The sequence below is a fragment of the Methylobacterium sp. FW102-HT35C08 genome, from assembly GCF_058790235.1.
This window is the reverse complement of record NZ_JBYTCL010000002.1, coordinates 4,435,085-4,549,048: the sequence shown is the minus strand read 5'-3', so window position 1 is coordinate 4,549,048 and position 113,964 is coordinate 4,435,085. Positions and strand designations below refer to the sequence as shown.

The 113,964-nt window shown below is 65.2% G+C and carries 98 protein-coding genes, 1 tRNA gene and 10 pseudogenes (2 of these 109 only partly in view); 64 read left to right on the top strand and 45 right to left on the bottom strand.

Going from position 1 to position 113,964, the window contains the following annotated elements:
* On the top strand, positions 1-1,412 hold the 3' portion of the coding sequence (locus AC3WSN_RS21605; RefSeq protein ID WP_492540710.1) for an ABC transporter substrate-binding protein. It extends 181 nt beyond the left edge of the window; 1,412 of the gene's 1,593 nt are visible here — the last part of the coding sequence; its start codon lies off the left edge, out of view; its stop codon occupies positions 1,410-1,412.
* An 80-nt stretch (positions 1,413-1,492) separates the two neighbouring features.
* Here AC3WSN_RS21605 and AC3WSN_RS21600 read toward each other — a convergent pair.
* The 6 genes and pseudogenes from AC3WSN_RS21600 to AC3WSN_RS21575 all read right to left on the bottom strand — a co-directional run.
* Positions 1,493-1,785: pseudogene (locus AC3WSN_RS21600) on the bottom strand (transposase); the annotation flags it as partial.
* A 480-nt stretch (positions 1,786-2,265) separates the two neighbouring features.
* A complete protein-coding gene (locus tag AC3WSN_RS21595; RefSeq protein WP_492540708.1) occupies positions 2,266-3,432 on the bottom strand; it encodes a M24 family metallopeptidase in 1,167 nt (388 codons plus the stop codon).
* 26 nt (positions 3,433-3,458) lie between these two features.
* The gene (locus AC3WSN_RS21590) at positions 3,459-4,139 is read right to left on the bottom strand and encodes a GntR family transcriptional regulator (RefSeq protein WP_492540706.1); all 681 of its coding nucleotides are present in this window, start codon (positions 4,137-4,139) and stop codon (positions 3,459-3,461) included.
* A 67-nt stretch (positions 4,140-4,206) separates the two neighbouring features.
* On the bottom strand, positions 4,207-5,016 hold the full coding sequence (locus AC3WSN_RS21585; protein WP_492540704.1) for a transporter substrate-binding domain-containing protein: 810 nt from the start codon (positions 5,014-5,016) through the stop codon (positions 4,207-4,209).
* A gap of 66 nt (positions 5,017-5,082) precedes the next feature.
* Positions 5,083-5,766 carry an amino acid ABC transporter permease gene (locus tag AC3WSN_RS21580; protein WP_492540702.1) on the bottom strand — a complete coding sequence of 228 codons (684 nt, stop codon included), beginning with the start codon at positions 5,764-5,766 and terminating at the stop codon, positions 5,083-5,085.
* Positions 5,767-5,800: 34 nt separating this feature from the next.
* Positions 5,801-6,607, bottom strand: a complete 807-nt coding sequence (locus AC3WSN_RS21575) for an amino acid ABC transporter ATP-binding protein (RefSeq protein ID WP_492540700.1) — start codon at positions 6,605-6,607, stop codon at positions 5,801-5,803.
* Between the two features lie 323 nt (positions 6,608-6,930).
* Here AC3WSN_RS21575 and AC3WSN_RS21570 point away from each other — a divergent pair, with 323 nt between their 5' ends.
* The 7 genes from AC3WSN_RS21570 to AC3WSN_RS21540 all read left to right on the top strand — a co-directional run bounded on the left by AC3WSN_RS21570 (position 6,931) and on the right by AC3WSN_RS21540 (position 13,561).
* The gene (locus tag AC3WSN_RS21570; protein WP_492540698.1) at positions 6,931-8,187 is read left to right on the top strand and encodes a Zn-dependent hydrolase; all 1,257 of its coding nucleotides are present in this window, start codon (positions 6,931-6,933) and stop codon (positions 8,185-8,187) included.
* 26 nt (positions 8,188-8,213) lie between these two features.
* Positions 8,214-8,987: a LamB/YcsF family protein gene (locus AC3WSN_RS21565; RefSeq protein WP_492540696.1), complete on the top strand. Its 774-nt coding sequence runs from the start codon at positions 8,214-8,216 to the stop codon at positions 8,985-8,987.
* Complete coding sequence (pxpB, locus tag AC3WSN_RS21560) at positions 8,980-9,714, top strand: 5-oxoprolinase subunit PxpB (protein ID WP_492540694.1); 735 nt, start codon at positions 8,980-8,982, stop codon at positions 9,712-9,714. The genes AC3WSN_RS21565 and pxpB overlap by 8 nt, the downstream gene beginning before the upstream one ends.
* Positions 9,707-10,741, top strand: a complete 1,035-nt coding sequence (locus tag AC3WSN_RS21555; RefSeq protein ID WP_492540693.1) for a 5-oxoprolinase subunit C family protein — start codon at positions 9,707-9,709, stop codon at positions 10,739-10,741. The genes pxpB and AC3WSN_RS21555 overlap by 8 nt, the downstream gene beginning before the upstream one ends.
* A gap of 48 nt (positions 10,742-10,789) precedes the next feature.
* Positions 10,790-11,203 carry a VOC family protein gene (locus AC3WSN_RS21550; protein WP_492540691.1) on the top strand — a complete coding sequence of 138 codons (414 nt, stop codon included), beginning with the start codon at positions 10,790-10,792 and terminating at the stop codon, positions 11,201-11,203.
* 479 nt (positions 11,204-11,682) lie between these two features.
* Complete coding sequence (locus AC3WSN_RS21545; RefSeq protein WP_492540689.1) at positions 11,683-11,913, top strand: hypothetical protein; 231 nt, start codon at positions 11,683-11,685, stop codon at positions 11,911-11,913.
* A gap of 190 nt (positions 11,914-12,103) precedes the next feature.
* Positions 12,104-13,561, top strand: a complete 1,458-nt coding sequence (locus AC3WSN_RS21540) for a DUF1254 domain-containing protein (protein WP_492540688.1) — start codon at positions 12,104-12,106, stop codon at positions 13,559-13,561.
* A gap of 550 nt (positions 13,562-14,111) precedes the next feature.
* Here AC3WSN_RS21540 and rsgA read toward each other — a convergent pair.
* From rsgA to AC3WSN_RS21515, 5 genes and pseudogenes are all read right to left on the bottom strand, one after another.
* The gene (gene rsgA, locus AC3WSN_RS21535; RefSeq protein ID WP_492540686.1) at positions 14,112-15,146 is read right to left on the bottom strand and encodes a ribosome small subunit-dependent GTPase A; all 1,035 of its coding nucleotides are present in this window, start codon (positions 15,144-15,146) and stop codon (positions 14,112-14,114) included.
* A 34-nt stretch (positions 15,147-15,180) separates the two neighbouring features.
* Positions 15,181-15,384: pseudogene (locus AC3WSN_RS21530) on the bottom strand (ATPase domain-containing protein); the annotation flags it as partial.
* 140 nt (positions 15,385-15,524) lie between these two features.
* Entirely contained in the window at positions 15,525-15,665 is a 141-nt protein-coding gene (locus AC3WSN_RS21525) for a hypothetical protein (RefSeq protein WP_492540684.1), read from the bottom strand.
* Between the two features lie 93 nt (positions 15,666-15,758).
* Positions 15,759-15,962: a hypothetical protein gene (locus AC3WSN_RS21520; protein WP_492540682.1), complete on the bottom strand. Its 204-nt coding sequence runs from the start codon at positions 15,960-15,962 to the stop codon at positions 15,759-15,761.
* A 79-nt stretch (positions 15,963-16,041) separates the two neighbouring features.
* Positions 16,042-16,251 (bottom strand): cold-shock protein, encoded by a 210-nt coding sequence (locus AC3WSN_RS21515; RefSeq protein ID WP_492540681.1) that lies wholly within the window; start codon positions 16,249-16,251, stop codon positions 16,042-16,044.
* 218 nt (positions 16,252-16,469) lie between these two features.
* On the opposite strand from AC3WSN_RS21515, the gene AC3WSN_RS21510 reads away from it, so the two are divergent.
* A complete protein-coding gene (locus AC3WSN_RS21510) occupies positions 16,470-16,748 on the top strand; it encodes a hypothetical protein (RefSeq protein ID WP_492540679.1) in 279 nt (92 codons plus the stop codon).
* A gap of 18 nt (positions 16,749-16,766) precedes the next feature.
* On the opposite strand, the gene AC3WSN_RS21505 is transcribed toward AC3WSN_RS21510, so the two are convergent.
* On the bottom strand, positions 16,767-17,024 hold the full coding sequence (locus tag AC3WSN_RS21505) for a hypothetical protein (RefSeq protein ID WP_492540677.1): 258 nt from the start codon (positions 17,022-17,024) through the stop codon (positions 16,767-16,769).
* Positions 17,025-17,183: 159 nt separating this feature from the next.
* Here AC3WSN_RS21505 and AC3WSN_RS21500 point away from each other — a divergent pair.
* A protein-coding gene (locus AC3WSN_RS21500; protein WP_492540675.1) for an IS630 family transposase occupies positions 17,184-18,130 on the top strand; the annotation gives its coding sequence in 2 pieces (ribosomal slippage) (positions 17,184-17,520 and positions 17,520-18,130; 948 coding nt in all).
* Between the two features lie 150 nt (positions 18,131-18,280).
* Here the strand turns inward: AC3WSN_RS21500 and AC3WSN_RS21495 are convergent.
* Positions 18,281-18,532 (bottom strand): hypothetical protein, encoded by a 252-nt coding sequence (locus AC3WSN_RS21495; RefSeq protein ID WP_492543198.1) that lies wholly within the window; start codon positions 18,530-18,532, stop codon positions 18,281-18,283.
* A 249-nt stretch (positions 18,533-18,781) separates the two neighbouring features.
* On the opposite strand from AC3WSN_RS21495, the gene AC3WSN_RS21490 reads away from it, so the two are divergent.
* On the top strand, positions 18,782-18,937 hold the full coding sequence (locus AC3WSN_RS21490) for a hypothetical protein (RefSeq protein WP_492540673.1): 156 nt from the start codon (positions 18,782-18,784) through the stop codon (positions 18,935-18,937).
* A 525-nt stretch (positions 18,938-19,462) separates the two neighbouring features.
* Here AC3WSN_RS21490 and AC3WSN_RS21485 read toward each other — a convergent pair.
* On the bottom strand, positions 19,463-19,621 hold the full coding sequence (locus AC3WSN_RS21485) for a hypothetical protein (protein ID WP_492540671.1): 159 nt from the start codon (positions 19,619-19,621) through the stop codon (positions 19,463-19,465).
* A gap of 206 nt (positions 19,622-19,827) precedes the next feature.
* On the opposite strand from AC3WSN_RS21485, the gene AC3WSN_RS21480 reads away from it, so the two are divergent.
* Together AC3WSN_RS21480 and AC3WSN_RS21475 are read left to right on the top strand one after the other, a co-directional pair.
* Positions 19,828-19,965, top strand: a complete 138-nt coding sequence (locus tag AC3WSN_RS21480; RefSeq protein WP_492540669.1) for a hypothetical protein — start codon at positions 19,828-19,830, stop codon at positions 19,963-19,965.
* 20 nt (positions 19,966-19,985) lie between these two features.
* The gene (locus AC3WSN_RS21475) at positions 19,986-20,189 is read left to right on the top strand and encodes a hypothetical protein (protein ID WP_492540667.1); all 204 of its coding nucleotides are present in this window, start codon (positions 19,986-19,988) and stop codon (positions 20,187-20,189) included.
* A 227-nt stretch (positions 20,190-20,416) separates the two neighbouring features.
* Here the strand turns inward: AC3WSN_RS21475 and AC3WSN_RS21470 are convergent, their stop codons facing one another.
* The 3 genes and pseudogenes from AC3WSN_RS21470 to AC3WSN_RS21460 all read right to left on the bottom strand — a co-directional run bounded on the left by AC3WSN_RS21470 (position 20,417) and on the right by AC3WSN_RS21460 (position 22,281).
* Entirely contained in the window at positions 20,417-20,716 is a 300-nt protein-coding gene (locus AC3WSN_RS21470) for a DUF1330 domain-containing protein (protein ID WP_492540666.1), read from the bottom strand.
* Positions 20,717-21,262: 546 nt separating this feature from the next.
* Positions 21,263-21,608, bottom strand: a pseudogene (locus AC3WSN_RS21465) (NAD(P)-binding domain-containing protein); the annotation flags it as partial.
* Between the two features lie 505 nt (positions 21,609-22,113).
* On the bottom strand, positions 22,114-22,281 hold the full coding sequence (locus AC3WSN_RS21460; protein ID WP_492540664.1) for a hypothetical protein: 168 nt from the start codon (positions 22,279-22,281) through the stop codon (positions 22,114-22,116).
* A gap of 82 nt (positions 22,282-22,363) precedes the next feature.
* Here AC3WSN_RS21460 and AC3WSN_RS21455 point away from each other — a divergent pair.
* Positions 22,364-22,920: pseudogene (locus AC3WSN_RS21455) on the top strand (transposase); the annotation flags it as partial.
* On the opposite strand, the gene tnpC reads toward AC3WSN_RS21455, so the two are convergent.
* From tnpC to tnpA, 3 genes are read right to left on the bottom strand one after another with little or no spacing between them, the layout of a single operon-like run.
* Positions 22,895-24,451, bottom strand: a complete 1,557-nt coding sequence (gene tnpC / locus AC3WSN_RS21450) for an IS66 family transposase (RefSeq protein WP_492536641.1) — start codon at positions 24,449-24,451, stop codon at positions 22,895-22,897. The pseudogene AC3WSN_RS21455 and the gene tnpC overlap by 26 nt on opposite strands.
* Before the next feature lie 57 nt (positions 24,452-24,508).
* Positions 24,509-24,856: an IS66 family insertion sequence element accessory protein TnpB gene (gene tnpB, locus AC3WSN_RS21445; RefSeq protein ID WP_492536640.1), complete on the bottom strand. Its 348-nt coding sequence runs from the start codon at positions 24,854-24,856 to the stop codon at positions 24,509-24,511.
* Positions 24,853-25,239 carry an IS66-like element accessory protein TnpA gene (tnpA, locus tag AC3WSN_RS21440; RefSeq protein ID WP_492536639.1) on the bottom strand — a complete coding sequence of 129 codons (387 nt, stop codon included), beginning with the start codon at positions 25,237-25,239 and terminating at the stop codon, positions 24,853-24,855. The genes tnpB and tnpA overlap by 4 nt, the downstream gene beginning before the upstream one ends.
* 84 nt (positions 25,240-25,323) lie before the next feature.
* On the opposite strand from tnpA, the pseudogene AC3WSN_RS21435 reads away from it, so the two are divergent.
* The 3 genes and pseudogenes from AC3WSN_RS21435 to AC3WSN_RS21425 form a co-directional block, all read left to right on the top strand.
* Positions 25,324-26,178, top strand: a pseudogene (locus AC3WSN_RS21435) (IS3 family transposase); the annotation flags it as partial.
* Positions 26,179-26,427: 249 nt separating this feature from the next.
* Positions 26,428-27,306, top strand: a complete 879-nt coding sequence (locus tag AC3WSN_RS21430) for an LssY C-terminal domain-containing protein (protein ID WP_492540662.1) — start codon at positions 26,428-26,430, stop codon at positions 27,304-27,306.
* A 47-nt stretch (positions 27,307-27,353) separates the two neighbouring features.
* Complete coding sequence (locus AC3WSN_RS21425) at positions 27,354-27,770, top strand: hypothetical protein (protein WP_492540660.1); 417 nt, start codon at positions 27,354-27,356, stop codon at positions 27,768-27,770.
* 210 nt (positions 27,771-27,980) lie between these two features.
* Here the strand turns inward: AC3WSN_RS21425 and AC3WSN_RS21420 are convergent.
* A pseudogene (locus AC3WSN_RS21420) lies at positions 27,981-28,855 on the bottom strand (bestrophin family protein).
* Between the two features lie 458 nt (positions 28,856-29,313).
* Positions 29,314-30,213 (bottom strand): fructose bisphosphate aldolase, encoded by a 900-nt coding sequence (locus AC3WSN_RS21415; RefSeq protein ID WP_492540658.1) that lies wholly within the window; start codon positions 30,211-30,213, stop codon positions 29,314-29,316.
* A 293-nt stretch (positions 30,214-30,506) separates the two neighbouring features.
* Between AC3WSN_RS21415 and AC3WSN_RS21410 the strand changes: the two genes are divergently transcribed.
* Positions 30,507-31,690, top strand: a protein-coding gene (locus AC3WSN_RS21410) for an IS3 family transposase (RefSeq protein WP_492539415.1) whose coding sequence is annotated in 2 segments (ribosomal slippage) — positions 30,507-30,804 and positions 30,804-31,690 — 1,185 coding nt in all. Because the reading frame shifts where the segments join, the coding sequence is not laid out codon by codon here.
* Positions 31,691-32,563: 873 nt separating this feature from the next.
* Here AC3WSN_RS21410 and AC3WSN_RS21405 read toward each other — a convergent pair.
* The 3 genes and pseudogenes from AC3WSN_RS21405 to AC3WSN_RS21395 form a co-directional block, all read right to left on the bottom strand.
* Positions 32,564-33,139 carry a lytic transglycosylase domain-containing protein gene (locus tag AC3WSN_RS21405; protein ID WP_492540656.1) on the bottom strand — a complete coding sequence of 192 codons (576 nt, stop codon included), beginning with the start codon at positions 33,137-33,139 and terminating at the stop codon, positions 32,564-32,566.
* A gap of 1,561 nt (positions 33,140-34,700) precedes the next feature.
* Positions 34,701-34,816: pseudogene (locus tag AC3WSN_RS21400) on the bottom strand (IS630 family transposase); the annotation flags it as partial.
* A gap of 697 nt (positions 34,817-35,513) precedes the next feature.
* Positions 35,514-35,765, bottom strand: a complete 252-nt coding sequence (locus AC3WSN_RS21395) for a DUF6894 family protein (protein WP_492540655.1) — start codon at positions 35,763-35,765, stop codon at positions 35,514-35,516.
* A gap of 393 nt (positions 35,766-36,158) precedes the next feature.
* On the opposite strand from AC3WSN_RS21395, the gene AC3WSN_RS21390 reads away from it, so the two are divergent.
* The 3 genes from AC3WSN_RS21390 (at position 36,159) to glmM (ending at position 40,874) form a co-directional block, all read left to right on the top strand.
* A complete protein-coding gene (locus AC3WSN_RS21390) occupies positions 36,159-36,830 on the top strand; it encodes a LuxR C-terminal-related transcriptional regulator (protein WP_492540653.1) in 672 nt (223 codons plus the stop codon).
* Between the two features lie 794 nt (positions 36,831-37,624).
* Complete coding sequence (gene glmS, locus AC3WSN_RS21385) at positions 37,625-39,451, top strand: glutamine--fructose-6-phosphate transaminase (isomerizing) (RefSeq protein ID WP_492540651.1); 1,827 nt, start codon at positions 37,625-37,627, stop codon at positions 39,449-39,451.
* 25 nt (positions 39,452-39,476) lie between these two features.
* Entirely contained in the window at positions 39,477-40,874 is a 1,398-nt protein-coding gene (gene glmM, locus AC3WSN_RS21380) for a phosphoglucosamine mutase (RefSeq protein ID WP_492543196.1), read from the top strand.
* 542 nt (positions 40,875-41,416) lie between these two features.
* Here glmM and AC3WSN_RS21375 read toward each other — a convergent pair.
* Entirely contained in the window at positions 41,417-42,091 is a 675-nt protein-coding gene (locus tag AC3WSN_RS21375) for a response regulator (protein WP_492540649.1), read from the bottom strand.
* Positions 42,092-43,082: 991 nt separating this feature from the next.
* On the opposite strand from AC3WSN_RS21375, the gene AC3WSN_RS21370 reads away from it, so the two are divergent.
* From AC3WSN_RS21370 to AC3WSN_RS21295, 16 genes are all read left to right on the top strand, one after another.
* Positions 43,083-44,603 (top strand): sugar transferase, encoded by a 1,521-nt coding sequence (locus AC3WSN_RS21370; RefSeq protein WP_492540647.1) that lies wholly within the window; start codon positions 43,083-43,085, stop codon positions 44,601-44,603.
* 83 nt (positions 44,604-44,686) lie between these two features.
* On the top strand, positions 44,687-46,030 hold the full coding sequence (locus AC3WSN_RS21365) for a polysaccharide biosynthesis/export family protein (protein WP_492540645.1): 1,344 nt from the start codon (positions 44,687-44,689) through the stop codon (positions 46,028-46,030).
* On the top strand, positions 46,023-46,961 hold the full coding sequence (locus tag AC3WSN_RS21360; protein ID WP_492540643.1) for a GumC family protein: 939 nt from the start codon (positions 46,023-46,025) through the stop codon (positions 46,959-46,961). The genes AC3WSN_RS21365 and AC3WSN_RS21360 overlap by 8 nt, the downstream gene beginning before the upstream one ends.
* A gap of 14 nt (positions 46,962-46,975) precedes the next feature.
* Positions 46,976-48,379 (top strand): Vi polysaccharide biosynthesis UDP-N-acetylglucosamine C-6 dehydrogenase TviB, encoded by a 1,404-nt coding sequence (gene tviB / locus AC3WSN_RS21355; RefSeq protein WP_492540641.1) that lies wholly within the window; start codon positions 46,976-46,978, stop codon positions 48,377-48,379.
* Between the two features lie 78 nt (positions 48,380-48,457).
* The gene (locus AC3WSN_RS21350) at positions 48,458-49,549 is read left to right on the top strand and encodes an SDR family oxidoreductase (protein ID WP_492540639.1); all 1,092 of its coding nucleotides are present in this window, start codon (positions 48,458-48,460) and stop codon (positions 49,547-49,549) included.
* Positions 49,550-49,560: 11 nt separating this feature from the next.
* Positions 49,561-50,838, top strand: coding sequence for an O-antigen ligase family protein (locus AC3WSN_RS21345; RefSeq protein ID WP_492540637.1), 1,278 nt, complete (start codon positions 49,561-49,563; stop codon positions 50,836-50,838).
* A gap of 50 nt (positions 50,839-50,888) precedes the next feature.
* Positions 50,889-51,983, top strand: coding sequence for a glycosyltransferase (locus AC3WSN_RS21340; protein ID WP_492540635.1), 1,095 nt, complete (start codon positions 50,889-50,891; stop codon positions 51,981-51,983).
* Positions 51,964-54,519 carry a DUF4838 domain-containing protein gene (locus AC3WSN_RS21335; protein WP_492540633.1) on the top strand — a complete coding sequence of 852 codons (2,556 nt, stop codon included), beginning with the start codon at positions 51,964-51,966 and terminating at the stop codon, positions 54,517-54,519. Before AC3WSN_RS21340 ends, AC3WSN_RS21335 begins: the two co-directional genes overlap by 20 nt.
* 1 nt (position 54,520) lies before the next feature.
* Complete coding sequence (murJ, locus tag AC3WSN_RS21330; RefSeq protein ID WP_492540631.1) at positions 54,521-55,909, top strand: murein biosynthesis integral membrane protein MurJ; 1,389 nt, start codon at positions 54,521-54,523, stop codon at positions 55,907-55,909.
* On the top strand, positions 55,906-57,900 hold the full coding sequence (locus AC3WSN_RS21325) for a DUF2334 domain-containing protein (RefSeq protein WP_492540624.1): 1,995 nt from the start codon (positions 55,906-55,908) through the stop codon (positions 57,898-57,900). The genes murJ and AC3WSN_RS21325 overlap by 4 nt, the downstream gene beginning before the upstream one ends.
* A gap of 38 nt (positions 57,901-57,938) precedes the next feature.
* Positions 57,939-59,114: a glycosyltransferase family 4 protein gene (locus tag AC3WSN_RS21320; protein ID WP_492540621.1), complete on the top strand. Its 1,176-nt coding sequence runs from the start codon at positions 57,939-57,941 to the stop codon at positions 59,112-59,114.
* 106 nt (positions 59,115-59,220) lie between these two features.
* A complete protein-coding gene (locus AC3WSN_RS21315; protein ID WP_492540619.1) occupies positions 59,221-60,129 on the top strand; it encodes a polysaccharide deacetylase family protein in 909 nt (302 codons plus the stop codon).
* 86 nt (positions 60,130-60,215) lie between these two features.
* On the top strand, positions 60,216-61,385 hold the full coding sequence (locus AC3WSN_RS21310; RefSeq protein WP_492540617.1) for a glycosyltransferase: 1,170 nt from the start codon (positions 60,216-60,218) through the stop codon (positions 61,383-61,385).
* Positions 61,386-62,350: 965 nt separating this feature from the next.
* Complete coding sequence (locus tag AC3WSN_RS21305; protein ID WP_492540615.1) at positions 62,351-64,201, top strand: acyltransferase family protein; 1,851 nt, start codon at positions 62,351-62,353, stop codon at positions 64,199-64,201.
* Between the two features lie 197 nt (positions 64,202-64,398).
* Positions 64,399-65,046 carry a class I SAM-dependent methyltransferase gene (locus tag AC3WSN_RS21300; RefSeq protein ID WP_492540613.1) on the top strand — a complete coding sequence of 216 codons (648 nt, stop codon included), beginning with the start codon at positions 64,399-64,401 and terminating at the stop codon, positions 65,044-65,046.
* A gap of 138 nt (positions 65,047-65,184) precedes the next feature.
* Entirely contained in the window at positions 65,185-65,937 is a 753-nt protein-coding gene (locus AC3WSN_RS21295; protein WP_492540611.1) for a class I SAM-dependent methyltransferase, read from the top strand.
* A 432-nt stretch (positions 65,938-66,369) separates the two neighbouring features.
* On the opposite strand, the pseudogene AC3WSN_RS21290 reads toward AC3WSN_RS21295, so the two are convergent.
* Positions 66,370-66,645 (bottom strand): annotated as a pseudogene (locus tag AC3WSN_RS21290) (transposase domain-containing protein); the annotation flags it as partial.
* Between AC3WSN_RS21290 and AC3WSN_RS21285 the strand changes: the two are divergent.
* Positions 66,640-67,164 (top strand): annotated as a pseudogene (locus tag AC3WSN_RS21285) (transposase); the annotation flags it as partial. The pseudogenes AC3WSN_RS21290 and AC3WSN_RS21285 overlap by 6 nt on opposite strands.
* A gap of 323 nt (positions 67,165-67,487) precedes the next feature.
* On the opposite strand, the gene AC3WSN_RS21280 reads toward AC3WSN_RS21285, so the two are convergent.
* From AC3WSN_RS21280 to AC3WSN_RS21240, 9 genes and pseudogenes are all read right to left on the bottom strand, one after another.
* Positions 67,488-68,705: an ABC transporter substrate-binding protein gene (locus AC3WSN_RS21280; RefSeq protein WP_492540604.1), complete on the bottom strand. Its 1,218-nt coding sequence runs from the start codon at positions 68,703-68,705 to the stop codon at positions 67,488-67,490.
* A gap of 230 nt (positions 68,706-68,935) precedes the next feature.
* Positions 68,936-69,232, bottom strand: coding sequence for a YciI family protein (locus AC3WSN_RS21275; RefSeq protein ID WP_492540599.1), 297 nt, complete (start codon positions 69,230-69,232; stop codon positions 68,936-68,938).
* A gap of 40 nt (positions 69,233-69,272) precedes the next feature.
* A complete protein-coding gene (gene catC / locus AC3WSN_RS21270) occupies positions 69,273-69,530 on the bottom strand; it encodes a muconolactone Delta-isomerase (protein ID WP_492543194.1) in 258 nt (85 codons plus the stop codon).
* A gap of 148 nt (positions 69,531-69,678) precedes the next feature.
* Positions 69,679-71,301, bottom strand: a complete 1,623-nt coding sequence (locus AC3WSN_RS21265) for a GMC family oxidoreductase (protein ID WP_492543192.1) — start codon at positions 71,299-71,301, stop codon at positions 69,679-69,681.
* Positions 71,302-71,334: 33 nt separating this feature from the next.
* A complete protein-coding gene (locus tag AC3WSN_RS21260; RefSeq protein ID WP_492540597.1) occupies positions 71,335-72,144 on the bottom strand; it encodes a shikimate dehydrogenase family protein in 810 nt (269 codons plus the stop codon).
* A gap of 42 nt (positions 72,145-72,186) precedes the next feature.
* Positions 72,187-72,993: a 3-oxoacyl-ACP reductase FabG gene (gene fabG / locus AC3WSN_RS21255; RefSeq protein WP_492540595.1), complete on the bottom strand. Its 807-nt coding sequence runs from the start codon at positions 72,991-72,993 to the stop codon at positions 72,187-72,189.
* Between the two features lie 34 nt (positions 72,994-73,027).
* Positions 73,028-74,047, bottom strand: a complete 1,020-nt coding sequence (locus AC3WSN_RS21250; RefSeq protein ID WP_492540593.1) for a GntR family transcriptional regulator — start codon at positions 74,045-74,047, stop codon at positions 73,028-73,030.
* Positions 74,048-74,109: 62 nt separating this feature from the next.
* Positions 74,110-75,386, bottom strand: a pseudogene (locus tag AC3WSN_RS21245) (UxaA family hydrolase).
* Between the two features lie 320 nt (positions 75,387-75,706).
* Positions 75,707-75,782, bottom strand: a tRNA-Ala gene (locus tag AC3WSN_RS21240).
* A 122-nt stretch (positions 75,783-75,904) separates the two neighbouring features.
* Between AC3WSN_RS21240 and AC3WSN_RS21235 the strand changes: the two genes are divergently transcribed.
* From AC3WSN_RS21235 to AC3WSN_RS21225, 3 genes are read left to right on the top strand one after another with little or no spacing between them, the layout of a single operon-like run.
* Positions 75,905-76,207 (top strand): YggT family protein, encoded by a 303-nt coding sequence (locus AC3WSN_RS21235; RefSeq protein ID WP_091722957.1) that lies wholly within the window; start codon positions 75,905-75,907, stop codon positions 76,205-76,207.
* Positions 76,208-76,219: 12 nt separating this feature from the next.
* Positions 76,220-77,263, top strand: coding sequence for a MaoC family dehydratase (locus AC3WSN_RS21230; RefSeq protein ID WP_492540590.1), 1,044 nt, complete (start codon positions 76,220-76,222; stop codon positions 77,261-77,263).
* Positions 77,264-77,287: 24 nt separating this feature from the next.
* The gene (locus AC3WSN_RS21225) at positions 77,288-77,938 is read left to right on the top strand and encodes a GNAT family N-acetyltransferase (RefSeq protein WP_492540588.1); all 651 of its coding nucleotides are present in this window, start codon (positions 77,288-77,290) and stop codon (positions 77,936-77,938) included.
* A 16-nt stretch (positions 77,939-77,954) separates the two neighbouring features.
* Here AC3WSN_RS21225 and AC3WSN_RS21220 read toward each other — a convergent pair whose 3' ends face one another.
* A complete protein-coding gene (locus AC3WSN_RS21220; RefSeq protein ID WP_492540586.1) occupies positions 77,955-78,584 on the bottom strand; it encodes an outer membrane protein in 630 nt (209 codons plus the stop codon).
* A 140-nt stretch (positions 78,585-78,724) separates the two neighbouring features.
* Between AC3WSN_RS21220 and AC3WSN_RS21215 the strand changes: the two genes are divergently transcribed.
* Entirely contained in the window at positions 78,725-79,189 is a 465-nt protein-coding gene (locus tag AC3WSN_RS21215) for a hypothetical protein (RefSeq protein WP_492540584.1), read from the top strand.
* Positions 79,190-79,337: 148 nt separating this feature from the next.
* On the opposite strand, the gene AC3WSN_RS21210 is transcribed toward AC3WSN_RS21215, so the two are convergent.
* Positions 79,338-79,556, bottom strand: a complete 219-nt coding sequence (locus tag AC3WSN_RS21210; RefSeq protein WP_192710723.1) for a hypothetical protein — start codon at positions 79,554-79,556, stop codon at positions 79,338-79,340.
* Positions 79,557-79,692: 136 nt separating this feature from the next.
* Between AC3WSN_RS21210 and AC3WSN_RS21205 the strand changes: the two genes are divergently transcribed.
* The 5 genes from AC3WSN_RS21205 to AC3WSN_RS21185 all read left to right on the top strand — a co-directional run bounded on the left by AC3WSN_RS21205 (position 79,693) and on the right by AC3WSN_RS21185 (position 83,857).
* The gene (locus AC3WSN_RS21205; RefSeq protein ID WP_192710724.1) at positions 79,693-79,887 is read left to right on the top strand and encodes a hypothetical protein; all 195 of its coding nucleotides are present in this window, start codon (positions 79,693-79,695) and stop codon (positions 79,885-79,887) included.
* 326 nt (positions 79,888-80,213) lie between these two features.
* Complete coding sequence (locus AC3WSN_RS21200; protein WP_492540582.1) at positions 80,214-80,642, top strand: hypothetical protein; 429 nt, start codon at positions 80,214-80,216, stop codon at positions 80,640-80,642.
* Positions 80,643-81,377: 735 nt separating this feature from the next.
* Entirely contained in the window at positions 81,378-82,679 is a 1,302-nt protein-coding gene (oxlT, locus tag AC3WSN_RS21195; protein ID WP_492540580.1) for an oxalate/formate MFS antiporter, read from the top strand.
* 266 nt (positions 82,680-82,945) lie between these two features.
* Positions 82,946-83,647, top strand: a complete 702-nt coding sequence (locus AC3WSN_RS21190; RefSeq protein WP_492540578.1) for a GntR family transcriptional regulator — start codon at positions 82,946-82,948, stop codon at positions 83,645-83,647.
* Positions 83,648-83,674: 27 nt separating this feature from the next.
* On the top strand, positions 83,675-83,857 hold the full coding sequence (locus AC3WSN_RS21185) for a hypothetical protein (protein WP_192710728.1): 183 nt from the start codon (positions 83,675-83,677) through the stop codon (positions 83,855-83,857).
* Between the two features lie 235 nt (positions 83,858-84,092).
* Here AC3WSN_RS21185 and AC3WSN_RS21180 read toward each other — a convergent pair whose 3' ends face one another.
* Positions 84,093-84,230, bottom strand: coding sequence for a hypothetical protein (locus AC3WSN_RS21180; RefSeq protein WP_492540576.1), 138 nt, complete (start codon positions 84,228-84,230; stop codon positions 84,093-84,095).
* Positions 84,231-85,215: 985 nt separating this feature from the next.
* On the opposite strand from AC3WSN_RS21180, the gene AC3WSN_RS21175 reads away from it, so the two are divergent.
* Genes AC3WSN_RS21175 through AC3WSN_RS21145 form a run of 7 tightly spaced genes read left to right on the top strand, consistent with a single transcriptional unit; the run spans position 85,216 to position 94,466 of the window.
* Complete coding sequence (locus tag AC3WSN_RS21175; protein ID WP_492540574.1) at positions 85,216-87,393, top strand: TonB-dependent receptor; 2,178 nt, start codon at positions 85,216-85,218, stop codon at positions 87,391-87,393.
* A gap of 2 nt (positions 87,394-87,395) precedes the next feature.
* Positions 87,396-88,769 (top strand): type III PLP-dependent enzyme domain-containing protein, encoded by a 1,374-nt coding sequence (locus AC3WSN_RS21170; RefSeq protein WP_492540572.1) that lies wholly within the window; start codon positions 87,396-87,398, stop codon positions 88,767-88,769.
* A 9-nt stretch (positions 88,770-88,778) separates the two neighbouring features.
* Complete coding sequence (locus AC3WSN_RS21165; protein ID WP_492540570.1) at positions 88,779-89,822, top strand: PLP-dependent cysteine synthase family protein; 1,044 nt, start codon at positions 88,779-88,781, stop codon at positions 89,820-89,822.
* A 4-nt stretch (positions 89,823-89,826) separates the two neighbouring features.
* Positions 89,827-90,969 carry an NAD/NADP octopine/nopaline dehydrogenase family protein gene (locus AC3WSN_RS21160; protein ID WP_492540568.1) on the top strand — a complete coding sequence of 381 codons (1,143 nt, stop codon included), beginning with the start codon at positions 89,827-89,829 and terminating at the stop codon, positions 90,967-90,969.
* Positions 90,966-92,843 carry an IucA/IucC family protein gene (locus tag AC3WSN_RS21155; protein WP_492540566.1) on the top strand — a complete coding sequence of 626 codons (1,878 nt, stop codon included), beginning with the start codon at positions 90,966-90,968 and terminating at the stop codon, positions 92,841-92,843. Before AC3WSN_RS21160 ends, AC3WSN_RS21155 begins: the two co-directional genes overlap by 4 nt.
* 1 nt (position 92,844) lies before the next feature.
* Positions 92,845-94,011: an MFS transporter gene (locus tag AC3WSN_RS21150; protein WP_492540564.1), complete on the top strand. Its 1,167-nt coding sequence runs from the start codon at positions 92,845-92,847 to the stop codon at positions 94,009-94,011.
* A gap of 35 nt (positions 94,012-94,046) precedes the next feature.
* Positions 94,047-94,466, top strand: coding sequence for a ParB N-terminal domain-containing protein (locus AC3WSN_RS21145; RefSeq protein ID WP_492540562.1), 420 nt, complete (start codon positions 94,047-94,049; stop codon positions 94,464-94,466).
* A 320-nt stretch (positions 94,467-94,786) separates the two neighbouring features.
* Here AC3WSN_RS21145 and AC3WSN_RS21140 read toward each other — a convergent pair whose 3' ends face one another.
* The 3 genes from AC3WSN_RS21140 to AC3WSN_RS21130 form a co-directional block, all read right to left on the bottom strand.
* A complete protein-coding gene (locus AC3WSN_RS21140) occupies positions 94,787-95,347 on the bottom strand; it encodes a L,D-transpeptidase (RefSeq protein WP_192710737.1) in 561 nt (186 codons plus the stop codon).
* Between the two features lie 452 nt (positions 95,348-95,799).
* Positions 95,800-95,934: a DUF6883 domain-containing protein gene (locus AC3WSN_RS21135; RefSeq protein ID WP_373622102.1), complete on the bottom strand. Its 135-nt coding sequence runs from the start codon at positions 95,932-95,934 to the stop codon at positions 95,800-95,802.
* Entirely contained in the window at positions 95,931-96,176 is a 246-nt protein-coding gene (locus tag AC3WSN_RS21130) for a DUF4926 domain-containing protein (RefSeq protein ID WP_492540559.1), read from the bottom strand. Before AC3WSN_RS21130 ends, AC3WSN_RS21135 begins: the two co-directional genes overlap by 4 nt.
* A gap of 134 nt (positions 96,177-96,310) precedes the next feature.
* Between AC3WSN_RS21130 and AC3WSN_RS21125 the strand changes: the two genes are divergently transcribed.
* The 10 genes from AC3WSN_RS21125 (at position 96,311) to AC3WSN_RS21080 (ending at position 110,761) form a co-directional block, all read left to right on the top strand.
* The gene (locus tag AC3WSN_RS21125; protein WP_492540557.1) at positions 96,311-96,724 is read left to right on the top strand and encodes a hypothetical protein; all 414 of its coding nucleotides are present in this window, start codon (positions 96,311-96,313) and stop codon (positions 96,722-96,724) included.
* 241 nt (positions 96,725-96,965) lie between these two features.
* On the top strand, positions 96,966-98,180 hold the full coding sequence (locus tag AC3WSN_RS21120; protein WP_373622836.1) for an efflux RND transporter periplasmic adaptor subunit: 1,215 nt from the start codon (positions 96,966-96,968) through the stop codon (positions 98,178-98,180).
* 18 nt (positions 98,181-98,198) lie between these two features.
* Positions 98,199-101,357 (top strand): multidrug efflux RND transporter permease subunit, encoded by a 3,159-nt coding sequence (locus AC3WSN_RS21115; protein ID WP_492540555.1) that lies wholly within the window; start codon positions 98,199-98,201, stop codon positions 101,355-101,357.
* A gap of 456 nt (positions 101,358-101,813) precedes the next feature.
* Positions 101,814-103,430 carry an ABC transporter substrate-binding protein gene (locus AC3WSN_RS21110; protein ID WP_192710790.1) on the top strand — a complete coding sequence of 539 codons (1,617 nt, stop codon included), beginning with the start codon at positions 101,814-101,816 and terminating at the stop codon, positions 103,428-103,430.
* Positions 103,431-103,439: 9 nt separating this feature from the next.
* Positions 103,440-104,420: an ABC transporter permease gene (locus tag AC3WSN_RS21105; RefSeq protein ID WP_192710741.1), complete on the top strand. Its 981-nt coding sequence runs from the start codon at positions 103,440-103,442 to the stop codon at positions 104,418-104,420.
* A gap of 181 nt (positions 104,421-104,601) precedes the next feature.
* Positions 104,602-105,573, top strand: a complete 972-nt coding sequence (locus AC3WSN_RS21100; protein ID WP_192710742.1) for an ABC transporter permease — start codon at positions 104,602-104,604, stop codon at positions 105,571-105,573.
* Between the two features lie 142 nt (positions 105,574-105,715).
* Positions 105,716-106,696, top strand: coding sequence for an ABC transporter ATP-binding protein (locus AC3WSN_RS21095; protein WP_010684849.1), 981 nt, complete (start codon positions 105,716-105,718; stop codon positions 106,694-106,696).
* Entirely contained in the window at positions 106,693-107,673 is a 981-nt protein-coding gene (locus AC3WSN_RS21090; RefSeq protein ID WP_492540552.1) for an ABC transporter ATP-binding protein, read from the top strand. Before AC3WSN_RS21095 ends, AC3WSN_RS21090 begins: the two co-directional genes overlap by 4 nt.
* 348 nt (positions 107,674-108,021) lie before the next feature.
* On the top strand, positions 108,022-109,359 hold the full coding sequence (locus AC3WSN_RS21085) for a hypothetical protein (protein ID WP_492540550.1): 1,338 nt from the start codon (positions 108,022-108,024) through the stop codon (positions 109,357-109,359).
* A 154-nt stretch (positions 109,360-109,513) separates the two neighbouring features.
* Entirely contained in the window at positions 109,514-110,761 is a 1,248-nt protein-coding gene (locus AC3WSN_RS21080; RefSeq protein WP_492540548.1) for an acyltransferase family protein, read from the top strand.
* A gap of 204 nt (positions 110,762-110,965) precedes the next feature.
* Here AC3WSN_RS21080 and AC3WSN_RS21075 read toward each other — a convergent pair whose 3' ends face one another.
* The 3 genes in view from AC3WSN_RS21075 to AC3WSN_RS21065 are tightly spaced (at most 3 nt apart) and all read right to left on the bottom strand, a layout consistent with a single transcriptional unit that may run on beyond the window.
* Complete coding sequence (locus AC3WSN_RS21075) at positions 110,966-112,372, bottom strand: amidase (RefSeq protein ID WP_492540546.1); 1,407 nt, start codon at positions 112,370-112,372, stop codon at positions 110,966-110,968.
* Positions 112,365-113,300 (bottom strand): DUF1028 domain-containing protein, encoded by a 936-nt coding sequence (locus AC3WSN_RS21070; protein ID WP_492540544.1) that lies wholly within the window; start codon positions 113,298-113,300, stop codon positions 112,365-112,367. The genes AC3WSN_RS21075 and AC3WSN_RS21070 overlap by 8 nt, the downstream gene beginning before the upstream one ends.
* A gap of 3 nt (positions 113,301-113,303) precedes the next feature.
* Positions 113,304-113,964, bottom strand: the 3' portion of a protein-coding gene (locus AC3WSN_RS21065; RefSeq protein ID WP_192710748.1) for an ABC transporter ATP-binding protein. The gene runs 71 nt beyond the window's last position; the window shows 661 of its 732 coding nt (coding positions 72-732); the start codon falls outside the window, past its right edge; its stop codon occupies positions 113,304-113,306.

The following is a 113,964-nucleotide window of genomic DNA, read 5'->3' as shown; positions in this document are numbered from 1 at the left end:
ATCTCGTCTACGACACGCTGTTCGCCACCGACGAGAATTTCCGCATCCAGCCGCAGATGGTGAGCGACTGGCAGACCGCGCCCGACGGCCTGCGCTGGACCTTCCATCTCCGCGACGGCCTCACCTTCCACGACGGCTCGCCCGTCGGGGCCAAGGACTGCATCGCCTCGCTGGCGCGCTGGTCCAAGCGCGATGCGTTCGGCCAGACCCTGGCGGGCTTCGTGGAGGCGTACGGCCAGGAGGATCCGCGGACCTTCACGATCTCCCTGAGGAAGCCGTTCCCCCTGCTCCCTGCGGCGCTCGGCAAGCTGTCCTCCAACGTGCCCTTCATCATGCCGGAGCGCATCGCGCTGCAGGACGCCTCCAAGCCGATCGCTGACGCCACGGGCTCCGGGCCTTGGCGCTTCGAGGCGCGGGAATGGATCCCAGGACAGAACGCGATCTACACCCGCCACGCCGGCTACCGCCCGCGCGAGGAGGCGCCCTCCTGGGCCGCGGGCGGCAAGGTCGCCAAGGTCGACCGGATCGAATGGCTTGCCATCACCGAGGCGTCGGCGGCGGTTGGCGCGATGATCCAGGGGACGGTCGACTGGTACGAGCAGCCGGCGATCGACCTGATCCCCGTCCTCAAGGGCAAGCCGGGGATCGAGATCCGCAACGTGCCTCTCGGGCTGATCCTGCTGATGCGGTTCAATCACACGCAGCCGCCGTTCAACAATCCCGAGATCCGCCGGGCCGTGATGATGGCCATGAAGCAGGACGACTACATGCAGGCGGTGGTCGGCAGCCCTGAATACTACCGGGAGGCCAAGACCTTCTTCACCCCGGGCTCGCCGATGTCGACCGGCGCCGGCGGGCCCGACGCTATGCAAACAGATCTCGCCAAGGCCAAGGCGATGCTGGCCAAGGCCAGCTATAAGGGCGAACGTGTTGTGCTGTTGGCCCCGGCCGACCAGCCGATTGCCTACAACCAGTCGCTGGTGACCCAGGACCTGCTCAAGCAGCTCGGGATGAACGTCGATCTGGTCTCCACCGACTGGGGCAGCTTCATCGCCCGCCGTGGCAATCGCGGGCCGGTCGATGCCGGGGGCTGGTCGCTATTCCACACCCTATGGTCGGGGGCGGACGTGCTCAACCCGGCCCTGCACCCGCTGATCCGGGCCAACGGTCAGGCCGCGTGGTTCGGCTGGCCCGACGACCCGACGCTCGAGACGCTGCGCAGCGACTGGATCGCCACCAGCGACGAGGCGCAGCAGAAGGCGCTCGCCGCGCGCATCGAGGAGCGAGCCTTCGCGGTCGTACCCTACGCCCCGGCTGGCCTCGTGCAGCAGCCGATGGCCGTCAGCAATAAGCTCAAGGGCATGGTCATGGCGCCCGTGCAGTTTTTCTGGAACATCGAAAAGACCGGCTGATTCCGGGCGTTGCTTCGCCCACCGTCTTCATGAGCGCAGCAGAGCAGTTCAGTGGCGCCACGCTTACAGACGCCTCACTGCGCGCCCTGAAGCTGCTCCAACCGCACATGGTGCAGGGCGACCCTTAAACCGGCCGCCTGCCACGCGCCCAGACGTCGCCAAAGGGTCTTGCCGCTGCAGCCTACTTCGGATCGCGGCAGGTGCTTCCACTTCATTCCCGTGCGCAGAACCAAGAAGATCCCCGCCAGCGCGGCCTGATCCGAGGCCCCGGCCGGCCACAATTTGGCATCCCTGGCTCAGGCGGCAGAAGCGGCCTTATCACCCCTCGAAGATCGTCGAGTACGAGAGCGTCCCTACCCCAACACCGACACATTGGCTTTGTCCTGCGCTCTATTGTTGGAATGTCAAGAGCGGAGCTCCGAAGTGCGACTGGCGGGTCGATAGCTTGCGGGCCCAGCTAGCCTCCCTCGCGGCTTGCGAGGTTTTCGTCGGCGTCGCGCTTGAGGGATGGTGAAGTGGGCGCGACTGAGGTCCGCTATAACACCCAGGAGTCCCTGCATACGGGGAGGAAACAGAGCAAATTCCCCAACTCGGACCTGGGCCTGAGGTGTTCACGTCTTCTTCGGGGATGTCGCCATGCTGCCTCGAATGACCGAGACGGGCGCAAAGCCGAACGGCCGATTTTGAACGGGTTGGCGACCAGGCATGGCGTGGTTTGGCCGAAAGCATCCGTTCCGATTTGAAGCAACATTGAAGGAGAAGCGGACACTGGCACGCGAGCAATACAGTCGCGTTCGCTGCAGACAGTCCGGCCTCCATGTTGCCTAACCAGATAGCGATTATGTCGGCTGCCTTAACGCAGCGACAGGGTACGGGGGAGGTCGGAAAGGGGCTCGACCCCGTTTGCGGTGACGATGACGGTCTCAGAGGCGCCGACCGTCCAGGCGCCGAACCGGCGCAGGGTCGCCGGCAAGTGGAACACCATGCCGGGCTCGATCGGCCGGTCCTGTCCGGTGAAGAGCGAGAGCAGAGCGCCTTCTCCCCAGTCCGGCGCGAAGGCGACGCCCATCGAGTAGCCGATGCGCTTGCGGAAGGCCGGGCCGTAGCCCGCCGCGTCGATGACGGCCTGCGCCGCGGAATGCGGGGCGGCGCAGGGATGGCCGGGTCGAATCGCGCCGAGCGCCGCGTCGAGCGCGCGAAGGGCGCAGTCCATCATCCGCGACGCCTCTTCCGGTGGCGGGCCGATCCAGACGCTGCGCATCAGCGCCGCGTGGTAGCGGGCATGGCTGCCGGCGAGTTCCAGGAAGACCGGGTCGCCCGGCTCCAGCCGGCGCCGCCGCCACGTCATGTGCGGCAGACCGCTGCGCGGGCCCGACGCGACCAGGGGCTCCATCGCCATGGACTCGGACCCGGCGGCCGTCGCGGCCGCCAGCATGGCGGCGGCGATGGCGTTCTCGTCGGTGCCCGCCGCGCACGCGTCGAGCCCCGCGGCGAGCCCGGCCTGCGCATACCGGGCGGCGGCCCGGATCGCCGCGAGCTCGGCCGCCGACTTCACCGCCCGCAAGGGGGCGAGCAGGCCAGAACCGTCGGGCAGCGGGTCGCTTCCGAGGGCGGCGTCGATCCGCGCCGCGAGCGCCGGCGAGACGAACCAGCCGTCCCGCTCCAGGGCCGGCTTGGCGAGCTTGCGCCGCCGCACCAGCGCCGCCAGGGCCTCGGCCGGGTCGGCGCCGTCCGGGTAGGCCTGGATGTCGTCGAGCCACGTGTTGGCGGCCGCGCCCGGAAGCTCGAGCTGCCGGACCAGGAGCGCCGGGTCGCCCTCCACCGGCACGAGGAGGGCCTGGAAGGCGAAGTAGCCCGCGGTCTGGCGGCCGGTCAGCCAGTAGATCGTCTCCGGGCCGGTCACCACGAGCGCGTCGTGGCCGGCCGTCGCGATGGCGGTCCGGGCCGCCGCCTGCCGGGCGGCGAACTCCGCCTCCGGGAAGGCCGTCTCGCGGCCGCGCAGGTCCGTGAACTCGTGCATCGCGCCGCCCCCGCCGCTGACTTCGCTCAGACTTCGCTCAGGCGCCGGATGATGCCCTGCTTGAAATTCTCGAGATGGGCCGCGATGGCGTCCGCCGCTGCCGCCGTGTCCCGGGCCCGCAGGGCGGCGACCACCGCGAGGTGCTCGCGATGGACCGCCTCGAACCGCTCGGGCATCCGGCTCAGGTTGAACATCTGCGTCTTGAGCCGCAGGTCCTTGATCGTCTTGGCGAGGATCGCGTTGTGGCTGTGATCCGCGATCAGGTCGTGGAAGCGCCGGTCGACCTCCCAGTTGCCCGGTGCATCCGGGTCGCCCGCCGCCAGCAGCGCCTCCATCTGCCGCTGCAGGTCCGCCAGCACCGCGTCGGCGATCCGACCGGTGGCCAGCACGACGCTCTCGCGCTCCAGGAGGCGGCGGACATGCAGGATCTCGATCAGCTCGCGCAGGGAGAACTCCTTGACGACGAGCATCCCGCCGGGCTGCCGCTCGATCAGCCCCTCGGTCTCCAGTCGCGACATCGCCTCGCGGGTCGGGGTCCGGGAGATGTCGAGCATCTCGGCGAGGCGGCGCTCGTGCAGCACGGTGCCGGCCGGAAGGTCGCGGCGGACGAGCATGTCGAGCAGCCGATCGTAGGCCATCTGACCGAGGCTCTGCTCGCGCCGAGCATTGAGCGCCGTCGTGTACGACGATGCGTTGAGGGTTTTCATCGCGTCCTCCCGGAGCGGCCGGCCGGGCCGCTCCCGACTTCTTCTCTGGCGCCGGCCCCGCGCCCGCTCACATGGCGGGCGTGCGGATCGGCTCCTTCGGAGCCGGGTCATAGCCGATCAGCGGCGTGAGGAGCTTGGCGTAGGTACCGTCCGCGACCATCTCGGCCAGGGCCTTGTTGACGGCGGCGTGCAGGTTCGGCTTGCCCTTCTTGATGGCGAAGCCCTTCTGGATGGTGCTGAGCGGGGTCTCGATCATCACCAGCGGTAGCTTGCGCGCCTTGATGGCGTAGTTGCCGGCCACCGCGTCGTTGATCACCGCGTCGATGTTGCCACCGACGAGGTCCTGCATGGCGTCCGCGGCGGTCTTGTAGCTCTTCAGGGTGGCACCGTGCTCCTCGGCGAGCTTGCCGAAGGTCGAGGCCGAGAGGGCGCCGACGTTGCGGCCTTTGAGATCGTCCGGCCCCTTGATGCCGGTATCCTTGCGGGTGACGATCCGCGCGCCGGATTCGAGCCACCCGTCCGCGAAGGCGACCTGCTTCTGGCGGGCGGGGGTGATGTCCATCGACTCGCTGGTGATGTCGTACTGATCGGCCATCAGGCCGACCAGTAGGGCGTCGAACTTGATGTTGACCGGGCTGTACGCGAGTCTGAGCCGCTGGCAGACCTCGCGCATCACCCGGACTTCCAGACCGTCGAGCTCGCCGCTCGGCGTGCGCATGCTGAAGGGCGCGAAGGTGCTGTCGGTGGCCACGATCAGCTTGCCGGGCTCGATCAGCTCGAGCTTGCCCTCGGCCGCGCGGGCCGCTGGAGCGGCGAGGAGGCCGGTGCCGAGGCTGGCGCAGAGGGCGGCGAGGGCGAGGACGTGGCGGCGGTTCATGGCGGTCTCCGGTCTCGGGACGGGGCGGGAGGGGTCGGCCGCGGCCCGTCCCGCGGCGGGTGAGGCTCAGGACAGGCGGGCGTAGCGCCGCTCGAAATAAGCCGAGAGCTGCGACAGGATCGACGTGAGGCCGAGGTAGATCAGCGCCGCCGCGATGTAGAAATCGAACGGCCGGAAGGTCGTGGCGATCATGAGCTGTGCGAAGAGCGTCAGCTCGACCACCGTGATCGTCGACAGGAGCGAGGTGTTCTTAACCGCCGAGATCGCCTCGTTGGTTAGGGACGGCAGGATCATGCGGAAGACCTGCGGCAGGACGATCCGGACCATCATGATCCGCGGGTTCATGCCCAGCGCCAGCGCCGACTCGACCTGACCCCGGGGGATCGCCGCGAGGCCGGCCCGGATGGTCTCGGCCACGTAGGCGCCACTGCTGACGCCTAGCGCGATGATGCCGGCGGTCACGGGCGAGAGCTTCACCCCGATCTGCGGCATGCCGAAATACACGATGAAGACCTGGACCAGGGTCGGCGTGCCGCGGATGAACCAGACGTAGAAGCTCGCCAGCGCCCGGAAGGGCGCGAAGGACGAGCGCTTGCCCAGCGCCCCGAGCAGGCCGCAGACCCAGCTCACCAGGATGCTCGCCACCGTGACGCCGAGCACCACCAGGGTCGCCGAGAGGAAGCCGGGGCCGTAGGTGACGACCTCGTCCGAGAGGGTGAGCCACCAGTCCTGCAACGCCGCGACGCTCATCGCTGTCCGATCTCCCCGATAATGGCGTGGCGGCTCACGCCGTCTGTCCGGGCGCGGCGGCCTGGTGCAGGACGCGCCGGAGGAACTGGCGCAGCCGCTCGCTCCGGGGCGCGCCGATGATGGCGTCGGGCGGCCCGTCCTCGGCGATCACGCCGCCATCGAAGAACAGGGTGCGGGTTCCGACATCCCGTGCGAAGGCCATCTCGTGGGTGACGAGCAGCATCGTCATCCCCTCCGCCGCGAGGGAGCCCATCAGCGCCAGCACCTCGCCGACCAGCTCCGGGTCGAGGGCCGAGGTCACTTCGTCGAACAGCATCACCTTAGGCGCCATCGCAAGCGCCCGCACGATCGCCACACGCTGCTGCTGCCCGCCGGAGAGCTTCGACGGGTAGGCGTGTCGCTTCTCGTAGAGGCCGATGCGCTGGAGCAGCGCCTCGGCCTCCTCGACCGCCTGCCGACGCGGCATCCGCCGCACCCGGATCGGCGCCTCGACGACGTTCTCCAGCACGGTCATGTGCGGCCAAAGATTGTAGCTCTGGAAGACCATGCCGATCCGCGCGCGCAACTCGCAGAGCTGCTGCGGCGTCGGCTGGCGGCGGGCGCCCTGCTCGTAGTCGAAGGCGAAGCGCTCGAAATCCATGAAGCCGGATGTCGGCGTCTCCATGAGGTTCAGGCATCGCAGGAACGTGCTCTTGCCCGAGCCGCTCGCGCCGATGATCGACACGACCTCGCCCTCGTGGATGTCGAGGGAGATGCCCTTCAGGACCTCGTTAGCGCCGTAGCTCTTGTGCAGCTTCCTGATCTTCAGGAGCGGAGGCGCGGCCGTCTCGATCTGAGCCATCGTCGAACCCGATGTGATGCGATCATCTCGCAGATGTATGCTTCGGTCCACGCCAGATACACGTGTGTTTGCTGACATTCCGGTTATAAAAGCTTCTACATCAGAGGTTTTATTTCGCCTTCGAACCTGTTTTACATTGCCAAGACCTCATCGATGCCTTAACAGAGACGGTATACCGCCGGCATTCAAGCGGTATTTTTGAGCATGGCTGCCTCCGACATGGTCATCGAGCCCCTGGATCCCGGTATTCCCTTCGCGACCGTGCCGTGCGTGTGCCTCATTGTTCAGCCGGTCCAGCGTGTCGGGCCGGCGCGGCAGTCCGCATGACCGGCCTCGCGATCGACCCGAATTTCTGCACGGCGCTGTTCGCCGAGCTCCTGAGCTTCAGTCAGGACGCGCCGGGCGTGACGCGAGCGGCCTACGGCGCTGGCGAGGAGCGCGCCCACGCACTGATGCGGACCACCGGGCAGGCACTGGGGCTCACCGCCGAGACCGATGCGGCCGGCAACCTGTTCCTCACGATGGCGGGGCGCGACCCGGCGCTGGCGCCCTGGATGGTTGGCTCGCACGTCGACACGGTGCCCCACGGGGGCAATTTCGACGGGGCGGCGGGTGTGATCGGCGGCCTCGCGGCCGTGGAGGCCCTACGCCGAGGAGGCGTCATGCCGGCGCGTCCCGTGACGGTGGCGGTGTTCCGGGCCGAGGAGAGCGTGTGGTTCCCGGCCTCCTATGTCGGCAGCCGAGCCGCCTTCGGCCTGCTGCCGCCGGAGGTGCTCGACCTGCCCCGCGCCGATACCGGCCGGAGCCTGCACGACCACATGGTCGACCTCGGCCTGCGGCCGGAGGCGGTGGCGCGTGGCGAACGGCTCCTCGACCCGGCGCGGATCCACGGCTTCGTTGAGATGCACATCGAGCAGGGTCCGGCGCTGGAGGCGGCCGGGATCCCGGTGGGCTTCGTCACGGCGATCAGCGGCAGCTTCCGCTACCGCAAGGCGGCCTGCTTCGGCCGCTACGGCCATTCCGGCGCCGTGGCGCGGGGCGAGCGCAGCGACGCCGTCTTCGCCCTCGCCGACCTGATCACCGAACTGGACGCTCTCTGGGGGGCACTGGAGGCGGAGGGCTGCCCGGCCACGATCACGCTGGGCGAGGTCGCCACCGACCCGGTCCAGCACGCCTTCGCCAAGATCCCCGGCGAGGTCCGCTTCTGCCTCGACGTGCGCAGCACCGAGCCGGCCGTTCTCGACCGGATCGAGGCGGCGCTCGCCGAGCGCGTCGCCGCCATCGAGGCCGCCCGCTCGGTGCGCTTCGTCCTGGGCGAGCGCACCGGCAGCACGCCGGCGCGGATGAGCGCCGCGCTGGTCGAGGCCCTGTCCGGACACGCGCGCCGGCTCGGTATGCAGTTCCGCACGATGGCGAGCGGGGCGGGGCACGACACCGCGACGCTGGCCGGCCAGGGCGTGCCGAGCACGATGATCTTCATCCGCAACCAGAACGGCAGCCACAACCCCGACGAGGCGATGCGGATCGAGGATCTGTGCGCTGCCGCGACCCTGGTGGCCCACTTGGTCGCCGAAGCCTGACCCCGCGCGAAAGAAAGGATGCACCGATGATCGTCGATCTGAACTGCGACATGGGCGAGGGCTTCGGCGTCTACCGTCTGGGCGACGATGCCGAGATGCTGACCGTGGCGACCTCGGCCAACATCGCCTGCGGCTTCCATGCCGGCGACCCGCTGGTGATGCACGAGACCCTGCGCGCCGCCGCCGCGAACGGCGTCCAGGCCGGCGCCCATCCGAGCTTCCTCGACCTGTGGGGCTTCGGCCGGCGGCCGATCCACGGCGAGCGCCCCGCGGACATCGAGAAGGCGGTGCTCTACCAGGTCGGCGCCCTGCTGGCGCTCGCGCAGGATGCCGGCTGCCCGGTGCGCCACGTGAAGACCCACGGGGCGATGGGCAACATGGCCAACGAGGATGCCGACCTGGCTCTGGCGGTGGCCCGGGCGATCCGCACCCTCGACCGCGACCTGATCTTCGTGGTGATGCCCGGCCTGGAGACCGAGCGGGCCGGCGAGAAACTCGGCCTGCCGATCGCGCGCGAGATCTACGCCGACCGCGCCTACACGGACGACGCCACCCTGGTCTCGCGCAAGCTCCCCGGCGCCGTGCTGCACGATCCCGATTCGGTCTCCGAGCGCGTGGCGCAGATGCTGGAGGACGGGGCGATCACCTGCCTGTCCGGGCGGCGCATCCCGACGCGGATCGACACGGTCTGCGTCCACGGGGACACGCCCGGCGCCGTCGCGATGGCGCGCCGCCTGCGCGACGGCTGCGCGGCCAAGGGAATCGCCCTGCGCCCGATGGCCGAGGTGCTCGGTGTCTAAGCCTGGCTACCGCCTCCTTGATTGCGGCGACCGGGCTCTCACGGTGGAGCTCGGCCGAACGGTCGACCCCGCGGTCAACGCGCAGGTCATCGCCCTCGATGCGGCGCTCCGCGGCGCCGGCTGCCCCGGCCTCCTGGAGACCGTGCCGACCTACCGCTCGCTCCTCGTCCTCTACGATCCGGACCTGCTGCCCCGGGCCGACCTCGTCGCGCTGATCGCCGCGCACTGGCCGCCCCCGGACGGGGCGGCGGGGGGGCTGCGCCGCTGGCGGGTGCCGGTCCATTACGGCGGCGCGCACGGCGCCGACCTCGCCGACCTCGCCGCCGGGGCCGGGCTCAGCCTGGAGGAGGTGGTCGCGCTCCATGCCGGCCGCGATTACCGCGTCTACATGATCGGCTTCGCCCCCGGCTTCGCCTATCTCGGCGGCCTCGATCCCCGGCTCCACGCGAGCCGGCGCACCGATCCGCGCCCCAAGACGCCCGCCGGCAGTGTCTCGATTGGCGGGAACCAGACCGGCGTCTCGCCGCCCCTGGAGCTGCCGAGCGGCTGGCAGCTCATCGGCCGCACGCCCGCGCGCTCCTACGATCCGGCCCGGGCCGAGCCGTTCCTGTTCGCAGCCGGCGACCTGATCCGGTTCGAGCCGATCGACCGCGCCGCGTTCGACGCCCTCAGCGAAGCCGCCCGCGCGGGCGAAACCGTCGCCACCCTGGAGCGGATCGATGCCTGAGGGCCTGCGCGTCATCGCCCCCGGCGTCGCCTCGACCCTGCAGGATGCCGGGCGGCCGGGCTACCTGCGCTACGGCATCTCGGGGTCCGGCGCGATGGATCCCGACCTGCTGGCCCTGGCCAATGGCCTGGTCGGCAACCCGCTCGACGCCGCGGTGGTCGAGATGGCGATGGTCGGTCCGACACTCGTCTGCGAGACGGACATCTGCCGCGTCGCCCTCGCCGGGGCGCCCTTCGCGATGAGCCTGAACGGCCACGCCCTTGACCCCTTCACGGCCCATGACCTGCGGCGGGGCGACCGGCTCGTCCTCGGCGGCCCGCGGCAAGGGCTGCGCGCCTGCCTCGCGGTCGCCGGGGGCTTCGCCGTCGCGCCGATGCTCGGCAGCGTGGCGACGCACACCCGCACCCGCCTCGGCGGCCTCGACGGCAATCCTCTAGCCACGGGCGACCTGCTGCCCCTCGCGGCGCCCGCGCCCCGCGACCGTCCGCTCACCCTGCCGCCGGTCCACCGGTCGACCTTCGGCGGGCCGATCCGGGTGGTGCTCGGGCCGCAGGCCGACGGCTTCACCGAGGACGGCCTGCGGGCCTTCCTCTCCGAACCCTACATCCTCACGGCATGGGCGGACCGGATGGGCTACCACCTCGACGGGCCGCCGATCGAACATGCGGACGGCTTCAACATCGTCTCGGACGGGATCGTGAACGGCTCGATCCAGGTGCCCGGCCACGGGCGGCCGCTGATCCTGCTCGCTGACCGCCACACCACCGGCGGCTACCCCAAGATCGCCACCGTGATCTCGGCGGATCTCGGCCGCCTCGCGCAAGTGCGTCCAGGCGAGACGATCCGGTTCTCAGCCGTCGCCGTCGCGGAGGCTCAGGCCATCGCCCGCGCCGCGCGGCGCAGCCTGGCCGCGCGGCTGGCGGCGCTGGTGCCGGCCGGCGGCGGCGCGCTCGACAGCGCGTTCCTGCTGTCCTGCAACCTCGTCGGCGGCGTCGTGTCGGCGCGCGCCCTCGACCCGGCGCCCTGACGGCGCCGCAACACCCTCCCACGAAGCCCACCAAGCAAGAGACCGTCGATGCTCACGCCGTTCCATCTCGCCTACCACGTCACCGATCTCGACGCGGCCCGCCGCTTCTACGGCGGCGTCCTCGGCTGCCAGGAAGGGCGCAGCACCGAGACCTGGGTCGATTTCGACTTCTTCGGCCATCAGCTCTCGCTGCACCTGGGCGAGCCCTTCGCCACCACCCGGAGCGGGAAGGTCGGCAACCACACGGTGATGATGCCGCATCTGGGCGTGGTGCTGCCGCTCGACGCCTGGGAGGCGCTCGCCGGGCGCGTCCAGGCGGCCGGCATCGCCTTCGACATCCCGCCGGTCATCCGCTTCGCCGGCGAGCCCGGCGAGCAGCGCACGATGTTCTTCTTCGACCCGAGCGGCAATCCGATCGAGGTCAAGGGTTTCCGGGATCTGGCCGGCGTGTTCGCCCACTGAAGGGCGCCCATCTTTCATGTCTGCTTTGAGAGAACGCTTCGCACCTCTCGAATGACCGAAATGGGCGCAAAGCCGAAGGTCCGGTTTTGCCCGCTCAGGCGATCCGGCGTGGCGTAGTCTGGCCGTAAGCGGAATGGCTGGTTCGGAGCAGGCCCGCCGGAAAAGCGGACGAGCTCCTACCGACCCAACACGGTCGTTCAGATCGCCGTCGGACATTCCCGAAAGCAGTCACTCGTCGGCCGTCCGGCAACGTCGACTCCGGGTGGTAACCGGTCATTGGGTTGTCGCCCGAGAGCCGACATTCCGCTTGGCGCCCATTGCAGTCGCCATTCAAGCCGGCTTTCCATTCTTTCCCAAGAAGCCACGCGAGTGTCCGATTCGATCAAGCAGGCTTGCCGGTAATCGTTATCGTCCTGCCTGTTGCGCACCGGTTCGGCGTCTCTGATGCGGTCGGGCTGGCCGCACGCGGAGGACCCACTATGAGATACATTCTGGTCATAGTCGGGCTGTTCGCGGGGGTGCTTGCCTATCTCCCGACGGAGGCGAACGCCGTCGTCTGTGCTCGGGGCATCTATCGGGCCGGCTGCGTCGGCCCGCGTGGGGCGGTCGGCGTTCGGCGCGGGATCTACGGACCGCGTGCGGTAGGGGTCGTCCGGCACGGCTATTATGGGCCGCGCGCGATCGGCGTGCGGCGCTACCGGCGCTGGTGATCGCTGCTTCAACCTGTCCACTCTGAGCCACGGTGACGACACCGCTGAGCGACTGGGGCGACCGCCTCATCTTGAGCGGACTGGTCTATCCGTCTAGTCGCAGGTACACCCTGAATCTTAAAAGCCAAGAAATTTAGGATATATCGGCCAAGCATACAAACTCTGGCCGTGGCACTTTGAGTAGGCTGAGATGATGAAGCTGACAACGGCTTTTGTTCTAAGCGCTCTTGCTGGGCTGGCGCTTACATCAGAGACGCAAGCTCAGAGCAACATCTCTAAAGAGGAGGCCTATGATATAGCGGTCGACGCATATCTTTATTTGTATCCGCTCATGTCGATGGATATTTCGCGTAAGACATTCACAAACGTCGAACCGGGCAAGGAATTCGGAAAAGGCCCGATGAATATGTTCGTTAATATACCTGAATATCCTCCTGCAGATTTCAAGGGCGTTGTCCGCTCCAACTTCGACACCCTGTATTCCGTCGCATGGCTCGACGTTACCAAGGAGCCGGTAGTCATCACGGCCCCCAATACCAATGGGCGTTACTACCTCTTGCCGATGCTCGATATGTGGACGGATGCATTCGCCTCGCCGGGCTGGCGAACGACAGGCACGCAGGCCGGGACGTTTCTGGTGGTGCCACCAGGCTGGAGGCCGGATTTGCGCGATCGCTTCGTCGAGGAATTCAAGCTTCCGAAGGACACTCAACGCATAGACGCCCCAACGCCCTACGTCTGGCTGATCGGTCGGACCAAGACGGACGGCCCCCCAGATTACGACACCGTCCACAAGATCCAGGCCGGATATACGGTCACCCTTCTCTCGGACTGGGGCAAGCCGCCGAGGCCGATCGAAGTGAAAATCGATCCGAATGTCGACATGAAGACGCCGCCAAAGGTTCAAGTCGACACGATGCCGGCTGAGAAATACTTCTCCTACGCCGCGGAGGTGCTAAAGCTCCAACCGCCGCATGTTACCGACGAGCCCATCGTGGCGCGAATGAAGAGAATTGGCTTCGAGGTTGGCAAGAGCTTCGACATCAGCAAACTCGATCCCGTGGTGCGCGAGGCGCTGGAGGGCGCCCCCGGAGCCGGCCAGAAGCTCATGGCCTGGAAGCTGCCGACGTTGGCTCGGGTGGCCAATGGCTGGTCGATGAACACCGATACGATGGGCGTTTACGGCAACTACTACTTGAAGCGTGCGATTGTTGCGCAGCAAGGGCTTGGTGCCAATGTGCCGGAAGACGCCATTTACCCGCTCAATCTCGGCGACGAGTCCGGGAAGCCACTCGATGGCGCGAACAAGTACACCATCACATTCGAGAAGGATTCTATGCCGCCAGTCAATGCGTTCTGGTCAATAACTTTGTATGACTCCGCCGGCTTCCAGGTTGGAAACAGCCTCAACCGCTTCGCCGTCAGCAGCTGGATGCCTTTCAAGTACAATGCCGACGGCTCGCTCGACATATATATTCAAAACGAAAATCCCGGGCCGGGCAAGGAAGCCAATTGGCTGCCTGCACCCAAAGCGGCGTTCAATCTGTGCATGCGCATGTACGCTCCGAAGTCTGTGGCCCTCATTGGAAAGTGGAACCCACCGCCGGTGACGAAAGTCGAGGCGCTTCAGAGCCTCGCGGTCCAATAGATGATCCTCTGAGCTTAGGCGCCCAATCGGCAGCGCATCCTGCGCAGCCGAGTTGAACGGTCATTCTACCTGATTGTCCGGACAGGCGGTCACTGCTCCGGGCAATTTTAGGCATTCAACTGAGTCGCGCAGAATGACCTATGTGGATGACGCCGCTTCATCGATTTGCCCATTCCGAAGCTGACAGACGGTTTACGGTCAGATTCAATCATTCATTGCCGCTGAGACTGCCGGCAAGCGGACATTCTGAAAGCCTGAGAAGGGTCGTGAGCGGCCACGGAGGCGATGTCCGCTTCTATCAATTACCGCCCGAAAGCAGACCGGCGGAAAACCACCCATCCCAGTCATTTAGAGGCACATGCCGGTGGGACGGGATGTGGCCGAAAGCTGCTGGTCCGCTTCGGAGAGGATGGCTCGGCAAAGCAGACGGTCCGCTTAGGAGTCGATCGGACGGTGAAACGGACATTCGGCGACTGGCCCGACCCTGTCGCAACGAACGATTTACGCATTGCTTCAAAGCGTCCGAACCTGCCGGATGTATTTGCGGAGCCTACCTGCGGGCACGCTTACCACCGCGTGGCCCAACGGCTGTCGGCGTGTTGTCCCGGTTCTCATCGAAGAGCTTGCGCCACCGGATTAACCGCTCAGGTTCAATCTCGCCTTCGGTGATAGCGGCCCGCACGGCGCAACCGGGTTCGTGGGCGTGAGTACAGTCACGGTATCGGCACAAGGGCGCGAGTTCGACAATCTCGGCAAACAGGGTGTCGAGCCCTTCCGCGGCGGCACTGACGTGCAGCGTTCGCATTCCCGGCGTGTCGATGACCCAGCCACCTCCCGCGATAGCATGTAACGATCGCGACGTGGTTGTGTGGCGTCCCTTTGCATCTTGCTCGCGAATGCCTCCAGTCTGCTGGGCAAGCGCCTGACTTGGACCGACCAGCGTGTTCACCAGAGTTGATTTGCCGACACCGGAGGAGCCGACCAATGCCACGGTCTGCCCCACGCCGCACCACGGCGCGAGCATGTCTGCAGCCGTCGGGAGCCGGGGATTGACGGTCACAACGTCGAGCCCACGCTGCAACCGGGACGCTTGGAGCTGGTAGGCTCCCAAATCGGCGGTTGTGTCGGCCTTGGTGAGCAAGATCACCGGGGTTGTGCCGCCTTGATTGGCGAGCGCCAGATAGCGCTCCAGGCGCGCGGGATTGAAGTCGGCGTTGCAGGAGGTGACGATGAACAGCGTGTCGACATTCGCCGCAGCGGCTTGAAGAGTTCTGCTGCCTTCCGTGCGTCGGTTCATCACCGTCTTGCGGCTGAGACGGCGATGCACTGCCTGTGACTGGTGGTCGGCGAGCACCCAATCGCCGACCGTGAAGTCGCCCGTACTGGCATGAACGACCAGCGTCAACTCGACCAATCCGGCCTGCGATAGCGCAGCCAGACGAGAGCGGTGAATCGCAGCAATCCGCATCGGGGCGGAATCAGCCTCGTGGGGTTCACGCTGGTTTTCGAAGAAATCGGACCAACCCAGGCTTGCAAGCGATAGGGGTTGGGAGGCGTTGAGATGATTGATCACGGACCTGCCCATGACATGACATCACGTGCCTGGCCAGCCCGCTGCATCAGGCGGCATCCGTGGGCCGGGTGCTGTCCGGGAGCATCGCGATCCTCCCATGGTAGGACGGCAGGCCCGTGAGCACGGCCTCGAAATCATCCAGGGCCACGCCAATCCGAAGCCCCTCGGCCGTGAGCTTCAGCTCCCTGATTGTGCGCTCATGCGCGTTGACCCGGCTCTTCACCATAGAGACGGCCGTGCGGACCTCGCCCTTGCGACCCCGCGGGGCTTGCTGCTGGTCGGCATGGGCAGCGACTCAGGCCTTGCCCCGAACGGCGAGCTGACCGCCGCCGAGCGGATCGCCATGGCCCGTGCGGCGCGAAAAGCCGTCGAAAACCAGTCGGACCTGCCCTAGCCGTCCTGCCCACGTAGGGCCTGCCGCAGTTCGGGCAAGGCCGCGATGCGAACTGCCATGCGCCGCGCCTCGCTGCGCGACATGCGGCCGGTCCCGGCGCGCTGCTGCACGAAGTCGGCGAAGTAGACGTAGGCCACAGGGAAGCCATTGGCGTCTTGGATGCAAAACGCGTCCTCAAGCTCTACGGCCTGCCAGAGCGCTGGAAAGCGATGTTTGGTGGATGGTCGGGCTCAGCGACCTCGGAAATCGCTGCTGGGCTTTATGGCCCGCTCTACGGCTTCCATGGCGCTCTCAAAGGCTTTCGCCTCGCTGCGGTGCGGGCGGTCGGAGCGCTCGATCAGCTTGCCGCTTCGCCGGATCGCCCACTGGAAGTGGCCCTCCGGTTTGACGAGAGGCGAGACATCGATGGAGTAGGGGTGCGGCACGTCTGACATGCCTGCCCTATGCCCTGTCACACGCGATGACGCCACAGCCAAGGTGGCGCCATCAAGCCCTGAACAAGCCTGCTGCGGCTCAGGCGCTCTTCAGGTTCGCGGCACTCTCCTTGCCGCTGCGCCGGTCGGCCTCGACGTCGTAGGAGACCTTCTGCCCTTCAGCGAGGTTGCGCATCCCGGCGCGCTCGACGGCCGAGATGTGGACGAACACATCCTTGCCGCCGTCGTCAGGCTGGATGAAGCCGTAGCCCTTGGTTTCGTTGAACCACTTCACGGTGCCGGTAGCCATAGCGATATCCTGGTCGTCTGCAGCTCGCCAACGCGGCGTGCCGTCAGGATCGAACCGGCCGCATCGGCCGACCGTTCCGAAACCGCCGCGCCATCCCACCATTCAAACTATCTTTGCTGCCCATGGAGGCGCATGATGGCATCATCGGCGAATGGACGACCTCGGGCTCCAGCGCTTGAGGTTCCGCGTCCTGCCCTTAGCTGCGGACAGGCGTGCGCATGACAGACGTCGTGAGTTTTCCGACCGGCCGCCGTTCCTCTTGCGCGATCTCGCCGTACCGAGCCTACCGGTTCGCGCCGGATGGCAGCGTCAGGTCGACCATCCCGATTGAGGCCGGCAACGACGCGGAAGCTGCGGAACGTGCTCTCTATCTGAGCGAGGGAGAACGCGTCGAACTCTGGTCACGTGCACGCTTCGTCGCCCATGTCGGACCAATGGATGGTCCGGTCGCGTCCTCGATCAGGCTACTTGAGGACGAGTCGGCAATCGACACGTGAAGACGGCGCTGGGCTGGCTCACAGGCGCTTTCCCCGATCCCGGTGAATGTAGGAGGCTATGACACCGCCGATCAGGACGGTTGCGACTGCCAAGCAAATCAGTTCGATGCCGTCCACGACGAGGCTCGTTCGCCGCAGCAGGACGGGCCACATCATCATCAGCATCCCCGCGATCGGGGTGCTGAAAGCGAGCGTAGCGATCACGAACACCAGCCATTGCGGCAGCACGCGTTCGGGCCGCTGCTCTGGCGGCTTGTGAACGCTGAGGCGTGTCATCCTTTCCGCTCCCGAAACCGGATCCCCGCCCCGACGTCATTCTCGGGGATGAACTCCAGGCCAGCGGTCATATCGTGTGGCCCGCTGCTGCTAGAGCACCATCCGAGCGTGATGAAACGGCTGGCGAGGTGAAGGGTTGGTCGGCGAAGGAGAGCGCCAATGTCCTCAGCCCTGTCCGTCGATCTGCGTCAGCGCGCGGTCCATGCCGTCGCGGCCGGCGCCTCCCGGCACAAAGCTGCCGAACGCTTTGGGGTCAGCCTGGCGAGCGCCAGTCGGTGGTGTGAGCGCTTCGCCCGTGAGGGCCACGTCGCGCCCAAGCCGATGGGCGGCGATCAGCGCTCGCACCAGATCGAGGCCCAGGCGGACCTGATCGTCTCCCTCTACGAGGCGCAGCCCGGCATCTACCTGCACGAACTCCGTGCGGCTCTGGCCGAGCACGGCATCTGCGTGGCTCAGAGTAGCCTCTCGCGCTTCTTCAAGCGCCACGGCATCTCGCGAAAAAAACGACAGGCCACGCGGCCGAGCAGGGCCGGGAGGACGTGAGAGCTGCGCGCGAGGCGTGGTTCGAGGGCCAACTCGACCTCGACCCGGATCGCCTCGTGTTCATCGACGAGACCGCAGCCAACACCGCCATGGCCCGGCGCTACGGGCGCGCTCCACGGGGCGAACGCTGCCGGATGAGCGTGCCGCAGGGCCATTGGAAAACCACCACTATCACGGCGGGTCTGCGCACCAGCGGCATCACCGCCCCCTGGCTGCTGGACGGTGCCATGAACGGGCAGGCCTTCCGCACCTACGTGGCCGACGTGCTCGCTCCGACGCTCCAGCCCGGCGACACGGTCGTCATGGACAACCTGCCGGCTCACAAGGTCAGCGGCATCCGCGACCAGATCGAGGCGGTGGGAGCCCGGCTGCTCTACCTCCCGGCCTACTCGCCCGACTTCAACCCGATCGAGATGGCCTTTGCGAAGCTGAAGGCGCTGCTGCGCAGTGCGGCGGCGCGAACCATCCCAGACCTCTGGGACGCCATACGGCGCAGCCTAACCCGCTTCGCGCCAGCTGAATGTCGAGCCTACCTTGCCGCTGCAGGATACGATGCAACCTGATCGGATGCCGCTCTAGGACGATGGCAGCTGTGAAGGCTGCGAAGGCGCAGTCCTCGAACGCATACTCCAGGCCAGCTGCTTCGAGCAGACGCACTGCCGTGACGAGTACAATAGAGACGCCTATCGCTGCGAGCCGGCTCCAGATCCGGTTCACCCGGCATCCTTGGCATCAATCTTCGGGATGCCGAGCCACTCCAGCGCTGCCGCCTGCGACTCGAAAGTCCGCCACTGGGATGTGAAAGGCGCCGGCCGCTCGCTCGCCGGCATCTCGTCGAGCAACTCGACCTGCCACAGATCGCTCGGCCCGCTGCGGGAAATGACCCGAACCAGGGCCGCGATCACGACGCCATCCAGCAGCACGTCATAGCTGCCGGGTGCGAGCTGCTCGACGGTATAGGCCATGAGCTTCACGCACGCTCTTCAGCTGTAAACCTGCAAGGGGGATCCATGCGTATCGAGTCGAAGGACGCGACGGCACCCGTCGAAGCTTGATCCAGACTATGGCGATGAGCGGGGTTCGTGGTGGACGCCCGCCAACTCACGGCCCCCAACCGATCAGATCGCGTTATGGTGTAGACCGACGCGTGAGGTCACGTGATGCATGCCCAGTCCTACACTGTCCGTAGCCTCATTTTCTCGCCTGACGGTGAGATGCGGCTTGAGCGCCCTGCAGAGACCTACACAAAGTCCTCTGAGGCCCGCAAGGTCTGCAACGAGGTGCTCGCCGCGCATCGGGCCGGGGCGATCAGGTCGCTCGTGCAGGTCCACGATGCCTTCGGCCGGGTGGACGCCTGCAACGACAGCTAAACCGCGGTTTCGTGCTGCGTGACAGGTGCAACAGGTTCTACGTCCTCATGCAGGGGAACGTAGGCGCACCAGCCGCACACCCCCATGTCAGCCGCCTTCGGGGCATTCCACTGCGAACAGGCCGGACAGATCTTCATGACGATGTGGGAGCAATGAACGAACGCTAGGCCGCGACCGCGGAAGGTGGTTTTGCCTTGGGGAAGGTCATTCGACATTCGTTACCAGTGCGGACTGACGAAGGTTGGAGTCAATGAACGGTAGAGGTTCCCAGCCCTGTTTCAGTCGCAGAGCCAGACGGCATGCAGATCTGCCTTGTCGCCCGATCTGATGAGAAAAGCCCGCCCTGGTGTTCCAGGTGCGGGCTTGTTGCGACTGCGTCGACTGGGCCGCACCGCGAGACCCAACCTTGGAGTCTTGCTCGGCGCTGCTCTTCCTTGTCGCGCCCCGTGCGGTCGGGACGCGCAAGACCCGCATCATGGCCTTCCAGTCCCTCGCCTTCGCCCGAGGAGCTGAGGATGTCTGAACCTAGGACTTGCGCCCCTGCCACTTCGCGCGAAACGGGGTAGGCGCGCGCTCAGCTTTCAGCTCCGGGTTCGTCTTGTTCGCGAAAGCAAGCTTCACACGAGCATTGAAATCTTCGGTCGACACCATCTGAGCGATGCCATTGCTGGAAGTGTGCGCCATAATACTCTCCGCGTCGTTGCCCAAGGCACTGAATTGCGCAGAGGGTACACAATATATGGGGCGGAATGGGCAATTTACGAGGTCGCCTTCTTAGAGCGGTGCTGCGGACCCGGAAGTCAGTCGATTGACGGCGCAATCGCACGGGAGGAGGCGCGGGCTGGGGGCGGCTGCGGATCGCCTGGGGCGGGGTCGAGGCCCGAGCCGAGATGGCCTCGATGGTCGGCGGGAATGTCGTGGCCGCGATGGAAGCCGCCAACACCCTGATGGCGGGCGGCTCGCACGACGAGGTCGTGGCGCGCTACCGGGAGCTGGCCGCAGCGAACGCCCGACGCCTCGCGGCCTGAGCCGGCGGAAGCGCCGGGTCGTGCTCAAGCCGGTCGAGTGCCGCATCGTCGACATTCCCGACGGGCGTTTTGCGGTCATGGCGGTGCTCGCCTCCGGAAAGGTCTTCCGCCGCGTCGGTCTGGCAACCTTGGCCAAGGCCGAAGAAAGCGTGAGGCGCTGCGCGGTTATGGATGCCTGCGGGCTCCCGGTCGGCGGCGAGCGCTCCCCCCGGGCATCTGCTTGACGACGGCGTAGGTGCGGTGCGGCTGGTGCCTCCTCGCAACCTGTGACGACGAAGCTTCGGTGGCATTGCCGCTCGAGAGCGGACCAGTAGAAATCCACCCTGAGCAGCCATTCCGAGTGCAAATGTGCCACGCGAAAGCGGCCCTTACCGGCGATCCCTCGCCACTTATTCGGGGACTAAAACGGCGGAAACCTCGCATCGAAAGTTTTGACTTGCGCTTGGTCGCGCTATTCAGCGGCAATCCAGCCATCCACAAGCACCATCTTTGATGGCGCGCTGTCCAGTCGCAGCTTCAGCAGCGGAGCATATTCGGGACTGTTGTAAAATTCACGAGCAGCGTCCATCGTAGGGAATTCGATGATTACCAGCCTCTTGAGTCCAAAATCTCCTTCCAAAGGCTGTAATTTCCCAGCTTTAACGAGATAACGGCCACCAAATTTGGCGATTACCGAAGGAACAAGTTCTCGATAGCGATCAAATTCTTTCTGATCTCGCACATCGATATCTACAATGAGATAGGAAGCCATAGCGATCACTCCCTTATAAGTGTTATGGATTTTCAATGCGCGGCCCCAGAATGCGATGTTTCGAAACTTACGCCTCCTATTTTCGATGAACAAGAGATCGGGATACTATTACGCCGCGCGGCCGGACGCATGTCACCGGGCAGCGTGCGCTATCGCCGATACGTGAGCAGGTGATCGGTCGAGCGCCCCGAATGCAAGTAGCGTCTGGTTTATCAACTCTGTCACTCAAAAGCGGACCGGCAGAAATCCACCCATCCCAGTCATTTAGAGGCACATGCCGGTGGGACGGGATCTGGCCGTAAGCGGAATGGCTGCTTCGGAGTCGATTCGCCGGAAAAGCGGACAAGCTTTTAACGACCCATGATTGCCGCTTCTGTTGCCTTTCGAGTTTCCGGAAAGCGGTCATCCATCGACCATCCGGCAGATACAGCTCGGGGGCGGCCACAACCCATCGTCGCGCCGCGAAGCGGACGCTCCATCCTGTGCGAGTCGATTTCCTGCGTCGCGTTCCTGTCATTGGGACGCCACCCAAAAGGTGGTTCAAATTCAACTTTCGAAGCTCACGAGGTCCTTGAGGATCAGCCGCCTCCAAATCGGGCCGCGCGCTTGCACAAGGAGCCCACCCTCGGAGACGGAGCCAAGCTTGACCGGCGTGAAGCCGAGCTTTTTCGCAAGCCTGCCGACCTCCGTCGCGGCATCCTCGTCGTCGCTCGCCAGACCGCGACCCTTTTGCCGCCATGCGCGCCCGGGTCCTGTCCGAGTACCCCGGCGGCCAGATGGGTGAAGCCCTTGACCAGCCGTGCGCTGGCGAAGGCTTTCGCAACAGCGCTGGAGGAAGGCCGCCATCCCAGTTGCTCAGGGGGGGGGCGCGGGTATTGGTCACGTCGACGATAGCTGGGAAGCGGAACAAGCCTCTCAGCAGTATCGGCGTGCTTGGGATCGCGGAAGAGCCAGCCATTGGGGCGTACCCTGGTTACGAAGTTCCGGTACGGGCGGCGAAATGGCCCCCATGTTGCCGAATGCGCTGGAGCTGAAAGGTCGCGGCAAAGCGATTTGTGCTGTGGTTCGACTTTTCGCTAAAATCAATAATCTCCTTGAATACAATATATTCCATCGGCTCCCGCGCGATTGGGTGACCCGCAATCGATGATTCCACTGTCATTCCCGAAAATTGCGCTTGATTAAAATGACAGCCTGTGTCTGATCAGAGTGACTTAACCGATGTTGCTGGGATCGACGCGATCGGGAAGCGAGGGGGCGCCATGGCACATCTCGACTGGCCAAACTCGGACGGCAGCTCAGAGTGCTCCCCCGTATCCAAAGCGCCAGATACGCCCCCGACGCCACCGCGTCTCAGCTTCATCCATCCAGGGATCACGCAAGCTATCTATGATGTCCTAGTCGAACTCAACGCCAATCCTCGCGCCCTCGTTGATGAGGTTGGGCTCGACGCAGGTCTCTTCGGGAGCAGCAACATTCTGGTCCCCTACGCCGCACTCGGCCGACTTATCGCACTTGGCGCCGAGCGCACCGGCTGTCGCCACCTCAGCCTGCTCGTCGGGCATGTCCGCCGTCAGCACTCCTGAGACAGATCGAGGGTCTTCACGAACGGAGGATGGCTGGTTCATCGTAGCCCCAGGAGCGAAGATGAAACAGACGTCCGGGCCGGCGCGGAAGCCGGCAGAAGCCGTGATCAAGGACATCCGCCGCGCCACACGCCGGCAGTTCTCGGCCGAGGAGAAGATCCGCATCGTCTTGGAAGGCCTGCGCGGTGAGGACAGCATCGCCGAGCTGTGTCGGCGCGAGGGCATCGCAAGCTCGATGTACTACGGCTGGTCCAAGGAGTTCTTGGAGGCCGGCAAGAAGCGGCTGGCCGGCGACACGGCCCGTGCCGCGACCGCCGACGAGGTCAAGGAGCTGCGTCGCGAGGCGGGTGCGCTGAAGGAGGTCGTGGCCGATCTCGTTCTGGAGAACCGCTTGCTGAAAAAAAGCATGACCGGGGCCGGGGGCGACGAGGCATGAGGTAACCGGCCTCTGAGAAGCTGGAGATTATCCAGCTGGTCGAGCAATCCCACCTGCCGGTGCGCGCTACCCTGGAGAAGCTCGCCATCCCGCGCGCCACTTTCTACCGCTGGTACGACGCCTTCCAGGTAAGCGCTCGGCGAGCGGCCCGGTTGATCAGGCGGCCTGAGCACCCGTGGCGACCGGCGACCAGTTCCAGGGCAGGAGTTCGGCCAGGCGTTTGGCTGGATGATCGGCGAGGCGGGTGAGCACGTCGCGCAGGTAGGCCTCCGGGTCGAGCCCGGTGAGCTTGGCCGTCTCGATCAGCGTGTAGAAGGCAGCCGCCCGCTCAGCGCCCCGCTCCGAGCCGGCGAACAGATAGTTCTTGCGCCCGATCGCGACGGACCGCAGCGCTCGCTCGGCTGGGTTGTTGTCGAGCGCGATCCGCCCGTCGTCGAAGACGCGGGTCAGCGCCGTCCAGCGCACCAGCATGTAGCGGAACGCCTTGGCGAGATCGGAGCCGCCGGAGAGCTGCGGCAGGATCGTCTCCGCCCAGGCCTTCAGGGCCGTTGCGAGCGGTCGTGATCGGGCCTGGCGCTGCCGTAGGCGCTCGTCGGGAGGCTTGCCGCTGACGCAGCGCTCGACCTCGTAGATCGCGCCGATCCGTTCCAGGGCCTCGAAGGCGACCGCTGAGCCGGTCCTGGCATGAACATCGAAGAACTTGCGACGGGTGTGCGCCCAGCAGGCGGCCTCGATCAGCGCGCCGCCCGGCCGACGGCCTTCGTAGAGCCCGTTGAAGCCGGCATAGCCATCCGCCTGAAGCACGCCGGAGAACGCCGCCAGATGCGTGCGCGGGCGCTCGCCCTTCCGGTCCGGCGAGGCGAAGAACACGGCCGCTGGCGGTCGCGCTCCGCCGTGGGGGCGCTCGTCGCGCACATACGCCCAGAGCCGGCCAGTTCTCGTCTTCCCCGCCCCGGGCGCCAGGATCGGCACCGTCGTATCGTCACCGTGCAGGACGTCCGACCCGGCGATCACCTCCGTGCGCAGGAGATCGACCAGCGGGGCCAGCGCGGCGGCCGTGGCGCCCATCCAGCCGGACAGGGTCGAGGTCTGCAACGTGACGCCGTCCCGCGCATAGATCTCGGCCTGTCGATACAGGGGCAGGTGATCGTCGAACTTGGCCACGGCGATATGCGCGAGCAGCCCGGGGCCGGCACGGCCGCGGGCGATGGCGTGGTAGGGCGCGGGAGCCTGCACCACGGTCTCACAGGCTCGGCAGGAGAAGGCCTCGCGCAGGTGCCGCACCACCTTGAGGCGGCCCGGCACGTAGTCGAGGCTCTCCGTCACGTCCTCGCCGATCCGACGCAGGCGACCGCCGCAGGCCGGGCAGGCGCACGGGCCGGGATGAGCGACAGTCTCGCGCGGCAGATGATCGGGTAAGGGGCGGCGCCCCGGCCCTCGGCTTGCCGCCTCGACCGCCTCGGCGACGACCGGAGCCGCCGCGAGGCGCTCGGCCTCGTCGACCTCCAGGGCCTCGATGGCGAGTTCGAGCTGCTCGACGCGGGCTTGCAGCTTCTCGGACGAGACGCCGAACTGCGCTCGCTTCAACCTTGCGAGTTCGCCGCGCAGCTTCTCGATCAGCGTGTTGGCATGAACGGCGTCCCTCGCCATGCTGACGATCATGCGTTTGAGCGCATCCACGTCATCCGGCAGCGAGGCAGGATCGAGAGCCATGCCAATAGCTTAGATTGCCCATGACGGCTCCGCCAGCCCCTCTGGGCGTGGCGTCCCTCAGCCTGCGATGCGCGGCCGGTCCGTGCGTTCCGGCGCCCGCCAGTCGATCCCCTCCAGCAGCATCGCCAGCTGAGCCGGTGTGAGCGCCGCCGCGGCCCCTGCCATCCCCGGCCAGACGAAACGGCCTCTCTCCAGCCGCTTCGAGAACAGGCACAGCCCCTGGCCGTCCCACCACAGGACCTTGATCAGCCGCCCCGCACGGCCGCGGAAGACGAAGGCCTGACCAGAGAACGGATCATGGTGCAGGTGGTCCTGCACCAGCGCGGCGAGCCCGTCGAAGCCTTTCCTCATGTCCGTGTGGCCGGTGGCCAGCCACACCCGCGAGCCCGAGGGAACGGGGATCATCGATCCAGCAGCGCCGCGAGAAGATCCCGCACGAGAGATGGATCGGCACCGGCCTCGGCACGCAGCCGATGCCCGCCGACCAGTTCCACCTCAATGGCGCCACCCGGCGCACCCTGATCACGGTTCGGTAGCCCCACCGGTGCCGGCAGTGCGAGCGGAACGAAGGGAGGCGGAACCGGCAGGGCCGCCGCCCGCTCCTCATCCCAGGCCTCGCGTCGCCAGCGAAAGAGCAGCGATGGCGTCAGGCCATGGCGACGCGCCACAGACGAGATCGACGCGGTGGTGCTCTGCGCCTCATCGAGGATCGCTCGCTTGTCCTCACGCGTCCACGAGCGACGCGTGCCGGCTACGACGATATGGGGCGAGATCGTAGGTCCAGACATAGGGCGGATACAGGCCTTCGCGACAGCACTGTATCCAGGTCTCGGATCGTATCCCGCAAGGCGCCTGCCAACGAGCGCTTACCCTTCCAGCGCGGTGGCCCCGAGGCTCTGGCGGATCGCCCCTCCCGTCCCAGCCGGGTCTGGAACCAGTTGCCCGCCGAGGTTCGCGATCAGATCGTCGCCCTCGCGCCGGAGGAGCCAGAGCTCAGCCCACGCGAGTTGGCGGTGCGCTTCACCGACGAGCGGCGCTACTTCGTATCGGAGGCCACCGTCTACCGCTTGCTCAAAGCCCAGGACCTGATCACCAGCCCGGCTTACATCGTGGTCAAAGCCTCCGATGAGTTCCACGACAAGACGACCGCGCCTAACCAGCTCTGGCAGACGGACTTCACCTACCTGAAGGTGGTCGGCTGGGGTTGGTACTACCTCTCGACCGTGCTGGACGACTTCTCGCGCTACATCGTGGCGTGGAAGCTGTGCACGACGATGCAGGTCGGCGACGTCACGGCCACGCTCGACCTTGCGCTGGCGGCTGCCGGACTCGACCACGTGCAGGTGGTGCATCGGCCACGGCTGCTCACCGACAACGGCTCAAGCTACGTCGCGGGTGATCTGGCCGACTGGCTCGGCAGCCGGGGTATGACCCACGTCCGCGGTGCGCCCCGCCATCCGCAGACGCAGGGCAAGATCGAGCGCTGGCACCAGACGCTCAAGAACCGCATCCTGCTCGAACACGCCTACCTGCCCGGCGAACTGGAGGCGCGGGTTGCCGCCTTTGTCGAGCACTACAACCACGCTCGGGCTCACGAGAGCCTGGGCAACCTCACCCCTGCCGACATCTACTTCGGCCGCGGCGAGACGATCTTGCGTGAACGGGCGCGGATCAAGCGCCAGACCCTCATGGACCGCCGCTTGCGCCATCACGCGCAGGCTGCCTAACCTCTCAACCCAGGTGGACCAGAACCTCCGTTCCTGAGCATCGCAAACCATCTCAAATCATCTGACGACGGACAGTGTCCTAGAGATTACAAAGGCATCTGCGCCTCCAGTCGCCGCCCGTTCGACTTTCACACGTGTGGCGACGTTTTGTGTGGCAGGACTGTTCTTCCAAGTCGGACAGGATTCACGCCAGGCGCGCGGAGTTCGTCCAGCGGAGGACCCACGGCGGCCGATAGGAGGACATGTTCGGTGAGACGCCTGAAGCTGCTTGGGCAGCGCACGCTGGTTGCGGTCCTTGGCCTGGTGACGGTCTGGCTGATCGTGGTGCTATTCTACGACGTCGCCGACCGCCGCCTGCCGCTCGTCCTGGCGCTTGCGTCCACGTATGCCGCCGCTGCCTACCTGATCCTGCCGCGTGCGATCAGGCTTGGGGCGCACATTCTCGACCGGAGCCGCGTCCCCTCCTACACGCTGACCGGCGATGGTCTCCCCGGGGATCCGGTGAACCTAGTCTTGATCGGCACCTTCGACCAGTTGCTCCGAGCCTTTGCCCTCGCAGGCTGGACTCAGGCGGATCGGCTCGGCCTCGGCACTTCGTGGAGAATGGCGAGCACCTTTGTTTTGAACCGGCCTTATCCGAGTGCCCCCTTCAGCACGCTTTACCTGTTCAACCGGCGGCAGGATGTCGGCTTTCAGCGCTCCATCGACAACAGCCCGCGCAAGCGCCACCATGTGCGCTTCTGGGGCCTCTCTATTGAGCGCGCGGAGGCAACCCTCGACACCGCGGCCTTCTGGCTCTCGTCAGGCCGACCTGCAGATACTGAACGCGCCATGTGGGCCGGCGCCGCAACTAAGGACGTCGGGCTCTCCCTGACGCGCCTCAGTTTCCAGGTCACCCACGCGACCGACGTCGACACCAACGCGGAGCGCGCGTTGGTCGTCCAGGAACTGACGGAGCACGGCGGAATCGGGCTAGTGCGCTACCACCGGCCCGGTGATCGGCTGACGCTCGGCACGGTGAACCGCTACGTCAGCGACGGTCTGATCGCCATGGCGGATCTGTGCCCGGACCCCGGCAACCCACGTGATGCTCGCGGCTCGGCTCTAAGCGGCGTCTCCGGGAAATAGGACCTGGTTTAACCCAGCGCAGTTTTTATCAGTTGAGAAAGCACGGCATGTCCCTCATCCAGGAGCTTCTCGCGACCCCGAGCAACGTACCGACCACATCCAAGTACACGGCCATGAACGGTGTGATCTATCTGGCGGCTGGAGCGCTGCTTGTCGCTTGGCCAGGAGTGACACAGGTGCTTTTTAGGGACCGGGATTTTGTCGGGGATGAGCAGGGTCTTATTCGTATTGCGGGGCTATTGGTCGTCGTCATCGGCTGGCTCTACTTTTTCGGGGGCCGTTCGGGCGCGCAGCAGATTGTCGCCGCGTCGGTCGTCGACCGACTTGTGTTTGTTCCGGCAGCTCTCCTGCCGCTGGCCGCTTCCGGAGTGTTCCCGCATCTGATGGTGACGTTCGCCATTCTCGACCCTGCACTGGCTCTAGGTGCGTGGGCACTGATGACTCGCAGGATGAAATCGCCGTAATCTGTTAACCTGAGACAGTTGGCGTTCCCGGCGGCTTCGTTCGACAGGCGAAACGAGAATGCCGATGACTTCCGCCTCCTCAGGAACTGCAAGCTTCACATCCTGTGCTTAGAGCAATCGCGGCTGAAGTGAATACCGCTTCGGCGCGAGCGAGCGCGCTGTCGCAATGACTCAGAGGCGCGCCCGAAGGCAACGCGATTGGGAACGGCTCTAATGCAAGACACCATGATGAACTCGGATCGGCTCCGGCGCGCGCTCACCGATGGATTGCAGCAGGTCGATCTCGATGGTTCGGGTCATGGCACGCATCGGCAGCGCGTGGACGCTCGTGGTGAACGGGTCTTCCAGGTCAAGCCCGATCCGGTCCAGCGCCAAGAACAGGAACCCGACCACGGTGGAGCCAAGCGGCGTTATCCAGCCCAGTTCCTGTACCATGGTGAGCGGCAGCAACAGGCAGAAGGCGCGCACCAAGACGCCTGGTAGGGCCGAGAACTGGATGGCGAGAGGCGTATTTCGGATCCGCTCAAGGCCGCCCTGGGCATTGGCGATATCCGACAAGATACGGTCGACCGCGGCGAGAGCGGCGGGATGGACCGCGCGATCTTCGGCGATAACCCGCAGGCAGGCGCCAACCTCGTACAGGATCGCGTTGGGCGCGTTGCGCCGGCCCTGGATGCGGGTCGCGATGTCAGCGGGAAGAGGCGTTCCACTTCCGCGCCGACATCGACATCCTGCAGGGCGCCTCGCAGCGAGTGTGCGTAGGCTGCCATGGCCCGGGTGAGATCGGGTGCACCCCCGATCAGTGTTGCCATCTCGCGGCAGAATGAGCGCGCGTTGTTGGTGACCGCACCCCATAAGGTCCTTGCCTCCCACCAGCGCGCATATGCGGTGTTGTTACGAACACTGAGGAACAGTACCAGAGCCGAACCTATGAGGGAGGTCGGCAAGCTCGGCTGGTCCATCCAGGGCCGATGAGCTACTTGGAAGATGAGAACGACGATCACGTCCCACGCGAGGAGGACAAGAAGCGCTGGGATGCCCTCGCGCAGCAATTGGATAAGGCCGGTACGCCCATCAGTGATCATCGCCGCGGGCGATCCTGCCAAGCTGGACAGTTCAGCTAGTCAATCTACTTCAAAGCGGCAGCAAGAGATATGGTGAACGCCGCTTCGCAGCTGCCGCCGGCTGCGGCTGAGCGGCAGCTACAATGTCAAAGCCCGAGTCTCGCTATTGAGCGTCAACTCAACTTCCGCTTGCCACCTTCAGCCGACGATGTCGGGTGGCCGACCGATGGCCGCTTTCGGGAAGCGCTTGCGGCGGTCCCGACGACCTGGTTGGGCGCCAAGCCGAACGTCCGGTCTTGTGCGCAATTTCGATCTGGCACGACGTAATCTGGACGAAGGCTGAACGGCCGCCTTCAGGCTAGCAATGGGGCAAAGCAGATGTGCTTTGACATGCGCTCGTAGGACTGACTGAAATGGAGCGCTTGATCCACGTCAGAGCTCAGCCGCGTTGCGCCGCCAATTGGATTATGTCAGTTTTCTCAACGCTGATGCTTGTCGACAGATGCCTTGTAGATCTCGTCGATCGCCTCGACGAGTGTGGCATCGAATGCGTTATCGCTCATGCCAGCCGTGAGACCCTCCGTGAGAGCGCGAGAGAAACTCGCGATCACACCGTGGTTGCAGGCCAGCTTGGCGCAGGCTTCCTCCCGCGAGTAGCCGCCCGACAGCGCCACCACCCGTGCCACGCGCGGATGACGGGTCAACGGCGCATAGAGGTCCGTTACGTCGGGCAGGGTGAGCTTCAGCATCACCTGCCGCCCTTCAGGAAGATCGTCGAGTCGCTTTGCTAGCTCCGCAAGAAGGAGCGCCTCGGCGCCGCGCTTGTCGGGGCTCTTGATGGACACCTCCGGCTCAATAATCGACATGAGCCCGTGCGAGGCAATTTGGTCGGCGATCGCAAACTGCTGCTCTACGACGGCGGCGATGCCTCGCTCGGAAGGCATGTTGATGACTGAACGCATCTTCGTGCCGTAGACCCCGAGTTGGATGGCTCGTTCGAGAAGCGCGTCGAGATCCGGCATCGGCTTCATCAGGCTGACGCCGTCGTTCTCAGGAGCAAGCCCCTTGTCGACCTTGAGGAACGGCACAATCCCGCGTTCCTCCCAAAGGAAGGCCGGAACGAGCTTGCCGGCGGCGCTGCCGTCCATCGTGCCCTCGAACAGAATCGCACCCAGCACCTTTGCACCCGTGAAGGCGGGCGAGGTCATGATGCGCACCCGCATCGCATGGATGAGGGCGAACATCTCAGCGTCGCCGGCGTAGGCGTCGTCTGGGATGCCGTAGAGGCGCAGCGCACCCGGGGTCGACCCGCCGCTCTGATCGAGCGCGGCGATAAAGCCGTCTGCCGCGACTCGCTCCGCCATTTTGTCTCGGTACATGGCTCTCACCCCCGATCGAACGCGCTACCACCCATTCCCACGCGACGGTCTTGATCACTAGCCCTGACCAAACTCGTCAAGGTCAGCAACCGGTCCACGGAGCCCGGCCCTTGATGTTAGCCCGCTCGTCGCCGCTACCGAGGGCGGACAACAGACTTCCTCGAGCCGCAGCTGCACCGCGGTTGAACGATCGTGGAGTTGTCGCCGCGGCCGAGAAACGGCTCGCAGGACTGATCCTCCCTCGGCTTCGCGGACACCTCTGATACGCTCATGCTGAGCGGGGAAGGTGTCGGATGGCAAAGACGAGACGAGAGTTCACGCCCGAGTTCAAACGCGAAGCGGTCGCCCTTCTGGAGAGCAGCGGCCGGCCGCAGATGCAGGTCGCGGCCGAGCTCGGGATCCAGCCCTCGATGTTGCGGCACTGGCGGGCCATGCTGAACGGGGCCTCACCCCCGCCGCGGCCGGCAGGATCGACGGGCGCCTCGCCACCAAGCCCGATCGCATCGCCGTCCGATCAGGCCGCCGAGATCGCCCGGCTGCGGCGAGAGCTCGACCGCACGCGCATGGAGCGCGACGTGCTAAAAAAAGCCATCGGCATCTTCGCGGAGATGCCCAAGTGACCTTCGCCTTCATCGAGCAGCATGCGCGGACCTGGCCGGTGCGTCTCATGTGCCGCGTGCTCGGAGTCTCACCCAGCGGCTTTTACGGTTGGCGGACACGGCCAGAGAGCGCCCGCTCGGCCTCCAACCGCCAGCTCCTGGACGACGTCCGGCGTATCCATGCCGCCCATCATCGGCGCTATGGTGCGCCGCGCGTGCATGCCGCCCTACGGGCCGAGGGCCGGTCCGTCAGCCGCGGGCGGGTGGAGCGCCTGATGCGCCAGCACGGCATCCGCGCTCTGGCGGAGCGTCGGTTCCGGCCCTGCACGACCGACAGCCGTCACGATCTCCCGATCGCCCCGAACCTCCTGAAGCAGAACTTCTCGGCCGCGCGGCCAAACAAGGTCTGGCTAGCCGACATCACCTACCTGCCAACCGGCGAGGGCTGGCTGTACCTGGCCGCCGTCCTCGATCTGGCCACGCGCAAGATCGTCGGCTGGTCGATGCGCGATCATATGCGCACCGAGCTGAGCGTGGCTGCACTGATGATGGCCGCCCAGCGGCAGCGACCGGCCGCCGGGCTCATCTGCCACTCGGATCGCGGCAGCCAGTACGCAGCCGAGGCCTACCGGAAGCAGCTCGCCGCCATGGGGGCGAGGCCGTCGATGAGCCGCACGGCTTGCTGCTACGATAACGCCCCGATGGAGAGCTTCTTCCACACGCTCAAGGTCGAACTCGTCCATCAGCGACGATGGGCAACCCGGGACGACGCCCGACGCGACCTGTTCGCTTACATCGAGGGCTACTACAATCGGCAACGCATCCATTCGGCACTCGGCTATCTCACGCCCGAGCAAGCCGAGAGGACCGCGAGCTAATCTCCCCGTGTCTGCGAAATCAGGGGAGGATCAGACACCACCGGATCAGACGAGGCCCGCGGGCAAGGATACTCATCAACGTCGCTTAGAGCTCCACAAGCCGACCTTAAGCGCGTAACGCGATTGGATCCTGGAATGTCAGCTTACGGTCCATCGTCCCGGCTAGCTGAATGACCGGGATGGGCACACAGCGGAACGTCCGGTTTTGCCCGCGAGAGACATTATGCGTGACGCGGTTTGGCCGAAAGCCGAACGCTCGCTTCAAGTGCTTCAAGCGCGGCAGTTAGAGCCCTGCTCGCGCTGGCAAGTTCGTCCAGGAGATTTTCTGGTTCAGTCTGGCCATTCGCCCGACGGGTCAGCCGACATAAAGCTGAAGTTCATACCGCCAAGCTGAATCCTGCCAGCGTGCCGAGCCGAAGCATCTGCTCAGCGGTATGGAGAACAGCGGGGAACACCATGAGGAACGAAGGGGACATTCCGGCCGGTCAGGACACGAGAAGTCGCAGAACGTACAAGGCATTCGTTGAAGCGGGCGATCGGGACCGAAGCGGCGACAATCAGCTTGCGACACTGAGGTAGGCGGTTGGTTCCATCGAAAGGTGTTACCCTCGGCTTTTCCGGCCATCTTGTCCGCTTGGCCGCTAAAAGCCGATTTTCGCCCTGTCGGTTCTCGTCGATAAGGTGGCAGGCGCGTGCTGCCGGACCCTACGCAATGCAGCCGCCATCAATCTCGACCGCCCCTCCGCAGTTGCTGGTGGCCATCGAAAAGGAGCATCGACGCCCACTCCGCATCCGCCATCTGCCTCCTATGGTTCTGCACGATGTCGCCGAAGAGGTTGCCAATGGCGAAGGTCATGGACCTAGCGCACGCGACTACCAGTTGTCCCGGACCACGGGCTCCGCGACAGCGGACACCTCAGCACCTTGCCGCCAGTCGTCTGCGGATCTGCCGGTGACCTTGACCACGTAGGCTCTCGTCTCCTGCGGCAGCGATGAGCGCCCGGCGAGCCAATTCTTCACACGCTGCGGGCCTGCATTGTAGGCAGCCGCTGCCAACCCTAGACTACCGAAGGTTGCACGCTGCTGTCGCAGAAACTCCGCTGCTTTGGGGATCGCCGCGAATGGGTCGAACGGATCTACCAGGCCGCGCTCGGCTGCTGTCGCGGGCATGAATTGCGCAACCCCTTGCGCTCCGACACGACTGACGGCGCGGTGATCAAGACCGCTCTCCTGCTGGAGGAGCCGTAAGAAAAAATCGACCGGCAGGCCGCTGGCATCGGCTGTGTGCGCGATGAACTGCTTCAGGCGCTGTTTGTCGCCGTAGAAGGCATTCAGCCACGTGTCTTGAAGCGTCCCGGCAATCTGGGGGATCTCGGCCGCTGCTTCCACAGCCGTGAGGGCCGTTCGGACAACATTGGCCATGGCATCGTCGGTGGACATGAACGCCATGAAGCTGGGCGCCCGCGAAGCTAGATTGGAGGTGGCGCTCCCCAAAGAGAGCACCTCTGGTTCAGGCTGAGAGGGAAAAGCCGTCACGGTGGCACCGAGGAACGGAGCGATAATCAAGACGGCGACTTTGGCGGCGGGGCGGCCATACCTCTGCGCTTTCCGGCGGAAAGCTCTTCGGCCAGCCCGGTTCCGGAATGCATGAACGCTGATCGTCGACAGTACTTGCATCCAGTCCCCGCGCGCGCGTGCCGCCGAGACCTTCCCAGGCAGCCTTGACACCCTAAGAACAGGCAATTTCATCCGCCTTTAGACCATGAAATCAATGCTCGTACAACGTAGGACAAAATTCAGTCCTAAGGGCTGTTATCAGCGGTGAAACATCAACTGAGCTTCGAGCTTAAAGACACCTTTCAGCCCCCCTCCGCCGGAGCTATTCGGCGGGCCGTCGCTGATCGCCTCTTGGACCGACGAGTTGACGGCCCGACACGTCTGGCAGCGGACATGATCGTGCCGAGCTTGGGCGAGGACAGAAAGGGTGCCAGGGCCGTCCCGTGCGACACGAATGAGGCGACAGTCGCGCAGAGAGCAAAGCGGGCCAGGCGCCGATCTGCGTTCTGGCGACGACTTTCGCCACAGGCCGACCGTCCCGCTAACCTTCCATCAAACCCGCCGGAGAACCGCCGTCTAGGGGCAGGCCACAGGCTGCGCAGATCGAGGCGCGAGCGGAATCAGGCAAGAGCTTGGCTTCGGCCTGCAAGGAGGTGGAGACTTCCGAGCAGAGCTTCGTGACGATGCTTATCAAGAGGTCTCCCACTCCTCAAGGAAGGCGATCTCCGATGAGCCTCTGTCACAATACCCGCAACGGCATCTAAGGGCACGCGTCAGCGGGCGACCGTTCACCTGCACCGGTCGCCTTCCCGGATCAAGCTTTCTGGCTACCCATGGCCGCGACCATGTAGCAGCCGCCTCATCGGCTGAGTCCAAAATTCCGGTCAGGTCAGGGCGCTGCGGATCAGGCGGCGCCGCGACGGTGCCTCGCCTGTGCCGCCTGATTGGCACTGCTCATGTACCTTCGCGCTCTTCCAACCTCAGACGCATCACACCTGGAAAGATTAAGACGTTGTCGGGCCGGGCTACTTTGTCATCGGCCATCTCGCGTGGCGACAGGGAATTCACAAGGACGAGGGAGGCTTTGTGATTCCTTCCTCTTGCCAGATGTCGTTTTATCCGACGTTTCAGCCAGATTGGCGTCTCTTCCCTGCTCATGGCTGCTTCCATACAGTCAGGCGACAATCAGTCTTCTGCTCCGGCCTGGACTGCCACCACTGATTCAAAATACCGGGCCGCCTGAACTGAACGGATTAACCGAATTTGCAAAAGACACGTTAGTTACATATTGCGGCCGTGTGTTCGGAATTCCCAAATCAAATGTTGCACAATACACTTGTCTATTCTGATGACGGCATTGGTACGGACCCTTGCGACGTCACGGTCGTCGATCGCCAGTCGGCCTCGTGTATCGCCTCAAAGCACCCCTGTCCGCCCGTCCTGCACGACAACAGCGCACCGCGCTGACCGGGCTGATCTCGAAGCGCCGGGCTGCTTCCCGGCGCGAGGCTCCCGCCCGATAGCAACCGCGACACGCCTGCGCAGTTCGGCGGACAGAACAGGTGCCATCGGCCCTCCTCCTCGGAAAGCCGCGCATCGAGTCACGTTACCGTCCGCATCAAACCCGACGATTCGACTTGGTCGGTTCGCGCTCTGGCTCGGCAGCCGGGGCACGACCCACGGCCGCGGCGCGCCTCGCCATCGTCAGACGCAGGGCAGAACTGAGCGTTGGCACCCGAATCCCGACATCACCTTTCACTCGAACACGCCTATCTGCCCGGCGCGTCGGATGCGCGGGCCGCCGCTTTTGTCGAGCTTTACATACCTGCGCGCACTCACGAGAGGCTGGGCCGCCCAACTGCCGTCGGCCTCTACCTCGGCCGAAGCGAGACCATCTTGCGTGATCGGGCGCGGATCGAGCGCCAGGCCTTCACGGATCGTTGCCTGCGCCGAGACGCGCGGGCTGTCGAACCTCCCACCCAGGTGAACCAGAGCCTCCGTTCGTGGGCGCCTCAAGTCGCCTCAATCATCTGACGACGGACAGCCTGCTTCGCAACACAGGAAGATCGACGGCTGAGGCGAAACGAAGGTCTGCTTCTGCTGGTGAAGCGCCGGAAGCAGACAGGCTTTTTTCGGCCGCACTGCCTAACGCCGGATCGTCAGCGCTCGCAGGACCGGACCTTCGCCCGACGCAGGCATTCCACTCAGATCGGTCTGATCTCAAAAGTGGCCGTTGCAATAATCTTCGCCAGCGCGCGCCGACAGGCTACTGACGAGCCGCAGCGTCCAATCTATACCCAGAAAATGTCAGTGTCGCTGCATAGACTTGATGACCCTCTTCATCGCGGACCAATACGGAGATGAACTGGCTATCGCCTTCGTCTTGCGAGATAAATTCCGCTAAGTCCGGCAGACTGGCCATTACCTTTCCTCGAGCGACCTCCACGTCTTCGCATTCCATACCCTCTTCGTCACGCTGAGACTCCGTATCTTGGATGTCAAAATAGTAACGAGGCATGTGATATCCCTCCGCCTTTCATTTAGTCAATAATCGGCATCGGAATGCGCATCATAACACGGATCGATAGTCGGATGTCAACCAGACGTGCATTTTACCTCCAAATGGATAGCAGGCCTTATCATGCGCGCCGCAGGTGTCGGCGTGCAGCAGCATGCAGGATTCATTCGGAAAAATCCTGACGGAGCGAGAAATTCTCTGACGTCCGTGTCGGAAAATAGAGAAAACGCGTACGGATATTTCCGACTGGTACTTGTAGGAAAATTAATATTGACTTAAATCGGCATGAGAGGGTTGAATGGACAATCTCACTTCCGCGCAGTGTCTGTGCTCGTGGAAAGCAAAGCGATTCAACTACCTTAAAATTTTCATTGCCTTGGATCCTTGTTTGCCATGACCGAAAGTCGCATAATCAGTACTCGTCTGCTCTCAGACGATTTTGGTCTTCGAGAAAAGATCGCCTCCTATCTCGATCGAACGCATTATGACGTCATTGATGAGCGTAACGGCGCCTACACGCGCGGATGTGATCTTACAATTGTTTGCGACGGACAATGCATTAACGAGAACATCGAATTAATCCGACGGCAACTGAAAGATAGTCTTTCAAGATTAGTTGTGCTTACGTTTTGCGGGGACGTGCTTACGTTACCTCAAGAGATACGTATGCATGCTGCGGCGGTTGTCGATCGTGCGATCGATCGGGAAAAGCTTCTGATTACGCTGAATGCGGTTATGATCGGCTTCAATGTACGTGACCCCACGTTCGGAGCGATTTGGTTCAATCCGGCAACCGCGCCAATTGTCAGAGACGGGTCCGAATCTGTGCGCTGGAAAATATCGTCGGTCACGATGCCGGATTGCACGCTCTCGATACGTGAACACGATATCCTTCTGTCGATCACGGAGGGTATATCCAACAAAGAAATCGCGCATCGCTATAATATATCGGAGGCCACCGTCAAAGTGCACGTCAAACACATACTAAAAAAACTTAACATGCAAAATAGAACTCAAGCTGCTATTTGGGCAAAAGGCCGTTATTTGCCTCATTTGAGCGGATAAGATTTAGACCTGACAATTGAATCTTTGAGACAACTGATAACTGCGACTGGTCGCTGGGCCAATAAAAATTATCTCCACATTAATACCGAGCAAGTTATATGTTTGCTTGATGGCATGCATTTCTGTTTTAGCTTATGGATTTCAGATGTCGGAGTTGATGCAGAACCCCCACTTTAGAAGAGAAGAAATTATTTTTATTGAGAAGAAGGCGCTTTGCGAGGAGTTTCCGCGAGACAATGATCGGTCTATTCAGGGCACGGCGAATTATCGCTTTATAAGGCGTTAAGTCGGGAGCCTTTTAACTCCAAGTAGAAGTTAAACGTGCACGTTCACCGATGCGTCTGCAACGCGCGTAGCTAAGCCGCTCTGTCACCGTTGCCTCTACATGGATCCATGCGCAGAACTGGACGTCAAGCATCAGCAGGTCCAGTCGTGGAATTCCGCGAAAATTGTCCATGATTGAGCAGCAAAACTCGATTTCATAAACATTGTTTTGATTCAAACTCATTGCGACGGCGGCAAAATGGTATCATAAATCGGTTTTGCTGATGTCATAGCTGAAACTATTACACAGTGTTAGCCATAACGCGTGCAGAATAGACAATATAATTTAAGATTACGAAGCCATTCCGAGCTTTTCTATTCCGATGACGTTCATACAAAGATCAATTGAGGCTTAAAGACATGATTCGGTGAATTATTATGTCATAACCGCTCTCCTAAACCGTTTTTGAAAGCTTGTTGGTCATTCTAGATAGATCTACAGGATCTTCTGAGTCGGGAGGAGTAATTACATGTGCGGCATCGTCGGCATCGTCGGGCGCGACGCGGTGGCGGGGCAGGTGATCGAGGCCCTGCGCCGGCTCGAATACCGCGGCTACGACTCCGCCGGGCTGGCCACCCTCGAGCACGGCCGGCTGGCGCGCCGCCGCGCCGCCGGCAAGCTCGCCAACCTCGAGGCCAGGCTCGCGCAGGAGCCGCTCACCGGCACGATCGGCATCGGCCACACCCGCTGGGCCACCCACGGCCGGCCCAACGAGACCAACGCCCATCCCCACGCCACCCACAACCTCGCGGTCGTGCACAACGGCATCATCGAGAACTTCCGCGCGCTGAAGCAGGAGCTCGAGGCCGACGGCGTCGTGTTCGAGACCGAGACCGACACCGAGGTCGTCGCCCAGCTGGTCAGCCGCAGCATGGACCGGGGCCTCGGGCCGGTGGCGGCGGTCGAAGCCGCCCTGCCGCGGCTGCGCGGCGCCTTCGCGCTCGCCTTCCTGTTCGCCGGTGAGGACAACCTGCTGATCGGCGCCCGCCACGGCGCGCCGCTGGCGATCGGCTTCGGCGCGGGCGCGATGTATCTCGGCTCCGACGCCCTGGCGCTGGCCCCCTTCACCGACGCGATCACCTATCTCGACGAGGGCGACTGGGCGATCCTCGCCCGCGACGGCGCCGAGATCCGCGACGCGTCCGGGGCGGTCGTCCAGCGCCCGCGCCAGACGATCGCCACCCAGGCCTACCGGATCGACAAGGGCGCCTATCGCCACTTCATGGCCAAGGAGATCCACGAGCAGCCCGAGGTGGTCGGCCGGACGCTGGCCCACTACGTCGACCTGGCCAACAGCCGGGTGGTGCTGCCCGAGGCGCTGCCGTTCGACTTCGCCCGGCTCAGCCGGGTGTACATCACCGCCTGCGGCACGGCGTACTATGCCGGCCTGGTGGCGCGCTACTGGTTCGAGCAGCTGGCGCGGCTGCCGGTGGAGATCGACGTGGCCTCCGAGGCGCGCTACCGCGAGGCGCCGCTGGAGCGGGACGGGCTGACGCTGGTGATCTCGCAATCGGGCGAGACCGCCGACACGCTGGCCTCGCTGCGCTACGCCAGGAGCCAGGGCCAGCACACCTTGAGCGTGGTCAACGTGCCGAGCTCGACGATCGCGCGGGAATCGTCGGTGGTGATGCCGACGCTGGCGGGTCCGGAGATCGGGGTGGCGTCGACGAAGGCGTTCTCGTGCCAGCTGACGGTTCTGTTGTGCCTGGCGATCGCGGCGGGGCGGGCGCGGGGCACGCTGGACGCGTCGGGCGAGGCGCGGCTGGTGGAGGCGCTGATCCGGGTGCCGGGTCTGATGGCGGAGGCGCTGACCCGGGAGGGGGCGATCGAGGCTGTGGCGCGCGAGGTCGCGCAGGCGCGGGACGTTCTGTATCTCGGCCGGGGCACGAGCTACCCGATGGCGCTGGAGGGTGCGCTGAAGCTGAAGGAGATCAGCTACATCCACGCGGAGGGCTACGCGGCGGGCGAGCTGAAGCACGGTCCGATCGCGCTGATCGACGCGAGCGTGCCGGTGATCGTGATCGCGCCGCATGACGGGGTGTTCGAGAAGACGGTGTCGAACATGCAGGAGGTGGCCGCGCGCGGCGGGCGGATCGTGCTGATCGGGGACGCGCAGGGGGCGGCGGCGCACGGTCTGGAGACGCTGGCGACGGTGACGATGCCGGCGCTCGAGCCGAGCGTGGCGCCGATCGTGTACGCGGTGCCGATCCAGCTGCTGGCCTACCACACCGCCGTGATCATGGGCAAAGACGTCGACCAGCCCAGAAACCTCGCCAAATCCGTCACCGTCGAGTGAGAAAACCGTCATGCTCAGCGCTAATATCTGCGAGCCGGCACCAACTGATCTCGGTTCAGGCTTTGCTGATTATACATGCCGATCCAGGCAGTATTTCGGAACCGACGGCATCCGGGGTCGGGCCAACGGGGTGATCACGCCGGAACTGGCCCTCAAGGTGGGGCAGGCCGCCGGCCTCGTGTTCCAGCGCGGCGACCATCGCCACCGGGTGGTGATCGGCAAGGACACCCGCCTCTCCGGCTACATGATCGAGACCGCGCTCGTAGCGGGCTTCACCTCGGTGGGCATGGACGTCCTGCTCCTGGGGCCCGTGCCGACGCCCGCCGTGGCGATGCTGACGCGCTCCATGCGGGCCGATCTCGGCGTGATGATCTCGGCCTCGCACAACCCGTTCGAGGACAACGGCATCAAGCTGTTCGGACCCGACGGCTTCAAGCTCAACGACGCGATCGAGCGCGAGATCGAGGGGCTGATCGACGCCGACATGCACAAGCGCCTGTCCGGCTCCCAGGATCTCGGCCGGGCCAAGCGCATCGAGAGCGTGCATGCCCGCTACGTGGAATTCGCCAAGCGCACCCTGCCGCGGCAGGTGACCCTGGACGGCCTGCGTGTCGTGGTCGATTGCGCCAACGGCGCCGCCTACCGGGTCGCCCCCGAGACTCTGTGGGAACTCGGCGCCGAGGTCATCGCGATCGGGACCGAGCCGGACGGGTTCAACATCAACCGCGACGTCGGCTCGACCGCGCCGGCGGCGCTCGTCGAGAAGGTGCGCGAGCGCCGGGCCGATATCGGCATTGCCCTCGACGGCGATGCCGACCGGGTGCTGATCGTCGACGAGAAGGGCCAGGTGGTCGACGGCGACCAGCTCATGGCGGTCGTGGCCCGCTCCTGGAAGGAGGACGAGCGCCTCACCCAGCCGGGCGTGGTCGCGACGATCATGTCGAATCTCGGCCTGGAGCGCTATCTCGGCGGCCTCGGGCTGACGCTGGCCCGCACCGCGGTGGGCGACCGCTACGTCCTCGAGCACATGCGCCAGCACGGCTACAATCTCGGCGGGGAGCAATCCGGCCACATCATCATGTCGGACTACACCACGACCGGCGACGGCCTGGTGGCGGCGCTCCAGCTCCTCAGCGTGGTGCAGCGGCAGAACCGGCCGGTGAGCGAGGTCTGCCACTGCTTCGATCCGCTGCCGCAGATCCTCAAGAACGTCCGCTACAAGACCGGCGAGCCCCTGCGGCAGGACAGCGTGGTCAGTGCCATCGAGCACGCCCGCGAGCGGCTCGGCAATGCCGGCCGCCTGGTCATCCGCCCCTCCGGCACCGAGCCGGTGATCCGCGTGATGGCCGAGGGCGACGATCGCGGCCTCGTCAACGCGGTGGTCGACGAGGTGGTCGACGCCGTCTCCCAGGCCGCAGCCTGAGGCCTCACGCCTCCAAATCTTCGCTACCGACATAAGAAATCATTTCGTAGCGGAAAGTTGTCGAGGCACGGCGCGTTGGGCGACCTGGACCTCTGCGTGGCGGTTCGCGGGTGCGTGCCGCTGTGCCGCCAGGAGGGCCTGCTGATGCTCGCCATCCATCCCAGGCCCGCATTGTCCCGGCCGTGCGCGCTGAGATCGCCCGCTCAGCCGAACGGCCGGTACGTTTGAGGTCGGGCGGGACCGTGACACTTTCTTGAGCTCGACACGCTGGGTGCGGATCTCGTCGTCCTCGACCGCGCGAATGGCGAGACAGCGGCAAACATTTTAAGCCTCTTATTTCGACCAAGGTCGCCAGCGACATCTTCACCAACGTCGCACACTTTCGCCAAATCGGTCCCGGCTCGGACCCTCAGCGCTCGCTGATGTGCCTTCTTCACCTGAAACACCTCGAATCGAGCGTTCCGGCTGAGCATGGCTACTGCTGCATAGTCCTTTTACTTGGCTAGACCGGTATTTCCAGATAGTCACAAGGACAGCGCGGTCTAAGGTATTGGATCACGCAGCCAATCCTGAACTAGTGCATAGCGCACTATCGCCGCCCGGCTTCGTATATCAAGCTTTTTACACGCTCGAGCTTTAAATGTTTCCACAGACTTAGAAGAAATTCCAAGTTTTTGAGATATCTCCTTGCCGGTAAATCCAAGTGCTGTAAACCGGATCACCGCGCGTTCGCGTTCTGTCAGTGAATCTCGTCTCAATGATGCATCTTCGTTTCTGGCATTCTCAAATTTATCGGTAATCCATTGCTCTAGAATACTAGGATCAATATATAGATCGCCGCGATGAACAGTTCGCACAGCAATCGTGAAATTCTCTATCGAGATATCTCTCAGAATATAGCCTGATGCTCCAAGATCAAAGGCTTTCTGAACGAATTTGAGGTCATCACACGTGCTGACGGAGATCACTTTCACGTCGAGTTTTAAGTTAACGATCCTGTTAATAAGCGAAATGTCGTCTAGATCTTGACAATCGATGTTCAATATGATGATATCGAGATCTAATTCAGAAATTACATTGACGACTTGCGCATCACTGCGGGCCTCGGCGACGATTTCGATACCTTCTTCATCTTGAATCGCACACCGTGCGCCCTTGCGGAAGATCGGTTGATCATCGACGAGTGCAATCCGGATCTTTTCCTCACCACCTAACATAACGTCAGCCCTCTTGCCGCAAGGTCCAGGCTAACGCGCCGGCATTTCCACTTGCCCACGGACAGTCCGGACTGTTGCCTAGCCACTCGCTTGCGCGATGGGTTCGCTAATACCGTCGGTACCACAGCGGCCTCAGACGACTACGCGTATGAATAGGCGTACAAGCTCAAGTGGAATTGATATTAATCACAGGCCCGGCAACGAGCCGACGCTCACCACACAACTCAACAATTCAGGAAACAACATAATCGCTCTTATAGACAACTTACTAAAGCATTATAGCGTTTCATGATCAATTTAATATTGTATTAGGCGACGATAAGTGCCATTAAATCAGTATCTAACAAATTCCGAATTCCTATCACCGATTCGTGAGTGATGCAATAAGCGATTTTTAGGGCGCTTGAGCCGTGTCCGACTGGTGCGTCCGGCACAGAAACAGCAAAACAATGGCCGTGCATCAGGGAGGACGCGGCAAGCGGAAGAGGGTCCCCCGGGGCTTCCCGGGCTAAATGATGGCCTCCGTTGCAAGCACCTGATAGCCGAGTGATGAGTGCAGTTGGATACAGCTGTAGTTCGTCCACAAAGCTTCCAATCACAAGGGCGAGCTCTTGAATATTTTAGAGCTCCTCATTAACTCGGCGCATACTCACGAACTGCGTTAAACACGCTGTCGCAGACCGAGAACTTGCACACGCTTTGGACCAAAAAACGGGGTAGCTCCAGTCTGTTGATCCTCTTGATCGACGCGGGTCAGAGCCGGCCGACCGAGCCACATACTTCAGTATACCACCAAATTGGTATATCTGGGCTCGTTGACAACATGCCGTTAAGATGATGTTAATATTTCCAACACGCTGAAGATTACCCAAAATGTGTGCGGTCAACTGCATATGCAGAGGGGGCTATCATGCGTTCAAGGTATTCAGTTCTGGACCTTGCCGCTTTGGTCTGCGCACCTTTGCTAGCATTCATACTCCGCAACGACATCGTGCTCGAAGCCGACGGATTGATCAACCTAATCCCATATACTATAGCAACGCTTATTGTTTCTGTGCCGATATATGTTCTTTTCGGAATAGATAAAACTCTATGGATCTACGCGACGATCTCCGATTACGCGCGGATCATTGCCGCGGTCGCTTTGATTGTCGTTGCTGCGACGATCTTGACATTTCTGTTCGATCGGATGTCGGGCATTTCGCGCTCGATCCCTGTGCTCCAGGGCTTGATCTCAGTCAGTGCACTGGCGGGCGGCCGCCTCCTCGCGAGTTCCTTCGGAAATCGGCGGTCACCGAGCGCGAGGTCGAGCTCGGGGGAGGCAACCGGCTTCCCTCATGTCGACACACTGCTTGTAGTGGGGGTCAATCGTCTGACACTGCTTCTGCTCGAGGCGCTCGCCGACATGCGCGCCGGTAAGGATCGCGTCGCAGGGATTATTGCGCTGGATGCCGTCACTGACGGTCGGACGCTCAAGGGATTCGATGTATACGGCCCAGAAAATCTTGCGTCCACGTTGCAGATGCTATCCTTGCATGGTCTGGACGTCGATCAAATCCTGATTACCGTTCCTCCCGATCAGTTGCCTGAGACGGTGCGCGAGGCACTCGCCAAGATCATCGAGTCTGCAACCGTGAAGGTGGAATACTTGAGCAACGCCTTCGACCTGATCAACGCGCCGAACCGCGCGCGCAGATCGTCTCTGGCACTGTGTCCGGCGCTGGAGGCTCTGACGTTCGATCACGAGAAGATCAGTCGGATCGAAAATGCGAGCTACTGGGGCGCGAAGCGCGTGCTCGATGTGGCCGGCGCCGCTATGCTCCTGATAGTCTTGGCTCCCGTCTGGCTCGCCCTGATCATCGTTGTTTGGAGCACGCTCGGAGCGCCCGTCTACTTCTGGCAGGTCCGTCCCGGACGCTATGGGTGCCCCATCAAGTTGGTGAAGTTTCGCACGCTGAGCAATCCGTACGACGCGAATGGACGGCCCATCGATATGGCCCATCGCCTCGGGCCGGTCGGACGAATCCTGAGAAAGACGCGGCTGGACGAGCTGCCGCAGCTCTGGAACGTCCTCAGAGGCGAGATGTCGTTCGTTGGACCGCGCCCACTCCTTCCGGTCGATCAGACCGCCGGCGCCAGCCAGCGTCACCTGGTCCGTCCCGGATTGACCGGCTACGCCCAGGTCATGGGCGGACGTGACATCTCGCCTGCCGACAAAATGGCACTCGACCTCTGGTACGTGCTGAACGCCTCATTTGTGCTAGACCTCAAGATCATCGCGCGTACTATACCGATGGTAATCTTCGGCGAAGGCATAAATCACGAGGCCATTCGCGCGGCCTGGGCCGATCTTCGCGCGAACGGAGCGCCGGCGGCCCGCGTGAGCACCGGAGACTACTTCGTTTGGATCTCTAAACCGCTGCTCAAGATCCTCAGCGATCGGCGCGCACTGATGCAAGCGGCGATGCGTCGAACCGCTGTAACGACTGCACACGAACGGAGGCATCCATGAGGCAGCCTTGCTCGCGGCCGGCTTCACGAAGCGCTTCCCGCCTTGACATTCCACGTGTGCGTCGACCGCACAAGTTCAAGGAGATGGTGCTCGCACTCCTCTTCACCACCGTCGCAACGTCAACGCTCGAATCGCGGCAGAGCTGGGCGCAGGCGGAGGAGCAGCAGAAACTCGCGACACCGGAATATCCTGCCGAAGTGAAGAGTTCGTCTCCCTATCTTCTCGGCCCGAAGGATAAGGTCCGTGTGCGTGTCGTGGAATGGCGACCATCCCAGGGCGAAGTCTTCGAGTGGAAGGTCGTTAATCTCGAGTATGTCGTTGATGCCGAAGGTAGTATCTCCGTCCCCCTGATCGGTTCGATACCCGCGGCGGGCATGACGAAGGCGGAGCTGAGCAAGACCATCAGCGCGCGCCTGCGCAAAACCCTTGGCCTCGCCTCCTCTCCTGACGTCGCCCTTGAGATCGTCGAGTGTCGACCCTTCTACGTGATGGGTAACATCAACAAGCCCGGGGAGTATGCCTACCGACCTGGTATGACGGTCCTCCAGGCAATTTCAATTGCTGGCGGGTACCTGACGCAGCGCAATCCGCGTGACGCCATTAACGACGAGAACGAGCTGCGCGGCGCCGTCTCCGGTCTCGGTGAACTCAGCGCTCGTAAGGAGCGGCTTATGGCGGAGCTGCAAGGGCGGGTGCCAGAACTCGGCACGCAGGCGAGTACGAACGCGAGTGTGGAGCCTGCCGCGGTAACGCAATCCAGCCTCGCCCAGGAAAAGTGGATCTATGACGCCAATCAAGAATCGGAACGCAAGGAGCTGAGTTTCCTCCAGGAACTGAAATATTTCTATTTCAACCAGATCACCGTGCTCGAGAGCCGGCTCAAAGTTGATGCCAAGATAGTCGAAAACGGTATCACAGAATTGCGCGATGTCTCCGCCTTGGTGAAGAGGGGACTGACGACGCGACAACGTGAGCTACAGGCCGAGCTCCAGAAAGAGCAAAGGGAAGCGGAAATGCTCCGCGTGCAGTCGGAGCTGATTCAGGCGCGCCAAGGTCTCAGCAAAACGCTCATGGCAGCCGCACAGATCGAGAGCAAGCGACGCATTCGCGCGGCCGCCGACCTGCGTAGCACGCAAGCTGACATCAACAGGATGGAGGAGAGGGCTGAACTCAGGTCGAAATTATTGATCTACGCCGGCAGCGGCGCGGTGCAGCAGACCTTCAGGATCGTTCGCCAAACGGAAACCGGCACGAAGAGGCTCGAGGTGTCCGACACCGAGACCATGCAGCCGGGCGACGTGCTGGAAGTCAACGTCGAGCTTCGTACCGGCACCGAGCCGCTCGAGACCCGCGATGTCTTTGCACACCGCTTACGCCGCCCGTCCTGGCAGGATGCGGCCAACGCAACCAGGTCGCGTCATGAGTGAAGTCTCGATTCAGCGGCGCTCGTCAGCTGTCGAGGATGAGCTCCCGCAGTTCCTGTCCTTCATTCGCCAAAATGCAGGTTTGCTGATCCTCTGCACGGTGCTTTGCGGTGCCTTGGGAGGCGCGTACGCCAAGTTTCGGACGCCGGTCTATACGGCGCGGACGCAGCTGCTGCTTAGTCCTCGTCCCTCTGCGCCCCTGCAAACCTTGGACAACATCATCATCTTTGACGCGCCCTACGTCGACAGCCAGATCGCCGTTCTTCAATCCGGAGGACTGACGCAGCTGATCATTAAAGAACTCGACCTCGTCAACGATGACGAACTCGCATCACCGCCCGGCAACAGTGTCTCCGGTCCGATAACCGAATTCCAGAAGCGCTTGTCCGTCCGGCGGGACGGTATGTCCTACGCGATCAACGTCGCGTTTACGTCCCGAGACCCCGCTAAGGCAGCACGGATCTCCAACGCCGTCGCCCAAGCCTACATTCGCGATCAGATCGCCGAGCGCTCACAACAGGCAAAGCAACGCTACGAATGGTTGGAGGACCGCATCGTAACGATTCGGAAGAACATGAACGAAGCCAATCGTTCGGTCCAGGCGTTTCGGGCGAGAGGCGATTTCACCATCCCTGCGGAAGGGAGCAGCCGCGGGGAGCCGAGCCTGGGAGAACTCGAAGCGAGAGCGACGACCTATCGCAAGCTGATCGAGAATTATCTCTACGCCCAGGCAGAGTCATCACAGGAGCAGTTCCTCGCACTAGCCAATAGCCGAGTTATCACACCCGCCATTCCGCCAGCGGAAAGCAACACCAAGATCTTGTGGCTCGTTTCCGCCGGAACTTTGGCCGGAGCCATCCTCGGCGCTGCCCTAAGCCTGGTCGGCGGCTCCGCTCGTCTCAGCCATTTTCGATCGCGGCTCCTGCCCACCTGAGTGAGGACAGTCGTATGGAAACGAGTCTGCCTGGGTCGAACCGCGAAGTGCCACATCCGGTGCGCACGCGGTCGCGTTACGTGACCGCACCCATCATTCACTATCGCGAGGATACGCAAGACCGTCCGACGACCCGGATCCCGAGTTTAGAGCTGGCGCGGGTCGCCGTCATCGGTCTCGGTTACGTCGGGCTGCCGCTTGCTGTCGAGTTCAGCAAGGTGTTTCCGACGATCGGCTTCGACATCAATCAAAGCCGCGTCGAGGAATTGAGGAAGTGCTGCGACGGCACTCTCGAAGTCAGCGCGGAGCAATTACGCGGCGCATCGGACCTTAAGTTCACAAGTCTGCCGGACGACGCGCGCGAGGCAAACGTCTTCATCGTGGCCGTTCCCACGCCGGTCGATGTCCACAAGCGTCCCGACTTGACGCCCCTGCTCAAAGCCAGCGAGTGCGCCGGCAGGCTGTTGAAGCCGGGCGACGTCGTCATCTATGAGTCCACGGTCTATCCCGGCGCCACCGAGGAGGAATGCGTTCCGGTCCTCGAGAGGACGTCTGGTCTGACCTACAACTCAGATTTTTTCGTCGGTTATTCGCCGGAGCGGATCAATCCTGGCGATCATCATCATCGCCTCTCCACGATCAAGAAGGTAACGTCGGGCTCGACACCGGAGGTCGCCGCGTTCGTCGACAAGCTCTACGCCAGGATTATCGTCGCCGGAACGCACAGCGCGCCGAGCATCAAGGTCGCCGAGGCGGCCAAAGTCATTGAGAATACGCAACGAGATATCAACATCGCGCTCATCAACGAGCTGGCGATCATTTTCAACATCATGGGCATTGACAGCGAAGCCGTCTTGGCTGCCGCGGGCACGAAATGGAACTTCCTGCCCTTTCGGCCCGGACTGGTCGGCGGACATTGTATCGGCGTTGACCCCTACTACTTGACGCACAAGGCCCAAGCTCTCGGCTACCACCCCGAAGTCATTCTTGCGGGGCGCCGGCTCAACGACAACATGGGCAGCTACGTCGCGACCAACCTGGTCCGGCGGATGAGTGCGGCGGGGATGCGCGTCGATAGTGCGCGCGTCCTGATCATGGGACTGACCTTCAAGGAAAACTGCCCCGACATCCGCAACACGCGCGTCGTCGACATCGTGCGCGAGTTGCGCGGGTGGGGCCTAAGCGTCGACATCTATGACCCACTGGCCTCGCACGAACAGGCGAGAGAAGAGTATAAAATCGACCTTCTCGATCGCCCATCGCCGGCCCACTACGACGCAATCGTCGTGGCCGTGGCTCACGAACACTTCCGAGCTATGGGGTGTCAGGGCATTCGCCGCCTCGGACGCGTGGAGCGGCACATCATCTACGACCTGAAATACCTCCTGCCCGAGGGGGAGAGCGACATGCGCCTGTGAGGGAGCCGCGATCCGCTCGCAGGGCAAGAGCCTCGCGCGCTACGACGGCCAGCGCCAACCATCTCGGAGGAGACCAGTATGCAAGCGTCTGGAGGATTGTCTGCGCTCTTCCGCGGTGAGCCACGCACGTGGCTCATCACGGGAGTGGCCGGTTTCGTCGGCTCGAACTTGTTGCACCGATTGTTGTTGGAAGGACAAATCGTCAAAGGTCTGGACAATTTCGCGACTGGCCACACGAAGAACTTGGACGACGTCCGTCTCTTGGTCGGGCCGGAGAATTGGGAACGGTTCCACTTCATCGAGGGTGACATCCGCGACCGGACCACATGCCGATCAGCTTGCGAGGATGTCACTCACGTCTTGCACCAAGCCGCGCTCGGCAGCGTTCCACGCTCGATCCAGGATCCTGTCACCAGCGCGATGGTGAATGCACAAGGCTTCCTGAACATGCTTACCGCCGCCTCCGAAATGGGAATCCGGCGTTTCGTCTATGCATCCTCCAGCGCCGTGTACGGCAGCCATCCGATGCTTCCTAAGCGAGAAGCGGTAATTGGGGAACCGCTGTCCCCCTATTCAGCGACGAAGTTATCAAACGAGATCTTCGCTACAGCCTACGGCCGCTGCTACGGGACTGAGTGCATCGGCCTGCGCTACTTCAACGTTTTTGGTCCTCGGCAGGATCCCGATGGTGCTTACGCAGCCGTCATACCAAAATGGGTCGCCGCGATACTTCGCGGCGAGCGCGCGTACATCAATGGGGACGGTGAGACGAGCCGTGACTTCTGCTACGTCGAGAACGTCGTCCAGGCCAATTTGCGCGCGGCAACGACCACCAATTCAGAGGCGGTGAACCAAGTTTATAACGTAGCCGGCGGCCGTCGCATCACTCTTCGTCAATTGTTTGACAAGATCAGCGCTGGCTTGGCTGAGCGGATGCCGAGCTTGCGCTCCCTAGAGCCGACCTATCGAAGCTTCCGAGCCGGCGACATACGCCATTCAGAAGCCGACATCTCCAAGGCCACCTCCCTGCTCGGCTACAAGCCTACGCACGATGTGATGCACGGGCTTGATCTCACACTCGATTGGTATCTGAGCGAACTTTCCTCAAGGTCGATCTTGCGGCCGGTCTATCGGCATCGTGCCGACACCAGTGCATCGATGACGAACTGAGTCGTGCGGCGATGCTCTTATCCGGATCTTCACCAGTTCAAACCGTGTCGCGGGGCCGGCCGGGCGGAACTGCGCACAGATCGGCCGCCAGCGCCGCGCTGATTGCTGCCATCGCCGTTTTCTGTGTCGTATTGTACTTCTCCCATGCTTACCTGTACTTCTTCAATATAAATCTCACACCCGTCGCACCGGTTCACTGGTACCTCCTCACGCTCGCGATCGCACTTCCGGTGCTGGCGGGCACTCGGGAAGGAAGGATCTACATCGCACGCAGCCGGCCTCTCATATTCTGGGCGGCCACCTGGACCTTCATCTTGACGATCTCGCTGATCTTCAATTCGCCGGACCAACTGGTAGAGCCGAGTCCGGAACAATCGTTCACCCGCAAAGAGGAGATGGTGCTCCTCCTCACGACCTTCGGGATCATCTATCAGTCGCCCGACGCACTCAAGCGAAGCACGACGGCTCTTGTTTTCGTCACCCTGATCGGAGTCGCGATCAACGTCTGCGAGTTCGCTGCGGTGGGAGGCGTGGTCTTCAGCACCGTCGCTGGTCGCGCGGCCGGTCTCTACGAGGACGCCAACCTCTCCGGATCGATGCTCGTGGCGGGCATGCTTCTGAGCGTGCTGCGCCTCCGCCCCTCGTTCAGGATCGCTTATTGCTCCGTGGTCGGCATCGGGGTTCTCGTGACCTTCAGCCGCTCGGCCATAACGCTCTGGGTAATCGCACTTTTCGGGATGGTCGCCTTCCGGTGGCTGACGCCGCATCGGAAGGTCGCCGCCGCCTTCGTGTGCCTGGGTCTGGCGGGCGCCGGGCAGGCCCTCACGACTGGCGGCTGGATCGCGGCTCTCGAGGTGGTGGGAGCCGGCGACATGTTGAACGAGAACACGCGAGCCCGGATCGGAAGCTCATTTCTCGATCAGCACGATTTCTCAAAGGGTGAGCGCGAGGACATCGCCCTGCGTGCGCTCAATGACTGGAAACGGTCGCCCATCTTCGGCAATGGGGTCGGCTACAGCGGATTTTACCCGGCACGGCCACACAATCAATACTTGGAGGTTGCAAGCGACCTCGGGCTCGTCGGCTTGATCCCTCTGCTCTTCTTACTCTTGCTGCTCTGGCGCTCGGGATCGCAGGTCGGGGTCTTGATCGCGATCCATGTGGCAGTCTCGAACTTCTTCTCGCACAACAATCTCGAGCTCCCGGCCGTTCAGCTGGCGATCGCAATGGCGCTCTCGCGCGCTTGGAGCGACATGCCGGCGCCCGCGGTCGTCTGGAGGACGGCATGACCCTACGCGTCGCCCACGTAATCACAAATCTCGATGCGGGGGGAGCGGAGATGTCTCTCTACAAGCTGCTGGACCATATGCGGTCGCGCGACGTCCAATCCGCCGTTTACTCGCTGCGCGATCAGGGCATTTACGGTCCACGCATTGCCGCCCTCGGCGTGGAGGTGCGCGCACTCGGGATGCGGCCCGCCGCGCCAAATCCGCTGAAGGTACTGCAACTTGCGTCCTGGCTGCGCATTGCCCGGCCCGACGTCGTGCAGACGTGGATGTATCACGCTGATCTCATCGGCGGGATTGCGGCGCGGCTTGCGGGAGGAATCCCGGTGATCTGGGGCATTCGGCATAGCCAACTCGAGCGTGCATCTACGAAGGCCAGAACGATCGTCGTGGCTCGGGCCTGCGCCCTTCTCTCGCGGAGCATTCCGGCACGCATCGTGTGCTGCTCCCACTCTTCTATGTCCACGCACGCGGCCCTAGGCTACGCCGCGCGCAAGATGAAGCTGATCCTCAACGGGGTGGATCAGCAACGCTTCGCGCAGAACGGCGATGCCAGGACGGACCTGCGTAGTGCGCTTGGATTGGCCGCGGACACCCCTCTCGCGGGCCTAGTCGCACGCTATCACAACGTGAAGAACTTCGCCGGCTTCGCGCGGTCCGCCGAGATCGTCGCGCGTCATCAGCCCGAAGTGCGCTTTCTACTCTGCGGCTCCGGCGTGGAAAACAACGTCGAACTTCGGCAGCTCCTGTGTCAGCACGGACTGACGGACCGGTGCAATCTGTTCGGTGAACAGAGCGATGTCTCGCGCATTCTAGCCGCGCTCGACGTACTCATCTCGTCGTCGCTCAGCGAAGGCTTCCCGAACATCGTTGCCGAGGCGATGTCCTGCGGTGTGCCTTGCGTCGTCACCGATGTCGGCGACTCGGCCTTGATTGTCGGCGAGACTGGGTTGGTGGTGCCTCCGGCAGACGATCTGGCGCTGGCTCAAGCCTGTCTACAACTCATCCGCGAAGCACCAGAGCAGCGGAAGCTTCGCGGCGAGCGGGCGCGCGACCGCATTGCCTCAAAGTTTTCCATCGGGTGCATGCTCGATGAGTACGAGACGGTGTTTCGCGGAGTGGCGGCCAATGCGATCGTTCTCCATTGAACGCTCTGGCCGCTCGCCTTCGCAAAGCCGCCTCTCTTCGAAGGCAGGCGGCGGGCGCTGGCTGCTCTGGGCTTTGGCGTTCGCGCTCCACCTTCCCGCTGTGCCCGCCTCGGCGCAGAGCGCCGGGGCAACGTTACTCCTCGCTAACGGCAAGAAGAGCCCTTACTGCATCCACCATGCACCGTCCTCGCCGGAGACGGTGAAACTGGCCGCCTCGGAGCTCCAAACCTTCTTTAGGAAGGCAACCGGCGTCACGATCCCTATCGACGTCGGAGAGGTTCTTTCCTGCCGCCCCGCCATCGTCCTCGGCGATGGCCGACCGTCGAGAGCGGCGGGGCTAGATCTTGCTGGCATTGCGGAGGGCGGCTTTCGCATCGTGGCCGACGGCGCTAACGTTTTCCTGCTTGGTATCGATACGCCCGACGGCGCGCACACGGCCGAGGGCGGCTCCAGCGCCGGGACGCTGAACGCCACATACACCTTTCTGGAGGATTATCTCGGTGTGCGGTGGCTCATGCCCGGAGAAGTGGGCGAGTCCGTACCGATGCGTGACAAGGTCTTGATCCCCGCGCGATTGGCCCGTGTTGAGAGTCCATCATTCGCGAACCGCCGGATTGCCTACATCCAGAACGGCGACCCTCTGGTTGTCCAGTGGCTGCGCCGCCAGAAGCAGGGATATTCGCTGGCCCTGAAACACTCTCACGCTTGGCACGAGTTGATACCGCCGTCCTACTACCGGGAGCACCCTGAGTGGTTTGCCATGATCGGCGGCAGTCGCGTGCCTCCGGTCGGCGACCGCTACAAGCTCGAGACGACGAATCCGGAACTCGTCCATACGATGGCGGGAAAGATCGTCGATGAATTTCGCCGCATGCCCAACCAGTTCACGGCGTCCATATCGCCGACGGACAGCGAGCAGTGGAGCACGAGCCGCGAGAGCCTGGCCTACATGGAAACCGATCCCTATGGGCGTCCGTCGGTCACTCCGCTCGTCCTAAACTTCTACGAGAACCTAGCCCGCGAGGTCGGGCGAGCGGCGCCCGAGAAGAAGGTTTGCGGCTATATCTACGCCGACTACCTCTATCCACCCGCGCATGGAGTACCGCCGCTCCCCGCCAACCTCTGCCTCGTCGTCGCTCCAAGCTTCAGCTACGGGTACGGCCTCTATCGACCTGAGCGACGGGCGGATTGGGAACGCGTGATTGCGGCCTGGCAATCGCACGAGCGGCTGCGCGCGTATTACGACCTACCCACGGTGTTCTATCCCGACATCGGGGGACCCACACCGCCCGGGCTTGAGATCTTGAGCTTCATCTATCCGCGTCTGGCTGCCGCCGGCTATCGCGGCATCTACATCTTCGGCGCCGCAGGGTGGGGCCACGGCGCCCTCACCAATTACCTCTTGGCGAAGCTGAACTGGAATGCGTACGCGAACGTGGAAGAGCTCGCGCAGGAATTTCTGCGGCGCGCCTATGGCTCGGGTGCGAGCGAGCCGATCGGCAAGCTCTACGCGCTCATCGACGACGCGGCCAAGTCCTACTACCTCGCGGGTGGCGAGCCGGGCGAGACGCCGGATGCAGCGATGCTGCGCAGCGTTTTCGCGCAAAACCTTCCCGCTAGCATTTCGCTCCTTCAGCGTGCCCGCAAGACAGAAGCCAGCACGGACGAGCAGGCGCGGCTGGAGATGCTCAGATTGAGCTTTGCCGAACTCTGTCGCGTCTTACGCCGACATGGGTTGGTTGGCGCGAACACGTTGCCAGAGGAGTGCGATCAACTAGGCGATGATAAGTCGATGGTCGAACGCCCGTCCGGGTTTTCGCTCGCGGTGAGAACACGGGTGACCGCGGATCCGGACGAGATCTCGGTCCTCGCCGAGCGAGACATTGCCGGCGGCGGAAGCACCGATGAGACGACGCTGCTGCGCGGGACGATTAAGGCGGTCCTCTTGCCGCAGCACGATGGGCGGGTACAGATTATTGTATCGCGGCTCGGTAATATTGGCGAAGGTCTCGATTATATTGTGTACCTGAAGAACCAGCAGGTCATCGCCAAGGGACAGCTCGATCGCGATGGGACAATCGCCGTCGATGGTCGCCGCGGGAAGCCGATGCTGCTGAAGATCGAAGCCCCTTCCGCCTGGTTTCATCTCGACGTGAAGGGTGCGCGGTTTGCCTTGAGCACAGCTGCGCAAAGGCGCGGCATCCATTTTATCGGCCGCTATCCGACCATCTATTTCTATGTCCCGGATGAGATCGGATCGTTCCGTCTGACGATCAGCAGCCCCTCGACCGACCAGGCGGCAGCGGCTGACCTCGTCGATCCCAACGGCCGCATCGTCGCTTCACTCGACACTTCCGGGAAACTTGCTTCGCAGGTGCTCGCCAAGCGAGAGGCGCCGGGCGGCTATTGGCGACTCCAATGGAAGCGGTCCTGGATCCCTCACATGCACAATGTTTGGGTTCAGCTCGACGACCGGCTCGCGCCCTGGGTCGTCGTTTCTCCCCAACAGGCACTTGAGATCGGGGCCTCGAAGTAGCATGGCAGCTTCCCTCTCGGCAGTCCTGGTCGGTCGAACGCGTGAGTCGACGGGAGACCTTGATGAACGCGTCGTCGGAATGCGCATCCTGCGTGCCGCCACTATCGTGGCGAGCGCCGCCCTGATCGTCCGGTTTGGTGGCATGGTGAAGGAGCTCATGCTCGCCGGCTACTTCGCACGCAGCGACGAGCTGGAAGCCTTCATGATGGCGCTGCTGCTTCCGACCTTTATCCTATCGGTCATTGCGGGGGGATCGAATTCGGCCATCGTTCCCGTCCTCGTCGATCTCAGACTCAATTACGGGCGAAACGATGTTCAGAGGCTGATCTCGAACGTCGCCTGTCTGGCGGGCGCCATGTTGCTCGCGGTGATCCTGATGCTGGCGCTCGCGGCTCCCATGCTCCTACTCGTGCTATGCTCGGGCTTCTCACCACAGAAGCTGATGCTCACCGAACAGATATTCTACTGGTTGTTGCCGGTGCTCCTCATCCGCGGCTTCTCGGTCATGTGGGGGGACGTGCTCAATGCGGGACACAAGTTCGCCCTGGCCTCGCTGATCCCCCTGGCGACGTCCCTGAGCACTGTGCTCGCACTGGCCGCCTTCGGCTGCGAATACGGCGCCCGTACGCTAGTAGGCGCCTTTCTCATCGGGGCCGTTCTGGAGGCTGCGCTGCTCGCCTTCGCAGTGCGACGGGAAGGCTGGAGCTTGCTGCCGCGCTGGTACGGGATGAACGCGCATCTGGCGTTGGCGCTCAGGCAGTACCTTCCGGGTGTCGCTAGCGCGATCCTGATGGGCAGCACCGAAATAATCGATAACGCTATGGCAACCATGCTTCCAATGGGCAGCGTCGCGGCCCTGAGCTACGGCAACAAGATTACAGCGTTCGTGATCGGCATCGGCGCGGCATCGCTGACGACTGCGGCGCTCCCGCACTTGTCGGCGATGGCGGCCGAGCAGCGCTTTTCCGAGATGCAGGCGCTCCTGTGGCGGTATGTTCGGCTTCTTTTTCTGGTCAGCGTGCCGCTCACCATCGGCCTCGTCGTCTTCTCGAAACCGATCGTCGCCCTGTTGTTCGAACGTGGAGCGTTCTCGGCATCCGACACCGCGGTCGTCGCGAACGTCCAAGCGGCGCTTCTGCTGCAAGTGCCCTTCTTCTTCGTCAGCGGCTTCGCCGTACGCTTCGTGATGGCCCTTCGAGCCAACCGGATCATGCTCTGGGGAACAGTCATCTGCGCGATTACGAACGTCGTCGCGAACTACACGCTCATGTCTCGGTTCGGGGTGGTCGGTTTGGGTTTGTCGACGGCGCTGGTCTACGTCGTGTCCGCCGCCTTCCTCTTATATATGGCAACGCGGCTCCTCGATGCGTCTCGAAGGAGGGCGTCATGAGGTGCGATGCCGACGAGCGGGTCGACGCACGCGACCTCGCGCGCTCACCAGCCGAAACCGTCGTTGGTCGGGGAAATAGGCTGTCGGCACAGCCGGTCGGAAACGTGGTCTTCGTCATTCATGCGATGACACTCGGCGGTGCGGAGCGTGTGATGGCCCTGATGGCGGACTACTGGGCCGCGCGGGGGCGCCGCGTGACTGTCGTAACGATCGGTGCGGAAACCGCGGCCGATTACCGGATGGACCCGCGTGTCGCGCGCGTTTCCCTCAACTTAAATTGCGCCGCCCGCTCACCACTCGTCGGACTTTCCAACAACCTGCGTCGCCTGCTCGCCCTGCGGCGCACCATTGCCGGAATTAGCCCGGACGTCGTGATCAGCTTCATGGTCACCGACAACATCCTGACCTTGCTCGCAACCCGATTTCTGGGCGTTCCCGTGATCGTAGCGGAGCACACGATCCCTGTTGCGTCGCCGCGAAACCGGATCTGGCGGATCTTGAGACGTGCGACGTACCCGTTGGCCGACGCGCTGGTCGTGCTGACCCGCGATGCGGGACAGTTTTTCTGGCCGTCCATGCAGCGCCGGATCGTCGTCATCCCGAACCCCGTGCGCGATCTTGGCCTTGGCGCGGATGGTAGCACCGTGAGCACCGCCCGATCCGTGCTCATAACGGTCGGCAGACTGGAGGCGGTGAAACAACTCGACCACGTCGTTCGGGCTTTCGCGCGCGTCGCCACAGAGTTTCCCAACTGGCGGCTGCTGCTGGTCGGTGAAGGCTCGCTGCGTGCGAGCCTGGAAGAACTTGCCGCGGACCTCGGAGTGAACGACCGAGTCCAGTGCGTGGGGTACAGCGCGAATCCCGAAATTTATATGCGCGAGGCCGGCCTCTTCGTGATGGCTTCGCGCCACGAAGGATTTCCGTGCGCCTTGCAGGAAGCTATGGCATCCGGCCTGCCCGTCCTCAGCTACGACTGTCCGGGCGGTATCCGCGAAATCCTGCGCAACGGGCTTGACGGTGTCCTCGTCCCGCCGAACGACGTAGATCGACTGACCGAGGCGATGGCGAGCCTGATCGGCAATCCGGCAAGGAGAGCCGAACTCGGCCGAGCGGGCCTTGCTGTGCGTGAGCGTTATTCCATCGACTCGATCATGAGCATCTGGGAGCGTGAGATGGCAAGGCTCGATATGGGCAAACCACCATCCCCCTCTAGCGCGAGATATCTAGTCAGGTTTGACGATATCTGCCCGACGATGAATTGGAGTCTTTGGAGGGAAATCGAAGATATTTTGGTCGAATGTGATGTGAAGCCGATCCTCGCCGTCATACCCGACAATCAGGATCCCAAACTCCATGTCGATAGGCCTTACCAGAACTTCTGGCAGGAGGTGCGCAAGTGGCAGGGCATGGGCTGGACAATCGGCCTTCACGGTTATCAACATGCCTACGTCACGAATGATGCTGGATGCATCGGCATCAACAAGTATAGCGAATTCGCAGGGCTGCCGGCGGGCGTTCAGCGCGAAAAGATCAGGCGCGGCGTTGCCATCTTCCGCGATCACGGCGTGATACCAGACCTCTGGATCGCGCCGGCGCATAGCTTCGATGTGCACACGCTTGAGGCGCTCCGGGCTGAAGGAATCGATACGGTAAGCGACGGATTTTTCACGAGACCAGGCTTCGACCGCAGGAATATGTTCTGGATTCCGCAGCAAATTTGGAATTTCGCACCCCGGCGAGAAGGCGTTTGGACGGTCTGCATGCACCACAATGCTTGGACTCGATCCGATCTGGAACGATTTTATAGAAACATCAAAAAATACCGTGACAATCTGACGAGCGTGCCAGAAATGCGCATCGACTACTCCGAGCGCAAGTTATCAAATATAGATAGAGCTTACGCAAAGGTCTATCAAACACTGCTGCTCACGCGCAACTACGTGAGAAAATCCAACTTGCTGCGGATATCAAATGCGTTGCTTCTTCGTTAGTTAATTATCGACAAATTTGATTCGCTACGGAGGCAATCATGAAGGTGATTTTCTTCGCCAATAGCGAGTGGTATCTCTACAATTTCAGGCTGCCACTGGCGAAGGCGCTTCGGGGCGCTGGAGCCGAGGTGGTGATGGTCTCGCCGCATGGGCCTTACGGAGCAGAACTCGAGGCGGAAGGCTTTCGTTGGCGTCCAGTCCGGATGAGCCGTCGCAGTCTCAACCCGCTTCGCGAGGCGCGGCTACTCAGCCAACTGGCGAGGTTATACCGTGCAGAGCGACCGGACCTTGTACATCATTTTACGATCAAATGCGTCGTCTACGGAGCAGTTGCCGCCCGGCTGGCCGGCGTTAAGGCGTCGGTGAGCGCCGTCACGGGACTCGGACACGTCTTCTGCGGCGATACGCTGACCGCACGCCTGCTGCGTGCGCCGGTTCGCGGGCTACTGCGGTACGCCATTAACAGGCCGCGTAATTATCTCGTTCTACAGAATCCTGACGATCTGGAACTTTTCCTGAAGCAGAGGCTGGTCAAGCCGGAGCGGGTGCGCGTCATCCGTAGCTCCGGGGTGAATACGGCCAAGTTCGTCCCGAGCTCCGTACCGTTGCGGCCCCATCCCTTTCGCGTTCTCATGGCGACGCGGCTCCTGTGGGAAAAGGGCGTTTGGGAGTACGTCGAAGCGGCAAGCCTGCTGAGGGAGCGTCATCCGGCGGTGCAGTTCCTGCTCGCGGGCGACCTAGATCCGGGTAATCCGACGTCGGTTCCGAGGACTCAGCTGAACGAATGGAGCAAGGCCGATAGAATTCACTATATCGGTCATGTGTCCTCGATTGAGACGTTGCTGACCCAAGTCAATCTGGTGGTGCTTCCGAGCTATCGGGAAGGCACGCCGCGGATCCTCATTGAGGCTGCCGCGGCCGGGCTTCCCATCGTCACAACAGATGTCCCGGGTTGCCGCGAGGTCGTACGTCACGGCGTCAATGGGTTTCTGGTCCCGCCGCGAGACGCGCCGAGGCTTGCCGAAGCCATCGCTTCCGTGATCGACCATCCCGAGCACGTCCAGGCGATGGGATGCGCCGGTCGCACGATCGCGCTCACCGAGTTCGATGAGCGCATCGTAATAGAACGTACTTTTGATGTTTATCGTGAACTCGTCTCCAGTCCTCAAGGTACAGGCCTCCGAGACAAAAGTCTTGTTGAGCAGAAAATCTGACAATAGAACTGGATGAAAATTGCAAATATCTGCATGAACGAGGTGAGGGATGCCCCTCTTAAGATCGATACAGCCAGCCGATGAGCGGCCGACCATTGTGATTTCTTTGGACTACGAGCACCGGTGGGGGGTTCACGATCGACTTGGCGATGATTGGGAGTCGTATCGCGAGGAGCTTGAGAACGAAGACGCATGTGTCGAGAAAATGCTCAAGATGTTCGACGAACGCGGCATCCATGCCACGTGGGCAACTGTCGGCGCGATGGCTTGCTCGGGGTGGCAGGAGTACTTCGCGCGAGCCCCGGCCCCACCCGCCTATGAAGCTGCCCACTTATGCGTGAAGCCTTGTTACGCCGATCGCGATCCAGACGGTCGCTTGCACTTCTCGCCCGCGATGTTCGCCAAAATCCTAGCGACGCCGCATCAGGACCTCGCAAGCCACACCTTCTCGCACCTGTACCTTGGGGAACCAGGCGTTACGGCAGCAGACGCGCTCGCGGACCACGCTGCCATCAAGTCATTATTTGTGGAGCGTTACGGCGTCGAGCCAATCTCCTTGGTCTTTCCCCGAAACCAAATCGCATTTCTTTCAGAGATGTACAATAATGGCGTCGAGATCGTTAGAGGCAACGAGACGTCATGGTACTTCAACTGCACCGCCGCAGCGGATAGGACGTATCTGCCTCGCAGCCTGAAGTTGTTGGATGCTTTTAATCCTTTCGCGCGACATCCCGAGCCGCCCATCCGAGGCATGACGCGATCGAGCGGCTTCGTTCGTTTCAACCTTCCCAGGTCCCTCTGGCATCTGCATCTGGCGCGGTTGAAGAGGCCTATGCGGGGGGGGCAACCTGGTATCGTTCACCACTACTGGTGGCATCCTCACAACCTCGGCCGGAACATGGACGAACGCATCTCGCGGCTGCGCCAGCTTCTGGATGTGATCGCGGACTTGATTCACACGGACAAGCTAAAGTCTCTGAACATGAGCGAGCTCACGAAGGAGGCCCGGATTTAGCTCAGGAGGGCGACTTGATCACGCGTCTTTGTCGAGCGCCGACGGGCGACCCGTTGCCGGCGCCTTGTCTGGCGGAGGACGAGTCCTTGTGTCCCAAGCTCAAAGAGCCAGTTTCCGTCGACCGCAATCCTCGGCAGTTGTTTGGCGAAGCCGTGAGCACGCAACAGTGCGTCTTATTCCTGATCCCCAATCTCGGACCGGGCGGAGCGCAGCGTGTCATCACCACGCTTCTCAGGCATCTAAGTCGACGCCGCTTTCGCATCATCCTCGCAGTCGTCGATCTGCGCACCAGCGTTTTTCGCGACGATCTTCCCGCGGACGTGGAAGTCATCGACCTGAAAGCGTCTCGGGTACGCTACGCACTATGGCGCATCGTTCCGCTTATCTGGCGCCGCCGGCCCGACATCGTCTTCTCCACGTTCGGCCATCTCAACCTGACGATGGCCCTGTGCCGGCCGCTCCTGCCTCGCAAGGTGACGCTCATCGGACGTGAAACGCATGTGGTAAGTTTGAACATCGCGAACCATTTCGTTCACACCATGGCCCGGATATGCGTAGCCGTCTTGTACCGGCGCTTCGATGTCATGGTGTGTCAGTCGCGTCACATGCAGCGCGAACTCACCGACATCTTCTGGTTTCCGAAGGAGAGGACGGCGGTGATCCACAATCCCGTGGACATCGCGCGCATCAGACTCCTCGCCGCGGAGGCATCCCCACCCTTTCCCGTTCCGCGGGGCGCGATCAAGCTGCTGGCGGCGGGCCGTCTCGTGGAGGTGAAGGGATTTGACCTCCTGATCAGAGCTATCGCGCAGCTCGGCACGCCGAACGTGCATCTCACGATCCTGGGCGACGGCCCTCTCCAGGTTACCCTTCAAGATCTTGCCGAGGAGCTCGGGGTTGCCGGGCAGGTACATTTCGCCGGGTTCCAACCTAATCCTTACGTGTGGTTCGTCGGCGCTCATGCTGTCGTCATATCGTCGCATTGCGAGGCTTTTCCGAACGTTGTGCTGGAGGCCCTCGCTTGCGGAACACCGGTCATCGCCACGCCGGCTGCCGGTGGCCTGCGCGAAATCTTAGAGGTCGTGTCCGAGTGCGTAATCGCCGACTCAGTAAGCGCTGCCTCGCTCGCGGAAGCAATTCAGACGTGGATGGATCGGGGACGTACGCAGGTACCGGATACGCCTGCCGAGAAATACTCGCTAGCGAGCATCATACCTCAGTACGAGAGCCTTTTCTCTCGCTTCGGATCATCTTAGCAAAACTTGGGCACTTCCAGTTGGAGAGCATCCGAAAATCCCGGAGTGATTCAAACAGGGTCGTGGTGACGTGACGGATGCAGTCGTGGATGCGCGCTCCCGGCCGTTTTAGCGAGAGCCAGCGGTCGGCTCGGGTGCGCTCCAGCGTCTGGATCCGGTGAGCGCTCTAATTATCCAGTGGACGTACAGGCTGACGACACGGAGATTCCCATCGAGTAAGTTCGTCGGAAGCCAGTCCTCCACCTTCTCGGCCAGGCCGGATCAGCGAAGCACTTGAAGACCTGCATCCGGTGCGGCAGCAGGCGATGCATCTTGCCAGCTACGCCCAACATGCGCGGGAGTGCCAGTCCGATTTCATTTGATCGCGTGCATCCGCGTCGTTTCGGCCTCGGTGAGGATCAAGCAGACAGCCTGAGCCAAGTTCAAGACTCGCAGGGCTCACCTAGAATATGTTCATTCCGAACGCGTTGTCTAACTTATATCGTCAGTAAAATCGCGATCCATGCTCAATAAATTTTTTATCTCAGCAGATCTATCCAACTAGCACGTAGTCATCACAATGGCGGTCAAAATGATAGATAGATGTGATAACTTTGGTTTTGTTATCTATTATAGAAATACGACCGACTTGTGCTCATCAGGTCAACCACAGTACGCGCGAGCAAACAGCAACCTCTACAATCAAAAATCCTCATTCCTGGAATGCATCCCGGGTGTATACGTGGGTGGCAGGCCACACAGACCTTATCTGCCGAGAATCGAGATCACGTATGTCAAGTTATGTTGCGGCATCACCTGAATCCTGATATAATCCACCCATGTGATTGAAAGGCCGCTCGCGGTAGCTCTACTAAATTTCAAGACCCTATTCGCGAGCGTGCGAATGGGTGAAGCAGTTTGTTTAGGTTTTAATTTGTGCCTGCCCGAGTGTCTTTGCGCCCAATCGGCGCTTTGACCGAGCCGTCATGCGGCATAATATTCGGAATCGGAAAATAAAAAGCGTTATCGCGATGATCCAAGCGAGGAAGATGCGTCATATTGAGGTCTTGCGCGGGCTCGCGGTGACGCTCGTCCTCTTCTACCATTTACACATCCCAGGTTTCGACTTTGCTTATCTTGGGGTCGATGCCTTCTTCGTCATCAGTGGCTTCCTGATGGCACTCCTCTACGGCGATATTGCGGATCGAACCAGTCTCTGGGAGTTCTATTGCCGGCGCTTATCACGATTGCTCCCAGCTTATTACACTGTCCTGCTGCTCACAATTGTCGTCTCGGCTCTGATCGTCCTCCCGCATGAGTTCGCCGATGTTGCTCGTTACGCTTGGTGGTCGGCCATACTTGCGCCGAACGTCGGTTTTTGGTTAGACACAGAATACTTCAATTCGGATTATTTTCGCCCATTCCTCAACTTTTGGTCGTTGGGTGTCGAGCTCCAATTCTACCTTATCTTCCCACTCTTCGCGGTCGCGCATCGCCGCTGGCCGAAGCTGGTACTGCTGCTGGCGCTCGGCTCACTGGCCCTTTATTTGCTGTTGTCAATCATATCGCCGAAGACTGCCTTCTTCCAGACGCCGGCCCGCGTTTGGCAGTTCATGATCGGCTTCTACACCGCGCGCCTGAGGCTGCCAAAATTCCCCACAAAGACCGGCGAAGTTGCCCTGCTCCTGCTCGCCGTTTGCATCCTCGCGGCTCCCTACATCGCAGCCGGGGCAGCCAGCTTTGCCATCACCATCTCTGTGCTGAGTGGAATCTTTATTGCCGCCGGCCTTGCGCCTCGGGCCGGAGCCTCCCGGCCGGCGGCGCTGATGGAACTTCTCGGTAGATATTCTTACTCAATCTATCTTGTGCACTTTCCGATTATCGCTTTCCTCGCCTACCGGCCATTTTCCGGCGGCAGCTTGGATCTCGGTTGGTACAGCGGCTATATTACCACCCTGCTCCTGACCGCAGTGACGTCGGTCCTTCTTCATCATCTCGTCGAGGTGCCGTTTCTCGCCCATAAGTCGGGGCGCTTCGTCCTTGGCACTGTAACGGCGGGCGCGCTCGCGACGAGCGCCATCGCGGCTATCTCTTTAACGATCAACCGGGCGACGCTTTCGCCGCGGGAATCGCAGGTCGTCTCGGTCTGGTTCGACCGCCTTCCCTACCGTTGCCCTAAATTCGGGCGCCTGCTCCACCCATTCGACCACTCCTGCCTCGTGAGTGGCGACAGGGGACCAGTCTACCTGCTCGTCGGCGATAGCCATGCCGATGTGTTAAAGGGGGAACTCGCCGAGGCAGTTGAAGGTGCCGGCGGATCCGTGCGGCTGATGATAGCGAATGATGCCGTTGGGGATCTGGCGCTCAGCCCGGAAGCGGTGATGGCCGAGGCGCAATTGCGCAATGCGCGAGTGATTGTATTACACTCGACAGCCTACCATTTTTACTTAGGCGCTATTGAGCGCTTGGCGCAGCTAGCGGCAGTCAAGGATATAACGGTGGCGGTGATTCTGCCAATACCGGATCCTGGTTACCACGTTCCCAAACAGATCTATTTGACGCTCTACGCGGGACAGCAAACGCTGAAGCCGCATCGCAGCTTGGACGACTACGGTCGAAGCCACCGAGCCGCCATCGAGCAGCTTGGCGCTCTTGCCTCGCAACTCGCTAACCTCCGTCTATTCCACCCTGAATCATATTTCTGCACCCCAATGTGCGCGATCCAAGATCGGACTGGCCAACTGCTCTACTTCGATGGCGGTCATCTGTCGCAGACCGGTGCGCGTGTTTTGAAGCCTATGATGCAGGAAATTGCCAGCCTTGGCACGGTCTTCTGACGAAACCGAACTCCAGAAAGGACTAGCCGCTTCGAAAACATCGTACTCCAATTCAAAATTGCATTTCATCCTCGACCCATTCGGCACATTGTTTTGTTATACATTCGGTTTCGATCGTTTGGAAACAACCCGCCACCATACGCAGGGCAGGTGTATTTGAAACGCGATGACATTAATAGTCATATGGAGAGTACGCGATGAGCGTAATCAGCTACCATAAGTTGGAATTGCAGATTGCATTAGATCCAAGTGATCCAAGGCACGTATTGCCGCTCATCAGACCGCATCATCGACGTATACTAGACGTCGGGTGCGGCATGGGCCAGACGCTGATGGCTTTGCATGTCGGGCCGAAATGCCAAGCCTGGGGAGTCGATGTCGATCCGGTCGCCGTCGCGGCAGGGCTGAAGATGGTTCCGGATAATATTCATCTGGCCGTTGCTGCTGGAGAAAATCTTCCCTTTCCCGACAGACATTTCGACTTCGTCTTTTCGAAAGGGTCCCTCCCATATATGCATCTCTCGCAAGCTATGTTCGAGATCGAGCGTGTTTTAGATGTTGATGGTGAATTTTGGGCTACGATGCATCCGCCGAAATACTTGCTCAGGAGATTATACACCGATTTGGTGCATTTCAATGTGAGGGCAATATTAAGTCGGACATTTGTGTCATTGAACGGTATGATACTCGCGATATTCGGGCGCCAGATCAGGCTCTCGGGAAGTTGCGAGACAGTTCAGACGAAAAAAAGAATGCGTCGCTTAGTTGAGGCCGCAGGACTTCGACCGCTGCCATTCGAGCACTCACGCTCGATGATAATACGAGCGACAAAGAAGCAAAGATAGGCGGGGTGAGAATTATCCGCAGTACGAAATGAGAGTGAATAACTTTCTAGGAATAAGTTAAAAGTCGGGCAATTAGAATAACTAACATGATGAGTTATGATTTAATCGCAAACTGTCCGTCATAACCGGTAACATACGATGAATTTCCGCCGTCGAGAAAACGTGGAGAGCGGGATGGAACAGAGAGCAGACTATAACGCCAGGCTGTTTGCTGGGTCAGTATTGCGGAGATCATATCATACTTCGCGATTTGAATGGTTCAGAGATAATGTGTCCACGGCTGTTATTGGTCCATTGCGTATAGTGGAGCTTGGATGCTTTGATGCACGGACGATTGATTACATCGCAGCCCCCTTAGAGCGTTACGTTGGGTTAGACGCTAATTGGGAGGGCGGGCTTACTCTTGGACGTGAGCGCTTCAAAGACCGGCATGAGATAACGTTTATCGAGACAAGGAGCCCTTCATCGCTCGGCGCCTACGCAGATGGCGCCTTCAACGTAGCTGTTGCATTGGAGACGCTTGAGCATTTGCCGCCGCCGGTCGCTAGGGAATATGTGACGCAGCTGGCCCGGATAACGGACGGCATGTTGATCGTTTCCGTGCCCAACGAGTTGGGTCCCGTTTTCCTATTAAAATATGTGTTAAAGAGGGTGCTCGGATTCAGAGATAGTTATACGTATAATCTTAGGGAACTAATTGCCGCAACTTGTTTCAATAGTAAAAGCATCGAGCGCGACGAACACAAGGGCTTCTCTTATTTCGATTTGATAGAAGAAATATCCAATCACTTTGATATCGTTGCTGTTGAAGGGGTTGCTCCGAGAGCTTTTCCACCGGTGTTATCGTTGACAGTGGGCATCTTAGCTAGAACAAGGGCAAAGCACACTTAATATAATTGTTCCATTGTCAAATTGTCGTCCATTCTTCTGTTTTGTTCCTGCTGTAGATAGCTGAATGTAGCGGCGTTATCTGTGGTTCAGTCGCTGTGATTTGTTGCGACGTAGGAGAGTTGCCGCATCCGTTCAGTTTAGTTGCACCGCCCGTCCTGGACCGCGCCCGCTCTGAGCGCTGCGTGTTAACCTGGTGGGACGGTGGTCGATGAGGAGCGCATGGACCGAGCGGCGCGCGCCTCTTTGTGGCGTAGGAATGCGGTGGAGGTTACGGTCAACCTGGATTGAGCGGAAGGGCAGCCTCGGCGAGTTCGGCGATCAGGTCACGCACTCGGTCTATGCCATCTGATGCGAAAGCGGGCGTGTAGGCGTCGCGGTTGACGGCGATGCAGCGGTCCTCGGGTACCATCTCGATCGACGTAAGCGCTGTCTTCAGGCCGTGGCTCGAAGCGTGGATGCGCCTGAGTAGGCCCAAGGCGAAAGTTCGTCGAAGTACCGCGGGGGATGACCCTCGACGATGTGGGTGATGACGTCGGCGAGGTAGGCCTGCGGCTCTCCGCAGATGGGATTCCAGGTCGCGATCAACGAGGCGATTACCGCCCAGTGCTCGCGCCCACCCTCCGAACCAGCAAACAGGGCATTCTTCTGATTCAAATCCAGTAACCGGATCGCGCGCTCCACGGTGTTTCAGTCGATCTCGATGCGGCCGCGATGCTGGGCTGGCTCGTCCGCGACCAGGGCATCGAGAGCCGCACATCCCCGTCTTCGACAAGTGCGGACGCCGCGACGGCACCTTCTGCCGGTCGGCCTTTACCTACGACCTTGGCGCCAACGCCTACATCTGCCCGGCCGGCACGCACCTGCTACAACGTCGGAAGGTCTATCGGACGCCGCCCCCGCTCGTCGACGCAGACGGGATGCTGCGCTACCGCGCGAGCAAGCACGACTGCGATGCCTGCGCTTAAGCGACGATGCTGCCCCAACGCATCCGCCCACAAGATCCCACGCTCGATTCACTTGAGCGCCCAACAAATGGCGCGCGACGCCTGTGCCTCGGAGGCGGGCCGTGCCTCGCGGCAGGAGCGCAAGAAGGTCGAGATACTGTTTGCCGACCGCAAGCGGATCCTGAAGCTGGATCGGCTTCGGTTGCGGGGGCCAGACGGGGCCCGGGACGAGTTCGTCCTCGCGGCCGCCGCCCACAACCTGCGGGAGCTGGCCAAGCTGATCCTGCCGGCGGCAGCCGAGCCAAGCCTGATCGGCCGGAGCCCCCCTCGGCCAAGCCCCCGGTCTAAGCCAACCGCGAGTCTTTCAACGAAATCGGCCCTTCTCAAACCCTTCAGAAGGTCCGCTTGCTGGAAGTCTGGTCGAGCCAGAATCACCGAAGGTGGCCGAGAGCGGCCGATCCGCTTCCGAGAAGGCTCGCCGGAAAAGCAGACCAACGGCTTCAGCATGCAAGCGGGAGAAACTGGCTCTCCTGCACCCCGGCTTATAACCGCGCTGCGCGCGAACGGTTGATCGTCGCAGCGCACAGTGCATCGCGAAGGTGCGTATCAATCCTTCACCGACTTGCACGTGCTTTCGGACAGAGGCTGGAACGCTTGCTCGCCAGGAATCGTCTTCAGAATCCTATAAAAATCCCATGGCCCCTTCGATTCTGCCGGTTCTTTCACTTGGGCGAGGTACATATCGTGCACCATGCGTCCATCTGGGCGCAGCTTGGCGTTCCGCGCGAAGAAGTCTTGGATCGGCAATTCGCGCATCTTGGCCATCGCCCGAAGGCCGTCGTCGGTCTCGGCGGCTTCAGCCGCCTTGAGGAAGTGGAGCACGGCCGAATAGTCTCCGGCTTGCACCATGGTCGGCATCCTGCCGCCCATCCGCTCGCCGAAGCGCCGGGCGAAGGCGCGCGTCTGCTCATCCATATCCCAGTAGAAACCCGTCGTGAGAATCATGCCCTGAGCGGCCGGCAGGCCGACGGAATAGATGTCGGTCAGGAAGATATTGAGGCCGCCCAATCGCTGTCCACCCTGCAGGATCCCGAACTCGCTCGCCTGCTTGATGGTGTTGATCGTGTCGGCGCCGGCATTGGCCATGCCAATGATCTTCGCGCCCGAGGCCTGCGCCTGGAGCAGGTAGGACGAGAAGTCGGGATTGGGAAAAGGGTGCTTGACCGAGCCGAGCACCGTGCCGCCCTTCGATTTGACGACGCGGGTGACCTGCGCCTCGAGGTCGTGCCCGAAGGTGTAGTCGGCCGTGATGAAGAACCACGTATTCTTCGGATCATCGGCCAGAGCGGAGGCCGTCCCGGCCGCGAGGGAGTAGGTGTCCCAGGTCCAGTGGGCACCTGTCGGCGAACAGGCGGCGTTGGTCAGCGCCATGGAACCGGCACCGGAGTTGATGTCGATCTTCCCCTTGCTGCGCGCGACCTCGCGCACGGCCAGACCCGCGACCGGGGAATTTGTGTCGAAGATTGCGTCGACACCTTCGGTATCGAACCAGCGGCGCGCGATCGAGGAAGCAATGTCCGCCTTGTTCTGGTGATCGGCGAAGATCAGCTCGATCTTTCGGCCATTGATCGTACGGCCGAAATCCTCCACCGCGAGTTGGGCGGCTGTCACGGATCCTCGGCCGGCGAGATCCGAATAACCACCGGACATGTCTGTCAGAATGCCGATCTTGATGCCGCCATCAGCGTATTGGGCGGATGCCGGCACGACGGTGAGAGAGGCGGTGCCGAACGCAGCGGCTGCCACCAAGGTACGACAGATCATGATATCCTCCCCTGCTTATTGCTCTTGATGCGCTCTCTCCGCGCCGGAGACATCGAGCAGCGCCATGGCGTGGCGCTGAACAGCGGCGCGGTTCATCCGATGTGCCGCGCCCCGTTCGAGACGGTTGCGCGTCAGCCCCCTGATCGGCCGCTGTGCTTCGATGGACGGTCGTCGGCGCGGCGGTGCCACCGGTCGCCACCGCGCCCGGCGGAAAACGTTGTCTCGCGCGCTTAGAGATAGCTTCGGCCGTCGAGGTAGGCCTTGCGCCAGCGTCTGATCTCGACGCGCTCGAACAGGCCCACCTTGTAGAACGGGTCTGCGTGGATGAGCGCCTCGGCATCCGCGCGGCTTTCGACGTCAACCACGTACAGGCCGCCGCCGGCATCGCTTCCGTCGTCGTTCAGCTTCGCGCCACAAGCCAGGAGCTGATCCTTGATCCTGTCGAGGTAGACGAGATGCTCGGCACGGTTCGCCTTACGGATCTCCAGGCTCCCGGCCTTGTCGAAGGTCTCGATCATGTAGGGCATGGTCGTTGATCCATCAGTTGGCCGCGATGGCAGAAGGATGTTACGCCAGAGGCGAGATGCTAATCGACATGTACGGATAGAGCGGCAGCGAGCTCAGGATTTCGTGAAGCTCGTCGTTGTCGGGAACGTCGAACACGCTGTAATTGGCGTACTGCCCAGCAATGCGCCAGAGATGCCGCCATGTCCCCTCATGCTGGAGCTTCTGCGCGTAAACCTTTTCCTCGGCCTTCAGGCGATCTGCTTCCGACTTCGGCAGGCTGGTCGGTATATTGACCTGCATGTGGACCATGTAGAGCATGACGTCGATCCTCAGGTGCCGGATTTTCTGAACGCCTCTGAACTGAGATCTGCTGCGCAGCGCGGCCGACAACGGGACCGCAATCGGCGCAGTGCGGGGCCGGCGCAGTCCTGCCGTACGCGCACCTGGGCGCGATGGCCAGAACAGATCAAGCATCGGCCCGGATCAAGTCGGCCGCCTTCTCGGCGATCATGAACACAGCCGCCTGCGTATTTCCAGAGACGATGCGCGGCATGATCGAGGCGTCCGCCAAGCGCAGGCCGGTCACGCCGCGCACGCGCAGGTTCGGATCCGTGACCGACCCGGGATCGCCGCCCATGCGGCACGTTCCGCAGATGTGGTAGATCGTCTGGCCGTCGCGGCGGGCGAAATCGAGCCAGTCCGCATCGGTCCGGCACGCGGGTCCCGGGGTGAGCTCGGCCCCGCGGAAGCGGTCCATCGGCGCCTGCTCGACGATGGACCGGGCGATCTTCATGCCCTCGACCATCGCTCGACGATCCTCCTCGGTGGCGAGGAAGTTCGGGCGGATGACCGGGGGCTTCAGCGGATCGGGCGAGGCGGCGTGGATCGTGCCGCGCGATTCCGGCCGCAACTGCGTGACGCCGATCGTCATGCCGGGCAGCCGGTCGAGCTTGCGCTCGGCGGCGTTGGCGTAGCTCGCGTGCATGAAGAAGTACTGCACGTCGGGCCCGTCGAGTCCGGGCCGCGTGCGCACGAAGCCGTGGGCGAGGCCGGTCCCGAGCGACAGGATCCCCTGCCGAGTCGCGAGATAGCGCGCCGCCGCGAGCCCGAGGCGGAGGCCGCGCGTCTGCTCGTTCAGCGTCACCGGCAGGCGCACGCGCCAGTTCATGCGCGTGCAGTAATGGTCCATATAGTCGGCGCCGACGCCCGGGAGCGCGCGCCGCACCGTCACGCTGAGCCCGGAGAGGATCGCCGGATCGCCGAGGCCGGACAGTTCCAGGATCTGCGGTGTCTGAGCCGCGCCCGCAGCGAGGATCACCTCCCCGCGGCAGCGGAACAGCCGCTCGCGCCCGCCGACCAGCGCGGCGACGCCGCTCGCCCGCTCCCGGTCGAAAGTCAGCCGCAGGACGTGCGCGTCCGTCATGACGGCGAGGTTGGCGCGTCCCAGCGCGGGCTTCAGGTAGGCGTCGGCGGCGCTGACCCGCCGCCCGCGCCGCTGATTGACCTGATAATAGCCGAAGCCGTCCTGACTCGCCGCGTTGTAGTCGGGATTGCGCGGATACCCGGCCGCCTGCGCGGCGGCGATGAAGGCCTCCGCGATGGCCGGCCGCTCGGAGACTTCGGTGAGCGGCAGCGGGCCACCGCGGGCGCGCAGCGGATCGGCCGCCCCGTCGTAATCCTCGAGCCTCTGGAAGTAGGGCAGCACGTCGGTGAAGCCCCATCCGCGGCACCCGGCCTGCGCCCAGGCATCGTAATCCTGCGGCTGCCCGCGCACGTAGATCATGCCATTAATCAGCGTCGACCCGCCGAGTCCCTTCCCCCGCGGTACCGCGATCACCCGGCCGCCGGTCGCCTCCTCGGGTTCGGTCCGGAAGCGCCAATTGTAGGACGGGTGCTGGAGCAGGCGGCTGAACCCGGCCGGGATCGAGACCCAGGGGCTGCGCGCCTGTCCCCCCGCCTCAAGGAGCAGCACCCGGCGCGTCCCGGACTCGGTCAGCCGGTTGGCGAGGACGCAGCCCGCCGTGCCGCCGCCGACGATCACGTAGTCGAAGTCGCCCGCCTCAATTGCGTCGGTGTCGGTCGGTGCCAAGGTCTGCGCCACGGTTCGCCCCAGGATCCGGCCTCAGAGGGCGCCCATGTGGCGGGCCATCAGGGCGATCTGGTGCTCCAGCATCGGCAGGCCCTTCTGGATGCGGCAGCCCGCGGCCTGCGCCGTGGCGAGCAGCGGCGTGGTCTCCGGATCCATGATCGCCTCGGCGACGAACTGCCCGTCGTGGAGGGTGCTCAGATCGAAGGGCGCGGCGTCCTGCGGACGCATCCCGAGCGACGTGCCGTTGACGAGGAGGTCGTGCTCCGCCTGGGCGCCCTCGGCGGCGACCACCAGCCCGGGATAGGCGGCGCGCAGGCGCTCCGCCAGCGCCTGCGCGCGGTCGGCGGTGCGGTTCAGGATCGTCAGGCGCGCGACGCCCGCCTCGGCGAGCGCGAAGGCGATGGCGCTCGCCGCGCCGCCAGCCCCCGCCAGCGCCGCGCTCCGGCCGCGGGGCTCCAGGCCCGAGGCGCGCAAGGCCTCGACGAACCCGACCCCGTCCAGCATCGTGCCGACCATGCGCCCGTCGGCCTCCCGCCGTACGCAGTTGACCGCCCCGATCTGCTCGGCCTCGCGAGTGAGCGCGTCGCACAGGTCGGTCATTGCCGTCTTGTGCGGGACCGTGGCGATGAAGCCGCCGAAATTGCGCAGGTGCCTCAGCCCGTCCATCACCGTGGCCAAGCCGTCCGCCGGCACGTGAAGCGGGACGAGCACGCCGTCGATCCCGTGGCGGGCGAACAGCGCGCTCATCACCTCGGGAGCCTTCACATGGTAGATTGGGTCCGCCAGGATTCCGTAGACCCGGGTCCGCCCGGTGATCCCAACCGCGGTGCGTGCGCTGTTCATGGCCGTCCTTCCGTCCATCTGTTGTCCTGACCGGCTCCGGCTTCACGTCATGTAGAGGCCGCCGGCGACGTCGACGGTCTGGCCGGTGACGAAGCTGGCTTCGGCGGAGGTGAGGTAGAGGGCGAGATCCGCGACCTCCTCGGCGGCGCCGAGGCGGCCCATCGGGGTCAGGCGAACCTGTTCGTCGTTGACAGCGCGGCCTACCGCTCGGACCATCGGGGTCTCGATCCGGCCCGGGGCGATTGCGTTGACGCGGATGCCGAACGGCCCGAGCTCGGCGGCGAGGTGCTTGGTGAGGCCGATCAGCCCGGCCTTCGACGCCGCGTAGTGGCAGGCGACGATCGGCGAGTAGGTCTTTCCCGCCACCGACGACAGGTTGACGATCCAGCCGCGCCCGGCCGCGCACATCGCCGGCGACAGCGCCCGAACGGTGTTGAACGCGCCCGTCAGATTGACCGCGATGACGCGGCTCCACTCGGCCGGATCCATCTCCCAGACGCGGTGGGCCGCCCCGGCGTGCTTGGGGGAGATGCCGGCATTGTTGACCACTGTGTCGAACGGGTCGCCCAGCGCCGCGGCGGCCTCGGACAGGGCCGCCTCGGTCGCCGGGTAGTCGGCGACGTCGAACTGCAACGGCAGGGCGCGCCCGCCCGCAGCCTCGATGACCGAAACCGTCGCCGCCACGTCCTCCGGGTTCACGTCGGCGACGCCGACCAGGGCCGCGCGCCGGCCAAACCCCTCCGCGATCGCCCGGCCGATCCCGCGGCCGGCTCCCGTGACGAGGACGCGCCGGCCGGCATGGCTCGGTCGGCAAGCGATCGCGTCCGGATTCGTGTCCCGCTCGGTCATCCCAGATCCTCGGATAGGCGCGCCGGACGCGGTCCTATCGATCCACGTGCGTGGCATCATCCCGAAGATGGCCGGACGAATGCGACGACCCTGGGATGATATACGGAGACTTCACGTCAGGCTGTCCGAGCTGGAAGACCTTCAGGCGCTTGAGCGCCTTCGCCTTGGATGAGACGAGGTGTTCGCTCAGGGCGCGGCAGGCGGTCTCGTGATCCCCCGCCCGGACGGCATTGAGCACGTGGAGATGCTCGTCCATGAACGGGTCGGTTCCCGGTCGGTCGGGCAAGGCATTCTGGATGTGCTTGCCGACGACGAGGAGGCAGCGCGTCCGGCGCAAGGCCTCCGCCATCTCGGTGTTCGGGCTGTGGGCAAGACAGGCGACGTGCAGGTCGTTCTCGAGGACATCGAGCCCGGCGATGTCGGGGTCCGGCATCGCGCGGGCCGCTTCGACGAGGCGCGCCTCCATCGCGGCGAGGGCCGAAGCGGGGATGCGCCCGATCGCGGCGCGGAGCAGCGGCGGTTCGAGGATGAGGCGTAGGTCGTAGAGATGCTCGACTCGCGTGCTGTCGAGGGGAATGACCTGCCATTGACCATTCCCCTCCTTTGTCACGAGCCCGACGCCCTGCGCACGCAGGAGCAGGTTACGGGCGACGGTGCGGCCCACGCTGAGATGTCGGGCGAGCGCCAGCTCGTTGACGCGGAAGCGACCGAGGAGGGAGGCGAGGATGACGTCGCGCTCAAGCGCGTAATAGAACGGCTCCCAGCCCTCGTCCGGGCCAAGTTCCCCGTCGAGTTCGATCAGGTCCGGCGTGACGGCGAGGCGCCGGTCCGGAGGCGCACCGCCGACGGCGACACCTCGGCCGTCGAAGCGGTGGACAAGACCCGCTTCCTCCAGGGCCGCGAAGGCCTGTCGGACGGGCGAGCGACTCGCCTTGAACATCCCGGCGATTGCGCTCTCCACCAGCACGCAGCCTGGGGCCAGCCTGCCGGCCTCGATGGCGACGCGCAACGCGTCGCCGATCAGCGCATAGGCTGGACGGCGGCGCGCAGCCACGACCCGCCCCGGCCGTGCGGTGCGGGTCCGGGATCCGCGCCCGCGGACGCTGCCTGCCTCGCTCACGTCACGGCGCCGAGCGGCCAGGGCACGAACTCGTTGTCGCCGTAGTCGTAGCCTTCGCTCAGCGAGCGCTCGCCCGAGGCGACCGCGATGATCCGCTCGAAGATCCGCTCTCCCGCCGCCTCGATCGTATCCTGCCCGGTGACGACGCCGCCGCAGTCAATGTCCATGTCCTCCTCCATGTGGGCGTACATCTCGGAGTTGGTGGCGATCTTGATGCAAGGTGCCGGCTTGAAACCCGAGACGGAGCCCGGCCGGTGGTGAAACAGATGATGTTGCAGCCGCCTGCGACCTGGCCCGTCACCGCGACGGGATCGTAGCCGGGCGTATCCATGAAGACGAATCCGCTGCGGTCGATGGGCTCGGCGTACTCGTAGACCGCCGTGAGCGGCATGGTCCCGCCCTTGGCCACCGCCCCGAGGGACGTCTCCAAGATCGTGGTCAGCCCCCCGGCCTTGTTGCCGTGGGAGGGATTGTTGTTCAGCTCCGCCCCGTGCCGCTCAGTGTAGTCGCGCCACCACGCGATCCGGGCAACGAGTTTCTCAGCCACCGCCCGGTCGACGGCCCGGCGGGTGAGGAGGTGCTCGGCACCGTAGATCTCCGGCGTCTCCGACAGCACCGCCGTGCCGCCGTGCCGCACCAGCAGGTCCGCGGCGTGGCCGAGTGCGGGGTTCGCCGAAATGCCCGAGTAGCCATCCGAGCCGCCGCACTGGAGGGCGAGCTTGATCCCCGACACCGGCACGGTCTCGCGCTCGACCGCGTTCACCGCGTCGAGCATCCCGCGGATCGCCTCGGCCGCCGCCTCCACCGTCTTGCGGGTGCCACCCATCCCCTGGATCGTCATGGTGCGCAGGAACGGCCCCTCCGACAGGCGCGACTCCTCCATCAGCTTGCCGATATGGTTCGTCTCGCAGCCAAGGCCGATAATCAGGATGCCACCGAAGTTCGGGTTGCGGGCGTAGCCGGAGAGGGTGCGCGCCAGGAACCGGTAGCCCTCGGTGGCCGTGTTGATGGCGCAGCCGCCACCATGGGTCAGCGCCACGACCCCGTCGACGTTCGGGTGTCCGGCGAGCCCGGTACGGTTCATGAGGTCGGCGGCCGCCTTGGCGACGGTGGCCGAGCAATTCACGGAGGTCAGAATGCCGATGTAATTGCGCGTGCCGATGTCGCCGTTCGGCCGCCGGTAGCCCTGGAAGGTGGGCCGCTCGGCTTCGGGGAGCAGCGGCGTCGGCCGGGCATCGGCGCAGAAATCGTGAGCGACGGCACCGTCGCGCATCTCCATGTTGTGCAGATGAACGTGCTCGCCCGACGCGATGTCCTGGCGGGCATACCTCGAAGCCGAGCGCGGCTAGTTTCATGCCTTTGCGCGACATGCGTCGGGCGATAAAGTATGCTTGATCCGACGTGCGATTCGGTTGCTGCGGAGCGCGCCGCGATTGCACAACGGCGAAGGAACCGAACGAAGGAACGGATTCGCAGCGCGTGCTGCGGTTTGGGGAGAAGTACACCCTCTGGATGGGGAGACCTGGGGAGAAAGCTCGGGGAGCGACCTCCTAAACCATTGCCACCACTCGTATTTCTGACACGAAAAATAAGTGGTGGAGCTGAGGGGATTCGAACCCCTGACCTCCGCAGTGCGATTGCGGCGCTCTCCCATCTGAGCTACAGCCCCGTCGAGGCGCCGGCCTTGTAGGCGCGGGCGGCTCAGCCTGTCAATTCCTGTTTCACCGTCGTCCGCCACGCGCCGCTCCGGCGCTGGGTCGCGGGCGCCCCGAGGATAGCGCGCGAACCCGCATGAACGCCCTGATCTGGCTCTTCGACACGGTCGTCCAGCTCTTCATCTACGTCCTCATCGCCAGCGCGGTCCTCAGCTGGCTCGTGGCCTTTAACGTGGTGAACGTGCGCAATCCGATCGTCGCGCAGATCGGCGAGGTGCTCTACCGGATCACCGAGCCGGTGCTGCGGCCGATCCGCAACCTGCTGCCCAATCTCGGCGGCGTCGACATCTCGCCGATCATCCTGATCCTGCTGCTGCTGTTCATCAGCCGCCTGCTGCACGAGTATGCCGTGCCTGCAACCTACGTTTACGCGCAGTAGGATCGCCCGACCGTGAAGACGAATCCCGGCCGCTTCTTCGAGGATTTCCGCCTCGGCGAGACCATCCGCCACGCCACCCCGCGCACCGTGACGGTGGGGGACGTGGCGCTCTACACGGGCCTCTACGGGCCGCGCTTCGCCGTGCAGTCCTCGGACGCCTTCGCGCGCGCCTTCGGCTACCCGAAGAGCCCGCTCGACGACCTGCTCACCTTCCACATGGTGTTCGGCAAGACCGTGCCGGACGTCTCCCTCAACGCGCTCGCCAATCTCGGCTACGCCGAGGGCGGGTTCCGGCGGCCGGTCTATCCGGGCGAGACCCTGTCGACCGTCTCCGAGGTGATCGGCCTCAAGGAGAGTTCGAACCGCCAGACCGGCGTGGTCTACGTGCGCTCGGTCGGCTCCGACGAGCACGGCGAGACCGTGCTGAGCTATTGCCGCTGGGTCCTCGTGCGCAAGCGCGACCCCGAGGCCGCGATCGCCGAGGAGCACGTGCCGAGTCTTGCCAAGGTGGTCGACCCGCGGGATCTCGCGGGCGCCCTGCCGACGCTCTCGGCCGCCGCCTACGATACGGATCTGGCCGGCAGCCCGCACCGCTTCGCGGATTACGCGGTGGGCGAGAAGATCGACCACGTCGACGGCATGACCGTCGAGGAGGCCGAGCACCAGATCGCCACGCGCCTGTTCCAGAACACCGCCAAGGTCCATTTCGACGGCCTCGCCGCCAAGGACACCCGGTTCGGCCGGCGGCTGATCTACGGCGGCCACGTGATCTCGCTGGCCCGGGCGCTCAGCTTCAACGGGCTTGCCAACGTGTTCGCGATCGCCGGCATCAATGCCGGCCGCCACGTGGCGCCGCTCTTCGCCGGCGACACGGTCTATGCCTGGAGCGAGGTGCTGGATTCGGCCGATGTCGGCCGCGACGATGTCGGGCTCCTGCGCCTGCGCACGGTCGCCACCAAGAACCAGCCCTGCGGCGCCTTCCCGGACCGCGCGGGCGAGGGCTATGACCCGGCCGTGATCCTCGACCTCGACTACTGGGCCTTCGCGCCGAAGTAGAACGGGCGCCCGGACCCGCACGCCGTGGCGGCCAGGATCCCGAAGGCGGGCGCCGTGACCGTGCGGCGCGCCGGGCCTGAGGATGCGCCCGCGATCGCCGCGATCCACGTGACCGCCTGGCACGAGACCTATACCGGCCTCCTGCCCGACACGATGATCTCCGCCCTCACGGTCGAGGTGCGGCAGGCCTGGTGGGCGCAGCTTCTGAGCAATCCGCCGGCGACGCGCGGCGGCGCGGCGTACCTGGCCGCGCTTGACGGGACGCCCGTCGGATTCGGCACCTGCAACGCTCAGCGCTCGGACGTTCTGGCGGCGGCGGGCTTCGACGGGGAGATCAGCAGCCTCTACGTCCTGCGCGCCGCACAGGGGCGGGGGGCGGGGCGGGCGCTCATGGCCCGAATGGCGACGCGTCTGCAGCGGGCGGAGTACCGCGCCGCCGGGCTCTGGGTGCTGCGCGAGAATGCGGCCGGCCGGCGCTTCTTCGAGGGCTGTGGCGGCACGCTGCTCGACGGGGATGCGGGTCTGCGCGTCCAGGGCCGGTTCACGGAAGTCGCCTATGGCTGGCGCGATCTCGCACCGCTCACGGCCCTCGCACCGGATCCGGGCTCAGGTCCGGGCGCCCCGCGGCCGGCGCGCCGCACGACGCCTCCGCGGGCCCGCGCGCGCGGGGGATGACCAGCCGTCCGGCGCCTCAGCGGATGCCGGCGCCCACCACCCCGGCCTCGACCGCCAGGGAGAGGCGGTCCGTAACCGCCCACTCGACGCCGACGCCCGCCACCGGCCGCACCGCGATGTCCTGGCGGGTGAACGGCAGCGTCGACGGCGTCGGGCCGACCCGCAGGGTCTCGTGGAGCGCCACGGCGCCGCCCTTGGCGTAGAGCAGCACGTCCGGGGTCAGGAGCGTCCCGACCTTCACCTCCAGGGCACCGGCGAAGTCGCGCGCATAGGCGAGGCGCCCGTAGCCCGGCGTCAGGGTGCCGTCGAGCCCGGCCAGATAGTCGAACCCGCCGCTGATCCCGTAGAGGATCGGGCCCGCCTGCCACATCCGGCCGCCCTCGAAGCCGATCGTAGGGCCCGAATAGCTGCCGAAGTGCCGGGAGGAGGTCACCGCGTACCCGGTCGACAGGCGGGCGTAGGAGCCGGTCCAGCGGCCATACGCGTCCTCGGCCGTCTGGGGCCACGCGAAGGAGGGCAGCGGCGCGAAGCCGATCGAGGGCCACAGGAGCGCCTGGGCCGCGGCCGGCGACGCCTGAAACAGGCAGAGGCCGAGGCAGAGGCCGGCGGCATGGCGGAGCGGACGCGAGACGGCACGTCGAGTCATGCGGCCATGCTAGCCGAACGCGTCGGGCCGCAACAGGGCAAGCTTGGCCATCGACGCTGCCTCGGGCCGCCCCGGCCGGAACATGAGGGCCGCCTGCCGTCTTGCCCTCAGCGTAGGTCGAAGGGCGAGAGGCGGGCGCCATGCAGGGATACGGAACGGCGTTCGGCCTCGGGCTCGTGGCCGGGATGCGCAGCATGTCGGCCTGTGCCGCCCTGACCTGGGCCGCCGCGGACGGCCGGACGCGCGGCGCCTTCATTCCGGCCGGTGCCGGGGCGCGGGCGCTCGCCACGACGGCGGCGCTGGCCGAGATGGCGGGGGACAAGATGCCGTTCGCGCCTGACCGGCGCATCCCGCCGTCGTTCGCGATCCGGCTGGCCATCGGCGCGGCGGGCGGCTGGGCCCTGACCGGGCGGCACGCGCACCCCGGCTACGGGGCTCTGGCCGGTCTCGCAGGGGCGGTCGCCGGGACGCTACTCGGCCGCGCGGCTCGGGGGTCGGATTCGCGCACAGCGCCGGGCCGGGCCAGCGGGCTGGTCGAGGACCTGGCAGCCGCCGGTCTCGCGGCGGCGATCGTGGTCTCGGCCGAGCGTCAGAGGCCGATCTAGCGCACGCGGCCGGTGCGGCCACGACGGTTTCCCGTCCTCTTCGGAAGCGGAGCGCGGCCCGGCGGCCGCGCCGCGCTCGCCGATTCCCGCCGCCCTGGATTGCTCCGCTCACGCGGATGGTCAGCCGCTGCGCCGGCCGGGAACGACATCACGATGTGTCGGCCCCCTTCTGAAGGTCGCGGTCCCGTTGGTCGCGCAGCCGCAGGAGTCGTTTTAACTTCGTCACCAACTGCCCCGCGGCCGCCGATTTGTCCTGTCCCGCGCGGTGCAATTCGCGAAGACGATGCAGCAGAGCGGTTACTTCCTCATCGGCCGCCACGATCTCTGCATTCTGCTGAAGCAAGTCTCGGATCCAGGTGTCCGACATGCACCCCCCAAAAGCTTCCCCCGGCAGCGGCCGCCTGACGCCTTGAGGCTCTCCCGTCATCGTCGCATGCCTCACGAATTCGTGAGGTATGGTACTTGCTGTACATGCTATCAGGCCGTCACGGGGGAAGCCACTTATGTCTGAGGACAGGCCGGTCGCGACGGCTGTCGCTGTTCGCGAACTTGTCGGTGCCGAATTCATCGACGGGGGCGATACCGTCGCGGTCCGCTTCGCGGCAGCAGATGGCCAGATCATCGGGGTATTGATCCCGCGATGGGTGTTTTCTGAGCTGCAGGCGATTGTGCCTGATGGATCAGATCGTCAGCGATAAGCCGGGTTCGTATCGGGCAGATGCGCCGCGTCCGCATCCGAGAGAAGGGCCAGGATCCGCTCTCCACGCGAGCGGATGTTGCTGGACGGCCGGCGAATGGCCGCTTCCAGGGGGGCATCGAAGGCGATCCGGGCGGTTGCCAGGGGGCGCAACCAGACTGATCGCTCAGGGTGAATTTCCGTCGGTCCGCGTCCGAGCGGTGAACGCATCGGAGCGGACCTTGCTGGCCGGCTCGCCCGGAAGCCAATTCGTCGAAATCAAGTGATCAGCACAGCACTTTTGAAGGGCCTCCCGCGCATCCTGTCCGGATGCGATGGAGGTAGGCTATGCGGACGTGGGTGGCGGTGGGCGTGGCATTTCTGGCCCTGGTGGGGAGCATCAACGCGGCCGAGGCGCGCGCACGGATGCGCCTGTCGTTCGGGCGTACGGTGGCGCCCCAGCGGCCCGTCATGCCGGCCCCCAATGCTGCCGCAGCTCAGACTGGCTCCGCCGGACGGATCGGCTACCGGCCCGTCATCACGATCACGCCGGGCCAGGCCGCCGTTGCAGCCGCCGCGACCACGGTGCCGCTCGCAACCTCCGGCGATGCGACCGCCGGCGCCGGCCTGACGGCGCGGATAGAGCCTTCTGCGGTGACCTCAGAGCCCGCGTCGCCGCGCATCCGTGAGGTCCGCGCGATCGCCCCGCCCTGCGAGGCTGGCAAGCGCGTTGGCGGTGTGGAGCACGAGGACGCCGGCTTCTGTCTGATCAACTGATCGCGTTCGCAGTCAGCCCCAGGATTCGATCCAGAACCAGAACACTTCCATGTCGGGGGGCGGCGTCATTCTCGGCGCTCGGAACGGTCGCGTCTGCAGAACGGTTCGGCCGCAGGTCCGCTTCTCGAGGTCCGCTTCTCGCCCCGCAGCGAGGCTGCCGGAGGACATACGAACGCCGCTTCAGGAAGCGGAAAGGCCGGTATGGGTGGGTTCGCGACGGTTCACGGCGCCGCCCCCGGGCCTCGATCGGGCGCAGCACAAGCACGACCCGCTCCGTGGTCGGCCTTTGCCCACGCTTCAGCTCCAATGCTTCCAGTCAGGGCTGATCTGCCGAATCAGTACGGTCCGTCGCCAGCTATTCGAGCCGACCGCACCCTTGGAAGCCGGAATCTAGCAGACACTGCATGAAGCATCTCCGGCTTCACCAGCACACCGAAGATGCGTGTCCGCAAAACTGTCAACAGGCTATGAAGCCCGGCGCAATCCAGGATCGATGCGCAGCCGACAGCGCAATCAAGTTGTACGCGCAGCGCTGACTTATAATCCCGCTCCCGTGACCACAAAATATGAATTATTTTGCTTGCCAATCGGCTCTGGCACACAGAATAATGCATGCCGCCATGCCAATATCGAAACCTGACAAACGGTTTCGGCGAGGGCCGGCAATGCGGCGGCGTGCACGCCAAGTCTATAGCACGTCGCCGAATGTCAGCGCAGGGTTGAGGGAGGAAGCTCATGGCCATGCCAGATGCCACGCCGGCTACGGCAATACCCAGTACAAATCGATGGCTGCAGATCGTGCTCGGCGTGATCTGCATGGTTGCAGCGGCGAACATCCAGTACGCCTGGACGCTGTTCGTACCCGAGATCCAGAAGACCTTCGGTTGGGACCGCGCCGCGATCCAGGTCGCCTTCACGATCTTCGTCGTCGTCCAGACCTGGCTGACCCCGATCGAGGGCTATTTCATCGACAAGTACGGCCCGAGCCGCGTCGTCATGTTCGGCGGTCTGATGACGGGCCTGGCCTGGGTCATCAACTCCTACGCCACCAGCTTGAGCGGCTTCTATCTCGGCTCGGTGGCCGGCGGCATCGGCGTCGGTTGCGTCTACGCCACCTGCGTCAACAACGCGCTCAAGTGGTTCCCGGACAAGCGCGGCCTGGCGGTCGGCCTCACGGCGGGCGGCTACGGCGCCGGCTCGGCGCTCACCATCCTGCCGATCGCCAAGATGATCGATGGCGGCAACTACGCCCAGGCCTTCTTCGTCTTCGGCCTGATCCAGGGCGCGATCATCATCGCCGCCGCCATCGCCATGCGCGCGCCGCGCAAAGAGCAGGTACCGTTCTCCACCAAGGTCCTGCAGTCGCGGCGCGACTACACGCTGCGCGAGGCGCTGCGCACCCCCGTCTTCTACGTGATGCTGCTGATGTTCACCTGCACGGTGACGGGCGGCCTGATGGCGGTGGCCCAGCTCGGCGTGATCGCGCAGGATCTCGGGGTGAAGAACTTCCAGGTCAACCTGTACTTCTTCGCCATGGCGGCGCTGCCCTTCGCGCTGATGCTCGACCGGATCATGAACGGCATCTCGCGCCCGCTCTTCGGGTTCGTCTCGGACCGGATCGGGCGGGAGAAGACGATGTTCATCGCGTTCGCGATGGAGGGTATCGGCATCGTGGCCCTGGGCTATTTCGGCTCGAATCCGTGGGCCTTCGTGATCCTGTCCGGCGTGGTGTTCCTGGCCTGGGGCGAGGTCTACTCGCTGTTCAGCGCCACCGCCGCCGACACCTTCGGCTCGAAGCACATCGGCAAGATCTACGGCGTGCTCTACTGCGCCAAGGGCTTCGCGGCGCTGTTCGTGCCGGTCGGCAACCTGATCATGCAGGCGACTGGGACCTGGGCGACGGTCCTCTACACGGTGGCGACCATGGACCTGATCGCCGCCGTCCTGGCGATCGCGGTGCTGCGGCCGATGCTCAAGCAGCACCACGCGGCGAACAACGACGCGGCGGCTCCGGCGCTGAAGCTGGCGCACGCCTGAGCGACGGGCTCGGCCACCCCGCGGCCGAGCCAGACCCGCGATGCCCCGGCTCCGGAATTCCAGAGCCGGGGCAGAGATGAAGGGCCGGGTCGCGCGTCGTCGGCACCCATAGCGTCAGTTCATCGATACGCCTGATCGCCCGAGACGACTTTGAGACTTCGGGCGTACGCCGCCGATCGAGCGAGACACAGCTTCGCTGACGCATCGCTCCGACGCACTCTCTGGACTTGGCACCAAGATCGATTCTCGCGTTCCCGGAGCCGACTGTGCTGCAGCCTCCTGAGACCTCTCTGGGTCTCGCCTCGATCGGACAGACTGCGAGCCTGCGTGAGCAGGCCTACGACAGCATCAAGCGATCGATCCTGGCGATGGATCTCTATGACGGATCGGCCCAGATCCGGCTGCACGAACACCAGATCGCGCAGGATCTCGGCATCAGCCGCACGCCCGTCAGAGAAGCCCTGACGCTTCTGGAGCGGGAGGGCTTTGTCTGCACGGTGCCGCGGCGCGGCCTCTTCGTGACGCGCAAGACCAAGCGCGAGATCGTCGAGATGATCACGGTCTGGGCCGCGCTCGAGGGCTTGGCAGCTCACGCCGCCGCAAGGCACGCCAGGGATGCCGATATTCGCGAGCTCGGCAAAGCCTTCCAAGACTTCGATCGGTCGACATTGCCGGATCGGCTGAACGCTTATGAAGAGGCCGACCTCGACTTCCACCAGACGATCATCCGTCTCGGCGGCTGTGGGTTGATGGTCGAGATGACGGCCAACCTGTTCATCCACATACGGGCGCTTCGATCGACCTTCCTCCATCGGCCTGGGAGGATCGAAGACTCGATGCGCGAGCATGCCGGCATCATCGCCGCGCTGCAGGCCCGCGACGCGGATCAGGCTGCAATCCTCGTCCGCGACCATGCGCTTGGGCTGATCGCACATGTCGAAGCGCATTGGGCTTGGCCGGAGGAATGAGCGTCACCTCTGGCGGAGGACCGACCTATGCTACCGTCCGTTCAGATCACCGATCTGCTTGGCCTCGGCTTCCTGATCCTCGGACTCGTCGGGGCAGGTGTTGCCAGTGCAAGCCGGTCGCCGCGTTTCGCTGAGGAGCCGCGGGAGGAACTCGCGGGCGGAGCGCTGCTGGTGGCGATCCTCGGCCTCGCCTTCGTGCTTGCTGAATGAGCGGCGCAGCACGAGAGGAGTCGGCCTGTTCGCGTTCGACGGCGACTCAGCCCAATGCCACCGATGGCCGAATTGCACGCACGCGCCGATGGACGAAACTCGGGATGGCCCGCGTTTGGATGGGGCGGGCGTTTCCGGATCGAGGCGCGGAACGCGCCATGATCCGGACGGTCAAGGATACGCCTCCAGCCGACGCTTGAGGCTGGCGGGCCGCGTGAGACGGCCCCGGCATGGCTCAGGCCAGGGTCAGGACCGCGCCGGTGAAGCCTGCGGCGGGCCTGTCGGCGTCGAAGTGATGAGCCAGTGCCACCGCGACCGCAAAGTTGGCGATGGCGGCGAACGGCAGAAGGGCGAGGGCGGTGAGAAGGGTCATCGGCGGCGTCCTGTTGTGCGGTGCGTAATAAGCGATATCGCACCGCACACAGAGTGTTGGTATACCACATGCCTCACGCCAGACATGCGGCACCTGCATGAGCGCGTCGGGACTAAAAGCGGCCCTGGCCGATGGTCAGCATCCACATCAGGAACGCGGCACCGACAGAGGGGCTGCTCGGCGAAGCGTAGAACAGAGCTCCCTGTTCGACTTGCCGAGGTGCCGTCATCTGCTTCGACCTTCGCTTCGCTCGGACGTGAGTTGTCGCGCAACGTTCGCTGAACCACTTGGGTAATTCAGCCCGATCCACCCGGAGCCAGAGTTGCCGGACGGCTGGCGAAGGGCCGCCTCCGAGAAACGCCGAAGGCAAGCCGAGCGGCGGATGCGGGTCGCAAGTGGCAATGGCCGCGTTCGGATCAGAGGCGGAGGTCCAACTGCAATCCTCAAACGGTCAGTGGCGTAACGGCGGCTCTCGGGACGTCGCGCGGCGCACCAGCAAGCTCTTGCGTGCGAGCTAGCGCAGTCGTTCCGCGAGGGGGCGTGCCGTCGGTCAGCATGCGGAGAGGACGCTGCGCCGCCCTCGAACCGTCACGCCCGTGGGCCTCGGCTTCCGTGTACCAACGCCGTCATCATCCCGGCTTCAAGTGCAGATTTGAAAAAGCGCACCGACGACGAGCGGCGCACTCGAAAACTGCGGCCCATCGTCAGCATCGTTCTCCGATTGCCTAAGATGTCTGCACGATATCAGCATAGCAAAAGTCATATCCTGCGGTTATCTGCGAGAGGAGCGTATCGATTTCGGCAAATTATTAGATTTGTCTCCAATCTTTGAACAATTACAATTGTAAAGACGATCTTTCTGGCGAACAAGTCTTGCAGAATCATATGAGTCATGAGAGAGGCGTGCCGCAGGACATCTACGGAAACATTTCCGGCAGATGATCTTCGATCTGCGAACTTGCGCCCGGTATACTGTAATAATTCTATGACGACGATGCCAGCCGAACGCGTCAATCCGTTTTTCAGGAAGCGGATTGCAATCATATCCGTGGCGCTGATTGGCTGCCTGAACGCGGCGTCCGCTGAGGAGCGTCCGATTGAGTCGGGCGTCACCCTTGAAGAAATCTCGGTTGAGGCTGTCTCCGCGCGCCGCGGGCCGATACCGGCCTATGCCGGCGGTCAGGTCGCGCAGGGCGGACGGCTGGGCGTGCTCGGCGACACCGAGGCGCGGAAGGCGCCCTTCAGCATCACCAGCTACACCGATACCCTCATCCGTGACCGGCAGGCGCGGACGGTCAACGAGGCCCTCGCCCTCGATCCCTCGGTGCGCGCCACCCAGACTACGGGGGCGCCGTTCGATTCCTTCTCCGTCCGTGGCTTTCCGGCCAACGAGAATACCAGCGGCGAGGTCGCCTTCGACGGCCTCTACGGGATCGCGCCGAGCTTCCGCATCTTCACCGACTACGCGGAGCGCATCGAGGTCCTGAAGGGCCCCTCGGCGGCATTGACCGGGCTCTCGCCGAACGGCGCGGTCGGCGGGGTGGTCAACATCGTCCCCAAGCGCGCCGGCGAGGACCCGACCCGCGTGACCCTGGATTACGGCTCGGCCGCCTGGGGCGGCAGCCAGGTCGACGTGGCACGCCGCTGGGGCCCAGGGCGGGAATGGGGCGCCCGGGTGGTCGGCAGCCTGCACGGCGGCGCCACGCCCTTCGACCACCAGACCGAGACGACCGGCGTCGGGGCGGTGGCCCTCGACTACCAGGGCGACCGGTTCCGCGCCTGGCTCTACCTGCTGGCACAGACCGACCGCTTCAACGCCCCGTTGCGTCCGTTCCTCCTGAGAGCCGGCGTGCCCGTGCCGCGGGCACCCGACGGCCACCTGAACCCGACCCAGCCCTGGGAGTATTCGGACATCGACGATCACGGCGGCCTGCTGCGCACCGAGTACGACGTCACCGACCAGCTCACGCTGTTCGCGGATGTCGGCGGCGGACGGACGGGGGTGGAGCGCTACTTCCAGTCCGCCCCGACGATTCTCAACCTGCGCGGCGACACGACCAGCACACCGCAATTCTACGCTCTCGCCGTCGACCGGCTGACGGCCGACGGCGGCGTGCGGGCGCGCTTCGAGACCGGGTTCATCCACCACGCCGTCACGGTGCAGGCTTCCGCGTACACGGAGGACACGGACCGGTGGGTCTCCCCCGGCCGGGGCGCCTACCTGTCGAACCTCTACGCGCCCACCCGTGGCGCCTACATCGCGCCGATCTACAGCGCCGGCCGGCCGCGCTTCTCCGACAGCACCCTGTCGGGGGACTCGGTGGCCGACACGCTGTCGGCCCTGGACGAGCACGTCCTGTTGACCCTCGGTGTGCGCCGCCAGCGCGTCGAGGCCGACAATTACGTGTCGAATGTCGGCACCCTGGCCTCGTCCTACGACAAGAGCGCCACCACCCCGGTGGCCGGCCTCGTGGTCCGGCCCTGGGACGCAGTCTCGCTCTACGGCAACTACGCCGAGGGCCTGAGTCGCGGCGACGTGGCACCGCTGGTGGCGCGAAACTCCGGCGAGATCCTGGCGCCCTACGTGGCCCGTCAGGTCGAGGCCGGCGTCAAGCTCGATCTCGGCCGGCTCGGCGCCACGCTCGGCGCCTTCCGGATCACGAAGCCCGGCGGCGAGCTCGGGCCGCAGAACCGTTTCGCCCAGACGGGCGAGCAGCGCGTCAGCGGGCTCGAACTCAGCCTGTTCGGCGAGGTCACTCCGCAGGTGCGGGTGGTCGGCGGCATCACGCTGCTCGACGGCGTGCTCACGAAGACGGCCCTGGCCGCCAATCTGGGCCACCGGCCGATCGGGGTGCCGGGGGTGCAGGCGAGCCTGGGCGCGGAGTGGGATCTGCCGGGATCGCCGGGCCTGACGCTTGAGGGCGCAGTGCTCTACACCGGACGCCAGTTCGTCGATCTGGCGAACACGCAGGCCCTGCCGGACTGGGCACGGCTCGATCTCGGCCTGCGCTACGCGACGGTGATCGGCGCGCACAGGACGACATTCCGCGCGCACGTGCTGAACGTGACCGGGGCGAACTACTGGACCGGTGTCGCCACGTTCGGGACCTTCTTCCAGGGCGCGCCGCGCACCTACCTGCTGTCGATGGCGGTCGACCTGTGAGCGTGACGCTGAGCGCCCCGTTGGCGGCGCGGCGCGCGCGGCCGGGGCCGCCACCGCTGACTCCGCTCCTCGATCCGCTGATCGAGCGGGTGATCCGCGACACCCCCGAATGCCTGCACGCGCTCGTGGCTCGGCACGGCTCGCCCCTCAACATCGTCTGGCCGCACACCGTCGCGGGCAACGTCGCGCGGATGCGCTGCGCGCTCTCCGCAGCGCGCGTCGATCACGCCATCTTCTACGGCGCCAAAGCCAACAAGTCCCAGGCCCTGATCAGGGCTGCCGTCGCCGCCGGCGTCGGGGTCGATGTCTCCAGCGCCGCCGAATTCGAGGATGCGGTGCGGGCAGGCGCTGCGCGCATCTGTGCGACCGGACCGGCCAAGACCGCGCTGTTCCTCCGGCAACTCGCCGAGGCGGGTGCCCTCGTGGCCGTGGATTCCCTGGAGGAGCTGGACGACCTCGTCGCCCTCCTCGGGCCGGCCGGCCGGGCGCGTGTGCTGCTGCGCTATCGTCCGCGCTCGGCTGGCCGCACCCGGTTCGGCATGGCCGCCGATGCGGTGCTGGAGGGGCTTCGCCGCGTCGGCCGGGCCGGCGCCCGCGTCGCCTTCGAGGGGTTCCACCTCCACCTCTCGGGCTACGACTACGCGAGCCGCGCCGCGGCCATCGCGGAGGTCGCCGCTCTGGTGGAGGCTGCGGCGGGCCTGGGCTTGCCGGCGCGGCTGATCGACATCGGCGGCGGACTGCCGGTGCGCTACGTCGCGCCGGAGGCCTATGCCCATTACCTCGCGGAGCAGGGGCCCGAGCATTACGGCACCGGCCGGGTTCCGGGTGATTTCTATCCCTACGGGAGTGCCCTGACCGCCTCGGATTGGATCGCCGGCCTGCTGCGGGCGCCCTGTCGCGGAACCACGGTCGCCGGCTATCTCCGGTCGGCGGGCCTCCAGCTCGCCCTCGAGCCCGGCCGCAGCCTGGTCGATCAGGCCGCGATCAGCCTGTTCCGCGTGATCCGGACGAAGCCCATCGGGGACGGCACTGCAATCGTCTTCGTCGAGGGCAGCAGCTTCAGCGCCTGCGAGACCTGGTTCGCGTCCGAGTTCCTCGTCGATCCGATCCTGCTCCCCGCCGCGGCCCGGGGGCCGGACGCGGCGCCCCTGCGGGCCTCCATCGCCGGCCACAGCTGCCTCAACGGCGACGTCGTCTCGCACCGGCTGCTCGCGTTCGACAGCGCGCCGCAGGCCGGGGATCTGCTGATCTACGCGAATACGGCCGGCTACCAGATGGACCTGCTGGAGAACGAGTTCCACCGGCATCCCATGCCCGCGCGGCTGGTCGCCGGCCCATCCCCCGACGGTGCGTTCATCTTCGTCCGGGACAAGTGAGGTCGCCCCATGATCGTCGACAAGGTTTCCGATCTGATCGGCAACACGCCGCTCCTGCAGATCCCCGTCTCACCGGGGCCGACGCGGCTCTTCCTCAAGATGGAGAAGATGAATCCGGGCGGCAGCACCAAGGACCGGATGGCCTACAGCATGGTGCTGGCCGCCATAAAGGCCGGGCGTCTGCGGCCGGGCGGGGTCGTGGTTGAATCCTCGTCCGGAAATACAGGCATCGGCCTCGCCATCGCGGCCGTCGAGTTCGGCCTGCGCTTCATTGCGGTGGTCGATCACCACGCCGCGCCGGACAAGATCGCCGTCATGCGGGCGCTGGGCGCGGAAATTCGCACGGTTACGGGCACGTACCGCGAGGACGAGGTCGCGGTGGTCGAGCGGCAGCGCCTCGCGGCGCAGATCGCCGCGGAGATCCCCGGCGCGATCTTCATGAACCAGTCGGACAACACCGCCAATGCCGGCGGCTACAGCGCCTTCGTTCGCGAGGCGGTCGCGCAGGTCGGGGACCGGATCGACGCCTATGTCGGCTGCGTCGGGACGGGCGGTTCGGTGACGGGGATCGGCCGCGGCCTCAAGGCGCACGATGCCCGGACCCTCATCGCCGCCGTCGAGCCCGAGGGCTCGATCGTGTTCGGCGGCCCCGGTCACCCGTATTACCAATCCGGCACCGGTACGCCCGAGGGCGACACGGTCGGCCTCGTGCTCGATTACGGCTGCATCGATCTCGGCCTGCGGGTCTCCGACGCGCAGGCCTTCGAGACGGCGCGCTACTTCGCCCGGCGCTACGGGCTGCTGGTCGGCGGCTCCACCGGCGGCGCCCTCTACAAGGCGCTGGAACTCGTCGCCGAGGGGCGGATCGCCGGCAACGTCCTCGTCTCGGTCGCCGATGGCGGCGAGAAGTACCTTCAGACCATCTTCAGCGACGCCTGGATGGAGTCGAAGGGTCTGCACGACCCGGCGGTCTGGGACCGCCTCGACGCCTGGCTCGGCCGTCGGGCGGGTGCGGCCGTCCGGCCCGAAGTGCCGCTGCTGGCGGTGGCCTGACGCGATGACGCCCCTCAACGTCACGATCTGTGGCGGCGGCCGAACCGGCCACCTCAACGCGGTGCTGTTCAGCCGCCAACCCGGCGTGCGGGTCTCCTGGCTCACGTCGAATCCGGCGGTCGTCGGCGGCGCCGCGGGCGGGATCGTCGCCCGCCTGCCGGACGGATCGGCCCTGCCCGGAGAGCCCGCGCAGGTGGGTACGGATCCCGCCAGCGCGGTGCGCCACGCGGACGTGGTGGTGATCACGGTGCCGGCCGACGCGCGGCCTGCCGTGCTGCGGGCGATCGGCCCGCACCTGCGCCGTGACAGACCGGTCTATGTCGGCGCGATCCCGGGCTTCTGCGGGTTCGACTGGCTGGCCGCCGACATCCTGGCCAACCGGCCGAACGCGGTGATCTGGGGCCTGAAGGACGTGCCGCACACCGCCTTCGACCTCGTGCCCGGCCGCAGCGTGCGGATGGGCGGGGCCAAGCAGAGGCTCCACGCCGCGACCCATCGCCGGGAGAGCCGGGAGGCCCGTGCCGAACTCGCCGCGCATCTGGGCCGGCTGTTCGAGGCGCCCGTGGAGATGCTGCAGGACTACCTCGAGATCACCCTGACCCCCGGCAACCCGATCATGCACGGCGCGGTGGTCTACGGCCTCGTCGGTCCCTACGGCCAGTGGCGCGACCGAACGCTGCCCGAAGACTTCTGCTGGTGGACGGACTGCCCCGAGCTCGGGGCCTATTTCCTGGAGCGCTGCGACGCCGAGAACCAGGCTTTGCGCCGCGCCGCCGCGGGGCATTTCGGGATCGACCTCAGTTCGGTCAAGCCGCTCGGAACCGAGATCATCGAGGCCTACGGCAACCAGATCGCCGACCCCGCCACGATGCTCACGATCCTGCGCACGAACCGGGCCTATGCCGGCATCCGGGCGCCGCTGGTCCATGACCCGGCCGCGGGCGGCTTCGTGATCGACCGGACGAGCCGCGCCTTCCGGGAGGACGTGGTCTACGGGCTCGGCCTCCTCGTGCGGATGGCCGCGGGCCTGTCCGTGCCCGTCCCCCACCTCGACGAGATCCACCGCTGGGCGCTCGGCTACATGGGCGGCGTCGTGGGCGAGCCGCTCTCCTATCTGCCTCGGGCTTGGCCGGGAGCCGCGCAATGACCGGCCCGTCTTCTGCCGTCGCCGCCCCCGCACGTCCGGAAGAGGCCACCGTGCTCGCCCATGCGCGTCGCAACGCCCTGCGCCGGCTGGTGCGCTGCCTGTTCGCCGAGAACATCCTCGACGTGACGCGCCTCGCTCTGTCGCCCGACGGACGTGAGGCGCGGTTCCCGCTCGTGGATGGAAGCGCCCATCTCCACTTCGCGCATCTGGTCGTGGCACCGGCCCGCACGATCGTCCTGCACGGTCCGATCACGCGGGTCCGGGCAAGCGGCGCGCGCGAACCGGTGGCGGATCCGGACATGTTCCTGGACCTGGTCCAGGATCAGTTCGACGTCACGCCGAGCCCGGAGGGCCTCGCCGGGCTGAAGGCCGACATGGCCAACAGCATCGCCAACGACGTCGCGGCGCGCCGACACCGGCAGAACTGGAACCGGGACCTCGCGCGCCGCATCCGCGAGGCCGGCGCGGCGGATCTTCCGACCTACCTGCGGCGGCACAGCGACGTGCGCGCGACCGCGATCCTGCTCGATCAATGGGGCGCCCTCGATGGGCATCCCTTCTACCCCACCTGGAAAACGCGCCCCGGGCTGAGCGAGGCCGAGGTCGCCGCCCTGTCGCCGGAATTCGCGGCCCGCGTCCCCGTCCGGGTCGCAGCCCTCAGGGCCGACATGGCCCATACCGAGACGATGCCGCACGTGACGAGCGTCCACGCGTGGTTCGCGTCGGCCTTTCCCGAGACGTGGGAGCCTTGGCGGGCCGGTCTCGTGGCCCGTGGCCTCGACGCCGCGGATTGGCTGCCCCTGCCCATCCACGCCTGGCACCTCGAAGCCTTCGTGCGCGCGCACTTCGCCGACGCGACGGCCGAGGAGATCCTGATCCTCGACGGGCCGGAGATCGAGACCGCGCCGAGCATGTCGTTCCGCACGATGATGCCCGAAGGACCGCCGGACGCGCCGTTCATCAAGCTCCCGATCGCCCTCTGGATGACGAGCGAGCAGCGCAGCCTGCAGGCGAAGTCGATCCACATGGGACCGCGCAACAGCGCCGTCATCGCGACCATCCTGGACCGCGAACAGGGCTTTGGCGGCCGGCTGGCGATCTATCCCGAGGAGGTCGCCTATCATTACCGTCACGCGGTCGATCGCGACGACGCGCCGGGGAAGAACCTCTCGGTGGTGTTCCGCGCGACGGCCCCCGCCTTCGCGGCCTGCGCGGGCAACCTGCACGTGCCGGTTGCGGCCCTCTTCACCGCACTCCCGGATACGGGACGGCCGTTCGTGACCGCCCTGATCGGGAACGGCGATCCGGAGGCGTTCTTCCGGGCTTATGCCCGCACGGTCGTGCAGCCGGTGTTGGCGATCTACCTCCTCTACGGAATCGGCCTGGAGGCGCACCAGCAGAATACCAGCATCGTCTTCGACTCCGACGGTCAGCCGCTGCGGATCCTCGTGCGCGATTTCGGGGACGGGCGGACCTTCGCGCCGCTCCTCGAGGAGCGCGGGCTGACGCTCGAGCCCTACCGGTACCCCGGCATCCTGCCGACGGTCTTCCGCGACGATATCGAGCCCGTCCGCGCCCTCGTCCTCAATGCGTGCTTCGTCTGCCACCTGCACGAACTCGCCCTGGCCCTGACCGCCGCGTACGCGCTGCCGGCCACCCGGCTCTGGGAGATCCTGGGCGCGGAGACGCAGGCGGCCTTCGCGGCGGTGGCGGATCGGGTCGAGCCGGCGCTCTGGTCGGCGGAGCGCGACGCCTTCCTGCGCGCGCCCTGGACCGCTCGCTCGCTGCTGCGCATGCATCTCCTGCGCTACAGCGATTATCGGCTCCAGCACGCCCTGCCGAACCCCCTCGATCCGGCGACCTGTGGCTGCTGACATGTCAGGCTCGACCGGCACCGTCCGCCTGCTGTTCGCGATCCAGCTCGTCACCATGGGCGCCATGGAGATGAGCGGGCCGTTCTGGCCGCTGCGCCTCCGGGAGCTCAGCACGTCGGAGACCGTGTTCGGCGTCGCGTCCACCGGCACCTACGTTGCCCCGATGCTGGGAATCGCCCTGACCGGCAGCCTCTGGGGACGGATGGGCGACCGCTACGGCCACAAGCTGATGATGGTCCGCGCCCTGGCGGGCGTGGCGCTCACCCAGCTGGGCCTGGCCCTCGCGGGCGATGCCTGGGCGATCGTCCTGCTCCGCTTCGTGCAGGGGGCCTGCGCCGGCTTCTCGGCCCCGGCCCAGGCCTACGGGGTCGGCCTCGTGGCCGCCGAGCGCCGGGGCCGCCTGTTCGCCTTCCTGCAGGTCTCCACCAATGTCGGCTCCCTGGGCGGGGCCGTGCTCGGCGGCGTGATCCTCGACCATGCGAGCTTCTTCTGGATCAACGCCGCCGCCTCGGGGCTGTGCGCGGCCTGCGGCCTCGCCGTGCTCGCCCTCCTGCCGAGCGGAACCGCGGCTCCGCAAACCGCGCGCGCCGAAGCGGCGCCCGCCGCAGCCTGGCGCAATCCGGTGATCGCCAGTCTCCTGCTCGCGCAGGGCGGCCTGATCGCCAGCCGGCTCATGCCGCAGATGCCGTTCGCCCTCTACGTGCGCACGACCTTCGGGGTCGAGAACTGGGTCGTCGGCCTGTGCTACGGCCTCATGGCGGGCGGCTTCATCGCGTCCGCGGCGCTCTGGGCGCGGATCTTCGAGGGCCTCCCCCGGCCCAGGGCGCTCGCCGGCATCGCCGCCGTTGCCCTCGCCTGTGCCGCGACCGTGCTGGCCGCCGGAACCACGGCCCATGTGGCAATCTTCGCGGCGAGCTACGGCCTCTGGGGCGTGCTCCTCGGCGCCACGACGCCGGTCCTCACCGGCCTCATCTCGCGCGAGGCGGCGGCGCATCGTCAGGGCCACATCCTGGGTGTCGTGCAGAGCACCACGCAGGTCGCCTCCATGGCCGGCGTCGCCCTCGGAGGCCTCGTCACCCAGACGGCGGGAGCCGCCGCCGTCTTCCCCATCGTCGCGGTTCTGTACCTCGTCTCCTGCGGCCTCCTGCTGCGGGTGCGTCGATCCTGAAGCCGTTGCGTGCTGCCGCCGATGTGGAGCCGGCCATGAGCAACCTGGACTGCGTTCATCTGCCGATCGCGGTGCTGCGCCCGACGGAAGAGACACTCCCGTCCCGCGTGCGGGAGGTTGTGGCGATGATCCTGGAGGAGGACGCCTGGACCCAACCGATCTGCATCGAAGGAACCGCCCATGCGCTCCTTGATGGCCACCATCGCCTCGCAGCCGCCATCGCGCTGGGGCTCACCAGGGTCCCTGTCTACGTCTTCGACTATGCGGACGTCGAATTGCTGTCGTGGCGCGCGCAGATCGCGCCGACCCGCCAGGAGGTCCTTGCCCGCGCCCGCAGCGGCCAGCTCTATCCCTACAAGACCACGCGCCACGTCTTTCCGCCGCGCCCGGCCTGCACCGTGCCTCTCGGCGACCTCAGAATGCCGATCGGACCACGGAGAGCCTTCATCGCTTGATCGCGGCACGGCTGTGTTTGGCCGGCGAGAGCTTCCGACGGCCATCGGCTGGGAAATCCCAGATCCTGACGCGTGTTGCGGTCCCGATCGAGCAGAACGCGCCAAGGCTCACGGTGCATCCGGAAGCAACGGCCTGGCGGCGGGTCTCTCGACCGCCGCCACCGTTGGTCGCCGACACGTCGGCTGGTGCATGCCGTCCGGCACGGACCGCCGACGCGTCGCCGCAGGGAGCCTGCTTGGACAACCTCACGCATGCGGGGTCGGGACGCGGTGATCAGGCGACCCTGACCGCGTACCGATGCCTGCTCGCGCACAGCGGGTCAGTCGCGCACGACCACCTTGGTGCCGACGCGCGCCCGGTCGTAGAGGTCGACCACGTCCTTGTTGGTCATGCGGATGCAGCCGGACGAGACCGCCGCGCCCATCGTCTCGGGCTCGTTCGAGCCGTGAATCCGGTAGAGCGACGAGCCGAGATACAGGGCGCGGGCGCCGAGCGGGTTGTCCTGGCCGCCGGCCATGTAGCGCGGCAGGTCGGGGCGGCGGGCCAGCATCTGCTGCGGCGGGCGCCAATCCGGCCATTCCTTCTTCATGGTGACGGTCTTGGTGCCGGACCACGAGAAGCCCTGCCGGCCGACGCCGACGCCGTAGCGGATCGCCGCGCCGCCGCCGAGCACGTAGTAGAGCCGCCGCTGGCGCGTCGAGACCACGATGGTGCCGGGCTTCTCCTTGCCGGTCCAGGCCACCGTCTCGCGCGGGATCGCCTGGCTGCGGAAGACGTTGAGGAAGTCGGCGATCGGGCCCCGGTCCAGCGGGTTCGCCGCCGCTGGGGCGCTCCCGAGCAGAAGTCCCGCGAGCCCGAGCATCGCGATCCGTCTCGACATGGTCTCCATCCTCCGTCGGTCGTGGCGCGGGCCGTTGCGGCGGCCCCACGCGCGTCGGGCGACCCGGCCCGGACTTCGCGGCAAGGTTGAGGCCGAGCGGCCGGGGAGGGCACTTCCAGGCGTGGCTGTGTGGTGTCGGCAACACCCGTTCCTCGGCACGGGACTTTGGCTTGGCTCAGAGCCTTCCGAGAAGAGGGCCGGGCCGATCCGGTGGGATCTCACGGCCTGTGCGACGTCCGGGGACGATCCCGGGCGGCCACCGCTGTGACGAGCTGCGCGTCGTTCGCGCCCGTGATGACCCACACGCTGCGGATGCGGGTCCAACGGCCGCTCGGCGTCCGAAGCGGACCCTCGCAGACCATTTTGGTCAAACCGCCGGTGTCGACGAACGCCTTACCGGTATCCGGATCACCGACATGTTCGAAGACGGCATCGGCGAAGCCGACGGGGTCTTAGGCGCTGAAGCCGAGGTCGCGGAAGAACTTGGCTTTCGAACCGCCGCTCGGGTGAGCCGGATTCAAGAGATAACCGCCGATCTTGCCGCCGGGAACGGTGAGGTTCTCGGGGATCGGCCGGCGCGTATTCACCCGGCGTGGCGGTCGGCCAGGGCGGTGGATGCGGCCGGGATGGTCGCCAGAGCACCTTCCGGCTCGGCGAACTCGACGATGAGGGTCCGTACGTCCTGCGTCACGTAGACCACCGTCCCTTCCGTGCCAGCCGGCATCGCGTCGCCATCATCGGTCACGGCCTGATCGAGCAGCACGACGCGGTCGAGGTCCCGGATTGCGGGCTCGGCACGGCGCAGGCTGTACAGGGTCTCAACCGACATGGGCGCACTCTCGCGCGGCGCCTCATCGCGCGCAAGGTCTCGTTATCGCGCAAGGCCTCGTTCGGAGCGGCTTCGGAACCGGCGCGACGCCGTGGGTGATTGCGCCGGGCGACAGCCGTGCTTATCTCGGTTCCGTGATCCGATCCGTCGCCCTTCTGGCCCGTCTTGTCGTGGCCTTGCCGGACCGCCTCGCCCGGGGCCTCGCCGTGCTGGCGCTGCTCGTCCTCGCGACGGCCGCAATGGTCACCGCGCCTGCGCCGGCCGTGGCCGCGCCGACAATGGGGCCGTCCTGCGCCCTCGCGAGCCCGCGCCTGGCGATGCTGTCGGGCGCGCCGGACGCGCAGCCCGAGGCCGAGCGGTCGGCCTTCGGCCGCACCGATCTCTGTGCCGCCGACTGCGAGATCCTCACCGAACTCGGGCTGCCGCGCCCGCCGGTCGAGGCGCCGCGGCCCGGTCTTACTGTCTTCGCATCGTTCGATCACCGATCCGACGCCGTGCCGGCCTCCGCGCCGGACGGCGCGCTGCACCGGCCGCCACGGCTGGCCTGACGCGCGCCCCGGCCCGCGAGGCCGGCGCCAGCGCGCGCCTGTCCTGATCTCCGTCCGACCGGTCGCGCGACCGGTCCCGGGATCTGCCTCGACGATGCGCGGGCTCCTGCTCCGCGCCAGCCTCAGCAGACGCATGCTTTCAGGAGCGTCGGTAATCGTGACCCGCACTCTGTCCGCTAGAATTCCGTCCGCGTTCTGCGCCTCGGCCCGCGCGACCGCCCTCCTGCCCGCGGCCCTTCTCATGGTCGGCCTCGCCGGCTGCAACCCGAAGCAGGCCGCCGCGCCGCCGCCGCCGCCCGTGCCGGAGGTCGGCTTCGTCAAAGTGGAGCCGCAGGCGATCCCCTACCTGCGCGATCTGCCGGGCCGCGTCGCACCGATGCGCATCGCCGAGGTCCGGTCCCGGGTCTCCGGTCTGGTGGTGAAGCGCCTGTTCGAGCAGGGCAGCCAGGTCAAGGAAGGCGACATCCTCTACAAGATCGACGCGGCGCCCTACGAGGTCGAGCTCGCCAGCGCCGAGGCCGCGCTCGCCCGCCAGGAGGCGGCCCTCGTGCTGGCGCGCCAGCAGGCCGACCGGCTCGAGCAGCTGCTCACCCGCGCCACGGCGAGCCAGGCCCAGTACGATGCCGCCTACGCGGCCAAGAAGCAGGCGGAGGCCGAGGTCGCCGGCGCCAAGGCGACCCGCGACCGGGCGCAGCTCAACCTCGGCTGGACCGACGTGCGCGCGCCGATCACCGGCCGCATCGGCCGGGCGCTGCTCACCGAGGGCACCCTGATCGAGCCGGGCTCGACGGGGGCGCTGGCCACGATCCAGCAGCTCGACCCGATCTACGTCGACATCACCCAGTCGGTGGGCGAGCTGAACCGCCTGCGCCGGGACCTCGCCAGCGGCGAGCTGGCGCGGCTGGAGGACAACACCGCCAACGTCCACCTGATCATGGACGACAATTCGCTCTACCCGCTGGCCGGCCGGCTGCTGTTCTCGGACGTCACCGCCGACCCGAGCACCGGGCAGGTGACCCTGCGCGTGCAGTTCCCCAACCCGCACGACGAGCTGTTCCCCGGCATGTACGTGCGGGCGCGGATCAAGCAGGGCATTGATTCCGACGCGATCGCGGTGCCGCAGCAGGCGATCCAGCGCACTGACGACGGCCGCGCCGAGGTCTGGGTGGTGCGCGGCGACGAGACCGTCATGCGCCAGCCTGTCGAGGTCGGACCGGTGGTCGGGCAGAACTGGCTGATCCGCTCGGGGCTGAAGGCCGGCGAACGTGTCGTGGTCGACGGCTTCCAGAAGATCACCGTCGGCGCCAAGGTGAAGCCCCTCGACCAGACCCCGGTCCACGGCGAGACCGGCCCGAAGCACGATGCCGACGAGGCGCCCGACGCGCCCGGCGACCACGGTTCCGGCGACAAGGCGGAGGCCGCGCGGCGCGCCGCCGCCGTCCAGCCGCGCCACTGAGCCGGGGAGAGCCCGACCATGGCCCGCTTCTTCATCGACCGCCCGGTCTTCGCCTGGGTGGTGGCGCTGTTCATCTGCCTCGGCGGCGCGCTCGCCATCCCGAACCTGCCGGTGGCGCAGTATCCGGTGATCGCCCCGCCCTCCATCGCCCTGTCGACGGCCTATCCCGGCGCGTCGGTGGAGAGCCTCTACATCGGCACGACCCGGCTCATCGAGGATGAGCTGAACGGCGCCGCCAACATCATGAACTTCGAGTCGACCACCGACTCGTTCGGTTCGGTCAACATCACCGCCACCTTCCAGCCCGGCACCGACCCGTCGCTGGCCTCGGTCGAGGTGCAGAACCGGCTGAAGCGCGTGGAAGCGCGCCTGCCGGCCGAGGTGCGCCAGCAGGGCATCCTGGTGGAGGAGGCCTCGGCCGCGACCCTCAACATCATCACCCTCGTCTCCAAGGACGGGTCGATGGACGAGGTCGGCCTCGGCGACTTCCTGATCCGCAACGTCATCAACGAAATCCGGCGCATCCCCGGCGTCGGGCGCGCGACCCTCTACTCCACCGAGCGGTCGCTGCGCGTCTGGGTCGACCCCGACAAGCTGCGCGGGCTGTCGCTCAGCGCCTCGGACGTGACCGACGCGATCCGCAACCAGAACATCCAGGTCGCCTCCGGCTCGGTCGGCGCGCAGCCGAGCCCGACCCGGCAGGCGCTCACAGTGCCGATCATCGTGAAGGGCCAGCTCGGCACGATCGAGGAGTTCGGCGCCATCGTGCTGCGGGCCAATCCCGACGGCTCGAACGTGCGCCTGCGCGACGTCGCCCGGATCGAGCTCGGCGGCGACGCCTACCAGTTCTCGACGCGCCTCAACGGCGGCCCCGCCGCCGGCATCTCGGTGACGCTCGCCCCCGACGGCAACGCGCTCGAGACGGCACGCGCGATCCGCGCCAAGATGGTGGAGCTGTCCCAGTTCTTCCCGCCGGACCTGAAGTGGGACATCCCGTACGACATCACGCCGGCGGTGGAGGCCTCGATCGAGAAGGTGCTGCACACCCTCGTCGAGGCGGTGGTGCTGGTCTTCCTCGTGATGTTCCTGTTCCTGCAGAACATCCGCTACACCCTGATCCCCACCATCGTGGTGCCGATCGCCCTCATGGGCACCGTCACGGTGATGTGGATCTCGGGCTTCTCGGTGAACGTGCTCACCATGTTCGGCATGGTGCTGGCCATCGGCATCCTGGTCGACGACGCCATCGTGGTGGTGGAGAACGTCGAGCGGATCATGAACGAGGAGGGGCTGCCCCCCAAGGAGGCCACCAAGAAGGCCATGGGGCAGATCACCGGCGCGATCATCGGCATCACCCTGGTGCTGGTGGCGGTGTTCATCCCGATGGCGTTCTTCCCCGGCTCGGTGGGCATCATCTACCGGCAGTTCTCGATCGCCATGGTGACCTCCATTGGCTTCTCGGCGCTGCTCGCCCTGTCGCTGACGCCGGCGCTCTGCGCGACCTTCCTGAAGCCGATCGAGAAGGGCCACGGCCACGCCAAGGGCGGCGTGTTCGGGATGTTCAACCGGTTCGTCGACCGGGAGACCGCCCGCTACGGCCGCGGCACCGCGGCGTTCATCCGGAAGTCCGGCCGGGTGATGCTGGTCTACCTCGCGCTGGTGGCGGGGACCGCTTACGCCTTCGTCAACCTGCCGGAGGGCTTCCTGCCGGTGGAGGACCAGGGCTTCTTCACGGTCGACGTCCAGACGCCCCCGGGCGCCTCCTACAACCGCACCCAGGAGGCGGTCCGCAAGGTCGAGGAGCACCTGCTGGCGCAGCCCGGCGTCGCCACCGTGACGATGCTGAACGGCTTCTCGTTCTCCGGCCAGGCCCCGAGCACCAGCCAGGCCTTCGTCACCCTGAAGCCGTGGTCCGAGCGTGACGCCAAGAACTCGGCCGCCGCGCTCGTGGCCGCCACCAACGCGGCGCTCAGCACCTACCGCGACGCCACCGTGGACGCCCAGGAGCCGCCGCCGGTCGACAACCTCGGCAACGCGGCGGGCTTCTCGTTCCGCCTGCAGGACCGGGCCAACCGCGGCTACGCGGCCCTGCTCTCGGCCCAGGAGCAGCTCCTGAAGCTGGCGACGCAGAGCCCGATCCTCCAGAAGGTGAAGATCGAGGGCCTGCCGCCGACCCCGCAGGCGGAGCTGGTGATCGACCGCGAGAAGGCGGCCGCCCTCGGCGTGAAGTTCGAGGACATCAACGCCACGATCCAGCTCAACCTCGGCTCGGTCTACCCGAACGACTTCCCCAACCGGGGCAAGATGCAGCGGGTCTACGTCCAGGCCGAGCAGCTCCAGCGCATGAACGCGTCGGACATCCTCAACTACGCGGTGAAGAACGCCACCAACACCATGGTGCCGATGTCGTCCTTCGCGGAGCTGAAATGGAGCATGGGGCCGAGCCAGATCGTCGGCTTCAACGGCTATCAGTCGGTGCGCTTCACCGGCGAGCCCAACCCCGGCTACACGTCGGGCGACGCCATCGCCGAGATGGAGCGGCTGATGCTCCAGCTGCCCAAGGGCTTCGGCTACGCCTGGACCGGCCAGTCCTACCAGGAGAAGCAGGCGGGCAGCCAGGCGAGCCTGCTGCTGGCCCTGTCGGTGCTGATCGTGTTCCTGTGCCTCGCCGCGCTCTACGAGAGCTGGGCGATCCCGGTCTCGGTGATGCTGGTGATCCCGCTCGGCGTCATCGGCGCAGTGGCGGCCGTGTACCTGCGCGGCATGCCCAACGACGTCTACTTCAAGATCGGGCTGATCACGATCATCGGCCTCTCGGCCAAGAACGCGATCCTGATCGTGGAGTTCGCGCGTGACCTCTGGAAGCCCGGCACCTCGGTGGTGCGGGCCGCGATCGAGGCGGCGACGCTCCGGTTCCGGCCGATCGTAATGACCTCGCTCGCCTTCATCTTCGGCGTGGTGCCGCTGGCCATCGCGACCGGCGCCGCCTCGAAGAGCCAGCAGGCGATCGGCACCGGCGTGATGGGCGGCATGATCACCGCCACCGTGCTGGCGGTGTTCTTCGTGCCGGTGTTCTTCGTCGTCGTCATGCGCCTGTTCCGGCGCAAGGCGGTGGCGGAGGGCGAGGCGGCGGAGGCGCGGACTCGGCACGAGCCGGCGCGGGTGGCGGCGGAGTGAGGCGGCGATCGCCGCGACGCGGCGAGCCCAGACTGAACCCTGAAAAGTAAAGCACTTTCCCCTCCCCCCTTGTGGGTAGGGGCCAGGGGTGGGGGTGGTGCCGGATCGAGCGTGACGGTGCCTTCTGAACCACCCCCGCCTCCAACTCCTCCCCACAAGCTTGAGCGATCCCGGGCAAGCCCGGGATCGCCAGGGGAGGAGAGCGCGTCCCAGCTAGCGGTGTCGGAATGTCGGAGCCCGCAGAGGGGGAGGGGTGCGCGTGTGGCGCCGCGTCAATCCCGCGATGCGTTAGCCATGATCGGGCGGGGAAAACGCACTTTGAAAGTCGACTAATGTCACTCAGCCGCGACAGGCTCGGCCATCGTCTTGTATACGGATGGTCCGATGCTTGCTGACGCCGCGGTGACACCGCCGGGGCTGCCGGCCGGTGGCGCATTCACGGTCTCGGAGATCCGCTTGTCCCGTTCAGCCCTGAAGATTCTCGCCCGCGGCGTGTCCGCGGTCGCGGTCGCGACGTTCGCGTTCGCCGCGCTGCCCGCGCAGGCCGCCAACGTCTTCCGCTTCGCCTTCCAGGGTGACCTGAAATCCCTCGACCCGTACTCCCTCAAGGAGAGCTTTACGGAAGGCATGCAGGAAGCGGCCTACGAGCCCCTCGTCACCCTCGACAAGAACCTGAAATTCGCGCCCGCCCTGGCCGAATCCTGGGAGACGCCCGAGCCGACCCGCTGGCGCTTCCACCTGCGCAAGAACGTCAAGTTCCACGACGGCTCGCCCTTCACCGCCGACGACGTGCTCTTCTCCGCCCAGCGCGTCCGGGCCACGGGCTCGAACTTCACCACGAACGTCCCGGCCGACGCCGAGTTCGTGAAGGTCGACGACTTCACCGTCGACATGGTGCTGAAGAAGCCGAACCCGATCGCCATCGCCCAGTTTCCGACCTGGGTGATCATGTCGAAGGCGTGGTCCGAGAAGAACGGCGTCGTCCAGCCGACGCCGCCCAACGCCTCCAGCCCGAGCTACGCCACCCTGCACGAGAACGGCACCGGCCCGTTCGTGATCGCCGAGCACCAGCCCGGCGTGAAGACCGTGTTCAAGAAGTTCGACGGCTACTGGGGCAAGGTCGAGTCGAACCTCGACGAGGCGGTGCTGACCACCATCGCCAACCCGGCGACCCGCGTCGCCGCGCTGCTCTCCGGCGAGGTCGACTGGATCGACCCCGTGCCGCTGCAGGACCAGCAGCGGGTCAATGCCAGCGGCACCGCCACCGTGATGGCCGGGCCCGAGCTGCGCACGATCTTCCTCGGCATGGACCAGGACCGGGACGAGCTGAAGGATTCGAGCGTCAAGGGCAAGAACCCGTTCAAGGACATCAAGGTGCGCGAGGCCTTCTACCTCGCCATCGACGAGGACACGATCGCCAAGCGCGTCATGCGCGGGCAGGCGGTACCCTCCGCGCTGATGATCGCCCCGGCCCTCTACGACCGCGGCGCCGAGTTCAAGCGCCCGGCCACTGACCTCAAGAAGGCCAAGGAGTTGATGGCCCAGGCGGGTTACCCGGACGGGTTCTCGCTCACCATGGATTGCCCGAACGACCGCTACGTCAACGACGAGGCGATCTGCCAGGCGGTGGTTTCGATGCTGGCCCGCATCAACGTCAAGGTGAACCTCAACGCCCAGCCGAAGGCCAAGTACTTCGCCAAGGTGCTGGCGCCGAACTACGACACCTCGTTCTACCTGCTCGGCTGGACCCCGTCCTCGCTGGACAGCCACAACATCCTCTACGAGATCGTCGGCTGCCGGAAACCCGGCGACAAGTCGGGCCGCGGCGGCTGGAACCTCGCGGGCTACTGCGATCCGAAGATCGACGAGATCGCCGACAAGGTCGAGGGCGAGACCGACAAGACCAAGCGCGACGCGCTGATCAAGGAGGGCTTCGACGTCCTCAACGCCGACTGGGGCTACATCCCGCTGCACCAGCAGGCTCTGGCCTGGGGCGTGTCCAAGAAGGTCCACCTGACCCAGCGCGCCGACAACCTGCTCCTGCTCTACTGGGTGTCGAAGGATCCGCAGTAGGAGCCGGGCGTGCTCGCCTTCCTGCTGCGCCGGGTGATCCAGGCGGCCGCGGTCCTCGCGGTCGTCGGGCTCATCGCCTTCGCGATGTTCCGGTTCGCGGGCGATCCCGTGAACCAGATCGTCGGGCCCGACACCACCGTGGCCGAGCGGGCCCAGATCCGGACGGATCTCGGCCTCGACGACCCGGTGCTGGTCCAGTTCGTCCGCTACGCCGGCAACGTGGTGCGCGGCCAGTTCGGCATCTCGTATCAGTTCCGGCAGCCGGTCTCGCAGCTGCTGGCCGAGCGCATGCCGGCGACGCTGGAGCTCGCCTTCTGCGCCACGATCTTCGCCCTGGTGGTCGGGATCCTGATGGGCGTGTACTGCGCGCTCCGCCGCGACTCCTGGCTCGCCGGGCTGTTCCAGGCGGTCTCGCTGATCGGGATCAGCCTGCCGACCTTCCTGATCGGCATCCTGCTGATCTACCTGTTCTCGGTGACGCTCGGCTGGCTGCCCTCCTACGGGCGCGGCGACACCGTGCGGCTCGGCTGGTGGACCACCGGATTCCTGACCACCTCCGGGCTCAAGGCGCTGATCCTGCCCTCGGTGACGCTCGGCCTGTTCCAGATGACGCTGATCATGCGGCTGGTCCGCGCCGAGATGCTGGAGGTCCTGCGCACCGACTACATCCGCTTCGCCCGGGCGCGGGGGCTGACCACCCGCGCCGTCCACCTGCGCCATGCGCTCAAGAACACGCTGGTGCCGGTGATCACCATCGCGGGGCTGCAGCTCGGCTCGGTCATCGCCTTCTCGATCATCACCGAGACGGTGTTCCAGTGGCCCGGCATGGGCCTGCTCTTCGTCCAGGCCGTGCAGAACGTCGATATCCCGATCATGTCCGCGTACCTGCTGCTCGTCGCGCTGATCTTCGTGACCATCAATCTCGTGGTCGACATCCTCTACACGGTGGTCGACCCGCGCCTGCGGCTCTCGACCGGGCGGGCGGCGTGAGACTGTACATGACGCACCGCTCCGCTTGCCTGTCCCTCCACCGCCATCGCGAGCGCAGCGAAGCGACCCAGGGCAGCGCGCGTCCGGTCGGCGTGGCGCGCCTGGATTGCTTCGCTCCGCTTGCAAGGACGGAGGCAGCCGCCCCGAAGCGTTCAACCGGACATGGCGTGAGGGGCGGCCGATGAGCGGATACGACCTCGACGTCGGCGACGCCCCGCCGGTCCCGCTGCCGGAGGCGAAGCCCTCGCGATTCGCGCGCTGGCGCGATTCCGACCTGCTGGCGAACTTTCTGCGCTCGAAAACCGCGGTGGCGGCGCTGATCGCCACGGTCCTGATGGTCGGCCTGGCCTTCGCGTCGCCGTGGATCGCGCCGCAGAACCCCTACGACCCGGCCCAGCTCGACCTGATCAACTCCAACCTGCCGCCGATCTGGCAGGCGGACGGACAGGCCCCCTACTATCTCGGCACCGACGACCAAGGCCGGGACGTGCTCTCGGCGGTGCTGTACGGGCTGCGCCTGTCGCTGATCGTTGGCGTGCTCGGAGTGGTGACTTCCGGGATCCTCGGCATCGCGCTCGGCCTGATCGCCGGCTACGCGGGCGGGGCCGTCGACACGCTGATCATGCGGGTCGCCGACGTGCAACTCACCTTCCCGGCGATCCTGATCGCCCTGGTGGTGGACGGCGTCGCCAAGGCGAGTTTTGGCAGCGCGCTCGATGTCGGGCCCTTGATCGGGCTGATCGTGGTGTCGATCGGCCTGTCCTTCTGGGTGCAGTACGCCCGCACCGTGCGCTCCTCCGTGATGGTCGAGAAGGGCAAGGATTACGTTCAGGCGGCCCGGCTGATCGGTCTGTCGTCGCCGGTGATCCTAGTGCGCCACGTCCTGCCGAACGTCACCGGCCCGGTCTTCGTGATCGCGACGATCAACCTCGCGCTCGCGATCATTACCGAGGCGACGCTGTCGTTCCTCGGCACCGGCCTGCCCGAGACCATGCCGTCGCTCGGCACGCTGATCCGCACCGGCAACCGGTTCCTGTTCTCCGGCGAGTGGTGGATCGTCGCCTTCCCGGGGCTGGCGCTGGCCGGGCTGGTCATCGCCATCAACCTCCTGGGGGATTGGCTGCGCGACGCGCTCAATCCAAAGCTGCAATGATCGGGCATCGTCATCGCGAGCGCAGCGAAGCGACCCAGGGCAGCGCGACCTGGATGAACGGGGCGCCGCTGGATTGCTTCGCTCCGCTCGCAAGGACGGCAGCGCCTGTCCGACGCCCGGTTGCCACCGGAGCCGCCACGCCATGACCGAAACCATCCTCTCCGTCCGCGACCTCACGGTCGCCTTCGACACCCGCCGCGGGCCGCTCACCGCCATCGACCGGGTCTCGTTCGACATCGGCCGCGGCGAGATCCTGGGCGTGGTCGGCGAGTCCGGGGCCGGCAAGTCGGTGACCGGCTCGGCGGTGATCGGCCTGATCGACCGGCCCGGCCGGATCGCCGGCGGCGAGATCTCCTTACGCGGCGAGCGCATCGACAACCTCTCCCCCGAGGCGATGCGGCGGGTGCGGGGCAAGCGCATCGGCATGATCTTCCAGGATCCGCTGACCTCGCTCGACCCGCTGTTCCGGGTGGGCGACCAGATCGTCGAGACCCTGCGTACCCACACCGACCTGTCGGCGAAGGCGGCCCGCACCCGCGCCATCGACCTGCTCGCCGAGGTCGGCATCCCGGCCCCCGAGCGCCGCATCGATGGCTACCCGCACGAATTCTCCGGCGGCATGCGCCAGCGGGTGGTGATCGCCCTCGCGCTCGCCGCCGAGCCCGAGCTGATCATCGCCGACGAGCCGACGACCGCGCTCGACGTCTCGGTCCAGGCCCAGATCATCACCCTGCTGAAGCGCCTGTGCCGCGAGCACGGCACCGCGGTGATGCTGGTGACCCACGACATGGGCGTGATCGCCGAGGCCGCCGACCGGGTGGCGGTGATGTATGCCGGGCGGGTGGCCGAGATCGGCCCGGTCGCCTCGGTGATCGCCAAGCCCCACCACCCCTACGCGGTCGGCCTGATGGGGGCGATCCCGACCCTGTCGCAGGAGGCCGACCGGCTGAGCCAGATTCCCGGCTCGATGCCGCGGCTCACCGCCATCCCGAAGGGCTGCGCCTTCAACCCGCGCTGCCCGAAGGTGTTTGCCCGGTGCCGCGTCGAGCGGCCCGAGCCGATCCCGGTCGATGCGAGCCGGGTGGCCTGTCACCTGTACGATGCAGCGGAGCGCGCAGCGTGAGCGCCTACGTCGAAGTCACCGATCTGCGCCGCCGGTTCGACGTCTCGAAGCCCTGGCTCAACCGGGTGATCGAGCGCGAGCCGCGCAAATTCCTCACGGCGGTCGACCGGGTTGGCTTCGCGATCGAGAAGGGCGAGACCTTCGCGATCGTCGGCGAATCCGGCTCCGGTAAGTCCACGGTGGCCCGCATGGTGGTCGGCCTGCTGCCGCCCTCCGCCGGCGAGGTGACGATCACCGGCGTCTCGATGACCGACCCGCGCCAGGCCGCCGCCCGCAGGCGCCTGCGCGCGCGCATCCAGATGATCTTCCAGGACCCCTACGCGTCCATGAACCCGCGCTGGCGGGTCGGAAAGATCATCGCCGAGCCGATCCGGGCCTTCAACCTGATCCACGGCGAGGGCGCGATCCGCGCCCGGGTCAGCGAGCTGCTCGGCCTCGTCGGGCTCCACCCGGACGACGCGCGAAAATACCCCCACGAATTCTCCGGCGGCCAGCGCCAGCGGGTGGCCATCGCCCGGGCACTGGCGAGCCAGGCGGAGTTCCTGGTGGGCGACGAGCCGACCTCGGCGCTCGACGTCTCGGTGCAGGCGCAGATCCTCAACCTGATGCGCGACCTGCAGGACCGGCTGGGGCTCACCTACCTGTTCATCTCCCACAACCTCGCCGTGGTCCGCCACATGGCGACCCGGGTGGGGGTGATGTATCTCGGCCGTCTCGTGGAAGTCGCCGCCGCCCGGGACCTGTTCGCGACGCCGCGCCATCCCTACACGCGGATGCTCCTCGACGCGGTGCCCGACCTCGCCCATGTCGGCCGCGCCCGGGTGCCGGTTTCCGGCGAGATCCCGAACCCGATCGACCCGCCGCCCGGCTGCACCTTCAACCCGCGCTGCCCGCTCGCCAACGACCGCTGCCGGACCGAGGTGCCGGCGCTCCTCGATGGCGTCGCTTGCCACGCCGTGCACGAGGGGCGGGCCTGACGGGCGGCCACGGATCCGCTCCGGTGTGCGCGCTTGCTGACGCGAGGGCGCGGGTGCGACCGCTCGAACAGGCGTAAACGCCCCTCGATTCCGCCGCGCAGCCGCCGCGTCAAAGGCCGAATTTGGCTAGACCAGCGCGGAGCTATAGGGCCAGCATCTACGATACATTGCTCGCCAGGCAAGCGTGCCGCTCTGTACCGATCTTGTGTCATCCGGCCCCAATTCGGAACACAAAAGTACTGAATTTCCGGCCTGTGACTTGCTGCCCTTCGACGATCCGCACGCGCGTTTCTGGCGGGCGAAGCGTGTCATAGGCGGCACCGGCGGCTCCGAGAGACGGTCACCAGCATGATGGACTTGAACCGCAGGCTGATCATCCGGGGTCTCGCCGCGACGGCTGCCGCGACGATGGCCGGTTCCTCCACGCGGGCGGATGAGCGCCGGACGTACGATGCGCCGCCGGAGCGGGCCGCCGATTTCGTCGGCCGGATCGGTGTCAATGTGCATCTGGCCCAGAAGGGCACCGTCTACGACAGATATTACGAGAGCTCGATCCTGAGGGCGATCGAAGATCTTTCGATCAAGCAGATCAGGCAAGGGGTCTACAGTCCGGCGCCGGGCGTGACCGACACATTGTACACGCGCATGCGCGAGCTGGCGCGCCTCGGGTGCCGGTTCTCGGCGGTCTGCAATGATCCGAGCGATCAATACGTGACCACGCCCCCCTCCGCACTGCCGCTGATCTACGAGCAATGTGACGGGGCGATCGACATCGTCGAGGGCGGGAACGAGCCCGCGCTCCTCGCGGATCCGACGCTCAATCCGACCCTGTCCTGGCTGCACCAGCGCGGCCTGCACGAGACGGTGCGCCGCGAGCTGGCCGGATCACGGATCGACGTCGCGTCGCCGAGCTACATCCAGGGCAACATCGCCCTGGCCAAACCCCTCGCGGGGTTCGCGGATCTGTCGAACCTCCATCCCTATCCGGGCATGGAGCATCCCGAGACGCGGGGGCCGGGGCGTCTGGGCGGCTTTCGCGCGGCGATGGTCCCGGTCTGCGGCGGCGTCGCGAGCCTCATCACCGAGACCGGCTATCACACGGCGCTGGCCACGGCGTCGGCGCATCTGCCGGTCTCGGAGGCGATCCGGGCGCGCTACATGCCGCGCCTGCTCCTGTTCGCCTATCTGGCGGGTATGCGGCGCACCTACATCTACGAGCTTCGCTCCAGCTTCGGCCGCGGTCCGGCCGATCCCGAATCCGCCTTCGGGTTGCTGACCCACGAGGGCCGGCCGACGGCGGCGTACCGGGCCGTGAAGACGCTCATCGCCCTGTTCTCGGGTTCGCGCGGACCGGCCGCAGCCCCGTCCCCGGGGCCGGCGTCCCCCCGACCGATCGCCACAATCGGGAGCCACGAGGACGTCCAGGGGCAATGCTTCCGGCGCGATGACGGAACGATCCTCCTGCCGCTCTGGCTGGGCGTCTCCGGTTGGGACAGGGGCGCGCAGGCGACGCGCGGTCCGGTGAGCCGTTCCCTGCGTGTCGAGTGCGGGGACCGGCGGAATGCGCTCACCGTGCACCGCTTCGATGACGAAGGCGGCAGCCAGGCGGCGTCCGTCCCGCTGGAAGACGGCGTGGGGCGGATCGAAGTCTCCGATCGTCTCACCGTTCTGGAATTCGCGGCCTGACCTGCATCGCGCGTGACATTGCACCATCATCGACCGGCGGGCGTAAACCTTAATGCCATCTATAAATTGCCCATCCCCGACCTAATGATTACCTTATCATAGCTTTATCGATCGCCAATGTAGTGCATCGATATTGTCTCGAACCGAAGAGCTGATGTCCATGCCGCCTTTCGGCTTGATCACGGACCGTGTGCGGCGATCCGTTCCGGCTCTCGGCCGGCGCGCACCCGATCTGGCTCAGCAGCTGGACGCGCATGGCGGGATCGGTCCCGGCTTCCACCTCCTGCGGCACGTGCTCTCGGTGCTCATCCTCGCGCACCATTGCCGCGTCGCGGTCATCGGTGCGGCCAAGCCCGGACAGGAGGCGCTCGAGACCGGCGCGACCGCGGCCGGCGCCGCGATCGTGGCAATGGGCCACGGGAAATTCCTCGGCGGGTTTCTCCAGCCGTTCCTGTACGCGCTCGTGGGCATGTTCTTCGCCCTGAGCGGCTTCCTGATCGCCGGGAGCGCGCTGCGCACCGGCAAGGTCGGCCCGTTCCTGGTCAATCGCGGCTTGCGGATCCTGCCCGCGCTCACGGTCGAAGTGACGCTCTGCGCGCTGGTGCTGGGACCGTTCTTCACCACGCTGCCGCTGCGGCAATACTTCTCCGACCCGCAGTTCCTGAGCTATTTCGGCAACATCGTCGGCCACGTCTCGTTCGTGCTACCGGGGGTCTTCCAGGACAATCCGTGGCCGTCCATCGTCAATACCAATCTCTGGACGCTGCCGCCGGAGTTCTGGTGCTACCTGATCATGCTCGGGCTGATGATCAGCGGCGTGCTCGCGACGCCGATCCGGCTCACCGCGGCGGTCATCGGGATCGCGGCGATCGCCCTCGGCCTCGGCCTCTACGATCCGGCGACCTACACGGTGCGTCACGACAACACGCATTTCACCACGTGGTACATCGTGCTGATGTTCTTCTTCGGCGTCGTCCTGTTCCTGAACGCGCGCCGCGTCGTGATGAGCTTTCGGATCTTCCTCGTCTGCGGAACCTTGTACTACGTCATGATGATGGCCGATGTTCTCGGCGTCGTCAGCGGCATGCTTCTCACGTACTGCATGGTCTATATCGGCATGCAGAACTTCCGCTGGTTCGACCGGATCGTCCGGAAGGACCTGTCCTACGGCATCTACCTGTACGGTTTCCCGCTCACGCAGGCCACCGTCGCGCTCCTGCTTCCGCACCTCGCCGACGTCCCCAAAGCGGTCTGCTTCGCGGTGATCTTCCCCGTGGTCCTGGTCCTGACCGCATCCTTCGCGTCGATCTCGTGGGACTACATCGAGAAGCCGGCGCTCAAGCTCCGCCGCTTCCTGGTGCGCAAGCCGCGGCCGGCGGCCACCGTCGCCCAGGCGGCCTGAGACGGTTTCGGTTCGAACGCTTCGGTGGATGCGTTCCTCGCCGTCATCACGAGCGAAGCGACCAGACCCAGGGCGGCGCGACCCCCGAGATCGTGGCGCCGCCTGGATTGCTTCGCTCCGCTCGCAAGGACGACGGGGCCGAAATCGGTAGGCCGGCGCGCTGCGCGGTCACGCGGTCCGGCACCGGCCCTCGGGACGGACCCGCTAAATCCCGTTCGCCGACGGCGGGACCCGGCTGGACCAGTCGTGGGCGCGCTCGTACCGGTGGGCGATCCGAAGCAGCGTGGGCTCGGCGAAGGGCCGGGCGGCGATCTGCAGGCTGATCGGCAGGCCGGCCCGGTCGAAGCCGCAGGGCAGCGCGAGGGCGGGCAGCCCCGTCAGGTTGAACGGGTAGGTCAGGCGCCAGGACGCCGCCAGGACGCTCTCTTCCCGCCCCGCGAGCGTGACGGTGGCGGCGTCGGTCTTCCAGGCGGTGAGGGGCGTGGCGGGCGTGAGGATCGCGTCGGCCTCCGCGAGCACAGCGGCCATCTCGGCCATGATCCGGGCCCGCACCTGCTCGGCCCGCAGGTAGTCCGGGCCGGTCACGAACCGGCCCATCTCCACCAAATCCCGAACGTCGTCGGCGAAGCCCGCGACGTGGCCCTGCGCGAGCGTGCGGTCGTGGTAGGCCGTCGAGGAGGCCAGCTCGATGGCGTAGATGGCACCGAGCCCGTAGCGCAGGGACGGCACCGTGACCTCCGCCACGGCACAGCCCTGGCCGGCGAAGAAGCCGATCGCGTCCTCGACGGCGGCGCCCACTTCCACGTCGACGGCGTCGAAGAAGTGGTTGCGGATCACCGCGATCCGCAGGCCCCGGACCGGCTGGTCGAGGCCGGCCGTGTAGTCCGGCACCGGTGCCGCGGAGGCCGCGGGATCGCCGGCATCCGGGCCGGCCAGGACCTGCAGCATCAGGGCGGCGTCGGCCACCGTCCGGGTCAGCGGCCCGGCATGGTCGAGGGACCAGGAATGCGGCACGATCCCCGACCGCCCGATCCGTCCGTAGGTCGGCTTGAGGCCGACCACACCGCACAGGGCGGCCGGGATGCGGATCGAGCCGCCCGTATCCGAGCCGAGGGCGGCGGGGCAGAGGCGGGCGGCCACCGCGGCCCCGGAGCCGCCGCTCGAGCCGCCGGGCACCCGTGCGAGATCCCACGGGTTGCGCGCCTGCGGCGTGACGGTGCCCCAGGCGAATTCATGCATGCTGAGCTTGCCGAGGATCACCGCCCCGGCCGCGCGCAACTTCGCCACGCAGTGGCTGTCCTGCATCGGGAAGGTCAGGGCCTCCACCGCGGTGCCCGCCCGGGTCGGCAGGTCGGCCGTGGTGTAGTTGTCCTTGATAGCGACCGGGATCCCGTGCAGCGGGCCGCGCGGGCCCGTCCGGGCGATCTCGGCATCGGCCGCGCGCGCCGCATCGCGGGCGGTCGGCGACAGGCAAACGAAGCTGTTCAGGTCGCCGTCCAGGCGTTCGATCCGGTCCAGGCAGGATTCCACCAGCTCGGCGCTCGACAGCTGCCGCGCCGCGATCCGGGGCGCGAGGTCCGTGATCGGGCATTGCCAGAGGGCGTCAGTCATGGGCGGGTCGGTCATGGGGCACCGCGCGATAGGGCAGGCTCGGGTCGAAGATGATCGGCGGATGGATCTGCGCCAGATCGAGGCTGCGCAGCGTCTCGATCTCGGCGAGCACCGGCGCGAACTGCGCCAGGAGGTGCGCGATCCGCGCAGGCTCCTGGCGCAGGCCGATGATATCCCGGATCGGATCGGGGGCGCCCGCTTGGGCCGCCCCAGGCCGCTGCCCGGGCGGTTCGAGCAGCATCGCGACCACGTCGTCCGGCAGCGCGCCGGCCGGGCCGTCCTTGCGCGGCATGCCGGCCACGAACGGCACCAGTTGCCGGCGGGCGACGCCGAGCACGCGGCGCAGCTCCGCCACCGGCGCCGCGTGCTCGTCGACGCGCAGGTCGAGGAGCGGATAGTCTTCTCCGGCGACGATCCGGAGCGCCGCCGATTGCTTGCCGCGCCGGTCGCCGCCCGCCGCGTCGCCGGCCTCCAGGGTCCGCATGAGCCGCTCGTCGAGGTCGCATCCGGCGCTGTTCGTGAAGGCCAGTTCCATGGCGTCGATCACGCCGGGCGCGGCCAGCATGTTGCCCTGCACGGCGTAGCCCGGCCCGGTGCGGTGGCCGGCCGCCTGCGTGCATCCGGCACCGGTCCAGGCCGCGCCGGTTCCGCGCGCATCGACGAGGCCGAGCTGGCGCAGGTCCGGCCGGTCGTCGGTGGCGAGGGAAGCCGCCAGCGCCGCGTCGGGCGCCTGCCCGTCGGCGAGCCCGTCGAGGATGCGGGCCGCGAGATAGGGATTGACCCAGGATTGGGTGGTGACGGCGCCGATCCCGGCCCTGATGTACGGGCAGAGGCTGCCCACGGCCGGGACCGCGCTCGCCACCGCCACGCCGAGCTGCCCGGTCCGGGAACAGCGGGCGGCGATCGAGAAGGTGTTGAGTTCAGCCATCTCTCACACCGCCAGATGGTCGATGACGCGGGCCGGCGCGTCCGGCGCCTTGGCGTCGCCGCTGTCGACGATCTCGCCGAGCTTGAGCACCGCGTAGCGGTCGGCCAGCCCCAGCGCGAAGGCGACGTGCTGCTCCACCACCAGCATGGACACGCCCGCATCCCGCTCGGCCTGGAGGACGGCGCGCAGGCGCTCGACCATCGAGGGCTGCACGCCCTCGGAGATCTCGTCGATCAGGAGGAGGCGCGGGCGCAGCATCAGGGCGCGCCCGAGGATCAGCATCTTCTGCTCGCCGCCCGAGAGCGTGCCGGCGCGCTGGGCGAGGCGGTCCTTCAGGAACGGGAAATGGCCGAACAGCCGCTCCAGGGCCTCCGGCAGGAGCCGGTCCGACGGTACCGCGAGGCGCAGGTTGTCGCGGATCGACAGGTCCTGGAACAGGGGCTGCTCCTGCGGCGCGTAGCCGACGCCGAGCGCCACGAGGCGGGCGGGCGACAGGCCGGCGAGCGCCTGGCCCCCGATCGTGACCGCGCCGCCCCGCAGGGCCACCATCCCCAGGATGGTCTTGAGCAGGGTGGTCTTGCCCATGCCGTTCTTGCCGAGCAGGGCGACGATCTCGCCCGGCTGCACCGACAGGGACACGTCCTTCAGGATCGCGATGGCTCCA

What these genes read in the sequence shown, in the direction of transcription:
- AC3WSN_RS21505 (WP_492540677.1), bottom strand. Translation starts at nt 17,024, where the DNA reads ATGACACGCCTCAGCGTTCACAAGCCGCCAGAGCAGCGGCCCGAACGC.
- AC3WSN_RS21480 (WP_492540669.1), top strand. Translation starts at nt 19,828, where the DNA reads ATGGCCTCGATGGTCGGCGGGAATGTCGTGGCCGCGATGGAAGCCGCC.
- AC3WSN_RS21545 (WP_492540689.1), top strand. Translation starts at nt 11,683, where the DNA reads ATGAGATACATTCTGGTCATAGTCGGGCTGTTCGCGGGGGTGCTTGCC.
- AC3WSN_RS21350 (WP_492540639.1), top strand. Translation starts at nt 48,458, where the DNA reads ATGCAAGCGTCTGGAGGATTGTCTGCGCTCTTCCGCGGTGAGCCACGC.
- tnpB (WP_492536640.1), bottom strand. Translation starts at nt 24,856, where the DNA reads ATGATCCCCGTTCCCTCGGGCTCGCGGGTGTGGCTGGCCACCGGCCAC.
- AC3WSN_RS21180 (WP_492540576.1), bottom strand. Translation starts at nt 84,230, where the DNA reads ATGACCCTTCTCACCGCCCTCGCCCTTCTGCCGTTCGCCGCCATCGCC.
- AC3WSN_RS21365 (WP_492540645.1), top strand. Translation starts at nt 44,687, where the DNA reads ATGGTGCTCGCACTCCTCTTCACCACCGTCGCAACGTCAACGCTCGAA.
- AC3WSN_RS21595 (WP_492540708.1), bottom strand. Translation starts at nt 3,432, where the DNA reads ATGCACGAGTTCACGGACCTGCGCGGCCGCGAGACGGCCTTCCCGGAG.
- AC3WSN_RS21185 (WP_192710728.1), top strand. Translation starts at nt 83,675, where the DNA reads ATGCTACCGTCCGTTCAGATCACCGATCTGCTTGGCCTCGGCTTCCTG.
- tnpC (WP_492536641.1), bottom strand. Translation starts at nt 24,451, where the DNA reads ATGGCTCTCGATCCTGCCTCGCTGCCGGATGACGTGGATGCGCTCAAA.
- AC3WSN_RS21395 (WP_492540655.1), bottom strand. Translation starts at nt 35,765, where the DNA reads ATGCCTCGTTACTATTTTGACATCCAAGATACGGAGTCTCAGCGTGAC.
- AC3WSN_RS21590 (WP_492540706.1), bottom strand. Translation starts at nt 4,139, where the DNA reads ATGAAAACCCTCAACGCATCGTCGTACACGACGGCGCTCAATGCTCGG.
- AC3WSN_RS21565 (WP_492540696.1), top strand. Translation starts at nt 8,214, where the DNA reads ATGATCGTCGATCTGAACTGCGACATGGGCGAGGGCTTCGGCGTCTAC.
- AC3WSN_RS21300 (WP_492540613.1), top strand. Translation starts at nt 64,399, where the DNA reads ATGAGCGTAATCAGCTACCATAAGTTGGAATTGCAGATTGCATTAGAT.
- AC3WSN_RS21555 (WP_492540693.1), top strand. Translation starts at nt 9,707, where the DNA reads ATGCCTGAGGGCCTGCGCGTCATCGCCCCCGGCGTCGCCTCGACCCTG.
- AC3WSN_RS21205 (WP_192710724.1), top strand. Translation starts at nt 79,693, where the DNA reads ATGTCTGAGGACAGGCCGGTCGCGACGGCTGTCGCTGTTCGCGAACTT.
- AC3WSN_RS21165 (WP_492540570.1), top strand. Translation starts at nt 88,779, where the DNA reads ATGATCGTCGACAAGGTTTCCGATCTGATCGGCAACACGCCGCTCCTG.
- AC3WSN_RS21585 (WP_492540704.1), bottom strand. Translation starts at nt 5,016, where the DNA reads ATGAACCGCCGCCACGTCCTCGCCCTCGCCGCCCTCTGCGCCAGCCTC.
- AC3WSN_RS21340 (WP_492540635.1), top strand. Translation starts at nt 50,889, where the DNA reads ATGTCTCTCTACAAGCTGCTGGACCATATGCGGTCGCGCGACGTCCAA.
- AC3WSN_RS21550 (WP_492540691.1), top strand. Translation starts at nt 10,790, where the DNA reads ATGCTCACGCCGTTCCATCTCGCCTACCACGTCACCGATCTCGACGCG.
- AC3WSN_RS21375 (WP_492540649.1), bottom strand. Translation starts at nt 42,091, where the DNA reads ATGTTAGGTGGTGAGGAAAAGATCCGGATTGCACTCGTCGATGATCAA.
- AC3WSN_RS21130 (WP_492540559.1), bottom strand. Translation starts at nt 96,176, where the DNA reads ATGTCGGTTGAGACCCTGTACAGCCTGCGCCGTGCCGAGCCCGCAATC.
- AC3WSN_RS21520 (WP_492540682.1), bottom strand. Translation starts at nt 15,962, where the DNA reads ATGTCAGACGTGCCGCACCCCTACTCCATCGATGTCTCGCCTCTCGTC.
- fabG (WP_492540595.1), bottom strand. Translation starts at nt 72,993, where the DNA reads ATGACCGAGCGGGACACGAATCCGGACGCGATCGCTTGCCGACCGAGC.
- AC3WSN_RS21415 (WP_492540658.1), bottom strand. Translation starts at nt 30,213, where the DNA reads ATGTACCGAGACAAAATGGCGGAGCGAGTCGCGGCAGACGGCTTTATC.
- AC3WSN_RS21305 (WP_492540615.1), top strand. Translation starts at nt 62,351, where the DNA reads ATGCGGCATAATATTCGGAATCGGAAAATAAAAAGCGTTATCGCGATG.
- AC3WSN_RS21280 (WP_492540604.1), bottom strand. Translation starts at nt 68,705, where the DNA reads ATGATCTGTCGTACCTTGGTGGCAGCCGCTGCGTTCGGCACCGCCTCT.
- catC (WP_492543194.1), bottom strand. Translation starts at nt 69,530, where the DNA reads ATGCTCTACATGGTCCACATGCAGGTCAATATACCGACCAGCCTGCCG.
- AC3WSN_RS21345 (WP_492540637.1), top strand. Translation starts at nt 49,561, where the DNA reads ATGCTCTTATCCGGATCTTCACCAGTTCAAACCGTGTCGCGGGGCCGG.
- AC3WSN_RS21575 (WP_492540700.1), bottom strand. Translation starts at nt 6,607, where the DNA reads ATGGCTCAGATCGAGACGGCCGCGCCTCCGCTCCTGAAGATCAGGAAG.
- AC3WSN_RS21120 (WP_373622836.1), top strand. Translation starts at nt 96,966, where the DNA reads ATGGTCGGCCTCGCCGGCTGCAACCCGAAGCAGGCCGCCGCGCCGCCG.
- AC3WSN_RS21100 (WP_192710742.1), top strand. Translation starts at nt 104,602, where the DNA reads ATGAGCGGATACGACCTCGACGTCGGCGACGCCCCGCCGGTCCCGCTG.
- AC3WSN_RS21540 (WP_492540688.1), top strand. Translation starts at nt 12,104, where the DNA reads ATGATGAAGCTGACAACGGCTTTTGTTCTAAGCGCTCTTGCTGGGCTG.
- AC3WSN_RS21570 (WP_492540698.1), top strand. Translation starts at nt 6,931, where the DNA reads ATGACCGGCCTCGCGATCGACCCGAATTTCTGCACGGCGCTGTTCGCC.
- AC3WSN_RS21080 (WP_492540548.1), top strand. Translation starts at nt 109,514, where the DNA reads ATGTCCATGCCGCCTTTCGGCTTGATCACGGACCGTGTGCGGCGATCC.
- glmS (WP_492540651.1), top strand. Translation starts at nt 37,625, where the DNA reads ATGTGCGGCATCGTCGGCATCGTCGGGCGCGACGCGGTGGCGGGGCAG.
- AC3WSN_RS21140 (WP_192710737.1), bottom strand. Translation starts at nt 95,347, where the DNA reads ATGTCGAGACGGATCGCGATGCTCGGGCTCGCGGGACTTCTGCTCGGG.
- AC3WSN_RS21275 (WP_492540599.1), bottom strand. Translation starts at nt 69,232, where the DNA reads ATGCCCTACATGATCGAGACCTTCGACAAGGCCGGGAGCCTGGAGATC.
- AC3WSN_RS21200 (WP_492540582.1), top strand. Translation starts at nt 80,214, where the DNA reads ATGCGGACGTGGGTGGCGGTGGGCGTGGCATTTCTGGCCCTGGTGGGG.
- AC3WSN_RS21175 (WP_492540574.1), top strand. Translation starts at nt 85,216, where the DNA reads ATGACGACGATGCCAGCCGAACGCGTCAATCCGTTTTTCAGGAAGCGG.
- AC3WSN_RS21145 (WP_492540562.1), top strand. Translation starts at nt 94,047, where the DNA reads ATGAGCAACCTGGACTGCGTTCATCTGCCGATCGCGGTGCTGCGCCCG.
- AC3WSN_RS21580 (WP_492540702.1), bottom strand. Translation starts at nt 5,766, where the DNA reads ATGAGCGTCGCGGCGTTGCAGGACTGGTGGCTCACCCTCTCGGACGAG.
- AC3WSN_RS21325 (WP_492540624.1), top strand. Translation starts at nt 55,906, where the DNA reads ATGAGGTGCGATGCCGACGAGCGGGTCGACGCACGCGACCTCGCGCGC.
- AC3WSN_RS21390 (WP_492540653.1), top strand. Translation starts at nt 36,159, where the DNA reads ATGACCGAAAGTCGCATAATCAGTACTCGTCTGCTCTCAGACGATTTT.
- tnpA (WP_492536639.1), bottom strand. Translation starts at nt 25,239, where the DNA reads ATGTCTGGACCTACGATCTCGCCCCATATCGTCGTAGCCGGCACGCGT.
- AC3WSN_RS21425 (WP_492540660.1), top strand. Translation starts at nt 27,354, where the DNA reads ATGTCCCTCATCCAGGAGCTTCTCGCGACCCCGAGCAACGTACCGACC.
- AC3WSN_RS21360 (WP_492540643.1), top strand. Translation starts at nt 46,023, where the DNA reads ATGAGTGAAGTCTCGATTCAGCGGCGCTCGTCAGCTGTCGAGGATGAG.
- tviB (WP_492540641.1), top strand. Translation starts at nt 46,976, where the DNA reads ATGGAAACGAGTCTGCCTGGGTCGAACCGCGAAGTGCCACATCCGGTG.
- AC3WSN_RS21260 (WP_492540597.1), bottom strand. Translation starts at nt 72,144, where the DNA reads ATGAACAGCGCACGCACCGCGGTTGGGATCACCGGGCGGACCCGGGTC.
- AC3WSN_RS21075 (WP_492540546.1), bottom strand. Translation starts at nt 112,372, where the DNA reads ATGACTGACGCCCTCTGGCAATGCCCGATCACGGACCTCGCGCCCCGG.
- AC3WSN_RS21295 (WP_492540611.1), top strand. Translation starts at nt 65,185, where the DNA reads ATGAATTTCCGCCGTCGAGAAAACGTGGAGAGCGGGATGGAACAGAGA.
- AC3WSN_RS21155 (WP_492540566.1), top strand. Translation starts at nt 90,966, where the DNA reads ATGACCGGCCCGTCTTCTGCCGTCGCCGCCCCCGCACGTCCGGAAGAG.
- AC3WSN_RS21150 (WP_492540564.1), top strand. Translation starts at nt 92,845, where the DNA reads ATGTCAGGCTCGACCGGCACCGTCCGCCTGCTGTTCGCGATCCAGCTC.
- AC3WSN_RS21095 (WP_010684849.1), top strand. Translation starts at nt 105,716, where the DNA reads ATGACCGAAACCATCCTCTCCGTCCGCGACCTCACGGTCGCCTTCGAC.
- AC3WSN_RS21485 (WP_492540671.1), bottom strand. Translation starts at nt 19,621, where the DNA reads ATGGCGCACACTTCCAGCAATGGCATCGCTCAGATGGTGTCGACCGAA.
- AC3WSN_RS21460 (WP_492540664.1), bottom strand. Translation starts at nt 22,281, where the DNA reads ATGCCCGACGAGCAGGCTGAGGTGGCGACAGCCGGTGCGCTCGGCGCC.
- AC3WSN_RS21515 (WP_492540681.1), bottom strand. Translation starts at nt 16,251, where the DNA reads ATGGCTACCGGCACCGTGAAGTGGTTCAACGAAACCAAGGGCTACGGC.
- AC3WSN_RS21160 (WP_492540568.1), top strand. Translation starts at nt 89,827, where the DNA reads ATGACGCCCCTCAACGTCACGATCTGTGGCGGCGGCCGAACCGGCCAC.
- AC3WSN_RS21495 (WP_492543198.1), bottom strand. Translation starts at nt 18,532, where the DNA reads ATGGCCTATACCGTCGAGCAGCTCGCACCCGGCAGCTATGACGTGCTG.
- rsgA (WP_492540686.1), bottom strand. Translation starts at nt 15,146, where the DNA reads ATGGGCAGGTCCGTGATCAATCATCTCAACGCCTCCCAACCCCTATCG.
- AC3WSN_RS21235 (WP_091722957.1), top strand. Translation starts at nt 75,905, where the DNA reads ATGAACGCCCTGATCTGGCTCTTCGACACGGTCGTCCAGCTCTTCATC.
- AC3WSN_RS21335 (WP_492540633.1), top strand. Translation starts at nt 51,964, where the DNA reads ATGCGATCGTTCTCCATTGAACGCTCTGGCCGCTCGCCTTCGCAAAGC.
- AC3WSN_RS21490 (WP_492540673.1), top strand. Translation starts at nt 18,782, where the DNA reads ATGCGGCTTGAGCGCCCTGCAGAGACCTACACAAAGTCCTCTGAGGCC.
- AC3WSN_RS21085 (WP_492540550.1), top strand. Translation starts at nt 108,022, where the DNA reads ATGATGGACTTGAACCGCAGGCTGATCATCCGGGGTCTCGCCGCGACG.
- AC3WSN_RS21070 (WP_492540544.1), bottom strand. Translation starts at nt 113,300, where the DNA reads ATGGCTGAACTCAACACCTTCTCGATCGCCGCCCGCTGTTCCCGGACC.
- AC3WSN_RS21470 (WP_492540666.1), bottom strand. Translation starts at nt 20,716, where the DNA reads ATGGCTTCCTATCTCATTGTAGATATCGATGTGCGAGATCAGAAAGAA.
- AC3WSN_RS21115 (WP_492540555.1), top strand. Translation starts at nt 98,199, where the DNA reads ATGGCCCGCTTCTTCATCGACCGCCCGGTCTTCGCCTGGGTGGTGGCG.
- murJ (WP_492540631.1), top strand. Translation starts at nt 54,521, where the DNA reads ATGGCAGCTTCCCTCTCGGCAGTCCTGGTCGGTCGAACGCGTGAGTCG.
- AC3WSN_RS21210 (WP_192710723.1), bottom strand. Translation starts at nt 79,556, where the DNA reads ATGTCGGACACCTGGATCCGAGACTTGCTTCAGCAGAATGCAGAGATC.
- AC3WSN_RS21405 (WP_492540656.1), bottom strand. Translation starts at nt 33,139, where the DNA reads ATGGCGTTCATGTCCACCGACGATGCCATGGCCAATGTTGTCCGAACG.
- oxlT (WP_492540580.1), top strand. Translation starts at nt 81,378, where the DNA reads ATGGCCATGCCAGATGCCACGCCGGCTACGGCAATACCCAGTACAAAT.
- AC3WSN_RS21215 (WP_492540584.1), top strand. Translation starts at nt 78,725, where the DNA reads ATGCAGGGATACGGAACGGCGTTCGGCCTCGGGCTCGTGGCCGGGATG.
- AC3WSN_RS21220 (WP_492540586.1), bottom strand. Translation starts at nt 78,584, where the DNA reads ATGACTCGACGTGCCGTCTCGCGTCCGCTCCGCCATGCCGCCGGCCTC.
- AC3WSN_RS21510 (WP_492540679.1), top strand. Translation starts at nt 16,470, where the DNA reads ATGACAGACGTCGTGAGTTTTCCGACCGGCCGCCGTTCCTCTTGCGCG.
- AC3WSN_RS21320 (WP_492540621.1), top strand. Translation starts at nt 57,939, where the DNA reads ATGAAGGTGATTTTCTTCGCCAATAGCGAGTGGTATCTCTACAATTTC.